Consider the following 111,596-nt stretch of genomic DNA (forward strand, 5'->3'; position numbering starts at 1 on the left):
GGACGCGCGGACGCAAGCGGCCGGCTGACAAATCCGGCAACGCCTTCGTCGGGTAGTGGCCCAACGGTCTACCGGGCCGCGACTATCCTTTTGCGCACAGTCGTTTAAAAGGAAGCCCGCATGTCCGTTCAATTCGCCACTCAGGACCGCTGGCTGGAACTCAATGAGGTGCTGCGTGAACTGGTCGCCCAAGGCTTTATTGGCCAGGACTCGGCGGAGCAGGCGCTGAATGCCCGCCGCCGCCACGCCGCGCACGGTCAGATGCACCCACTGGAGTTCATCGCCAGTCAGCAACTCGACGACCTTAGCCGTCCAGGTAAACACCTCGACCTGGAAAGCCTGACCCTGTGGCTGGCACAGCAGGCCGGTCAGCCGTACCTGCGCATCGATCCGTTGAAAATCAACGTCGCCGCGATCACGCCGTTGATGTCTTACGCCTTTGCGCAACGGCACAAGATTCTCGCCGTAGCGGTCGACCGTGACTCGGTGACTGTCGCCAGCGGCCAGCCTTATGTCACCGGCTGGGAGGCCGATCTCACCCACGTATTGAAACTGCCGATCAAACGAGTGGTGGCCAACCCGGCGGACATCCAGCGCTTCAGTGTCGAGTTTTTCCGCCTGGCGAAATCGGTCAGCGGCGCCAGCAATGCCGATGCCCAGAGCGGCAACCTCAGCAACTTCGAACAACTGCTCAACCTCGGCGCCAGCGATCAGGAACCGGACGCCAACGACGCGCACATCGTCAACATCGTCGACTGGCTGTTCCAGTACGCCTTCCAGCAGCGCGCCAGCGATATCCACATCGAACCCCGGCGCGAGCAAGGCACGGTGCGCTTTCGCATCGACGGCGTCCTGCACAACGTTTATCAATTTCCGCCGCAGGTGACCATGGCGATTGTCAGTCGCCTGAAAAGCCTCGGGCGGATGAACGTCGCCGAGAAGCGCAAACCCCAGGACGGCCGGGTCAAAACCAAGACCCCGGATGGCGGCGAAGTCGAGCTGCGGCTTTCGACCCTGCCTACAGCGTTCGGCGAAAAAATGGTCATGCGGATCTTCGACCCGGAAGTGCTGCTCAAGGATTTCGATCAATTGGGCTTTTCCGCCGACGACCTGCGCCGCTGGCAGGACATGACCCGTCAGCCCAACGGCATCATTCTGGTCACCGGGCCGACCGGCTCGGGCAAGACCACCACGCTGTACACCACGCTGAAAAAACTGGCGACGCCGGAAGTCAACCTCTGCACCATCGAAGACCCGATCGAAATGGTCGAACCGGCGTTCAATCAGATGCAGGTACAGCACAACATCGACCTGAGCTTCGCCGCCGGCGTGCGTGCGCTGATGCGGCAAGACCCGGACATCATCATGATCGGCGAGATCCGCGATCTGGAAACCGCTGAAATGGCCATTCAGGCAGCACTGACCGGGCACTTGGTGCTGTCGACGCTGCACACCAACGACGCCCCCAGCGCGATCAGCCGTTTGCTCGAACTCGGCGTGCCGCATTACCTGATCAAAGCCACCGTGCTCGGCGTTATGGCTCAGCGTTTGGTGCGCACCTTGTGCCCGCATTGCAAGGCGCCGCTGACGCTCGAAGAAGAAGACTGGCAAACCCTGACACGCCCGTGGCAGGCGCCGTTGCCGGGCAACGCGCAACGTGCCATTGGTTGCGTGGAATGCCGCGACACCGGCTATCGCGGGCGCGCCGGGGTCTACGAAATCATGCAACTGAGCGATAGCCTCAAGGCGTTCATCACCCCGGACGCCGACCTCACGGCAATCCGTCGGCAGGCATTCAAGGAAGGCATGCGCAGCTTGAGATTGTCCGGCGCGCAGAAAGTCGCGGCGGGACTGACGACGGTTGAGGAAGTGCTACGGGTGACGCCGCAGAGCGAGCAGAAATAAGCCGCCACGGAACCGGATCGGGGAAATGGCGATCCAACGCCTCAGTTAACCCCCAGGAGTCATCTCATCATGCGTCTCAAACTTGCTGTCGCCACTCTGGCCTTGCTGTCCCTTCCCGTTGGTTCGGCCATGGCGGACAGCTTTTGGCGTAACGTCATCTCGTCCGGTGCCACCACCGGTTCGACCTACCTGACCTTCAAGGATCACAAGCTGATCATCGCCGCGCAGGACGATGCCGGCAGTTTCGTTGCCAGTGACGGTGGCATTCGTGGGCCGTATCTGGAAGCCGCGATGCAGAAGGTTCGCGCTGACAATCCGGGCCTGCAGGCAACAGACATGGAACTGGCGAATGCGATTCTGGCAAAGAACGCGGTGGCTTCCGAGTAAACCTTTCACCGAAGCAAAAAATGCCGCTCGATCGAGCGGCATTTTTTTGCCTGTCTTCTGAGCCCAGCACAAAACTCTGTGGGAGCGAGCTTGCTCGCGAAGGCAATTTCACATCCGAAATATGCGGCGACTGACACGCCGTCTTCGCGAGCAAGCTCGCTCCCACAAGGACCGCATACAGTCTGGATGTCAGCGGTAATCATCGACCGGGACGCAGGCGCAGAACAGGTTGCGATCGCCGTAGACATTGTCGACCCGATTCACCGCCGGCCAATACTTGTGCGCCTTGGTGTGCGCATCCGGGGTGATGCCCTGTTCGATGCTGTACGGCCGTTCCCACACCCCGGTGACATCCGCCAGGGTATGCGGCGCCCGTTTCAGCGGGTTGTCCTCGGCCGGCCAGTTACCGTTCTGCACTTCAGTGATTTCCGCGCGAATGCTCAGCATTGCGCCGATAAACCGATCCAGCTCAGCCTTGGACTCACTTTCGGTCGGCTCGACCATCAAGGTGCCCGGCACCGGGAATGACATGGTCGGCGCATGAAAGCCGTAATCCATCAGGCGCTTGGCGACGTCTTCTTCGCTGATTCCGGTCTGCGCCTTCAACGGCCGCAGATCCAGAATGCATTCGTGTGCCACCCGCCCGTTGCGCCCGGTATACAGCACCGCAAACGCGCCGGATAAATGCTGCGCCAGGTAATTCGCCGCCAGAATCGCTACCTCGCTGGCATCCGCCAACTGTGGTCCCATCATGGCGATGTACATCCAGCTGATCGGCAAAATGCTCGCGCTGCCCCACGGTGCTGCGCTGACGGCGCAGTTCTGCGCCAGCGGCCCGTCGATCGGCACTACCGGGTGATTGGCGACGAACGGCGCCAGATGCGCGCGAATGCCGATGGGCCCCATGCCCGGGCCGCCACCGCCGTGGGGGATGCAGAAGGTCTTGTGCAAATTCATGTGCGACACGTCGGCGCCGATGTCGGCCGGCCGCGCCAGCCCGACCTGCGCATTGAGGTTGGCGCCGTCCATGTACACCTGACCGCCGTGTTTGTGGATAACCTCGCAGATCTCGCTGATGCCCTCCTCGTACACACCGTGAGTCGACGGATAGGTTGCCATCAGGCACGACAACTTATCCCCAGCTTCGGCGGCTTTCGCTTTCAAATCCTCAAGGTCGACGTTGCCCGCTTCATCGCACTCGACAATCACTACGCACATGCCGGCCATCTGCGCCGAAGCCGGGTTGGTGCCATGGGCCGAGGACGGAATCAGACAGATATCCCGCGCGCCCTGCTGACGGCTCTCGTGATACTTGCGGATCGCCAGCAGACCGGCGTATTCGCCCTGGGCGCCGGAGTTGGGCTGCATGCAGATCGCATCAAACCCGGTGATTGCGCACAGCCAGCGTTCCAGTTCTTCGATCATCAAGGTGTAACCGACCGCCTGCTCGCGGGGCACGAACGGATGCAGGTTGGCGAATTGCGGCCAGGTGATCGGGATCATTTCGCTGGTGGCGTTGAGTTTCATGGTGCACGAGCCCAACGGAATCATCGACTGGTTGAGCGCCAGATCCTTGTTCTCCAGTTGCTTGAGATAGCGCAGCATCTCGGTTTCGCTGTGGTGGGCGTTGAATACCGGGTGGCGCAGGTACGGTGTTTTGCGCTGGAGGTTATCCGGGATCCCCGATACGAGGATTTCGGCGTCAAGTTCCTCGACGTTCAACCCATGATCGGCACCGAGCAGCACATCGAACAATTTCGCCACGGTGATTTCATCGCACGTCTCATCGAGACTCAAACCCACCCGACCGCACCCCAGAATCCTCAGGTTGATCTGCGCAGCCTGGGCACTTTCAATGATCGCCGCTTGCGCACCGCCCACGTCCAGCGTCAGCGTGTCGAAGAACTGCGCATTGACCCGGCTGATTCCTTTGCGTTCAAGCCCCGCCGCCAGAATGCAGGTCAGGCGATGCACGCGCTGGGCAATACGCTTCAAGCCTTCCGGCCCGTGATACACCGCGTAGCAACTGGCGATATTGGCCAGCAGCACCTGCGCCGTGCAGATGTTCGAATTGGCCTTTTCGCGGCGGATATGCTGCTCGCGGGTTTGCAACGCCATGCGCAGCGCCACGTTGCCTCGGGCATCTTTTGACACACCGATGATCCGCCCCGGAATCGCCCGTTTGTATTCCTCGCGACTGGCAAAGAACGCCGCGTGCGGGCCGCCATACCCCATCGGTACGCCGAAGCGTTGCGACGAACCGAACACCACATCAGCGCCCAATTCACCCGGCGGCGTCAGCAATAACAAACTCAGCAAATCCGTGGCGACGCAGGCCAGCGCCTGTTGCGCATGCAAGTGATCGATCAATGGCCGCAGATCGTGAATCTCACCGTGGGTGTCGGGATACTGCAGCAACGCACCGAACACCTGATGCTGTTTCAGGTTATCCACAGCGTCGATGATGAGCTCGAAGCCGAAACCTTCAGCACGGGTCTGCACCACGGAAATGGTCTGTGGATGACAGTTCTCATCGACGAAAAACAGATTGCTCTTCGACTTGGCGACGCGCTTGGCCAATGCCATGGCTTCCGCCGCTGCCGTGGCCTCATCGAGCAAAGACGCATTGGCCAGTTCCAGACCGGTGAGGTCGATGGTCAGTTGCTGGAAATTCAGCAGCGCTTCGAGCCGGCCCTGCGCGATCTCCGGTTGATACGGCGTGTACGCGGTGTACCAGCCGGGATTTTCCAGCACGTTGCGCAAGATGACGGTCGGCGTGAGAGTGCCGTGATAGCCCATGCCGATCAGGCTGGTCCAGACCTGGTTCTGCTCGGCATAACCGCGCAGCTTGGCCAATGCCGCTTGTTCATTCAGCGCGGGGGGCAAATCGAGCGCGCGGTTGAAGCGAATGCCCGGCGGTACGGTCTGCTCGATCAACTCGACCCGGCTGCCGAGGCCGAGGCTGTCGAGCATCGCCTGTTGTTCGGCAGCGTCGGGACCGAGGTGACGGCGCAAGAAGGCATCGGGGTCGCGTAACTGGCTCAGGGACGGCAACTGGGACATGACGGGCTCTCTCTTGGCTGGCGCTCGGCGTCAATGCAACACGGTCAAACCAGCATAGCAGCCCAAGCCACGGCTAAATTTTCAAGATCAACACTGACCCTGTGGGAGCGAGCTTGCTCGCGAAAGCGGTGTGTCAGTCGCTGAAGATGTTGAATGTAAAACCGCCTTCGCGAGCAAGCTCGCTCCCACATTGGATTTTTCATCGCCCATGAAAAAGCCCCGACGGGTCGGGGCTTTGCGGTGTTGCTTAATGCTTACTCGCCGATGGCAGCCTTGTAAGCCCCGGCATCCAGCAGCTTGTCCAGCTCAGCCTTGTCGCTTGGCTTGATCTTGAAGATCCATGCACCGTAGGGGTCAGAGTTCAGCAGCTCGGGCGAGCCGCTCAGCTCTTCGTTGATCGCGATGACTTCTCCGCTGATCGGCGAATAGATGTCGGACGCAGCTTTCACCGACTCAACCACACCGGCCTGATCTTGCGCAGCGAAGACCTTGCCTACTTCGGTCAGCTCGACGAACACCACATCGCCCAGCGCTCCCTGCGCGTGATCGCTGATGCCCACGGTGACGGTTCCATCGGCTTCCAGACGTGCCCATTCGTGACTTTCGGCAAAACGCAGTTCGGCAGGGATATCGCTCATCTTCGGTGTCCTCAAGAAATTGTCAGCGGTCTGCCCGCCGGAAAAGGTTAGATCAAGGTTTTGCCATGGCGGACGAAGGTCGGTTTGACTACCCGTACGGGGTACCACTTGCCACGGATTTCCACTTCGGCGCGGTCGGCGGTTGCCATCGGAACACGCGCCAGGGCAATCGATTTGCTTAGCGTAGGAGAGAAACTACCACTGGTGATCTCTCCTTCGCCAACATCGGCGATACGAACCACTTGATGAGCGCGCAAAACACCGCGTTCTTCCAGCACCAGACCGACCAGTTTGTGCGCGACGCCGGCGGCTTTTTCCGCCTCCAGCGCGGCGCGGCCGATGAACTGGCGCGTGGCGGGTTCCCAGGCAATGCTCCAGGCCATATTCGACGCCAGTGGCGAAACATCCTGATGAATATCCTGACCGTAGAGGTTCATACCGGCTTCGACACGCAGGGTGTCGCGGGCACCGAGGCCGATCGGGGAAATGCCCGCACCGACCAGATCGTTGAAGAACCCCGGCGCCTGACTGGCCGGCAGGCAGATTTCCAGGCCATCTTCACCGGTATAGCCGGTACGGGCGATAAACCAGTCTCCGTCGGTATAGCCTTCGAAAGGTTTGAGGTGCTGGATCAGCGTGGCGCGCGACTGGGTCACCAGTTCGGCAATCTTATGCCGGGCCTGCGGACCTTGAATGGCGAGCATCGCCAGTTCGGCGCGTTCGTGCAGTTGCACGTCATAAGCACCGAGCTGCGCGGTCATCCAGGCCAGATCCTGATCGCGGGTGGAGGCGTTGAACACCAGACGATACGCATCGTCGAGTCGGTAGACGATCATGTCATCGACGATGCCGCCGCGCTCATTGAGCATGGTGCTGTACAACGCACGGCCAGGGCGGTGCAGACGATCGACGTCATTGGCCAGCAAATGCTGCAGCCAGGCCTTGGCCTGGGGGCCGGTGACATCGATCACGGTCATGTGGGATACATCGAACACCCCGCAATCGCGGCGCACTTCGTGGTGCTCCTCGACCTGCGAGCCGTAATGCAGTGGCATGTCCCAACCGCCAAAATCGACCATCTTCGCGCCGAGGGCGAGATGCAGGTCATACAGAGGCGTACGCTGTCCCATGGGTTTCTCCTTCCGGGCGTGGCGAAGGTGCGGACAGTCGCTGCACAGCGTGAAAGCCTTGTAATAGAAGGCTTTCAGCCAAGTTCAGCGAAAAGATCTGTCAGACGAACCGCACCGAATGCCGCGCATTGTAGCCGCATGATTCAGGACTGACGACTAAGTGTTTCGGTGCGCCGAGCGGCGGATCAGTCCGATAACCGGCAATAGGCCGACCAGAACCAGAGTCAACGCCGGCAACGATGCCCGTGCCCATTCGCCTTCGCTGGTCATTTCAAAGATGCGTACGGCCAGCGTGTCCCAGCCAAACGGGCGCATCAGCAGGGTCGCGGGCATTTCCTTGAGCACATCGACGAACACCAGCAACGCCGCGCTCAGTGTGCCGGGCAGCAACAGTGGCAGATACACTTTGAAAAACAGTCGCGGCCCACTGACACCCAGGCTTCGTGCCGCTTCGGGCAAAGATGGCCGTATACGCGCCAGACTGCTTTCCAATGGTCCGTAAGCAACTGCGACGAAGCGCACCAGATAAGCCATCAACAACGCTGCCAGACTGCCGAGCAACAAAGGTTTACCCGCGCCGCCGAGCCAGCCGGAGAGTGTGATGACCAGCTCGCGATCCAGATAACTGAACGCCAGCATGATCGACACCGCCAGCACCGAACCCGGCAAGGCGTAGCCCAGATTGGCCAGACCAACGCCGGAGTTGATCGCTTGCGTGGGCGCCAAGCGCCGGGCAAACGCCAGCAGCAAAGCAACGCTGACGGTAATCAGCGCCGCCATGCCGCCCAGATACAAGGTGTGCAGGATCAGCCCGGCGTAGCGCTCATCCAGATCGAAACGGCCGCGCTGCCAGAACCATACGATCAGTTGCAGCATCGGAATGACGAAGGAGCAGGCGAACACCAGGCCGCACCAGCTCATCGCCGCCAAGGCCTTCAGTCCGCGCAGGTGATACAGCGCTTTCACCCGCGGGCGTTCGTTGCTTGCCCGGTTGGCGCCGCGCGCACGGCGCTCGCCGTACAGGACCAGCATCACCACCAGTAGCAACAGGCTGGCCAGTTGCGCGGCACTCGGCAGGCTGAAGAAGCCATACCAGGTTTTGTAGATCGCGGTGGTGAAGGTGTCGAAGTTGAACACCGACACCGCGCCGAAATCCGCCAGGGTTTCCATCAGCGCCAGTGCCACGCCCGCACCGATGGCCGGACGCGCCATGGGCAACGCCACCCGCCAGAACGCTTGCCACGGCGACTGGCCGAGCACCCGCGCGGCTTCCATCAGGCCTTTGCCCTGGGCAAGGAACGCGGTGCGCGCCAACAGGTAAACGTAGGGATAAAAGACCAGCACCAGCACGATGATCACCCCGCCGGTGGAGCGCACACGGGGCAGGCGCAGGCCTGTGCCGAACCATTCGCGCAGCAAGGTTTGCACGGGGCCGGCGAAATCGAGCAGGCCGACGAAGACGAAGGCCAGCACATAGGCCGGAACGGCGAACGGCAGCATCAGCGCCCAGTCGAGCCAGCGCCGCCCTGGGAATTCGCAGAGGCTGGTGAGCCAGGCGAGGCTGACGCCGAGCAGGGTCACGCCGATACCGACACCAACGACCAGCGTCAGGGTGTTGCCGAGCAGGCGTGACATCTGGGTTTCCCACAGGTGCGACCAGATTTGTTGATCGATGGTTTGCCAGGAGAGCAGCAGAACGCTCAGGGGCAACAGCACCAGCGCGGCGATGGCGAAGACGATGGGGTACCAGCGGCGTTGGGCGGGGTGGGCCACTTTGGGGTCTCTGGGGGGATTGGGGTGTTTGGTTTGGGTGTTTCAGGTTGAGATTGTTGCCCTCACCCTAGCCCTCTCCCAGAGGGAGAGGGGACTGACCGAGGTGCTTATGCAAGCTACATCGACCTGAAACATCGAGTCGAACTCAGGATTTGAATCCAACTCAGATCGGCTCCCTTTCTACCCTCTCCCTTGGGGAGAGGGCTGGGGTGAGGGGCTGGATCTTGAAGCAGACAAATTTATCGGAAAAGCCTCAATTCCACCCCGCCCGATCCATCATCCGGATCGCCTCAGCCTGACGCTTGCCCGCCACTTCCACCGGTAAAGTATCCGCAATGAACTTGCCCCACGCCGCCACTTCTTCCGAAGGCGCCACTGCCGGGTTGGCCGGGAATTCCTGGTTCACGTCAGCAAAAATCTTCTGTGCCTCTGGTGTGGTCATCCACTCGACCAAAGCCTTGGCCGCTTCCGGGTGCGGCGCATGTGTGGTCAGGCCAATGCCCGACAGGTTCACGTGCACACCACGATCCGCCTGGTTCGGCCAGAACAGTTTCACCGGCAGCTCCGGCTTCTGCTTGTGCAGGCGACCGTAGTAGTAGGTGTTGACGATGCCCACGTCGCACTGCCCGGCATTGATCGCTTCCAGCACTGCAACGTCGTCGGAGAACACGTCGGTGGACAGGTTGTTGACCCAGCCCTTGAGGATTTCTTCGGTTTTGGCCGCGCCGTGGACTTCGATCATGGTCGCGGTCAGCGACTGGTTGTAGACCTTCTTCGCCGTGCGCAGGCACAGGCGCCCTTCCCAGTTCTTGTCGGCCAGCGCTTCGTAGGTGGTCAGTTCGCCCGGCTTCACCCGCTCGGTGGAGTAGGCGATGGTCCGCGCGCGCAGGCTCAGACCAGTCCAGGCGTGAGTGGACGAGCGATATTGCAGCGGAATGTTGGCGTCGATGGTTTTCGAGGTGAACGGCTGGAGGATGCCCATCTGCTCAGCCTGCCAGAGGTTGCCGGCGTCAACGGTGAGCAACAGGTCGGCGGTGGCGTTTTCACCTTCGGCCTTGATGCGCTGCATCAGCGGCGCTTCCTTGTCGGTGATGAACTTGATCTTCACCCCGGTCTTGGCGGTGTAGGCATCGAAGACCGGTTTGATCAGCTCATCGATGCGCGACGAGTAAACCACCACCTCATCAGCGGCCTGAGCCGATGTACTGCCGATCAGGGACAAGGCCAGTGCGGTCAGAAGACGCTTGGGTGCCAACATGGGAGTGGTCTCTCGGTCGGAAAATGTGGGCCAAATGATAAGGACTCACATTTACCACCTCAATCGAACTCTTTTTGAAGGAGTTACCAGATGTTGCACAGCCTGAAATTTGTGGTGGCTGTTCTGGCCCCTTCGCGAGCAGGCTCGCTCCCACATTGGAATGCATTTCAAATGTGGGAGCGAGCCTGCTCGCGAAGAGGCCATCAGCAGCAACGAAAATGTCAGGCTTTGGCGAGGGCCGGAAGATCACCGGTCAACCCGAGGGCTTCGCGCACAAACAATGCTTTCGCCTCCGGCATCTGCTCCACCAGCTTCAAACCGGCATTCCTCAACCAGCGCACTGGCAACGGATCCGCCTGAAACAACCGCTCAAACCCTTCCATCGCCGCCATCAGCGCGAGGTTGTGCGGCATGCGCCGACGCTCGTAACGGCTCAGCACCTTCACATCCGCCAGACGCTCACCGCGTTCGGCCGCTTGCAACAAAACCTCGGCGAGTACCGCCGCATCGAGGAAACCAAGGTTCACGCCTTGCCCCGCCAACGGGTGAATGGTGTGCGCCGCATCGCCGATCAGCGCCAGGCCTTCAGCCACATAGCGTTTGGCGTGGCGCTGACGCAGCGGCACGCACAACCGCGGATCAGCGCTGATCACCTCACCGAGGCGACCTTCAAAGGCGCGCTCCAGCTCACGACAGAAATCCACTTCATCCAGCGCCATCAAGCGCTCAGCCTCACTCGGTGTGGTCGACCAGACGATCGAACACCAATCCTGCTGGCCGTCACGCTCCAGCGGCAGAAACGCCAACGGCCCGTGATCGGTAAAGCGCTGCCACGCGGTCATCTGATGCGGTTTGCTGCTGCGCACGCTGGTAACGATGGCGTGGTGCATGTAATCCCACTCGCGAGTGGCCATCCCGGTAAGACGGCGAACCGCCGAGTTGGCGCCGTCAGCGGCAATTACCAACGGCGCGCGCAACTGACGACCGTCAGCCAACGTCAGCAGCCAGTCATCGCCAGAGCGACGCATCTGCTCCAGCCGCGCATTGGCCAGCATGCCCAGATCACAATCATGCAAACGGTCGAGCAAGGCATCCTGCACCACGCGGTTTTCGACGATATGGCCAAGCACCTCGGCGTGCACACTGCTCGCCGAAAAGTGAATCTGCCCGGTGCCGCTGCCGTCCCAGACGTGCATGTCGGTGTATGGGCTGCTGCGGCGTTTGGCGATGCCGTCCCACACGCCGAGGCGTCCGAGGATTCGCTGACTAGCGGCAGACAAGGCGCTCACCCGCGGTTCAAACGCAGCTTCGGCGTCAAAGGGTTTGACGCTCAGCGGGCTGCCGTCGAGCAGCAGAACTTCGAGTCCGCTGTCCTGCAACGCCAACGCCAAAGCGCTGCCGACCATTCCGGCTCCGACAATCAGCAGATCTGCGCGCATTTCCATGCTTTAAGCCTGTCTCGCTTGCGGCTTGAGCCGCACGTAAAGGGTTTTACCGACCCGCGCCACCAGATTGCCGGCGCCGTCATGAATGTCGACCTGCAACTGCGGCAGGTATTTCTCGCCATTGGCAGTTTGCCGGCGAATCTCGGCGAGCAAGGTCTCGTCGATATTGAAGCGGGCGAACACCGGGCCTTTGCCCGGCGCGATGAAATCGATGTCGGCGGCCTTGTCCCAGACGATGTAACGCGAACCGAGGTTTTCCATGAGCATCAGCATGAAGAACGGATCGACCATCGAATACAGGCTGCCGCCGAACTGGGTGCCGACGTAGTTGCGGTTGTACCAACCGAGGCCCATCGACACCTGAATGTCGCGAAAGTCATCGCTGATGTGCCGCACGCGTACGCCGGCGCCGAGGTATGGCGGGTAAAACGTCATGATCCAGCGCATCAATCGCGCCTTGCCGAATTTAGCGGTCAACCACTTAAGCATCCGGACGCGTTCCCAAACCCATGGCCTGACGCGCAAACCAGCGTTTGGCCGGTGGCAGCAGATCGAGACCGAGCAGGCCGATGTTACGCCCTAGCGAAACCAGCGGTTGCGTGCTGCCGAACAGGCGCGTGACCTGATCGGAGAAACCGACGGTGAGATCCTGATCAAGACGTTGGCGCTCGCGATACGCCTGCAACGTGGCGAAGTCGCCCAGTGGCTTGTCGCTCGCCAGCAACGCAGCAGCCAGGGCATCGGCATCGCGCAGTGACAGGTTGAAACCCTGCCCGGCAATCGGATGCAGGCTGTGCGCCGCGTTGCCGAGCACGGCCAGATGCGAGCGCACTTGCTCTTCGGCCTCGACCAGCGTCAGCGGATACAAATGTCGCGCGCCGACCTGTTTCAGCGTACCGAGGCGGTAACCGAACACCCCCTGCAATTCGCTGAGGAAGTCGCGTTCGCTCAAATCGGCCAGACGCTGCGCGTCCATACCCAAACGGGTCCAGACCAGAGCGCAACGGTTGTCCGGGAGCGGCAGCAGCGCCATCGGCCCTTCGTCGGTGAAGCGCTCGAAAGCCATGCCGTTGTGCGCTTCGCTCGGGGTGATGTTGGCGATCAGCGCGCTCTGGTTGTACGGACGCTTGCGCACGTTGATGCCCAGCTGTTCGCGCAGACCGGAACGACCGCCATCGGCGAGCACGGCGAGGTCGCATTCCAGCGTAGTTTCATCGTTGAGGGTCAGGCGATAGCCGTCGGGTAGCGGTTCCATGCGCGTGACTTCCGCCGGGCAGCGCCAGCTGATCACGTCTTTGTCGACGTGCTGCCACAGGCACTGACCGAGCCAGGCGTTTTCCACCACATAACCGAGCGCTGGCACGCCCTCTTCCATCGCCGACAGACGCGCGGTAGAGAAACGGCCACGGTCGGAGACGTGAATCTGCTTGATCGGTTCGGCACGGCGGGAGATTTCCTGCCACACGCCCAAGCGTTGATAAATCTGCCGCGAGCCAAAGGACAACGCCGACGAACGCGCGTCGTAGCTCGGCTGCCAGCTGTCGCCGGGGGCGAACGGCTCAATCAGCACGATCTTCCAGCCACGCGCCTTGGCCCCGGCCTGCAAGGCTAACGCCAGACTGGCGCCGACCAGACCGCCACCGATGATTGCCAGATTGACTCGACTCATGCCGCGTGTGTCCTTGCTTGCGCCATCAGCGCTTCGATTTCAGCGACGGTTTTCGGTACGCCGGTGGTGAGGATTTCACAGCCTGTCTTGGTCACGACCACGTCGTCCTCGATGCGCACGCCAATGCCGCGCCATTTCTTCGCGACGTTTTGATTGTCCGGGGCGATGTAGATGCCCGGCTCGACGGTCAGCGCCATGCCGACTTCCAGCACGCGCCATTCGCCGCCGACCTTGTACTCGCCGACGTCGTGAACATCCATGCCCAGCCAGTGGCCGGCGCGGTGCATGTAAAACGCCTTATAGGCCTCGCTGGCGATCAATTCATCGACCTCGCCTTGCAGCAAACCGAGTTTCACCAGCCCTGTGGTGATCACTCGCACTGTCGCTTCATGCGCCTGATTCCAGTGTTTGTTCGGGGCGATTTCGGCGAATGCGGCTTCCTGCGAGGCCAGCACCAACTCGTAGATCGCTTTCTGCTCGGGCGAAAACTTGCCGTTGACCGGCCAGGTGCGGGTGATGTCGCTGGCGTAGCAGTCGATCTCGCAACCGGCGTCGATCAACACCAGATCGCCGTCCTTGAGCAACGCGTCATTCTGCTGGTAATGCAGGATGCAGCTGTTGCGCCCGGCGGCGACGATCGACCCGTAGGCCGGCATCTTCGCCCCGCCCTTGCGGAATTCGTAGTCGAGTTCGGCTTCGAGGCTGTATTCGTAAAGCCCGGCCCGACTGGCTTGCATCGCGCGGATATGGGCTTGCGCCGAGATCCGTGCGGCTTCGCGCATCACCTTCACTTCTGCCGCCGATTTATACAGGCGCATGTCGTGCAGCAGATGATCCAGGGCAACGAATTCGTTCGGTGGCTGCGCGCCGAGGTGCGCCTTGGAGCGGATCACGTTGATCCAGTCCATCAGGTGGCGGTCGAATTCGGGGTTGCTGCCCATCGCCGAATACACCCGGTCGCGACCTTCGATGAGGCCCGGGAGAATGTCGTCGATGTCGGTAATCGGGAAAGCGTCGTCAGCGCCGAAGTCACGGATCGCGCCTTCCTGGCCTGCGCGCAAGCCGTCCCACAATTCGCGTTCGGCGTTGCGCTCACGGCAGAACAGCACGTATTCGCCATGCTCACGGCCGGGCATCAGGACGATGACGGCTTGCGGCTCGGGAAAGCCGCTGAGGTACTGGAAATCACTGTCCTGACGGTAGACGTGCTCGACGTCGCGGTTGCGAATGGCTACCGCGGCGGCGGGCAGGATCGCGATGCTGTTGGGTTCCATCTGCGCCATCAGGGCCTTGCGGCGACGGCTGTATTCCGCTTTCGGGATATGGGTCATGGGCAGATGGCTTTCCCTGGCACGCGATTAATGCAGCGACGGCTTGGCGGCTGGCGGTACGTCGGCTTTCTTGGTTTCCGAGAACAGCAGCAGCGGCGCGACGCGCAGGTACTCCATGACTTCCATGTAGTCGGTCTCGCCGTCTTCGGATTCTTCCAGCGCATCTTGCACTTGGGAAATGGCGGCCAGATCCTGCAGCACTTCAGTGGCTTCGATGCTGAGCATGCTGCTGTCGCGGCAGTTCAGGCCGAACCCGCTGAGGAAACCCTGGCACCATTCGCCCAATGCAGCGGCGCGGTCGGCCAGTGGCGCATCATCGGTCGGCAGCAGCAGAACGACGGTGACGTCGTCGCCGGTCAGCTCGCCTTTGACCATCTCTTGCAGGCCGATCAGGGCGTTGCGGACGTTGTCCTGAATATCGCCTTCGAGCAGTTCGGCGGCGTCGATCAGCCAGCCTTCGTTGTCGAAGCCGGCACCGGCGCAGCTGCGTCCGAGCAGCACGCCATGCAGTTCGGCAGGCGAGACGTTGTGGCCGCTGGAGGTCAGCAGGGTGGCAAAGGCTTGGTACGGGGAATTCGCAATGGTCATGGGCAGCTAGGCGCCAGACGGCGCTATGTCTAGAATGAAGGCCTTGTATCCTACATCGACAGACTCGCCAAGACTATTAAAGGCTGTCCGCCAGCTATCCCATCAGACAGACTCCAACTCAGTGGACACAATGGAAGACACCGACCTGCAAGCGCTGATGGCCAGACTCGAACTGCTGATTGGCCGAGTCGAGCAACTAAAGAGTCAAAACGCACTCTTACTAGCTCAGGAAAAGACCTGGCGCGAGGAACGCGCTCACCTCATTGAAAAAAACGAAATCGCCCGGCGTAAGGTCGAATCGATGATTTCGCGCCTCAAGGCCCTGGAGCAAGACTCATGAGTTCAAGCAATAGCGTCACCGTGCAGATCCTCGACAAAGAGTATTCGATCATCTGCCCGCAGGAAGAACGCAGCAATCTGGTCAGCGCCGCGCGCTACCTCGATGGCAAGATGCGTGAAATCCGCAGCAGCGGCAAAGTCATCGGTGCCGATCGCATTGCCGTGATGGCCGCGCTGAACATCACCCATGACCTCTTGCACAAAGAAGAACGCCCGGATATCCAGGCTAGCGGTTCGACCCGTGAACAGGTGCGTGACTTGCTCGATCGTGTCGATCTGGTGCTTGCCGACGATCAGAACACCACCAAGGGCTGATTCGACTGGCCGCTTGCGGTATACTCGCGGCACTCCCTGGGGTGCTTGCCAGTTGACGATGTCCCTGAGCCGATTCGCACTACCCTGGAAGTTGCACGTTGGGCTGGTGTGCATGTCCGCTAGACGGAAAGCCTTAAAGTTTACTGCATCTTCCACCTTGAACTTTCGGGTTCAAGGGCTAAGTTGACAGCGGTTCATCCGGGGAGCCTGATTCGAATCCGATGTCGGTGAAAACCGACATCGGATTTTTTATGCGTACGTTTTCGTCCAACCTGCCGAAGCCGAACCATGACCGAACCCGCGCTACTGCCCCGCCCGCAACTCCGCCGCCTGCTGCGCAAGGCGCGCCGCTCGCTGAGCAAAAGCGAGCAACGCCACGCCGCCAAAGGCCTGTACCGACAGTTGGCGCAAGACCCGCATTTTCGCCGGGCCAGACATCTCTCTCTGTATCTGCCCACCGACGGTGAAATCGATCCGCGTCTGTTGCTGCGTGAAGCGCAGCGTCGGGGCAAAGCTACGTATCTGCCGGTGCTCAGCGCCTGGCCGCGAACCAAGATGGTTTTCCAGCGTATTCGTCCCGGTGAAAAACTCAAACCCAATCGCTTCCGCATTCTCGAGCCGCGGGCCAATCTGGCTCAGCAACGCAAGGTCTGGGCGCTGGATCTGGTGTTGTTGCCGTTGGTAGGGTTTGACGATGTCGGCGGACGACTGGGGATGGGCGGCGGTTTCTATGACCGCAGCCTGGCGTATCTGGCGCGGCGCAAAAAATGGCGCAAGCCGACGCTACTGGGGCTGGCCCATGAGTGTCAGAAGGTCGAGCGGTTGGCGCAGGCGAGCTGGGATGTACCGTTACAAGGCACGGTCAGCGACAAGGCGTGGTATTTCGCAGGATAGGACGCCGCGCAGATCAGCGGCGTCGGGAGAGCAGCATCAGCGCTTGAAGGCTGTCGACTGTTGTACTTGCTGTGCAACTTCAATCGGCGCGTCGGCCTTGTTCGCCCACAGGCTTTGTGCGTAACCGGTGGTCACGACGCCCAGGCCAAACAAAATTACCAAAGTCCATAGTAAATCCGGTTTGCGTTTCATCGATTGCCCCCCTCAAGGCACATCATCACGATGACAGCAGCGGTTTCCGTTTGTAGGCCGTGCAGCAGCGTCAAGCTTTAAAGGCCGGCATTTTGCGACAACGTGAACCTGCGCGCAAACGCTGACGTCAACCGACTGTCGGTTTGTCATAAAATTGCCCGACAACCTGCCCAATGACCGTTTCAGGAGCAAAAAACCATGGCCTATTGGCTGATGAAGTCCGAGCCCGACGAACTCTCGATCAAAGGTCTGGAAAAACTCGGTAAAGCGCGCTGGGACGGGGTTCGCAACTATCAGGCACGCAACTTCCTGCGCTCGATGGCGGTGGGCGATGAGTTCTTCTTCTATCATTCCAGCTGCCCGGAGCCGGGAATTGCCGGGATTGGCAAGATAATCGAGGCAGCGTACCCGGATCCCACCGCATTGGAGCCGGAGAGTCATTACTTCGACCCGAAGGCGACGCCGCAGAAAAATGCCTGGAGTGCGATTGACGTTGAACACGTCGAGACGTTTGCGCGGGTGTTGAAGCTGGACTATCTGAAGCAGCAGACGGCGTTGGTGGAGATGCCGTTGGTGCAGAAGGGGTCGAGATTGTCGGTGATGCCGGTGACGGCTGAGCAATGGGCCGCGGTAATCGCCCTGAAACCCTGATTCATTGGCGCCTGCCAAAATGCAATCGCTGGCAAGCCAGCTCCCACAAGGTTCTGCGGCGATCACATTATTGTGTTTCACCGCAGGTACTGTGGGAGCTGGCTTGCCACCGATGAGGCCCGCCCGGACAGCAGAAGAGTTACTGAATGATCAGGTTGTTGAACAACAGATCTTCAACCACCGGCTTGCCGGTCTCATCATTCATCACTTGCTGGGTTTGCTTCAACGCTTCCTGACGCAGCTTCTCTTTACCTTCGATGCTGCCCATCGCCTCAGTAGTCTGCTGAGTGAACAGCGCCACCAGTTGATTACGGATCAACGGTTCGTTGGCCTTGACCAGTTTGGTCGCCTCTTCGCCGGTCACGCGCAATGCCACATCGGCCTTGTAGACCTTGAGCTTCGGTGTGCCATCCAGCCCGTAGTTGCCCACGAATGGCGGGCTCAGGGTGATGTAGTTGACCTTCGGCGCCTCGCCTTCTTTGGCTTCTTCGGCCAGCGCTGCCACAGGCAGAGACAGGGCCAGCAACAACATGATCCACGCTTTCACAATTCGCTCCTTATCCGGTTTGCGGCCTAGCATAACGACCCGCCGCGCAAGCACAAGCTTATGGCTGACTATCAGGGCCGGGCATGCTCGTTGACCCGTTGACTGACACACCTACACTTATCGGCCATCACTCCCAAAGGAATAGCCCTGATGAAAGCCGTGCTGTGCAAAGCCTTCGGCCCTGCCGAATCGCTGGTGCTGGAAGACGTCGCCAGTCCCGCCCTGAAGAAGAATGAAATCCTGCTGGACGTGCACGCTGCCGGGGTCAACTTCCCGGACACGCTGATCATCGAGGGCAAGTACCAGTTCAAGCCGCCCTTCCCGTTCTCGCCGGGCGGCGAAGCGGCTGGCGTGGTTCGCGAAGTCGGGGAAAAGGTCAGCCACCTCAAGGTCGGTGACCGGGTCATGGCCCTGACCGGCTGGGGCAGCTTCGCCGAACAGGTCGCCGTGCCCGGCTACAACGTCCTGCCGATCCCGCCGTCAATGGACTTCAACATCGCCGCAGCCTTCAGCATGACCTACGGCACCTCGATGCATGCCCTCAAGCAACGCGCCAACCTGCAACCGGGCGAAACCCTGCTGGTGCTTGGCGCATCCGGCGGTGTCGGCCTGGCTGCCGTGGAAATCGGCAAAGCCATGGGCGCTCGCGTGATTGCTGCCGCCAGCAGCGCCGAGAAACTTGCTGTGGCCAAGGCTGCCGGCGCCGATGAACTGATCAACTACAGCGAAAGCAGCCTGAAGGACGAAATCAAACGCCTCACCGACGGCCAAGGCGCTGACGTGATCTACGATCCGGTCGGTGGCGACCTGTTCGACCAGGCCATCCGCGCCATCGCCTGGAACGGCCGCCTGCTGGTGGTGGGTTTCGCCAGCGGTCGTATCCCGGAGCTGCCGGTCAACCTCGCCCTGCTCAAAGGCGCGGCGGTGCTCGGCGTGTTCTGGGGCTCCTTCGCCCAGCGTCAGCCACAAGACAACGCAGCGAACTTCCAGCAGTTGTTCGGCTGGTTTGCCGAGGGCAAGTTGAAACCGCTGGTGTCGCAGGTCTATCCACTGAGCAATGCGGCGCAGACGATCAATGATCTTGGCCAGCGCAAGGCTGTCGGGAAGGTTGTGGTGCAGGTTCGCTGAGACTCTTCAACGACCGGGCGACGCCGCAATGTCGCCCGGCATCAGATGTTCCTGAACCTTTTCGCTCTGTGACCCAACCAGCTTTCCCTTGTCATCGAAGCGCAGAACGATCAGCCAGTCGTAAACATCCACTGGCCATTTCGGCTGGCCGATCAGTGCCGGGCCATCGCCGCCGAAAGCGGCAATCAGTTTATTGATGTGGCCGTGATGCCAGGCGATCAGCACGGTTTTCGCCTGATTGTTCTTGCGCAGCAGGCTGACCAGTTTGTCGACGTCGTTATTGGCGCAGGGCTGTTCGATGGGCAATTGCAGGCGCTGGGACAGTGGAATCAGCGTCTGTCGCGGGCGGATACTATCCGGGCTGTCGGCGGTAGCGATCAGACGTTGGGGCGTGAGTGTCTGGTCGTCCAACTGCAAAGAGGTGAAATAGTCCGCGTAAGCCTCGGCGCGCTGTTCGCCCCGGGCATTGAGTTTTCGGCCGACCTCAGGCTTTTCCGCATGGCGGACGATCAATACGGTGACATTGCGCAGGCCTGGCGCTGCAGAACCTTGGGCGAAGCTCAGTGCCAACACTGAAACAGTCACCGCTGCGACCATCAACAGTCTGGGCAATAGCCTGCGAACTTTCGGGGTCATCGCTTATCTCGAGATATCAGTCGATCTGTAGATCGCGAGTCTATGCCACAACATCCCGGCCGCCACAAAAACGCCCTGTTCTTACAGCTGAGCGACAGGTTCGTAAAGGAACGCGCGACTTCCAACATTTTCCGCTATTTGCTCGATGCGAACCGGTGCTATTTTCGGTAACGAAACTGTAACATTCGCATCCGCAGTCAAAACAAGAAATCTGGAGCTCTTGAATGTTTGCTTTCTTTCGTCCTGCCGCACATCAGGCTCCATTGCCTGAAGAAAAAATAGACAGCACGTACCGACGCCTGCGCTGGCAGATCTTCGCCGGTATTTTCTTTGGCTACGCGGGTTACTACCTGCTGCGCAAAAACTTCTCCCTGGCCATGCCGTACCTGATCGACGAAGGCTACAGCCGCGGCGACCTGGGTCTGGCGATGTCGGCGATCGCCATTGCCTACGGTCTTTCCAAGTTCCTCATGGGCCTGGTGTCCGACCGCTCCAACCCGCGCTACTTCCTGCCGTTCGGTCTGCTGGTCTCGGCCGGGGTCATGTTCATTTTCGGTTTCGCACCTTGGGCAACGTCCAGCGTGACCATGATGTTCATCCTGCTGTTCATCAACGGTTGGGCCCAGGGCATGGGCTGGCCGCCAAGTGGCCGGACCATGGTGCACTGGTGGTCGCAAAAGGAACGCGGCGGCGTGGTGTCCGTGTGGAACGTGGCGCATAACGTCGGTGGCGGCCTGATTGGTCCGCTGTTCCTGCTCGGCATGGGCTTGTTCAACGACTGGCACGCGGCGTTCTACGTACCGGCAGCCGTAGCCTTGGGCGTGGCCGTGTTCGCGTTCATCACCATGCGCGACACCCCGCAATCGGTCGGCTTGCCGCCGATCGAGAAGTACAAGAACGATTACCCGGAAGGCTACGACGCCAGCCACGAAGACGAATTCAGCGCGAAAGAGATTTTCGTCAAATACGTGCTGCGCAACAAAATGCTCTGGTACATCGCCATGGCCAACGTCTTCGTCTACCTGCTGCGTTATGGCGTGCTGGACTGGGCGCCGACCTACCTGAAAGAGGCCAAGGGTTTCACCGTCGACAAAACTTCGTGGGCTTACTTCTTCTACGAATGGGCAGGTATTCCGGGCACGCTGCTGTGCGGCTGGATGTCGGACAAGATCTTCCGTGGCAACCGTGGCCTGACCGGCATGGTGTTCATGGCGCTGGTGACTGTCGCGACCCTGGTTTACTGGCTGAATCCGGCCGGCAATCCGACCGTCGACATGATCGCGCTTTTCTCCATCGGCTTCCTGATCTACGGCCCGGTGATGCTGATCGGCCTGCAAGCGCTGGAGCTGGCACCGAAGAAAGCCGCTGGCACCGCTGCGGGTTTCACTGGCCTGTTCGGTTATCTGGGCGGTTCGGTCGCGGCCAGTGCCGCGATGGGCTACACCGTTGACCATTTCGGCTGGGACGGTGGTTTCGTCCTGCTGGTGGGCGCTTGCCTGCTGTCGATGGCCTTCCTCGCCCCGACGCTGTGGCACAAGCAAGTCGCCAGTCAGAGCCGTGAAGCGGTCGCTTGATCGGCCTGTGATTGACAGCGCTTGAGCCGCGCCTCCAGATTTCGATCTGGCATGGCGTGGCTGCGCAGGGCGTGGGCGGTCTGCTCGACATAATCGCGAGTGGTGCCGTAACGCCCGCTGGCGCTTTCGAACACCTGACTCAGCACGTGATCCGGCAGGTTGCCGGCATAGCTGGGCAGGTGTCGCTCCAGAACGAATCCCAACGCCTGCACCTGAGTGCCGTCTTCTAGCCGGCAGTTGAGCCAGTGTGGCCGGTAGGATGGCACCGGCATCTCGCGTTTCCACAAGGCGTACAGAGCCGCATCGAGATTGTCTTCCGGCAAGCGATAGGCGAAGCCGCTGCACGAACCGCCGCGATCCAGACCAAATACCAGACCGGGCATTTCCGGGGTACCGCGGTGCTCGTGCGACCACAGGTACAAGCCACGATGGTAGCCGTGCACGCGTCCGCGAACTCGCTCCACTGCCGAACATTCCGGCCGCCAGATCAGCGAACCGTACGCGAACAGCCACACCGGCCCGCCCTTGTGGCGCGCCATGGTCGATTGCATGGAAGCGAGAAGTTGTTCGTGCGTCAGCTGCGGCCCAAGATCGAGCCGCGGAGGGTAATTCAAATTCAGAAAAGCGTTTTCAATGGCGCTCATGGCGAATAGCGTTCAGCTCCCCGCGGGTGAAGAATTACTTAATAGAACGCACCGCTGTAACAATAAGGCACATATGTTTTAAGGCAATTTGAGTGCCATGGCACAGTTCTTAATTGATTGCCTGATTGATATATAACCTAGCGGTATTTATGCAATTACATAAATACCGATCGGCTATATAGCGAGTTATAAAGAATCAGGAACGTGGGGCGTAGGCGAATACGTCTGCGCGCATTTGATGAGCATCCATGCCCGCTTCAACCAGCGCGTCCAGCGTGCCGTAGACCATGGCCGGCGAGCCGCTAGCGTAGACGTGCAAAGGTTTCAGGTCGGGGAAGTCTTCACAGACCGCCTCGTGGAGCATGCCGCAGCGCCCTTCCCAACCGCATTGATCACTGACGACTTTGTGCAGGAACAGGTTGGGCAATTTCAGCCATTCGTCCCAATGTTCGATTTCATAGAAATCTTCCGGACGGCGCACGCCCCAGTACAGATGCACCGGATGTTTGAAGCCGTTGGCGCGGCAATGTTCGATCAGCGCGTGAATCTGGCCCATGCCGGTGCCAGCGGCGACCAGCACCAGTTGACCATCCGGCAGCTCGGCCAGATGCGTGTCACCGAACGGTAGCTCGACGCGCACCATGGCGTTGCGTTGCAGTTGCTCGATCAGGCTCAGTGCACTGGCTTCGCGCGCCAGCACATGGATTTCCAGATCACGCCCGCCGTGCGGCGCCGAGGCCATGGAGAACGCTGATTTCTCACCGTTCTCGCGCTCGATCATCAAATACTGCCCGGCGTGATAGCGCGGTGGCTTGCCGGCCGGCGCACGCAGGCGCACACGCCAAGTGTCGCCGCCGACGTCCCGGCATTCGATGACCTGACACGACAGGCTGCGCACCGGCAGTTCTCCCAGCGCGAGCACGCCATCCCACAGCAGGATGCAGTCTTCCAGCGGCTCGGCTATGCAAGTGTAGAACTCGCCGTGGTCGTGCACCTTGCCGTCCTGCGCAACGCGGCCTTCCACCAGCAGCGCCGCACACACGTGACAATTGCCGTTGCGGCAGCTTTGCGGGCATTCGTAGCCCAGGCGCCGCGCACCATCGAGAATCCGCTCACCGGGCTGTATCTCGAGCACTGCTCCGGAGGGCTGCAGGGTTACACGCATCAATCTATTCCTAACTGATTCCAGATGGCATCGATCCGTTGGGTGACGGCGTCGTCCTTGACGATCACGCGGCCCCACTCGCGAGTGGTTTCGCCCGGCCACTTGTGGGTGGCATCAAGGCCCATTTTCGAACCCAGGCCGGAGATCGGCGAGGCGAAGTCGAGGTAGTCGATCGGCGTGTTGTCGATCATCACCGTGTCGCGCTTGGGGTCCATGCGCGTGGTGATGGCCCAGATCACGTCGTTCCAGTCGCGGGCGTTGATATCGTCGTCGGTGACGATAACGAACTTGGTGTACATGAACTGTCGCAAAAACGACCAGACACCGAGCATCACGCGCTTGGCATGCCCCGGATACGACTTCTTCATGGTCACGATGGCCATGCGGTACGAGCAGCCTTCCGGCGGCAGGTAGAAGTCGGTGATTTCCGGAAACTGCTTCTGCAGGATCGGCACGAACACTTCGTTCAGCGCCACGCCGAGGATTGCCGGCTCATCCGGCGGACGGCCGGTGTAGGTGCTGTGGTAGATCGGTTTGATCCGGTGGGTGATGCGCTCGACGGTGAACACCGGGAAGCTGTCGACTTCGTTGTAGTATCCGGTGTGGTCGCCGTACGGGCCTTCGTCGGCCATTTCGCCCGGATGGATCACGCCCTCGAGGATGATTTCGGCAGTGGCCGGCACTTGCAGGTCGTTGCCACGGCACTTGACCAGTTCGGTGCGATTACCGCGCAAGAGCCCGGCGAAAGCGTATTCGGAGAGACTGTCCGGCACCGGCGTCACCGCGCCAAGGATGGTCGCCGGATCCGCGCCAAGGGCCACGGACACCGGGAACGGCTGGCCCGGATGCTTTTCGCACCACTCGCGATAATCCAGGGCGCCGCCACGGTGGCTGAGCCAGCGCATGATCACCTTGTTGCGGCCGATCACTTGCTGACGGTAGATACCGAGGTTTTGACGATCCTTGTTCGGGCCTTTGGTGACGGTCAGGCCCCAGGTGATCAGCGGACCGACGTCGCCAGGCCAGCAGGTCTGCACCGGCAGCATCGCCAGATCGACGTCGTCGCCTTCGATGACCACTTCCTGGCACACCGCGTCTTTGACGACTTTCGGCGCCATCGAGATGATCTTGCGGAAGATCGGCAGCTTCGACCATGCGTCTTTCAAGCCCTTCGGCGGCTCCGGTTCCTTGAGGAAGGCCAGCAGCTTGCCGATTTCGCGCAGCTCGCTGACCGACTCGGCACCCATGCCCATGGCCACCCGCTCAGGGGTGCCGAACAGGTTACCGAGCACCGGGATGTCGTAGCCGGTCGGCTTTTCGAACAGCAGCGCCGGGCCCTTGGCCCGCAGCGTGCGGTCGCACACCTCGGTCATTTCCAGCACCGGCGAGACGGGAATCTTGATGCGTTTCAACTCTCCGCGCTGCTCAAGCTGCTGCACGAAATCCCGAAGATCCTTGAATTTCATTGACGATGGCACCCTCAAAATAGGCGTACATCCTACCTGCTCTGACGGGCAAACAGCAGCCCGTCAGTGCCCTTAATCCATCGATATCACGGTGACTGCCAGCCAAGTGCATAAGGTTTCTTGCCCTTGCGGGTAACTGTCGACCAAACAAGAGGACTGACGCATCACCAAAGTCATGCCGCCCGAAAGCAAAAAAAAACGCCCCCTTTCGGGAGCGTTCTTTTAAACAGCTGCGTATTACTTGCGCTTCATCGACAAGAAGAACTCGTCGTTGGTCTTGGTCGTTTTCAACTTATCAACCAGGAACTCGATGGCAGCCACTTCGTCCATCGGGTGCAGGAGCTTGCGCAGGATCCACATACGCTGCAGTTCGTCGTCGGCAGTCAGCAACTCCTCGCGGCGGGTGCCGGAGCGGTTGATGTTGATGGCCGGGAACACGCGCTTCTCGGCGATCTTGCGATCCAGAGGCAGTTCCATGTTGCCGGTACCCTTGAACTCTTCGTAGATCACTTCGTCCATCTTCGAGCCGGTTTCAACCAGCGCGGTGGCGATAATGGTCAGCGAGCCGCCTTCTTCGATGTTACGCGCAGCACCGAAGAAGCGTTTTGGCTTCTCGAGGGCGTGGGCATCGACACCACCGGTCAATACCTTGCCGGAGCTCGGGATCACGGTGTTGTAGGCACGGGCGAGACGGGTGATGGAGTCGAGCAGGATCACCACGTCTTTCTTGTGCTCGACCAGGCGCTTGGCCTTCTCGATCACCATTTCAGCAACCTGCACGTGACGGGTCGGCGGCTCGTCGAAAGTCGAGGCAACCACTTCGCCGCGCACGGTGCGCTGCATTTCGGTTACTTCTTCCGGACGCTCGTCGATCAGCAGCACGATCAGGTGAACTTCAGGATTGTTACGGGCGATGTTCGCCGCGATGTTTTGCAGCATGATCGTTTTACCGGCTTTCGGCGGTGCAACGATCAGACCACGCTGGCCTTTGCCGATCGGGGCGCACAGGTCGATCACGCGACCGGTCAAGTCCTCAGTGGAACCGTTACCGGCCTCCATCTTCATGCGCACGGTCGGGAACAGCGGGGTCAGGTTCTCGAAGAGAATCTTGTTTTTCGCGTTCTCGGGACGATCGAAGTTGATCGTGTCGACCTTGAGCAGAGCGAAATACCGCTCGCCTTCCTTCGGAGGGCGGATCTTGCCAACGATGGTGTCACCGGTGCGCAAGTTGAAGCGGCGGATCTGGCTTGGCGAGACGTAGATATCGTCCGGGCCGGCCAGGTAGGAAGCGTCAGCGGAGCGCAGGAAGCCGAAGCCGTCCTGGAGAATCTCCAGCACGCCATCACCGGAGATTTCCTCGCCGCTTTTCGCGTGCTTTTTCAGCAGGGAGAAAATCACGTCCTGCTTGCGCGAACGGGCCATATTTTCTATGCCCATCTGTTCGGCCAATTCGAGCAGTTCGGTAATCGGCTTTTGCTTGAGTTCAGTCAGATTCATATAGGAATGACGTAATCATTTATGGAGGGGGGGAAATTAAGCTTTTGGCTTAATGAGGCCGCGCCGCAGAGAAGGCGACAGGATCGCGAACTAATTCGAAAAGGAGTGCGTCGGCGACGGCTAGCAGGGGGCAATGGAGAAACCAGTGCGGGGCCGAATGTACCACCTGAGTTTCGGAGCGTCTAGCCCTGAATACGCAAAAAGCCCCGCTATTTGCGGGGCTTTTTTTCAGGCTCTTTACTGCGACGCTTAGATGTTGGCGTCGAGGAAAGCCGCCAGTTGCGACTTCGACAGGGCGCCGACTTTGGTCGCTTCTACGTTGCCGTTCTTGAACAGCATCAGCGTCGGGATACCACGCACGCCGTGCTTGGCCGGGGTTTCCTGGTTTTCGTCGATGTTCAGTTTGGCAACGGTTAGCTTGCCTTTGTAAGTCTCGGCAATCTCGTCCAGAACCGGAGCGATCATTTTGCAAGGACCGCACCATTCAGCCCAGTAATCGACCAGGACAGCGCCTTCGGCCTTGAGTACGTCGGCTTCGAAGCTAGCGTCGCTAACGTGTTTGATAAGATCGCTGCTCATGGAATTCTCCAGGTTGTAAGCAAAAAAACGTGGCCCATCATAGCCGCCCTTCCCCTGTTCAGGAAGCCGCAGTTGATTGAGTCTTGCTATGGCACTCGATGAGTTTGGGTATAGCTCAAGTCACGCCGTGGCGGGGGCAATGAAGGAAATTCCAGTGCGCAGGGCCGCATTGCGCACGTGCTCCTGCATGGCTCTTTGCGCAGCGCCGGACGCTCGGCGCGCGAGGGCCCGGAGGATCTTGCGGTGTTCCTGCCAGGTTTCCATGGCGCGTTCGGCGCGGATGAACGGTAGTTTCTGGCTCTCCAGAAACATCTCGGCGCTGGCCGTGAGGATGCTCAGCATCGCTTGATTGCCGCTGGCCAGGAGGATGCGCCGGTGGAATTCGAAGTCGAGTTTCGCCGCCGCTTCAAAGTCACCGGCCTTCAATTGCTCGCGCATGGCCGCGACATTGTCTTCCAGCGCATCCAGATCGAACGTGCTCAACGCCACCGCTGCCAGCCCGGCGGCAAAACCTTCCAGCGCATAGCGCAATTGAAAGATATCCAGCGGCGACGCCTGCGCGGCGAATGACCAGGCTGGCGCGCTATCGCCGCGCGACAATTCCACCGGCGACTGCACGAAGACGCCTTTGCCCGGCTGAATGCTGACCACGCCCAGCGCACTCAGCGACGACAACGCCTCGCGCAACGACGCCCGGCTCACCCCAAGCTGCAACGCCAGATCCCGCTGCGACGGCAAGGCGTCGCCCGCACCGAAACCCTGTTCGGTGATCAGTTTGCGGATCGCTTGCAGCGCCACTTCGGGTACCGCACGGGAAATCGAATTCATGGTTTTTCAGACGCGCCAGGCCAATGTGCGGCTAGTTGTAAAGCTATTCGTCGAGTCCGGCAAGTCGTGCCCCAGTGGGGTTCGGTGCTGCCGAGCGCTGCGCGATTGCGGTGCGAAAAACAACCTGACTGTTCAGACCAGTAAGACCGAACAAAGCCGCTGAAACCGGGGCCTGCCGCGACGAAACCCACGTATTGGCACGGCCCATGCTCTGTCCGAACGCAGAAATCACTTCCCGCCGATCCGGAGATTGTTCATGACCAAGCGTTACAGCGCCCTCCTCGCCGCCCTGTTTTCCAGCCTGCTGCTCAGCCAGATCCCCGCTCACGCCGATGGTCTCGACGATGTGATCAAACGCGGCACGCTGAAAGTCGCCGTGCCGCAGGACTTCCCGCCGTTCGGCTCGGTCGGCCCGGACATGAAACCTCGCGGTCTGGACATCGACACGGCGAAACTGCTGGCCGACCAGCTCAAGGTCAAACTCGAACTGACCCCGGTCAACAGCACCAACCGCATCCCGTTCCTGACCACCGGCAAAGTCGATCTGGTGATTTCCAGCCTCGGCAAAAACCCCGAGCGCGAGAAAGTCATCGACTTCTCCCGCGCCTACGCACCGTTCTACCTCGCCGTGTTCGGCCCGCCAGACGCTGCCATCGCCAGCCTCGACGACCTCAAGGGCAAGACCATCAGCGTCACCCGTGGCGCCATCGAAGACATCGAGCTGAGCAAAGTTGCCCCGGAAGGCGTGACCATCAAGCGCTTCGAAGACAACAACTCGACCATCGCCGCCTACCTCGCCGGCCAGGTCGACCTGATCGCCAGCGGCAACGTGGTCATGGTCGCGATCAGCGAAAAGAACCCGAAACGCGTGCCGGCGCTGAAAGTGAAACTCAAGGATTCGCCGGTCTATGTCGGCGTGAACAAGAACGAAGCGGCGCTGCTGGCCAAGGTCAACGACATCCTGACCACCGCCAAGGCTGACGGCGCGCTGGAAAAGAACTCGCAGACCTGGCTGAAAGAGCCGCTGCCGGCCGATCTCTGATCGACTGCGCGGGAGACCTTCATGGCTTATCAGTTCGATTTCATGCCGGTGGTGGAAAACACCGACCTGTTGCTGCGCGGGGCGCTGTTCACCCTTGAGCTGACGGCCATCGGCGCGTTGCTCGGGGTCGGCGTCGGGATTGTCGGGGCACTGGTGCGGGCGTGGAATATCCGCCCGTTCTCGGCGATCTTCGGCGTCTACGTCGAGTTGATCCGCAACACGCCGTTTCTGGTGCAGTTGTTTTTCATCTTCTTTGGCCTGCCGTCGCTTGGCGTGCAGATTTCCGAGTGGCAAGCGGCGGTGCTGGCGATGGTGATCAACCTCGGCGCCTATTCGACGGAGATTATTCGCGCCGGCATTCAGGCGATCCCGCGCGGACAGCTGGAAGCCGCAGCAGCGTTGGCGATGACGCGCTTCGAAGCGTTCCGCCATGTGGTGCTGCTGCCGGCGCTGGGCAAGGTCTGGCCGGCGCTGAGTAGCCAGATCATCATCGTCATGCTCGGTTCGGCGGTGTGTTCGCAGATCGCCACGGAAGAGCTGAGCTTCGCCGCCAACTTCATTCAGTCGCGCAACTTCCGCGCCTTTGAAACCTACGCGCTGACCACGCTGATCTACCTGTGCATGGCGCTGCTGATTCGCCAGTTGCTGAACTGGATCGGTCGGCGCTACATCAGCAGGAGCCGCGCATGAGCGATTTCACCTTCTGGGACATCCTGCGCAACCTGCTCGTCGGCCTGCAATGGACGCTCGCGTTGTCTCTGGTGGCGTTTATTGGCGGCGGGATTGTCGGGCTGCTGATCCTGATCATGCGCATTTCGAAAAACCCTCTGCCAAGCAGCATCGCCCGCACCTGGATCGAGCTGTTCCAAGGCACGCCGCTGCTGATGCAGCTGTTTCTGGTGTTCTTCGGCGTCGCTCTGGCCGGGATTGAAATTTCGCCGTGGATGGCCGCAGCGATTGCCCTGACCTTGTTCACCAGCGCCTATCTGGCAGAGATCTGGCGCGGCTGCGTCGAGTCGATCTCTAACGGCCAGTGGGAAGCCTCGGCGAGTCTGGCGCTCAATCCGCTGGAACAGGCGCGCTACGTGATCCTGCCGCAGGCGCTGCGCATTGCCGTGGCGCCGACCGTGGGCTTCTCGGTGCAAGTGGTCAAAGGCACCGCCGTGACCTCGATTATCGGCTTCACCGAGCTGACCAAGACCGGCGGCATGCTCGCCAACGCCACGTTTGAACCGTTCATGGTCTACGGCCTCGTCGCCCTCGGCTATTTCCTGCTCTGCTACCCCTTGTCCCTCAGTGCGCGCTATCTGGAAAGGAGACTGCATGCCCCTGCTTAGAATTTCCGCCCTGCATAAATACTACGGCGATCACCACGTACTCAAAGGCATCGACCTCAGCGTCGAGGAAGGCCAGGTCGTGGCTATCATCGGCCGTAGCGGCTCGGGCAAATCCACCCTGCTGCGCACGCTTAATGGCCTGGAGTCGATCAACGACGGCGTGATCGAAGTCGACGGCGAATACCTCGACGCCGCCCGCGCTGATCTGCGCAGCTTGCGGCAGAAGGTCGGCATGGTGTTCCAGCAGTTCAATCTGTTCCCGCACCTGACCGTGGGCGAAAACGTCATGCTTGCGCCGCAAGTGGTGCAGAAAGTGCCGAAAGCCAAAGCGACGGAACTGGCGCGGGAGATGCTGGAACGCGTGGGGCTTGGGGAAAAATTCGATGCCTTCCCGGATCGGCTCTCAGGCGGCCAGCAACAGCGTGTCGCGATTGCCCGGGCTCTGGCTATGTCGCCGAAAGTGTTGCTCTGCGATGAGATTACCTCGGCGCTCGACCCGGAACTGGTCAATGAAGTGCTCAGCGTGGTGCGGCAATTGGCCAAGGAAGGCATGACACTGATCATGGTCACCCACGAAATGCGCTTTGCCCGCGAGGTCGGCGACAAACTGGTGTTCATGCACCATGGCAAAGTGCATGAGGTGGGGGACCCGAAGGTGCTGTTTGCCAATCCGCAGACCGCGGAGTTGGCAAACTTTATTGGCACGGTGGAAGCGACAGCCTGAAGATCTTCTGAGGCAGTGATGCCCTCTTCGCGAGCATGCTCGCTCCCACATTGGAATGCGGTCACCTGTGGGAGCGAGCCTGCTCGCGAATGGTCGCGCCGCGATCTCCAGACTTTCTGCGCTGAATCAACGGTTTGAACCATGCGCGTTGGCGCCAGCCTTTGATCGTGGCACGATGTCGAGGTTATCGACCGAGACCCCCTGACCATGCCGCAATCCCAAGCCAAGAATCTGTCCCTGATCGCCGCAATCGACCTGGGCTCCAACAGCTTTCACATGGTCGTGGCCAAGGCCCGGAACGGCGAGATCCGCATTCTCGAGCGCCTCGGCGAGAAGGTTCAGCTGGCGGCCGGCATCGACGATGAGCGCAAACTCAACGAAGAATCGATGCAGCGCGGCCTCGATTGCCTCAAGCGTTTTGCCCAACTGATCAACGGTATGCCGCTGGGCGCCGTGCGCATCGTCGGCACCAACGCCCTGCGTGAAGCGCGCAACCGCCTCGAATTCATCCACCGCGCCGAAGAAATCCTCGGCCACCCGGTGGAAGTCATCTCCGGTCGGGAAGAAGCCCGACTGATTTATCTGGGCGTGTCGCACACCCTCGCCGACACCCCGGGCAAACGTCTGGTCGCCGACATCGGCGGCGGCAGTACCGAGTTCATCATCGGCCAGCGCTTCGAGCCGCTGCTGCGCGAAAGCCTGCAAATGGGCTGCGTCAGCTTCACCCAGCGCTATTTCAAGGACGGCAAGATCACCCCGGCCCGCTACGCCCAGGCATACACCGCGGCGCGGCTGGAGATCATGAGCATCGAACACGCCCTGCACCGCCTGACCTGGGATGAAGCCATCGGTTCCTCCGGCACCATCCGCGCCATCGGTCTGGCGCTGAAGGCCGGCGGCCACGGCACTGGCGAAGTGAACGCCGAAGGCCTGGCGTGGCTCAAGCGTCGACTGTTCAAGCTTGGCGACGTCGACAAGATCGATTTCGAAGGCATCAAGCCTGATCGCCGGACCATTTTCCCGGCGGGTCTGGCGATTCTCGAAGCGATTTTTGACGCCCTCGAACTGCAACGCATGGATCACTGCGATGGCGCGCTGCGTGAAGGCGTGCTCTATGACCTGCTCGGTCGTCATCATCACGAAGACGTACGCGAACGCACCCTGACCTCGCTGATGGAGCGCTATCACGTCGATCTGGAACAGGCCGCACGAGTTGAACGCAAAGCCTTGCACGCGTTCGATCAGGTCGCGGTGGACTGGGAGCTGGATGACGGCATCTGGCGCGAACTCCTCGGCTGGGCGGCGAAAGTGCACGAAGTCGGCCTCGACATCGCTCACTATCACTACCATAAGCACGGCGCCTACCTGATCGAGCACTCGGACCTTGCCGGCTTCTCCCGCGAAGACCAGCAAATGCTCGCGCTATTGGTGCGCGGCCACCGCCGCAATATTCCCAAGGACAAATTTGCCGATTTCGGTGACGACGGTGACAAGCTGATCCGCCTGTGCGTGCTGCTGCGCTTTGCGATCCTGTTCCACCACATTCGTGGGACGCAAACGATGCCGCAGGTGGTATTGCACGCGAAGGGCAACACCCTGGATGTGGAGTTCCCGGAGAACTGGCTGGATGAGAATCAGCTGACTCAAGCGGATTTCGGGCTTGAGGCGGATTGGCTGACGCGGGTGGGGATTTTGCTCACTGTTCACTGAGTTAAATCTCAGGCGCAAAAAAAGGCGATCCTTCTGGATCGCCTTTTTTTAACGGTGCGACTTGAGGACGGAGGTGAACCTTCCCCTCACCCCAGCCCTCTCCCGAGGGAGAGGGAGCCGATCTCCGCTGGCGTCGAGGCCTGAGTTCGACTCGATATCTCACGTCGGCGTATAGCGTAAGACACCTCGGTCAGTCCCCTCTCCCTCCGGGAGAGGGTTAGGGTGAGGGGCTTTTGACCTTCGAGGCCTCAGCTGCTCACTGGCAGGATGGGGCTACCCAATCGCTCCAGCAACGTCGCCTGCGCACTCCTCGGGTTCTGGTTGCCAGTCGGCGTGTTGCGGATGTAACGGCCATCCGACTGCAAGCTCCAGCTATGAGTGTTATCGGTCAGGTACAGCTCCAGCTCTTTCTTCACCCGGGTCAGCAGCTTCTTGCCTTCGACCGGGAAGCAAGTCTCGACGCGCTTGTCGAGGTTGCGCTCCATCCAGTCGGCGCTGGAAAGGAACATCTGCTCGTCGCCGCCATTGAGGAAGTAGAACACGCGAGTGTGCTCAAGGAAGCGGCCGATGATCGAGCGCACGTGAATGTTGTGCGAAACCCCGGCGATGCCCGGACGCAGGCAGCACATGCCGCGCACCACCAGATCGATGCGCACACCGGACTGGCTGGCCTTGTACAGCGCACGGATGATCTTCGGATCAGTCAGCGAGTTGAACTTGGCGATGATGTGCGCCGGTTTGCCTTCGACGGCGAACTGGGTTTCGCGGGCAATCATGTCGAGCATGCCCTTCTTCAGGGTGAACGGCGCATGCAGCAACTTCTTCATGCGCAGGGTTTTACCCATGCCGATCAACTGGCTGAACAGTTTGCCGACGTCTTCGCACAAGGCGTCGTCGGAAGTCAGCAGGCTGTAGTCGGTGTAAAGCTTGGCGTTGCCGGCGTGATAGTTACCGGTGCCGAGGTGCGCGTAGCGGACGATCTCGCCAGCTTCGCGACGCAGGATCAGCATCATCTTGGCGTGGGTCTTGAAGCCGACCACGCCGTAGATCACCACCGCACCGGCCGCTTGCAAACGGCTGGCCAGTTGCAGGTTGGATTCTTCGTCGAACCGCGCACGCAGCTCGATGACCGCCGTCACTTCCTTGCCGTTACGCGCGGCATCCACCAGCGCATCGACGATCTCGGAGTTGGCACCGGAGCGGTACAGGGTCTGGCGCACAGCGAGAACGTGTGGGTCTTTCGCCGCCTGACGCAGCAGGTCGACCACCGGGGTGAACGACTCGAACGGGTGCAGCAGCAGGATGTCCTGCTTGCTGACCACGCTGAAAATATTTTCGCTGTTCTGCAGCAGTTTGGGGATCTGCGGGGTGAACGGCGTGTATTGCAGCTCCGGATGGCTGTCCAGACCGGTGATGCTGAACAGACGTGTCAGGTTGACCGGGCCGTTGACCTGATACAGCTCGCTCTCGCTCAGGTTGAACTGCTTGAGCAGGTAGTCCGAGAGGTGTTTCGGGCAAGTGTCAGCGACCTCCAGACGCACCGCATCACCGTAACGACGCGAGAACAACTCGCCACGCAGGGCGCGGGCCAGGTCTTCGACGTCTTCGGAATCGAGCGCCAGGTCGGCGTTTCGGGTCAGACGGAACTGGTAGCAGCCTTTAACCTTCATACCCTGGAACAGGTCATCGGCGTGGGCGTGGATCATCGACGAGAGGAATACATAGTTGTCGCCGGGGCCGCCGACTTCTTCCGGCACCTTGATGATCCGTGGCAGCAAGCGCGGCGCCGGGATGATTGCCAGACCGGAGTCGCGACCGAAGGCGTCGATGCCTTCCAGCTCGACGATGAAGTTCAGGCTCTTGTTCACCAGCAATGGGAACGGGTGCGTCGGGTCGAGGCCGATCGGGGTGATGATCGGCGCGATCTCGTCGCGGAAGTAGCGGCGCACCCAGGTTTTCAACTTGACCGTCCAGTTGCGGCGACGGATGAAGCGCACCTGGTGCTTTTCCAGCTCCGGCAACAGAATATCGTTGAGGATCGCGTACTGACGGTCAACATGACCGTGTACCAGCTCGCTGATGCGAGCCAGCGCTTGATGCGGTTGCAGACCATCGGCACCGGCCTGCTCACGAGCGAAGGTGATCTGCTTCTTCAGGCCGGCGACACGGATCTCAAAGAATTCGTCGAGGTTGCTGGAGAAGATCAGCAGGAACTTCAAGCGTTCCAGCAACGGATAGGACTCGTCCAGCGCCTGCTCCAGCACGCGGATGTTGAATTGCAGTTGCGAGAGCTCGCGGTGGATGTACAGGCTGCTGTCATCCAGGCCCGGAATGGCAATCGCCGGCACCGCCGCCGCAGGTTCGGCCGCCGGCGCGGGTGGCGCAGGCTCCAGTTCCGGCGGGGTCTCGGTGATTTGCTCGACCACCGGTTGAGCTTCTTTTACTGCAACTTCCGTGAGTCCTTCGGTATTCATTGAATGTTCCTGGGAGGGCTATTTCTGCTCTCGTAACAATTGAGCGGCGCGGACAGCAAAGTAAGTCAGGATGCCATCAGCGCCGGCACGTTTAAAGGCGGTCAGTGATTCAAGAATCACCGCCTCGCTCAACCAGCCATTCTGGATCGCCGCCATGTGCATGGCGTATTCGCCGCTAACCTGATAGACGAAGGTCGGCACTTTGAAGGCATCTTTTACCCGGAAAAGAATGTCGAGGTAGGGCATGCCCGGTTTGACCATGACCATGTCCGCGCCTTCAGACAAGTCCGCACCGACTTCGTGCAGCGCTTCGTCGCTGTTGGCCGGGTCCATCTGATAGGAGGCCTTGTTGGCCTTGCCGAGGTTCGACGCAGAGCCAACCGCATCGCGGAACGGGCCGTAATAGGCGCTGGCGTACTTGGCCGAGTAGGCCATGATCCGCACGTTGACGTGGCCGGCGATTTCCAGTGCTTCGCGGATCGCCTGAATACGACCGTCCATCATGTCCGACGGCGCGACAACCTGAGCGCCCGCTTCGGCATGGGACAAGGCCTGGCGGACCAGCGCGTCGACGGTGATGTCGTTCTGCACGTAGCCTTCTTCGTCAAGAATGCCGTCCTGACCGTGGGTGGTGAACGGATCCAGCGCTACGTCGGTGATCACGCCGAGTTCCGGGAAACGCTCACGCAGCGCGCGGGTGGCGCGCTGGGCAATGCCTTCGGGGTTCCAGGCTTCGGCGGCGTCGAGGGATTTAAGTTCTGCTGGGGTTACCGGGAACAGCGCCAGCGCCGGAATACCCAATTCGACCCATTTCGCCGCTTCTTCGAGCAACAAATCGATCGTCAGCCGCTCTACCCCGGGCATCGAGGCCACGGCTTCGCGACGGTTTTCACCGTCGAGCACGAATACCGGCAGGATCAGGTCATCGACCGTCAGCACATTTTCCCGCACCAGCCGACGCGAAAAATCGTCGCGGCGATTGCGGCGCAGGCGTGTGGCAGGGAACAGGCGATTGGCAGGGGTAAAGCTCACGGCAGACTCCTGAGCCCGCGCAAACGGGCGAGCGTGACAGTTATAGACGGCCATTATGACGAACAGATGACAGTTGTGTGAGACCCGCGACATGTAGCCGCATTCCATTCTCAGTGTAGGAATTGTTCACGTCGAGACACATTTGGACACTTTCATGAATGTGTCCGAAGGGTTAGGCTGCGCGTTCATTTCGCCAGCACCCAGACAATGCTCCAACAATTTCTGCATGACTTTGGCTACTTTGCCTTGTTCCTCGGCACGTTTTTCGAAGGCGAAACCATCCTGGTGCTCGCGGGCTTCCTCGCGTTCCGTGGATACATGGACATCAACGTGGTGGTGGTCGTGGCGTTCTTCGGCAGCTATGCCGGCGATCAGCTGTGGTACTTCCTGGGACGCAAGCACGGGCGCAAGTTGCTGGCGCGCAAACCGCGCTGGCAGATGATGGGTGACCGCGCGCTGGAACACATCCGCAAGCATCCGGACATTTGGGTGCTGAGCTTCCGCTTCGTTTACGGTCTGCGCACGGTAATGCCGGTGGCGATCGGCCTGTCGGGTTATCCGCCGGGACGTTATCTGCTGCTCAATGGCATTGGCGCGGCGATCTGGGCCAGCGCCCTCGCCGCCGCTGCCTATCACTTCGGGGCGGTGCTGGAAGGCATGCTCGGCAGCATCAAGAAGTACGAGTTGTGGGTATTGGGCGCGTTGCTGGTGCTCGGCGTTGGTCTGTGGCTGCGCCGCCGCTTCAAGAATGCGCGATTGGCCAAGCAGGTTTACGCCGACGAGCAAGCCGCGAAAGCTGCACTGCTGAATCAAGCCGAAGACCCCAAGCCTGCCGAACCGAAGACGCCAGCCGAGTAACTCGTTGGCGACTTGCTACAACCCGCCGGCACTGAGCGGGCTGGCTGACTCTTTCAGTCAGATACGTCACTTTCCCCCTCGCTGCTCCGGCGCATTCAAGTTCGTCAGCGGCGTCCTCGCGCCAAAAATCTCCCGCTCGTTATGCAGCAGGCAACCCCAAATAATGAACACCCCGCCGTTGTTGCGATCCATGTAGAAAGCGCTCCATGCAAGTGCCGCCACCCCTTGAGCCTATGGCAACGCGCGACAATTTAGTGGACATTTAGCGCCTTGAATCTGGAGAGAACCCCATGAGCAAAAAAGTTGCAGTGATCCTGTCCGGCAGTGGCGTGTATGACGGCGCCGAAATCCACGAAAGCGTCATCACCCTGCTGCGCCTCGACCAACGCGGCGCCCAGGTGCAGTGCTTTGCCCCGAACATTGCGCAATTGCACGTAATCAATCACCTGACCGGCGAAGAAATGCCCGAGACGCGCAACGTGCTGGTGGAATCGGCGCGCATTGCCCGCGGCAACATCAAGGACATCCGCGAGGCCGACGTCGACGACTTCGACGCGCTGATCGTGCCAGGCGGTTTTGGTGCGGCGAAGAACCTCTCGAACTTTGCCGTCGAAGGCGCTGGCTGCACTGTGCAGCCAGAGGTGCTGGCCTTGGCCGAGGCGTTTGCCGAAGCGGGCAAACCCGTCGGTCTGATGTGCATCTCGCCGGCATTGGCCGCGAAGATCTATGGCCCGGGCGTGACCTGCACCATCGGCAACGACGCCGACACGGCCACAGCGATGAACAAGATGGGCGCGACCCACGAAGAATGTGCGGTGACGGAGATCATTGAAGACAAGGCGCGCAAACTGGTGACGACCCCGGCTTACATGCTGGCGCAGAACATCAGTGAGGCTGCGTCGGGGATCAACAAACTGGTCGACCGCGTGCTCGAGCTGACTCACGAAAACGACGCCTGATTCCCCCGTATGAGCGTTCCCACGCTCTGTGTGGGAACGATCGTCATAAGCCTCACGGTTTGCGGGTCAGGCGTGTGAGGATCCGGTCCAGCGCATTGGCAAACGCCTGTTTTTCGCGATCACCAAATGGCGCAGGTCCACCGCTCATCTGGCCCTGCTCTCGCAGATCGGTGAACAGGTTGCGCACTGCCAAGCGCTCACCCATGTTCTGCGAATCGAACTCCTTGCCGCGCGGGTCGAGCGCCGCGACGCCCTTCTTCACCAGCCGATCAGCCAAGGGAATATCGCTGCAGATCACCAGTTCCCCGGGCACCGCGTGTTCGACCAGATAATCGTCCGCCGCATCCGGCCCACTCGGCACCACAATGAGTTTGACGATGGCCAGCCCCGGCTTGATCTGCGGCTGCCCGGCCACCAGCACCACCTCGAACTGGCGCTTGAGCGCAAATTTCACCACCAGATCCTTTGCCGCCCGTGGGCAGGCATCGGCATCGATCCATACACGCATTTTTCTAACCTCCAAAAACAATTCGCGAGCAAGCTCACGCCCCACAGGATACACACCGTCTCTGTGGGAGCGAGCCTGCTCGCGAATGTGAGCACCAGCGAATGCTTTCTAGGCGACTACCCGCCGCTTCTCTGCCACCCAACTGCGCCCGTACAACACCACAATCGCCAGAATCGCCACCGCCTGCGCCGTCAACGAATACGCATCGGCATGAATCCCCAGCCAGTCGAATTCAAAGAACGCCACCGGCCGAGTGCCGAAGATCCCGGCTTCCTGCAACGCCTTCACGCCGTGCCCGGCGAACACCACCGACAACGCGCACAACAGTGCCGCGTTGATGCTGAAGAACAGCGTCAGCGGCAGTTTCGCCGAACCGCGCAGGATCACCCACGCCAGACCCACCAGCAGCACCAGTGCGGTCGCGCCGCCGGCGAGCACCGCGTCATGCCCGGCCGGGCCGGCCTGCAACCACAAGGTTTCATAGAACAGGATCACTTCGAACAACTCGCGATACACCGAGAAGAACGCCAGAATCGCGAAGCCGAAACGCCCGCCACCACCGACCAGACTGCTCTTGATGTAATCCTGCCAGGCCGCTGCGTGGCGACGGTCATGCATCCACACGCCAAGCCACAAGACCATGACACTGGCAAACAGCGCCGTCGCGCCTTCAAGCAGTTCACGCTGCGAACCGCTGACGTCGATCACATACGCCGCCACCGCCCAGGTGCCGAGACCGGCCAGCAGCGCCAGGCCCCAACCGACGTTGACGCTGCGCACCGCCGATTGCTGACCGGTGTTGCGCAGGAAGGCAAGAATCGCCGCCAGCACCAGAATCGCTTCCAGGCCTTCACGCAACAGAATCAGCAGGCCGGAAATGTAGCTCAGCGACCAGCTCAAACCGTCACTGCCGAGCAACCCGGCAGATTCCTTCAACTTGGCCTTGGCCGCGTCCAGCCGCTGCTCGGCCTGCTCGACCGGCAAGCCGTCCTGCAACGATTGCCGGTACGCCATCAGGGATTTTTCGGTGTCCTTGCGCACGTTGGCGTCGACGTTATCCAGTGAGCTCTCGACCAGCTCGAAGCCTTCCAGATACGCCGCGACTGACAGATCATAAGCCTGATCGTGTTCACCGGCACGGTACGCGGCAAGGCTCTTGTCCAGCGTTGCGGCGGTGTAGTCGAGCAACTGCGCCGGGCCACGCTTGACCTGCGGCGGCTGCGCGCGCTGCGCACGAAACGTCGCTGCGGCTTGCGGGCCATCGGCAGCCTGCACTTCGGCCGGGGTCTGGCGCGCCAGATCGGCGATGTTGTAGGTCTTCTCGAACTTGGCTGCCGCCGGATCAGCGCTGAAACCGGCGATGTAAGTCGCCAGATCCCAGCGCTGACGATCGTCAAGCTGATCGGCAAACGCCGGCATGTCGGTGCCTTCGACGCCTTGGCCGAGGGTGTTATAGATCGCATACAGACTCAGGTGATCCAACCGCGCCGCATCACGCAGATTGGCGGGCGGCGGAGTCATGCCGAGTCCCGCCGGGCCGTCACCGGCGCCGCTGTCGCCGTGGCACACCGAGCAGTTCTGCGCATAGAGCGGAGCACCCCGGGTGGGATCGGGGGTGATGATCGGCGCCTGGCTGACTTCATAGGCCACCGCCAGTTGCGCGCCCAGTTGCCGCGCCTGACGGGCCACTTCGGCGCCGTCCTGTTTCGCGCTGATCGCCGTGTGCAGGGCTTCAACGCCCTGCTCCAGCGCAGCCTTTTCCGGCTTGGTCGGCATACCGGCGATCAAGCCTTGCAGCGCCCGAGTGAACTCCAGTTGCTCGCGGTATTCGGCGTCATCGACCACCTTGCCCGCCGCTACCGTCGGCGGGTAGTCGGCGCTGATGTAGTCGAGCAGGTGCAGCGCTTGCGGTGCGCCTTCCACGGTATCGGCCAGCAGATTGACGCTGCTCAAGGCAAACAACGGGAACACCAGCCAGGCCAGAATTCGGGACGAGGCAGTCATGAAGAAATCTCAGGAGAAATACGGAGTTACATATTGTTCACTCCGCAGACTTTTCTCTCAAGCTTTGTCGGTGTTTCGCTTTGATCAGGCGGATATGCCCGGCAGACGAACACCGCAAAATCGCCGAGGATTGCCTCAGGGACAGGGTCTTTGATCGGCAATGAAATGGGCACCATGCTCGTCAACGACAAGCTGCTGCATTACGAAGGCACCTGAACGAAAACCTGGTCATTGTCGCGCCGATATCCTTTCCGGTGATGATTCCGGACGCCATCACCCCGACCTTCAGTCACCTGAGCATTGATGGCCGTAAACAGCCACTGACAGTCATCAACAGCGTGACCGACATGGCCATGCGAACACTGCGCGATGACATGCCGCAAATCCTCTCGCGCGCCATGTTCCGCGCCAATATGGCCGCGATCGGCCAGGCACAGGAAAACGACCGCAACCCGGCCAAGGCTTCGTTAGTGGTGACAAAACAGGATCCTCTCGAGGAGGCTGACACACGCACCTGGCGCGCCTTGCCCGACATGACACTGGTCACCCGTGTGCGCCTGAAAAAGGGCCTGCACAAGATCGACGTCCCCTTCTACCCCCCGGGCCATCCCCTGACCTTACGCGTTGATCAGGCTCATCAAATACTCAATCTGTGCGTGTTCCGGGATCAGACCTACTACGTGGGGTCGGCCTTTGTCGCTCCTGCGACGCCTTTACCAGAGAAGTAACCCGTTCGAAACAAGTAATGGCACCTAACTAACCAGTGCAATTAAAAAGCTATTACATAGCCATCACCGCCTGCTTATAATGCCGCGCCCGCGTTATTACGACCGGGCATTAAAGCTCCTCAGGTTATGAGGAATTGGCAGGAGGCCAACGCCACTGTCGATGGGTCACACCAGCCCGACCAGCACACGCGGCTCTATTACTCCAGGGAAGAAGTACCCCCATGGCATTCCGCGCCCCCACTCTGATCGCGCTCAGCGCCGTCACTCTGCTGTCCGGCTGTTCGGCGTTTCGCAACTACGATTCCGAACTGGCACAGACCAACCAGCAACTGGCCACCGGCAACGTCGACGCCGCGCTGACCCTGCTGGAAAAGAACAACACCGGTCCAGACAAAGACCTGCTCTATTACTTCGAGAAAGGTGAATTGCTGCGCGCCAAGGGCGACCTCTCTGGCAGCCAGAATGCCTGGACCAGCGCCGATGTAGTGGTGGGTCAGTGGGAAGATTCGGTCAAGCTCGATACCGGTAAGTACCTGGCTCAGTTCGGCAGCTTCATCGTCAATGACAAAGTGCGGCGCTACGAAGGCTACGACTACGAAAAGGTCATGCTGACCACGCAAATGGCCCTGAATCTGCTGGCGGTCAATGACTTTGACGGCGCACGTACTGCGATCAAGAAAACTCACGAACGTGAAGCAGTGATCGCCGACCTGCGCGACAAGGAATACCTCAAGAGCGAGGAAGAAGCCGAGAAAGAAGGCATCAAGACTCAGTACAAGGATCTGCAAGGTTATCCGGTCGCCAGTCTCGACGCGCCAGAAGTGGTTGGCCTGAAAAACAGCTACCAGAGTGCGTTCAGCCATTACCTGTCCGGCTTCGTTTATGAAGCGCTGGGCGAGAAAGGCCTGGCTGCACCGGGCTACCGCAAGGCCGCCGAGCTGCGTCCGAACACGCCGCTGCTGGAGCAGGCACTGGTCAACCTCGACAAGCCGAGCAAGTCCGACGACAGCGACATCCTGATCGTGGTGCAAAGCGGTCTGGCGCCGGCCCGCGATTCGATCCGCGTGCCGCTGCCATTGCCGATCTCCAACAACGTAGTGATCACGCCGCTATCGTTCCCGATCATCAAACCGGACACTTCCACTGCGCCGTTCGCACAGATCGGTGTCGATGGTCAGCAAGTCGATCTGACCGCGCTCAACAGCACCACCGCCATGTCCCGCCGCGCCCTGCGTGACGACATGCCGGGGATCATTCTGCGCACCACCGTGCGGGCGATCACCAAAGGCGTGGCCCAGAAGAAGATCAACGAAACCAACCCACTGGCCGGTCTGGCCGTCGGTATCTCTTCAGCTGTGCTCGAAGGTGCCGATACCCGTACGTGGCGTACCCTGCCGGACAATACCCAAGTGGTGCGTCTGCGTCTGAAAAAGGGCGAGCATCAGGTCAGTCTGCCGAGCGCCGTCGGCGGTTCGGTGGTCAAGGTCACTGTCGATCAGCGTTATCAGGTGATCACCCTGCGTGCCGTGGGCAACCAGGTCTTCGCCGGTGGCCTCGCCGCACACGTCATCCCGAGCGCCAGCGCGACCAACGTCGCCAGCCTCAAACAACCTTAAGAACGGAGTCTTTGCATGCGCTTCAAACTCATCGCCGTCGCCGCCCTCGCCTTGCTGGCGAGCGGCTGCGCCACCCCGCCACCGCCAGAGCCCGGCAGCGCCGCGAGCAAAGTCGTGGCCATGGGCCCGCAGAAACACATCGTCGTCGGCGCCATGCGCGTCGCCCGCGAAAACGGCTTCATGACGGTCAATGTGCAGTTGAGCAACACCCTCAACAGCAACAAGCTTTTCTACTACCGCTTCGCCTGGCTCGGCGCGGAAGGCTTCCCGATTGCCGAAGAAGAAGTGTGGAAAAGCCAAATGATGTACGGCGCCCAGACCAGCTTCATTCAGGGCATCGCCCCGACCCCGAAAGCCGTGGACTTCCGTCTGGAAATCAAGACGCCGTAAGCCTGTCACCCTATTCCCGTTTTAGAGAGCATTCCCATGTTTGCACGCTTTTCCTGCATCGCCGTTATCGCCCTGCTGGCCTCCGGTTGCGCCAACACTTCGCCGACCCTGGGCAGCAAGAACATCAGCTACGGCGACACCAAAGCGGTTGAAACCGTGACCAACGAATTCGGGTCGACCGACCTGCAAATGATCGCCGAATCGATGACCCGCTCGCTGGCCCAGTCCGGCATTCTGCAGGGTCGTCCGGTGGTTCAGGTCTACGACGTGAAGAACAAGACCAGCGAGTACATCGACACCCGCGAAATCACCACCAGCATCAAGACTCAGCTGATGAAGACCGGTGTTGCGCGTTTCGCCAGCGACAACAATGCCATGCAAAGCCAGGTTGACCAGCTCAAGCTGCAAAACCAGAGCGGTCTGTACAAGAAAAGCACCGTGGCCAAGACCGGCAACATGGTTGCCGCCAAGTACCGCATCGAAGGTTCGATCAGTTCGATCGTCAAGCGCAGCAGCGACTACAAGGACGTCTTCTACAAATTCAGCCTGCAACTGATCGACGTTGAAAGCGGTCTGGCCGAGTGGATGGACGAAAAAGAGATCCGCAAAACCACGGAGCGTTAATCAATGCGCACATGGATTGGCATGATGGCCCTGGCTTGCGCGTTCAGCGTGCAAGCGGCCCCGAAAGTCGCGGTAACGGATCTGGCGTATCAGGAACGTGTGGAGCAATACATCCACATCGTTTCCGCTCAGAGCAATCATCGCGAGGGTTACTACAGCTCCAGCGGCTCGTCGAGCTACAACGAGATCGAAGCGAGCACCAGCTACATCGAGCAAGGCGAGTTGCGCAAATTCACCGGCGACATCAAAGGTGAAATCCTGCGTACCGGCATGTTCCAGCTGGTGCAGGGCACGCCGTACACCGCGTCGTCCAAGGGTGACGTCTTTGATGTGATCAAGCGCATCAAGGCCGGCAACTTCAAAGGCGCCGACTATGTGCTGTTTGGTACGGTGTCGGACATCGACTTCACTCAGGACGTCAACGAGCTGGCGAACACCGACAGCTATTCGGCGGTACTGGGCCTGACGTTGGTGGCGGACTTCAGTCTGATCAACACCAAGACCTTCGAAATCACTTCGGCCTTCACGGCGATGGGTGAAGCGCAGGACACCAAACTGGTGAACCACCGCGACATCAAGATCTCGCGGAACCGCCCACGGGTGGTGCGTGACGTGTCCAAGGCCTTGGGTGAAGACGTAGCCGGGCAACTGAGCATGCAGCTCGGTGGTGGCGGTTACGAACAGCCGCGCGAAGCGCCGCAGCGCAACAACCTGCCGCGTGATACTGCGCCAGTAATCCTGCGCTGATGACTGGCCCCTGATCATTCCCATGCTCCGCGTGGGAATGCATCCCGGGACGCTCTGCGTCCCAGCCACAAAAAAGGCGACCTGCAAAGGTCGCCTTTTTTGTGCCCGCGATGTTTATGCCGCCGCTTTGCGCAACGTTGCCATAAACGCCGCCGCGCCGATGAACAGCCCGGCAAACGTGCGGTTCATGCGTTTCTGCTGCTGCGGTGTGCGCAACAGGCGCAGCACCTTCGACGCCAGACCGGTGTAGCCAGCCATGACGATCAGGTCGACGCAGATCATCGTCACACCGATCACCACATACTGAATCAGCAACGGTGCATGCGGATTGATGAACTGCGGCAGCACCGCGAGCATGAAGACCAGGGCCTTGGGGTTACTGATGTTCACCAGAAAGCCACGGAACACCAGCGCCAGCGGTTTGCCGATCGGCCGTACCGCGGCGTCATCGCTCATGTCCATGGGCAGCGCACGCCATTGCTTGATGGCCAGATACACGAGGTAAGCCACGCCGAACCACTTGATCGCGTGGAAGGCCGTCGCCGAAGCAGTCAGGATCGCGCCAACACCGGCGCCGACAATGGCGATCTGCACAGCCAAACCGATTTGCAGGCCTAGGGCGTTCCAGTAACCGCGCCAGAACCCGTATTGCAGACCGCTGGACATCGACGCAATGGCGCCAGCCCCCGGGGACAGACTGATCACCCAGCAGGCGGCAAAAAACGCCAGCCATGTTTGAAGCTCCATCGCACACCTCGACTCATGCTCGTGACAAATGCCTAAGCTAATGCGGGTTTGAATGGATGACTACCAATTTTTGCTGAATGTTGCAGGTGCTGCTGAGGGGCCCTTCGCGAGCAGGCTCGCTCCCACATTTGATCGCGGTCTATTGTGGGAGCGAGCCTGCTCGCGAAGGCGCCAGATCAGACGCCGCAGAAATCACTTTTCGAAACCACTCGACGGAAACACATCCGTCCCGCGCCAACGCCGCACCGATCGCTGGAAGAACAGACTATTGGGCACCTGCACCATCGCGCTGCCAGTCCCCAACTCTTCCGCCTCGATCAACGTGGTGTAAAGCAGATTGATCGCCACGACCCGGCCTTTGACGCCGGGCTTGTCAGTGGTGTCCACCAGCTCAACGATATCGCCCAGCCGAAACGGCCCTACCGTGAAGATCAGAATCGCGCAGAGCAAATTCGACAGCACGCTCCACATCGCGAAGAACGCGACCGCCGCCACCGCGACGAACCCCGACAGCGCCGTCCACAACACCGTGGCCGAAACACCAAGGCGCTCCAGCACAAAGATCAGCGCACTGCCCATGATCAACCAGCGCAACACACCGCGCAGCGGCATCAGCAATTGCGGCGGAAACGGATAGCGCTCACCCAACCGGGTCAGGCCTTTGGCAACGAAACGCTGGGTAAGGTAGCCGGCCAGCAGGATCAGCAGAATCTGCACCGCAAACCAGATCGGCTCGATCCACTCCGCCGGCAGCGGCAACTTGAACGCTTCCATCAGGACAGCGCCTCCAGCTCCGCCTGCATGCTTTCCAGCGTCTCGAGGGCTTCCATCCACGCCTCTTCCAGCTCGCCTTCGCGAACTTTCAGCTTGGCCTGCTCGGCCAGCAGATCACGCAATTCGTTCTTGCGCGCCGGCTCGTAGATGTCGCTGTCGCCGAGGCTGGCATCGACCTTGGCCAGTTTCTCGTGGAGCTTGCCGAGTTCGGCTTCGAGCTTGTCGGCTTCACGCTTGTGCGGGGCCAGTTGCTGACGCAACGCAGCCGCCGCCTGACGCTGAGCCTTCTTGTCGGTCTTGTCCGGGTTCACCGGGGTGTTGCTGACCGGCGCGTTGCGCTGACGGTATTCCACCAGCCAGCGCGCGTAGTCTTCGAGGTCGCCATCGAACTCTTCGACCTTGCCGTCAGCGACCAGGTAGAAGTTATCGGTGGTGCTCTTGAGCAAGTGCCGATCGTGAGATACCACCAACACCGCGCCGCTGAATTCCTGCAGCGCCATGGTCAGCGCCAGGCGCATTTCCAGGTCAAGGTGGTTGGTCGGTTCGTCGAGCAGCAACAGGTTCGGGCGTTCCCAGGCGATCAACGCCAGGGCCAGACGCGCCTTCTCGCCACCGGAAAAATTCAGCACCGGCTCATCAATGCGTGCACCACGGAAGTCGAAACCGCCGAGGAAATCGCGCAAGGTCTGCTCGCGTTCGGTCGGCGCCAGACGTTGCATGTGCAGCAACGGACTGGCCTTGGAATCCAGCGAGTCGAGTTGGTGCTGGGCGAAGTAGCCGACCACAGTGTTCTCGCCACGGGTCAGGCGCCCGGCGATCGGTGACAGCTCGCCAGCGAGGTTCTTGATCAGCGTCGATTTACCCGCGCCGTTCGGCCCGAGCAGGCCAATCCGCGCCCCCGGGGTCAGTTGCAGCTTGACCTTCTCGAGGATGGTTTTATCGCCGTAACCCAGGCTGGCATCGGACAGGTCGATCAGCGGACTGGAGATCTTGCTCGACTCGCGGAAGACGAAATCGAACGGCGAATCGACGTGGGCCGCCGACAGCTCTTCCATCCGCTCCAGCGCCTTGATCCGGCTCTGCGCCTGACGGGCCTTGGTCGCTTGCGCCTTGAAGCGCGCGATGTAGCTTTCCATGTGCGCACGTTGCGCCTGCTGCTTCTCGTAGGCCTGCTGCTGCTGGGCCAGACGCTCGGCACGGGCGCGCTCGAATGCGGTGTAGCCGCCACGATACAAAGTGATTTTGCGCTGATCGACATGCGCGACGTGATCGACGACTTCGTCGAGGAAATCGCGGTCGTGGGAAATCAGCAGCAAGGTGCCCGGGTAGCTTTTCAGCCACTCTTCGAGCCAGATGATTGCGTCGAGATCCAAGTGGTTGGTCGGTTCGTCGAGCAACAACAGGTCCGACGGACACATCAATGCCTGCGCCAGGTTCAGACGCATCCTCCAGCCACCGGAGAAATCTCCTACCTGGCGATCCATCTGCTCGTTGGTGAAGCCGAGACCGGCGAGCAATTTGCGCGCCCGCGCATCGGCGGTATAGCCGTCGGCGCTGTCGAGTTCGGAATGCAGACGGGCCTGAGCAGCACCGTCGTGCGCCGCTTCGGCGGCGGCGAGGTCACGTTGCACCTCGCGTAGACGCAAGTCACCATCGAGCACATAGTCGACAGCAAGACGCTCAAGCGTCTCGATTTCCTGGCGCATGTGGGCGATGCGCCAGTCAGCCGGCAGGAAGCAGTCACCCGAGTCCGGATGCAGTTCGCCCCGAATCAATGCGAACAGGCTCGATTTGCCGGCGCCGTTGGCACCGATGAGGCCGGCTTTGTGGCCGGCGTGCAGGGTCAGCTCGGCGTCTTCTAGCAGACGTTGCGGGCCACGCTGTAAAGTCAGGTTCTGAAGTCGGATCATAATGGCGGCGGAGTCTACCAGCTTCGCTCACAACTGGCGCGAGTAGCACGATGTCCTCTGACCTGTGGAGCTTTTCCCTTGCCACCTACGCCCGACCGGGCGTGGAAGATGCCTGCCTGCAACTGCAAACGGCGGGCGCGAATGTGTGCCTGCTGTTGTGCGGCTTATGGCTGGAACAACGCGGGGTGACCTGCGATGAACAACGCATCAATGCGCTTCAGGCGCTGACCACTCCGTGGGATACCGAGGTGGTGCAGCCGCTGCGAACACTGCGCATGCAATGGAAAACGCGGGCGGTGGATGACGCGGTGTTGAAAGGTATGCGCGAGCAGATCAAATCACTCGAGCTGGAAGCTGAGCGAACGTTGCTGTCACGGCTGGAAGGTGTTGCACAGGAATGGACGCGAAACGACACAGGTGCGATGACCTGGCTTGAAGGTTTGGCCGGCAAGGCGGCCAACCCGAACCGCGACGCGCTGCAAGTGCTGCGCGTCGCGGCTACCCGCGCTTAGGAAGCGCTGGTTGGGTTGTTGCTGGTGCTCGACACAGCGGCTGGCGATGGCGCAGTCGATGGCGTCGAGGTAGTTGCGGCTGGAGCAGGTGCCGATGGCGCAGTCGACGCTGCCGGTGCGGCAGGCTTAGCGGCAGGCGCGGTAGCCGGTTTAGCGGCAGCTGGTTTGGCAGCGGCTGGCTTTTTCACGGCTGGTTTTACAGCTGGCTTGGCGGCTGGTTTTGCAGCAACAGGCTTGGCAGCAGCAGTCGCTGGTTTGCCAGCAGCAGCCGGTTTAGCGGCGGGCTTGGCTGCCGGTTTGGCGGCGGTTTTCACGGCTGGTTTGGCAGCAGCTTTTGCTGGTGCTTTTGTAGCTGGTTTAGCGGCAGTCTTGGCAGCTGGTTTTGCAGCAGCAGTTTTAGCAGCAGGTTTTGCGGCAGCTTTGGCAGCGGCGGTTTTCGCTGGAGCAGCTTTTGCTGCAGCTGTTTTGGCGGCTGGTTTAGCAGCGGCGGCACGGGTAACCGGCTTGGCAGCGGCAGTACGCGCAGCAGGTTTTGCCGCCGTGGTTTTAGCCGCTGGTTTTGCAGCGCTCGCCGCAGCAGGTTTCTTCGCTGCAGGTTTTGCAGCTGGTTTTGCAGCTGGTTTTGCAGCGGCTTTCACCGGTGTTTTTGCAGCTGGCTTGGCAGCGGTTTTAGCAGCAGCTTTTGCAGCAGGCTTGGCGGCTGCGGTTTTTGCTGGAGCTTTTGCAGCAGCAGGTTTGGCAGCTGCTTTCTTCGCCGGCGCCGCTGCCGGTTTGGCTGCGCGGGTGGACAATACTTTACCCACGGCTTCTTGAACGCGACCAACACCTTGAGCCAGTTTCAGACTTTCCTGGGCATCGCGCTTGAGTTGCAGAATGTAGCTGCGAGTATCGGACTGACGATCCTTCAAGGCATCGAGCAGGTCTTCCAGTTCTTTCACTGCGCCCTTGGCTTTGGTTTGTGCCTTGGCTTTGCCGGCGGCAGCTGCGTCCTGCAATTTGGTGCGGGACTTGTGCAGTTTTTCCTGCGCCTTGCCGCGTTGCTTTTCCAGTTTGGCGAGCAGTTTTTCAGCATCAGCCAAGGCTTGGGAGCAAGCGTTTTCCAGATGCTCGAGCAAGCTGCCCGAGAGTTGTTGGAGTAAGTGCAACGGAGTGTTTACAGGCTTCTTGGTGGCCGACATGGTTTACCTCCTGGCTGACGTGAGTGCGGCTCATACTAGACCTCTGCAGTTACCGCCGCTAGGGCATCTTGACAGTATCGATTGCGTTGCGTTGCACCGAATCGAAAATGTTCTGCGCGAAGGCAAAAGCAGTTCACCGTTGCAGACGTTCGCGCTGGCATAATCCACCGCATCTCAGGACGGAGTGTGCCCATGTCGCGCTACTTTTTTTTATCCCTCTGCATGCTTGTTTCGGCCGCTCACGCTGACGAAAAAACCACCGCGAACGATGCTCACGATCTGGCCTACAGTCTCGGTGCCAGCCTCGGTGAACGCCTGCGTCAGGAAGTCCCGCAGCTGCAGATCCAAGCACTGGTCGATGGCTTGCAACAAGCCTATCAAGGCAAGCCGCTGGCGTTGAGCGAAGCACGTATCGAACAGATTCTGGCCGATCATGAAGCGCAGAATGCCGAGCACTCGGCACAGCCTTCGAGCGACGCCGCGATGGAAAACGAACAGCGCTTTCTCACCGCAGAAAAAGCCAAACCCGGCGTTAAGGAATTGGCCGATGGCATCCTGCTCACCGAGCTGACGTCAGGCACCGGTGCCAAGGCCGGACCGGACGGAAAAGTGCAGGTGCTGTATGTCGGTCGACTGCCGGACGGCACAGTGTTCGATCAGAACACGCAGCCACAATGGTTCAATCTCGACAGTGTGATTGCCGGCTGGCGCACCGCACTGCAGAACATGCCGGTCGGGGCGAAATGGCGTCTGGTGATTCCTTCGGATCAGGCCTATGGCGCCGACGGTGCCGGTGACCTGATCGCACCGTTCACGCCGCTGGTGTTTGAAGTGGAATTGCGTGGCGCGACGAGTTGATAGGGCAATAAAAAACGGTGCGCTTTCGGGCGCACCGTTTTTTTTGATCAGGTTCGGGATCAGGCCTGAACCGGATCTTCTTCCTTGTGGGCTGTGTGCAGCACTTCAATCAGGCAGTCTTCGAGTTCGAAGCGCTCGTGCAGCAGGCCACCGAGTTCCTTGAACTTCTCGGCTACGCACTTGCCTTCATCGCACAGATCGTTGAAGGCGAGCAGTTTTTCAGTGATGACGTCGATGCGCGGATAGATCGTCTCGGCGAGTTCGAGACCACGTTTGTCGTTGAACGCTTTGGCTTCGCCAGTCAGCTGTTCGTAGATTTCGAAGTGCCCGGCCGAGACGTAATCGACCAGCACGCCGCAGAATTCCTGCAAAGGCTTGCGGCTCTCGGCCAGCGACTCAGGCTGCGCACCGAGTTTGTCGTAGGCACCGATCAGATCTTCACGCTCCTGCAACCAGCGGTCGATCAGCAGATGAACTCCACCCCAACGTTCCTGAGCATTCTGACAACTTTCGAGCATGGCGATCTCTCTTCCCTTGTGGGTCATGCTGCTCTACACCCGCGCCCCTCTTTTGATTTTGCCTTGGGGGTCGGCCGGGCAGAGCGTCATCGAGCAACATAAATCCAATGACACGTGCGGGCCAGATTATGCCCGCACGCCTATGGCTTCAAGGTACGCAGGAGATAAAGTTCATACAAGTGTTTAATCCCGCACCAGCACCGGGTGCGACGCTTCGCCGCTGAGCGGTCGTTGCAGAGCACTCCAGACCAGCCGCAGCAATTGATACACCGCCAGAATCGAGACAGCGACAAAGAACAGCAGGCTCCACTCCGGGATGCTCAGATCGAACAGCGTCCAGGAAATTTCCGCACAATCGGCACCGCCACTAAACATTCTTTGCAAGGCACAGATCCAGGGCAGACCACTGAACAATGTCTCGGGGGCAGGCGCGCAATCAAGCAGTTGCAGCACCGGGTCACTCTGTATCAATACCTGCCGCCAGGCAGCCGTGGTGCCTCCCAGGCTCGCACCCAGGGTCAACAACCAGTAGAACCACAATCCGACGCGTTTGGGGCCGTGCACCGCCGCCACACCACTGGATACGCACAGCAGCGTGATAAACAGGCGTTGCACCAGACACAGGTTGCACGGCGTCAGACCGACAGCATATTCAAGATAATAAGAAGCTCCCAGAGCAAAGGCCCCCGCAGTGAAAGCCATGAAGAACAAGGAGCGTGAGCAGGCCAACGACATGGCTTTTCCGTAACAGTAGAGACAGGCAGTTACGGTAGAGGAAAGCGTGTCAGCCTTTCAAGGCGAGGCCCTGCCGACAGTTCACCAGAGGTGTAGGGAAAACCCGACAGGTTCGAGAGGAATTGGTGTAGTTCGCCGTAGGAATTTTCCGCAAGCGCTGACTGAAGCAGAAATTTCAGCCACAAAAGGTAAGCGAGGGAGCGAACTCCCTCGCCACTTCAGACGTGAGCCGGAACCGGTAACGGTGCGGCCAGCAGGCGCTCGTCCAGCAGACCCAGACCTTCCTGAAACAGCTGATTACTGCGTTCGGTATCGCCCAATTGTGCGAGCAAGCGCGCCAGCTCCGCACAGGCTTCCGGATTACGCTGCACACGCAGGCTGCTCTCCAGATAATCCCGTGCCTTGCCCCACAGACTGGTTTGCAGACACAGTCGGCCGAGGGTCAACAACAAGCTCGGATCGTTCGGATGATCCTTCAGCCAGCCTTCGGCGGTTTGCAACTGACGCGCCGGATCGCTACCGCGCACCAGTCCGTAGAGACGGGCCAGATGGCTGTCGTACTTGCGCTTGAGGGCAGTGCGCAGCACTTCTTCTGCTTCCACCTGAGCGCCCAACTGACGCAACTGTTCGGCGTACGCCAACACCAGCGGCGGTTCCTGACGCTGCGCCGAGGTCAGTTGCTGCCAGGCGCGCGTGAGCGACTGCAAGCCAACGGTTCCGTCCTCTTCACGCTGTGCGGCCAGCGAGAGGTTTTCACCCCAGGCGCGGCGTTCAAGCTCAGCCAGTTCAGCCGGCGGCAGGACTTTGTCCTTGCGCAACTCCGGCAGCAAACGAATCACTGCCGACCATTCGCCACGCTGCTGATACAAGCGCTGCAACTGACGCAGCGTCTGTGCATTGTGCGGATGGCGATCATGCATTGCTTGCAGGGTCACCAAGGCACCGTCGGTATCGCCACGGTCAGTCTGCAACTGCGCATGGCTCAGAGCGATAGCCAGCTCTGCTTGAGGCTGACGCTCCAGTGCGCGCTCCAGCAAACGATCACACTCTTCGTAATTGCCTTGCTCATTGGCCGCGCGGGCAGCGCCGAGGTAGTACAGCAATGGCTGACGCTCGGCTTCAGCCGCCCGATAGAGATGCCGTTGAGCGCTGGCCCAGCGACCTTCGGCCAGATCCAGTTGGCCGTGCTCGATCGCCACTTGGACACGGCGACTGCGGTTGCGGCGTGACCATGGATTGACCACACCGCTGGAGGTCATGACCAATTCAACCAGCGCCTTGATCCCCCAGATCAGCAGCCACACCACTGCGATCACCGCCAGTGTCGCCCACAGGCTCGACTCGTAGCGGAAGCTCTTGTAGGCCACCAGCACGTAACCGGAATGCTCGGCAATCGCCAGCCCCAGTGCCGCCGTCGCCGCGATCACCAGAAACACGATCACATACAGGCGTTTCATGGCGTGATCTCCTGCGCAGTGTTGGCCGCAGGCTTGGCGAAGGGCTTCACCGACTCTTCGGCGTTGACGTTGCGCCGCTCAAGATAGGCTTGCACCGCACTCAGCGTGCCAGCCAGATCCGGTGTCGTGACCGTGACCGGTTCCTTGCTCAGCTCGGCGACCTGTTCGAGCATCACTTTGCTTTGCGGATTGTCCGGGTTGAAATTGCCCTTGAGCACATCACGCGCCTCAGCCAGCGCCTGGGTATAGACCGGCGCCTGCCCGTTGAGCGCAGCCCACTGCGCCTGCTCCAGTGCCAGGCTCAGGGCCAGGCGTACCTGACTCAGGCTCTGCCCGGCCAGCAGCGGCCGCACATTCTTGTCGGCATTGAAATCGATACGGATGTAGCGCGAGACCTTATCCCACCACTGCGCCCAACGACTGGCGCCGTCGCCGTCCGCGGTCAGACCCAGCAGTGATTCGCCGCGATCCTTGTACTCCGGCGCCAGCTCGGTGAGGTCGATGACCTGATCACGCAATGCGCCGAGACGCAGGAACAGACCGGTACGATCCGGTTGCGCCGTGCTGCGCAGCGCCACCAGGGTTTTCGCCACTTGCTCGCGAGCGGCGAAGGAACCGGGATCGTTTTGCTCTCGGAGGATTTCGTCAGCGCCCTGCACCAGCGCCTGAGCGCTGCTGATGTCCTGCAACGCAGACAGGCGCAGGCTGGCCAGACGCAACAGGTGCTCGGCCTCGGCCAGACGCCAGTCCTTGCGGCTCGCCCCGAGGACGGTTTCCAGACGCTGATTGAGGCGCTGCTGATCACCCTGCAGTTGCGTGACCAGACGCTGGCGATCAGCGAGTTCGTCGGCACCCGGCAGTTGTGCGAGGCGCTCGGTCAGACGCTGCTCATTGAGCTTCAGACTCTGCGCCTGATCGTTCAATGCCTGCACTTCACCGGATTGCTGCTGAGTATTGGTCTGCAGGTGACGGACCTGCCAGACACCCCAGCCACCGATCGCGACGCCGGCAGCGCCGAGCAACAAGGCGACGATGGCCAGTCCATTGCCTCGGCGCGGCTCTGTGGCCGGCGGTGGAGTTTCAACCTGGGTTTCAATCACAGGCTGGACGTCATCTTTTGGCAAGGCTGTTTCGCTCACGTATCCATCCTTTGCATTAGAAAACGGGTACGGGATGCTCCCGTAGCGCCGTCAGCAAAGCCGCGGCACTCGCGCCGCGGCAATCCACAACTGTTTGAGCCCCGGCGGCACGTGCCAGCTCGGCGACTCTTGGGCTTGGAACAAACAACGGCAACGGCGCGATGGTCGGCCAGGTATCGCCGGCCATCTGACGCAGGTGCTCGAAACCCTGTCCACTGCTGACCACCAGCCCGTTCAAGCGTTCCGCTTCGATCCGCCGTGGCAGTTCCTTCGGGGCGTAGGCTGGCAAGTCGCGTCGATACAATTCCAGATACTCGACACTAGCACCAAGCTCGCGCAGGCGCTCGGCAAGCAACTCGCGGCCGCCCTCACCACGCAGGATCAACACCTGCGCGCCGGGGTGGCTGACTGCCTCACGCAGACGCGGCAATTGCAGCAAGGCTTCGCTGTCATCGCCATCCGCAGGGAAGCTCACGTCCAGACCATGATCGCTAAGAATCTGCGCGGTTGCTGCACCGACGCTGAACCAAGGCATCGTCAGCGAAGACGAATTACCGAGCAGATCCAGCGCAATGCGCGCCGCCGGTTTACTGACCACGATCACCGCGTTGCAACGCGGCAACCGCGCAATCGCCTGGCGAATTTTGGCAGAGACCGGCAGCGCGACAATGTCCAGAAGCGGCAAACAGCTACTGAAAACGCCCTGCTCGGCCAACGTCTGCGCCAGCGCCACACAGTCTTCCGCAGGGCGCGTCAGCAGCAGGCGCCAACCGGTCACTCGTGACCTGCCTCGCCGTACACCGCTTTGAGAATATCGTCGGCGCCCTGGCTGAGCAGGTCTTCGGCCACCTGCACGCCCAATGCCTCGGCATCGGCACGTGGCGCGCGCGCTTCGGCGCTGAGCAGCTTGCCACCGCTCGGTTCGCCGACCAGACCACGCAACCACAACTGCTCGCCTTCGAGCACGGCGTAGCAAGCGATCGGCACTTGGCAGCCGCCATTCAGATGTTTGTTGAGAGCACGTTCGGCGGTCACGCGCGATGAGGTATCGGCATGATGCAACGGTGCGAGCAAAGCGTGGATTTCAGTGTCGGCACTGCGGCATTCGATGCCAACCGCGCCCTGGCCACCGGCCGGCAGGCTGTCATCAACGCTGATCGCCGAGGTGATGCGATCTTCGAAACCGAGGCGGATCAGACCAGCCGCAGCGAGGATGATCGCGTCGTACTCGCCAGCATCGAGCTTGGCCAAGCGGGTGTTGACGTTGCCGCGCAGGAAGCGGATTTGCAGGTCCGGACGACGGGTCAGCAACTGTGCCTGACGACGCAGACTCGACGTGCCGACAATACTGCCGGCAGGCAATGCCTCAAGGCTGGCATAGGTATTGGAAACGAACGCATCACGCGGATCTTCACGCTCGCAGATGCAGAACAGGCCGAGGCCTTCAGGGAAGTCCATCGGCACGTCTTTCATCGAATGCACGGCGATGTCGGCTTCGTTTTCCAACAGCGCGGTTTCCAGCTCCTTGACGAACAGACCTTTGCCGCCAATCTTCGACAGTGGCGAATCGAGCAGCTTGTCGCCGCGACTGACCATGGGCACCAGCGTCACCAGCAGGCCCGGATGGGCCGCTTCCAGACGGGCTTTGACGTATTCGGCCTGCCAGAGGGCCAGCGCACTTTTACGGGTGGCGATGCGGATTTCGCGAGAGGACATGGATCAATCCGTACTGAATAGATACGGCGGATAATAACAGCTCAGCCAAATCCACTTTGACTTGAATCAGAGTCGGCGCGGCCTCCCTGGCCTGCAATGCCCGGTAAAAGGGGCTGGAGCCGTCCGGAATGACCGGGTTACAGGCCCTGCATCATCTTGCGCACACCGGCCACATGCCGGCGACTGACAATCAGCGCATCGCCATTGAGCCCTTTGAGGAACAGCTGGAAATGCCCCAGCGGTGTGCGCTGCAAACGCTCGATACGATCGCGGGCGACCAGCGCGTTGCGGTGGATACGCACGAAGCGTTCGCCGAACTCGTCTTCAAGCGCCTTGAGGGGTTCGTCCAGCAGCACTTCGCCCGCCTCGTGGCGCAAGGTCACGTACTTGTGGTCGGCAATGAAGTAAACCACCTGATCCAGCGGTATCAGTTCGATGCCTTTGCGGGTGCGCGCACTGATGTGGCTGCGCGGGCCGGTGCCGCTTTCAGCAGCGGGACGGGTCAGGGCCGAGAGTTGCGCCCGGTTGGGACGTTCCGCCCGTTTCAGGGCGTCATGCAGATGTTCAGTTCGCACGGGTTTCACCACATAGCCCACGGCGCTGGCCTGCAGGGCTTCCACGGCAAATTCATCGGGGCTGGTGCAAAACACTACGGCAGGCGGCGTTTCGCGTTCGCACAGACGGGCAGCGACCTGCAGGCCATCGAGGCCCGGCATGCGGATATCGAGCAGCACGATATCCGGTTTGTGGCTGTCGATCAGTGCCAACGCCTCCTCGCCATTCGTGGCGCTGGGCTCCAGAACTGTATAACCCTCGAGCTCGCTCACCATTCGGCTGAGGCGCTCGCGAGCCAGTGGTTCGTCATCAACGATCAGGACATTCATATTGCGCTGGATTCCTGCGTGAGTCTCGCACAAGGATAGCGTAGACAGGTGAAGTGACGTCCGTCACCGCGATCCACGCTAAGACTAGCCCGAGCGCCAAAAAGTGCCGTACGTCGGCCAGCAATATTTGCCAGTGTCCGGGTCGTACTGCTCAAAGCCCGCTGTTTCCTGCGTTTCTCACGGGGATTGCCGAAGGACAATTACACCCACCCCCCTCTTCTTATAGTCGGCGGCCAGACCTTTGCGCGATCTGCAGTCGCGCCAACCCTTATGTCCTACTGTAGACGCTCGTCGGGCCGATATTGCTCAATCGAAAAATATCCTTGCGCAAATCCCCCGGGTTCAGCGCCGACTATGGCGCACACAATGAGAAAAAAACGTATCGACCGGTGTCAGCGACAGTCTGGGCAACCCTGTTATTATCCGCGCCAGCGTTTCACGCCTTCTTTCTTCAAGCCGATACGAGCGAATTCATGAGCACTGACAAGACCAATCAGTCCTGGGGCGGCCGCTTCAGTGAACCCGTCGACGCCTTCGTCGCCCGCTTCACCGCCTCCGTCACTTTCGACCAGCGCCTGTATCGCCACGACATCATGGGCTCGATCGCCCACGCCACCATGCTGGCCAAGGTCGGCGTGCTGACCGATGCCGAGCGCGACAGCATCATCGATGGCCTGAAGACCATTCAGGGCGAAATCGAGGCCGGCCAGTTCGACTGGCGCATCGACCTCGAAGACGTGCACATGAATATCGAAGCACGCCTGACCGACCGCATCGGCGTCACCGGTAAAAAACTCCACACCGGGCGTAGCCGCAACGACCAGGTCGCCACCGACATCCGCCTGTGGCTGCGTGACGAGATCGACCTGATCCTCGCCGAAATCACCCGCCTGCAAAAAGGCCTGCTGGAGCAAGCCGAGCGTGAAGCCGCGAGCATCATGCCCGGCTTCACCCACTTGCAGACCGCGCAGCCAGTGACGTTCGGGCACCACATGCTGGCCTGGTTCGAAATGCTCAGCCGCGACTACGAGCGTCTGGTCGACTGCCGCAAGCGCACCAACCGCATGCCACTGGGCAGCGCCGCGCTGGCCGGCACGACCTACCCGATCGACCGTGAATACACCGCGCAACTGCTGGGTTTCGACGCCGTCGGCGGCAACTCGCTGGACAACGTTTCCGATCGCGACTTCGCCATCGAATTCTGCTCGGCCGCGAGCATCGCGATGATGCACTTGTCGCGCTTCTCCGAAGAGCTGGTGTTGTGGACCAGCGCGCAGTTCCAGTTCATCGATCTGCCGGACCGTTTCTGCACCGGCAGCTCGATCATGCCGCAAAAGAAAAACCCTGACGTGCCAGAGCTGGTGCGTGGCAAGACCGGCCGCGTATTCGGCGCACTGATGGGCCTGCTGACTTTGATGAAAGGCCAACCGCTGGCTTACAACAAGGACAACCAGGAAGACAAAGAGCCGCTGTTCGACGCCGCCGACACCCTGCGCGACTCGCTGCGGGCCTTTGCCGACATGATCCCGGCGATCAAACCGAAGCACGCGATCATGCGTGAAGCGGCGCTGCGTGGTTTCTCCACCGCGACCGATCTGGCGGATTATCTGGTACGCCGTGGCCTGCCGTTCCGTGACTGCCACGAAATCGTCGGCCACGCGGTGAAGTACGGCGTGGACACTGGCAAGGATCTGGCCGAGATGAGCCTGGAAGAACTGCGCCAGTTCAGCGACCAGATCGAGCAGGACGTGTTTGCCGTGCTGACTCTGGAAGGCTCGGTGAATGCCCGCGATCATATCGGCGGCACTGCGCCGGCACAGGTCAAGGCTGCTGTAGTTCGCGGTCAGGCGTTGATCGCCAGCCGCTAAAAGCCAAAAGCTTCGCGAGCAGGCTCGCTCCCACAGGTTTGCGTCGGACACATAATCGTGTTTCAGCGCATAACCCTGTGGGAGCGAGCTTGCTCGCGAATGTCGATCTTCAGAACAGCAAATAACTTACTTCTTGGCAGCGATCATCGCCAAAAACGCCGGCATCGCCGCTTCTTTGTCCGCCGCAATCTTCTGCACATGCGGATTCTGCTCAAGCCGCTCCAGCAGCGCCTTCGCCTGCGGCATCTGCTCCAGCAAATCAATTCCGAACAGTTTCTGCCCGACCGCACAGGCCAGCGGCACGCTGTAGAGGAAGTACAAGTCGGCAATGCTCAGACTGTCGCCCGCCACATACGGGGCGAACTTGCCGTGCCGACCCAGCGCTGCAAAACCCAGCTGCAATTCAGTCTTGGTCTTTTCCTTGATCGCCTCCGGCAAGGTCATGCCGAAAAATGCTTCGCCATAACAGGCACGCCCCGGCAGCTCGATGTACAGCTCGATTTCCTTGGCAATCGCCAACACCTGCGCACGCTCGAACGGATCGCCTGGCAGCAGCGGCGTGCCTTTCTGGGTTTGTTCGAGGTATTCGAGGATGATCGCTGTTTCGTTGATGAAACCGGCGTCCACACCGAGCACCGGGACTTTGCCGCGCGGGCTGATGGCCAGAGATTCCGGGGTCTGCGCCGGATAGAACGTGACCTCTTCGAACGGCAGGCCTTTTTCCAGCAGCGCCAGCTTGACCATGTTGTAGTAGTTGCTGACAGAGAATCCGTAGAGTTTGAGCATCACATAGCCTCCAGGCCGTGCGGGGTGGGCAGGGCCTGTTTATAGATCGTGCAGGCGAATCGCGCCAGCAGCATCACCCCGCTGAATACGGGTAAACTGGCGCCTTTCCATGAGGAGCCTGCCATGAGCGAGCCGACAGACATCGACAACGACGAAGAAGAGTTCACCGAGGCTACCTTGATCGAAGCCATCGAGAACCAGATCGAAAGCGACAACCCGCCAGCGGCCAAAGCGACCTTCAACAAGCTGACACTGGTGGGTGTCGAGCGTGAAGAGATCCTCAATCTGATGGCGCACGTGCTGGCCTACGAAATTGACGCGATGCTCGATGAAGACCGCGCATTTGATACTGAATGGTACGAAGCGGCGCTGCGCGCACTGCCAGAGCTGCCACCGGAAAAGCAGTAACAACACATTTCCCCCTGTGGGAGCGAGCCTGCTCGCGAAGGCGTTTTATCAGTCAACTTATTGGGTGAATGACACACCGCTTTCGCGAGCAAGCTCGCTCCCACACAATTTGTCACCCATCTATCCGCCTTGCGCCTGAGCCCCGACTACACTGGAATCCGCCTCAAGACAAAATCCCTGATCTGAGCACTGGACATGCCGCAAAAGCGGGTTCACCTTAGGGACGCTGTCGTCCAATTCCTAGAAAGTCTGGAGTCCTTATGTCGCTTACCCCTGAGTTGGTTGCCGAACTGGAAGTCCTCGCACTCTTTCCCCTGGACAGTTCCCAGGAAGGTTTGAAAATTCATCAGACCGCTGCCCCGAAACATATTTCTGCCGCCAAACGCCTCTTTGAAAAAGACCTGACCGATCAGCCCGACGGCGGTTATCTGACCAGCCTCGGTCGCGACGCCGCACAAAATGTGCAAACAGTGCTGACCATTCTGAGAGAGCAAGAAACCGCCTGATCCCCCCTGACTTTGCCCACGGGAACTCCTGCCACGGGATTTCCGCGGGCCTGCCCGGTCGCCCCCGATAGAAATCTGACGTCAAAAAACAAATTCAGCTTAAACGTCCCGCTGCGCTAAGGCTAAACTGCCTGACATTCCGAGACCCTCTACGTCCGAGCCTGCGAGCCGGTTTGAGCTGACATGACGCGCACCCACGAAATCCGCCCCGACCTGGACGAAGGTATCGACCGCAAGGTCCTCAACCAGCTGCGCGCGCGTTTTCTCAAACTCAATGAAGGCCGCCTCGGCCGCGCCCTCGAAGGTTTGTCGACGCGCCAACAAAGTGTGTTGACGCTGTTACCGCTGTTCTTCCACGTCAACCATCCGCTGCTGCCGGGCTATGTCTCGGGGAGTACGCCGGCCGGCCTGTCGAATTACGAGCCGGACGCCAACACTCTCGCCGAAGCCCAGCGCCTGACCCGTTCGTTCTCCTACAAGCCGCGCCACGGCAGCAATCCACCGCGCCCGATCCACGGTCTGTTTCTGATGGGCAGCCTTGGCACACTGGCGCAGGCCGATCAGAGCGACATGGACGTGTGGGTCTGCCACGCGCCGGACCTGAGCGAAAGCGAGCTCGCCGAATTGAGCAAGAAATGTCAGTTACTCGAAACCTGGGCAGCGAGCCAGGGCGCCGAGGCCCATTTCTTTCTGATCGACCCGGTGCGCTTCGTCAAAGGCGAACGCGACACCCAGCTCAGCTCGGAAAACTGCGGCACCACTCAGCACTATCTGCTGCTGGACGAGTTCTACCGCACCGCGATCTGGCTGGCCGGGCGCACACCCATCTGGTGGCTGGTGCCGGTCTACGAAGAAACCGCCTACGACCTTTACACCCACACCCTGCTGTCGAAGCGTTTTATTCGCGCCGACGAAACCCTGGATCTCGGTCATCTGGCGACAATTCCGCCGGGGGAGTTCATCGGCGCCGGGTTATGGCAGCTGTTCAAAGGCATCGAATCGCCGTACAAATCTGTGCTGAAACTGCTGCTGACCGAGGTTTACGCCAGCGAACACCCACAGGTGCAGTGTCTGAGCCTGCGCTTCAAAAAAGCCGTATTCGCCAACCAGCTGGATCTGGACGAACTGGATCCGTACATGGTCGTTTACCGGCGCATCGAGGAGTACCTCACCGCGCGCAACGAGCCGGAACGGCTTGAACTGGTGCGCCGCGCGCTGTATCTGAAGGTCAACCGCAAGCTCACCGGCAACAGCCGCACCCAGAGCTGGCAACGTTCGTTGCTGGAGCGGCTGGCCAGCGAATGGCATTGGGACCAGCGGCAACTGACGCTGCTCGATAGCCGCAGCCAGTGGAAAGTCCGTCAGGTCAGCGCCGAGCGCCGGGCGCTGGTCAATGAGCTGAACTACAGCTATCGCTTCCTCACCCAGTTCGCCCGAACCGAGCAGACCGTCAGCCTGATCAACAAGCGCGACCTCAATGTGCTCGGCCGCCGGCTCTACGCAGCCTTTGAACGCAAGGCCGACAAGGTCGAGTTCATCAATCCCGGCATCGCCCCGGATCTGGCCGAAGACACCCTGACCCTGGTGCAGTCGCGCAACAAAAAGGAACCGGGGCAGACCCAGTGGGGCCTGTACAACGGCAGCCTCACCGCACTGGAATGGGAACACTTCGCGCCGATCAAGCGCAGCCGCGAATTGCTTGAACTGCTGACCTGGTGCCACCGCAACGGCGTGATCGACAGCAGCACGCGCCTGGCTTTGCATCCCGGCACCAGCGACCTGAGCGAGTTCGAACTGTTCAACCTGCTCGGCAGCCTGCAACAGTGCATCGCCCTGCCCTTGCCTACAGTCGCCGAGGAGCCGCTGCTACGTGCCGCGGTGCCAAGCGAAGTACTGATTCTGGTCAACGTCGGTATTGATCCGCTCAAACATCACCGCGACCTGAACATCCTGATGACCACCGAGCGCACCGACTCGCTGAGTTACGCCGGGGTGCGCGAAAACCTCGTGCTGACGCTGGATCAGGTCACGCTCAATAGCTGGAACGAAGTGCTGGTCAACCGCTTCGACGGCCCGCACGCCCTGCTCGATTGCCTGCGCGATTACCTCAACAATCTGCCGCGCGGGCCGCTGCAGCCGTCGCTGAAGGTGCGTTGTTTTTGCCACAACCGCGCGCAATTCATTGCCCGTCGCGTCGAAGAAATCGTCGACACCGCGCAGAACCTGTTGCTCAGCGAGTTGAATCACCGCTACCTGATTCAGGTGCAGCAGCACTATCACGTGCTGGAGTTGGTGCCGGGCCAGGTCAACCATGTCGCCCTCGCCACCCTGCCGGCCCTGCTCGATTACCTCGGGGAAGAGCAGCCGCGCTATAGCCCGCTACACCTGGACCCAATGGCGCTGGAGGAACATGACCTCGCGCTGATCCTGCCGATGGGCCAGCCGGAGTGCATTCAGGTGTTCTACCGGATCACCGAGCAGCGGGCTGAGCTGTACGTGCTGGATGAGTTCAACGCACTGTGGCAGCAGCATTTGCCTTATCACGACGAGCAGAGTTTGCTGGTGCCGTTGCAGCGCTTCCTGCAATCGATCCTGTTCCGCCGCGAAGCCGTGCTACCGATGGACGCCGGTCCCGATGGCCGCCTCGACACTTTGTATTACCAGTTATTGCCTTCGGGTCCGGCGCGCGCGCGCCGGGTCGAAGCGCGGCCGGCACCGCAGACGCCGGTGAACAAGCCGTTCTATGACGTGCAGGCAATTGTCGGTAAAGCCGCACCGGGCGAAGTGCAGGTCACCCTGTATTGCAATCAAAGGGAATTCAGCGAACTGGAACATGGCGACCAGCTGTTCAGCGTGGTCGCCCGGGAGATCGTCGAGCAGCGCCGCGAGAGCGAACGCTATCGCTGCTACATCACCGACCTCGACCTTTCGGGCCTGCTCGGTGACGGGCAGAGTTCAAGCAACCTGTATCTGCGCTACAAGGCTGACCTGGAACGCGCCCTGAACGAGGCACTCGAACAGGTCTGAGGGCGGGTTACTCGCGGAAATCACCGCCATTGGCCGGCTGCGATTCGACTTCGAGCAAGGTCAGTTTGAGGGTCTTGCCACCCGGTGCTGGCCAGTCAATGTGCTGACCGACTTTCAGGCCCAGCAGCGCACTGCCGACCGGAGCAAGGATCGAGATCTTGCCTTCATCGGCGTTGGCATCCTTCGGATAGACCAGCGTCAGGTGATAATCCTTGCCACTGCCTTCTTCGCGGCAATGCACACGGGAATTCATCGTCACGACATCGGCGGGCACTTCATCGTGACCGACCACAGTGTCGGCGCGGTCCAGCTCGGTTTGGAGCGCAATCACGCCCGGCGCAGCCTGGTCTTTATCGTTCAGGCTGTCGATCAAGCGTTCCAGACGTTGCACGTCCAGACGGGTAAGGGTGATGGAAGGTGCGGTCATGATCCGGGCAGACTCCTTTCTTCTGCACACAAAAAAAGCAAAACCCCGCCAAAAAAGACGGGGTTTTCACCAGGCCTCGATGGGTTGAGGCGTGTTCGGACACTATCACAGCTCAAAAAATATACAAGTCACGCCCCGGCGCACTGTTTGCGCTGCGACGCCTGCGCGCAAATTACCCGTCGCCGCTCATCGTCCGCCGAACGCCATTCGCGAATGTCTTCGACATGGCGGAAGCAGCCGAGGCAGACCTTTTGTTCGTCCAGTCGGCACACGCCGCTGCACGGCGAAGACACGGCCGGGCTGATGTTGCTGTAAAGCGGCTTGGGTGGACGAACAGGAGCGGTGTCAGTCACGGAATCACAGACCTTCGAAGTCGAATTCGGCGCCGGCCTGCTGCTGGACGATGCGCTCGAGCATTTCGCCCAATTGCTCTTCGCTCTTGTCGCACATCCAGCGCTCGCTTTCTTCGTCGTAGTCGAAGTGGAAACCACCGGACACCGCCGCCAGCCACAGCTGACGCAGCGGCTCCTGGCGGCTGAAGATCAGCTGCGAGCCGTTTTCGAACTTGACGGTGAGCACACCCGCCGAGTTCTCCATGTCGATATCCAGATCACTTTCGTCAAAGATGTCTTCCAGTTTTTCCTGGGTTTCATCGACCAGATCGTGAAAACGGGCTTCGGACAAACTCATTGCGGCAACCTCAAAAAATGTTCTGATCAGGCACAAGCGCCGAAAGATACGGACGCTGCCGGCCGATTGCAAAGATTAACGACCTGTGGGAGCGAGCCTGCTCGCGAATGGCCGGCACATTCGACATTATTGCTGGCTGACCCGCCGCAATCGCGAGCAGGCTCGCTCCCACAGGGATATTGGTGCATTTAGAGAGCCCCGCCGGACGGGAACCCCATCGCATAGGCAAGCCGCCGGGTGGCCGGTATACTCCGGCGCAATTAACGCATTTTCAAGGATTTCGCCATGAAGCGCCTGATCTCTTCCCTTGCTGCGCTCGTCGCGGTTGCCTGTCTCGTTTCGGCCTGTGGTCAAAAAGGCCCGCTGTACCTGCCGGATGACGATCAGGACCCGGCCGAGCAAGCCCAGTCTTCGCAGAAGCAGCCGTCCAAAGCACACAAGCACGACGTTTACCAATAAGGGATCGCCATGGACGCTTTTAACTACCGTGGCGGGGAGCTGTTCGCGGAAGGTGTGGCGCTGTCCGCCATCGCCGACCGCTTCGGCACGCCCACCTACGTTTACTCGCGCGCACACATCGAAGCTCAGTATCTGGCCTTTGCCGATGCGCTGGCCGGCATGCCGCACCTGGTCTGCTTTGCGGTCAAAGCCAACTCCAACCTCGGCGTACTGAATGTCCTGGCCCGTCTCGGCGCCGGTTTCGACATCGTTTCCCGTGGCGAGCTGGAGCGCGTTCTCGCCGCTGGCGGCAGCCCTGACAAGATCGTCTTCTCCGGCGTCGGCAAGACCCGTGACGACATGCGTCGCGCGCTGGAAGTCGGCGTGCACTGCTTCAACGTCGAATCCACTGACGAGCTCGAGCGTCTGCAAGTGGTTGCCGCCGAACTGGGCGTTCGCGCACCGGTATCGCTGCGGGTGAACCCGGACGTCGATGCCGGCACCCACCCGTACATTTCCACCGGTCTCAAAGAGAACAAGTTCGGCATCGCCATTGCCGACGCCGAAGACGTGTACGTGCGTGCCGCGCATCTGCCGAACCTCGAAGTGGTCGGCGTCGACTGCCACATCGGTTCGCAACTGACCACGCTGCCGCCGTTCCTCGATGCTCTCGACCGTCTGCTGGATCTGGTTGATCGTCTTGGCGATTGCGGCATTCACCTGCGCCACATCGATCTCGGTGGTGGTTTGGGTGTGCGTTATCGCGATGAAGAGCCGCCATTGGCTGCCGACTACATCAAAGCCGTACGCGAGCGTCTCAACGGTCGTGATCTGGCGCTGGTGTTCGAGCCGGGCCGCTACATCGTCGCCAACGCCGGCGTGCTGCTGACCCAGGTCGAGTACCTCAAGCACACCGAACACAAGGATTTCGCCATCGTCGACGCGGCGATGAACGACCTGATCCGCCCGGCGCTGTATCAGGCGTGGATGGACGTCACGGCGGTCAAACCGCGTGACAGCGCTGCGCGCAAATACGACATCGTCGGCCCGATCTGCGAAACCGGCGACTTCCTCGCCAAGGATCGCGAGCTGGCCCTGGCCGAAGGCGATCTGCTGGCTGTGCATTCGGCCGGTGCCTACGGTTTTGTCATGAGTTCCAACTACAACACTCGCGGCCGTGCCGCTGAAGTGCTGGTAGACGGAGACCAGGTTTTCGAAGTGCGTCGCCGCGAAACCGTGGCCGAGCTGTTTGCCGGCGAAAGCCTGCTGCCGGAGTAACCCATGCTGCTGCGTTTTACTAAAATGCACGGCTTGGGCAATGACTTCATGGTTCTCGACCTGGTCAGCCAGCACGCGCATATTCAGCCAAAGCACGCCAAGCAATGGGGCGACCGCCACACTGGTATTGGTTTCGACCAGTTGCTGATCGTCGAGGCGCCGAGCAATCCGGACGTGGATTTCCGTTACCGGATTTTCAACTCCGACGGTTCGGAAGTCGAACAGTGCGGCAACGGTGCACGCTGCTTCGCACGCTTCGTGCTCGACAAGCGTCTGACCGCGAAACGGCAGATCCGCGTTGAGACCAAGGGCGGCATCATCGAACTGGACGTGCGTAACGACGGCCAGATCGGTGTGAACATGGGCGCCCCGCGCCTGGTGCCGGCGGACATTCCGTTCGAAGCGCCAGCGCAAGCCATCAGTTATCAGCTGGAAGTCGACGGCACCACAGTCGAACTGGCCGCCGTGTCGATGGGCAACCCGCACGCGGTATTGCGCGTGCAGGACATCAACAGTGCACCGGTGCATGAACTGGGGCCGAAAATCGAACACCACCCGCGCTTCCCCGCGCGAGTGAATGTCGGTTTTCTCCAGGTCATCGACCGCAACCGTGCGCAGTTGCGCGTGTGGGAACGCGGTGCCGGGGAAACCCAGGCCTGCGGCACCGGCGCGTGTGCAGCGGCTGTCGCTGCGATCAGCCAGGGGTGGATGGATTCGCCGCTATTGATCGACCTGCCTGGCGGGCGTCTGTCCATTGAATGGGCAGGACCTGGCCAACCGGTGCTGATGACCGGTCCGGCAGTTCGTGTATACGAAGGACAAGTACGTCTTTGAGTGAGCAGAAACCATGACCGATAAGCCTCAGGTACCCGCCCGACAGTCCGACGAATCAGCGTCCGAGAGCCTGGAGGCGGCAGCGGTTGCCGCATACCTCGAGGCGCATCCGGACTTCTTCGTCGAGCACGAAGAACTGCTGCCCGCTCTGCGCATTCCGCATCAGCGCGGCGACACCGTGTCGCTGGTCGAGCGGCAGATGACCATTCTGCGCGACCGCAACATCGAGATGCGTCACCGCCTCTCGCAGTTGATGGACGTTGCCCGCGATAATGATCGCCTGTTCGACAAGACCCGCCGTTTGATCCTCTCCCTGATGGACGCCTCCAGCCTGGAAGACGTCGTCATCAGCGTCGAGGACAGTCTGCGTCAGGATTTCCAGGTGCCTTTTGTCAGCCTGATCCTGCTCGGCGACAACCCGGCGCCGGTCGGGCGCTGGGTTACCCACGCTGACGCCCAAGTCGCCATCGGCGGCCTGCTCACCGAAGGCAAAAGCGTCAGCGGCACCCTGCGCGAACACGAACTGGACTTCCTCTTCGGCGAAGAACAGCGCAAGCAGATCGGTTCCACTGCCGTGGTCGCGGTCAGCCATCAAGGTATCCATGGGATTCTGGCGATCGCCAGCCGTGACCCGCAGCACTACAAGAGTTCGGTGGGTACGCTGTTCCTCAGCTACATCGCCGAAGTCATGGGCCGCGTGCTGCCACGGGTTAACAGTTCTTTGCGCTCGGTACGCTGAGCATGGAACGACAACTGGACGCTTACTGCGAACACCTGCGCAGTGAGCGACAGGTGTCGCCGCACACCCTGTCGGCCTACCGCCGCGACCTCGATAAAGTCCTCGGCTGGTGCGTCAAACAGAACATCGGCAGCTGGGCCGCCCTGGATATTCAACGTCTGCGCAGCCTGATCGCCCGTTTGCACGCGCAAGGGCAGTCCTCACGCAGTCTCGCTCGTTTGCTGTCGGCGGTGCGCGGGCTCTATCACTATCTGAATCGCGAAGGCCTTTGTGACCATGATCCGGCGACCGGTCTGGCACCACCTAAAGGCGAGCGCCGCCTGCCGAAAACCCTCGACACTGACCGTGCGCTGCAACTGCTCGAAGGTGCGGTCGAGGATGATTTTCTTGCGCGGCGCGATCAGGCGATTCTGGAGCTTTTCTACTCTTCAGGCCTGCGCCTTTCTGAACTGACCGGGCTCAACCTCGATCAGCTCGACCTCGCCGACGGCATGGTTCAAGTCCTCGGCAAGGGCAGTAAAACCCGCCTGCTGCCGGTGGGCAAAAAGGCCCGCGAAGCGCTCGAACAATGGCTGCCGTTGCGGGCCATGACTAACCCGACGGACGATGCCGTGTTCGTCAGCCAGCAAGGCCGGCGCCTCGGCCCACGAGCGATTCAGGTGCGGGTCAAACTGGCCGGCGAGCGCGAACTGGGGCAGAACCTGCACCCGCACATGCTGCGGCACTCCTTCGCCAGCCACCTGCTCGAATCCTCGCAGGATCTGCGCGCGGTGCAGGAATTGCTCGGCCACTCCGACATCAAGACCACGCAGATCTACACCCACCTGGACTTCCAGCACCTGGCGGCGGTCTACGACAGCGCCCATCCACGGGCCAAACGTATGAAAGGCGACGATTCATGAGCATCCAGTTGATCACCTTCGACCTCGACGACACCCTGTGGGACACCGCCCCGGTGATTGTCAGCGCCGAAGCGATATTGCGCGAATGGTTGAGCGAACATGCGCCGAATCTGGGCGCCGTGCCGGTGGAGGATTTGTGGGCGATTCGCGAGCGGGTGTTGGCCAGTGAGCCGGGGCTCAAGCATCGGATCAGTGCGCTACGTCGGCGGGTTCTGTTTCATGCGCTAGAGGAAGCCGGGTACGCCCATGGCGAAGCCTCGGAGCTGGCGGACAAGAGTTTTGAAGTATTTCTGCATGCGCGGCATCAGATCGAAGTGTTCCCTGAAGTCGAACCGGTGCTGGAGATTCTTGCCAATCATTACTCGCTTGGCGTGGTCACCAATGGCAATGCCGATGTGCGTCGGTTAGGGCTGGCGGACTACTTCAAGTTTGCGTTGTGCGCGGAAGATATCGGCATCGCCAAACCGGATGCGCGATTGTTTCAAGAGGCCTTGCAGCGCGGTGGCGCCACCGCCGAAACCGCCGTGCATATCGGCGATCATCCGGGTGATGACATTGCCGGCGCACAGCAGGCGGGGTTGCGGGCTATCTGGTTTAACCCGGCGGGCAAGCCGTGGGAAGCGGATCGTCTACCGGATGCCGAAATCCGCAGCCTGACCGACCTGCCAGCGGTACTCGCCCGCTGGAATGCCACCTCGAACTGATCTACTACTCCCTGTGGGAGCGAGCTTGCTCGCGAAAGCGTCAGCTCAGTCACTGCAATGCTGTACGACCTACCGCATTCGCTAGCAAACTCGCTCCCACAAGGGAACTGCATTCACTTCAGCTCCTTTATTCCAGACATGAAAAAGCCCGCAGCGACGGCGGGCTTTTTCAGCAAGCAAGCGGCACGCCTCAGATAGGGCGGCTACCGTACTTGTTGTCCGGCTTCTTCGGAGGATCAGCGACCACATTGGCCTCCACTTCCTGCACTTTTCCGCCGCGCGACAGGAACTCTTCCATGGCCTTGGCCAGGGCGTCGCGTTCCTTGTTCTTGGCTTCAATGCTCGGCAATTCATCTACCGACACCGCAGCCTTGGCTTTGCCTTTGGCAGCCGGAGCCGGCGTATCGTCGCCACCATCGTCATCAGCAACGTCTCCCGCTGCTGCTTCCAGGCCTTCCTCGGCCTCGTCTTCGTCGCCTACTTCGAGGTCGTCGTTTTCCAGATCATCGTCGCTCATGTTCTACCTCATGACTTGCGAAAAGCAGATTAGTTATAGACCAGCTTTGGCAACTGTCGAAAGTCGCCGTTAAAAAATCAGTAACCATTGGTGACCAACGGCTTATGCCCCTTCACCGTGCAAGGTGGCGAGGACTTTTCGGGCACCGCCATGATCACGGTGCTCGCCCAGATAAACGCCTTGCCAGGTCCCCAGTGCCAGCCGACCTGCCGAAACCGGCAGAGTGATCTGGCAACCAAGCACGCTGGCCTTGAAGTGCGCCGGGAGGTCGTCCAGGCCTTCGTCGTTATGCTCATAGCCGTCTGTTCCTTGTGGGATCAGACGATTGAAAAATCGTTCGAAGTCGCGACGTACCGCCGGATCGGCGTTCTCGTTAATGGTCAACGACGCCGAGGTATGCTGCAGCCACAAATGCAACAGACCGACCCGGCACTCCCTGAGTTCAGGCAGGCCAGCGAGTAACTCGTCCGTTACCAGATGAAAGCCCCGGGGCCGTGCCCGCAGGGTTATCAGAGTCTGTTGCCACATACAGTTCTCCGCACGTTCGGGGCGCATTCTAGCGCGCTCTGGGAAAAAACAAAGGCCCTAATATTCCTGCAATCATGTAAGCCATTGGCCGCAGAAAAACGCTCGTCGTAAACACGACCAAAGCAGTACGAAAAATCCTTTCAGCTGCTCTTTGAATGACAAATTCCGGACAAAAAAATGCCCGGCGAACCGGGCAATTTTTTGATGCGCGTACTTACAGGTTGTAGCCGCGTTCGTTGTGTTGTGCCAGATCGAGGCCGACCGACTCTTCTTCCTCGGTCACACGCAGCCCCATGACGGCGTCGAGGACCTTGAGGATGATGAAGGTGACGATCGCGGTGTAGATCACCGTGAAGCCGACGCCTTTGCACTGAATCCATACTTGTGCGGCGATGTCGGTCACAGTGCCGAAGCCACCCAGCGACGGCGCAGCGAAGACACCGGTCAGAATCGCGCCGAGGATACCGCCGATACCGTGTACGCCGAACGCGTCCAGGGAGTCGTCATAACCGAGTTTGCGTTTCAGGGTGGTGGCGCAGAAGAAGCACACCACGCCCGCCGCCAGACCGATGACCAGTGCGCCCATCGGGCCCACGGTGCCAGCAGCCGGAGTGATTGCGACCAGACCTGCAACCACACCCGAAGCAATGCCCAGTGCGCTTGGCTTGCCGTGGGTGACCCACTCGGCAAACATCCAGCCCAGCGCAGCCGCAGCGGTAGCGATCTGAGTGACCAGCATCGCCATGCCGGCGGTGCCGTTGGCCGCCGCAGCGGAACCGGCGTTGAAGCCGAACCAGCCAACCCACAGCATCGCTGCGCCCATCAGGGTGTAACCGAGATTGTGCGGAGCCATCGGGGTGGTCGGGAAGCCTTTACGCTTGCCCAACACCAGGCAGCAGATCAGACCGGCCACACCGGCGTTGATGTGCACCACGGTGCCGCCGGCGAAGTCGAGTACGCCCCAGTCCCACATCAGGCCGCCGTTGCCGGACCAGACCATGTGCGCGATCGGTGCATAAACCAGAGTGAACCAGATGCCCATGAAGATCAGCATCGCGGAGAACTTCATGCGCTCGGCGAACGCACCGACGATCAGCGCCGGGGTGATGATCGCGAAGGTCATCTGGAAGGTGATGAACACCGCCTCAGGGAACAGCGCTGCAGGGCCGGTCAGGCTCGAAGGCGTGACACCGGCGAGGAACGCCTTGCCCATGCCGCCGAAGAACGAGTTGAAATTGACGACGCCCTGCTCCATGCCGGTGGTGTCGAACGCAATGCTGTAGCCATAAATGACCCACAGGATGCTGATCAGACCGGTAATGGCGAAGCACTGCATCATCACGGAAAGAATGTTTTTCGAGCGAACCATGCCGCCGTAGAACAGCGCCAGGCCGGGGATGGTCATGAACAGCACGAGGGCTGTCGAGGTGAGCATCCAGGCAGTGTCGCCGGAATTGAGGACCGGGGCCGCCACTTCGTCTGCCGCCATAGCAAGGCCGGGCATTACGATAGACAACAGGGCTCCTAGCCCTGCGAATTTACGCAGAGTCATATTGTTTTCTCCTGGGGCGTTGGGGTTTGTGGCGGCGCTTAGATCGCGTCGGTATCGGTTTCGCCGGTACGGATGCGAATCGCCTGTTCCAGATTGACCACGAAGATCTTGCCGTCACCGATCTTGCCGGTGTTGGCCGCTTTGGTGATCGCCTCGATCACCCGATCCAGATCCTTGTCGTCGATGGCCACGTCGATTTTCACCTTGGGCAGAAAATCGACCACATATTCCGCGCCGCGATACAGCTCGGTGTGACCCTTCTGCCGGCCGAAGCCTTTGACTTCAGTAACAGTAATGCCCTGCACGCCGATTTCGGACAGCGACTCGCGCACGTCGTCCAACTTGAACGGCTTGATGATGGCAGTGACTAGCTTCATGAAAACTCTCTCCCGAATTGGTGGACTTGCCCCAGGAAAACAAACCCGACTCAAGTCTAAGCGCAGTGCCTGGCTTTGTAACGCATCGTCGGCCGTACCTGCCCGACTGACGCCAGCTAACCGCTGCCGACGAAACTCCCCGCTCCGTCTGCCGCACTGCATTCGTCACAGCGACTGCATCAGTGCATGGGTCGAAGGTGACTAAGCAGAAACCTTGCCATCTCGCCAAAATCCCCTGATTTCAATCCCTTGGCCGCTGCCGCATGCCATCTCGTGCAAAACCCCATCCGGATACGCACAACAACGGTGCGTCGCCGTCCGTCCGCCTGCGCGAAAAGCGTGCATCCCTGACCACGAGATTGACTATAGACACTGCGTGATACACTGCCGGCCATTGTTTCCAGGACATCCACCATGCTCGCGCCCAAAGACTTCCTCGACGCCCTGAGCGGCACCGCCTCCCGCCTCTTCAGCGGCGACACCCCGCTGCCGAAAGCCGAAATCGAAAGCCAGTTCAAGATGCTGCTGCAGAGTGCCTTCAGCAAACTCGACCTGGTCAGCCGTGAAGAATTTGATAGTCAGATGGTCGTTCTGGCCCGCACTCGCGCTCGCCTCGAAAGCCTCGAAGCGAAAGTTGCCGAGATGGAAGCCAAGCTGACGCCGCCCGCTGAGTAACACGCTGCTAATCCCTGTGGGGAGCTAACCTGCTAGCGATTGAAGGTCGGCACGACCTTCCCGTTCTTGGCAAACTTCGAAGTATGTATGTCGAAAGGTCAATTAAACCGCTCCTGCCGAGACAGGAGCGGTTTCCGTCAGATCAATCCTTACAACGAATTATTCCAACGGTCTCGCAGAATCTCGTACAGGCGAAAAGCCCATAACGCGATCCTGACGAGGCGCCACATATGTTTAAGAAACTTAGACATACTTTGGCCCTCCTTGCGTGGGGCCAAACCTCCGATGCACTTTCCGGCGTACGAACACCTTCGGGACTACACACGAGTGTGTCCGCCAAGGCGGCCGGGTGTGGGCTCCCCAAGATCAGCACCGGCACGGGTCTCAAACCGTGTCGAGGAACATGAATTTTTTTCGCTCCCGTCCACACTTTGCGAACACTCGATGAGTGGGCATCGTCACGGCGAATGGTATTCGCTGTCCGGCCGTGGCATTTAAACAAGTTGTATCAAGTCGTTATCATGTACCGGCAAACCGATGTTGGTCCTCGAATCTTTTAATCGATTGATTGGCTGAAATTTCAATGATGCTTGCGCCACCGGTCAAATATGCATAATCTCGGGCAACACGAGTGTGTCCGCTAAGGATGCGCAGGCCTTGGCCTCACCGAAGCCTGCATATAAAAAACCGCTTTCTCAAGGCGGTTTTTTTTCGTCTCGATTTTTATGGGGCATGACCCTTAATCCACGTTTACCTCATGGAAGCCACTGCGAAGCATCCATGTGAAAGCACCGAACTAGTTGCGGAGTGCCTACGCCGACCATGAGCTAGCCAGCTCAAATGTCCGCCTCAGGCAACATCCAGTGAAAGTTCGCCCTTAAAACTGTCCGACCAACGCCCTCTCCCCAGACTACGCTTCAAAAACCCGCAGGAAGCGGCTCCCGATTCAGCTCAAGGAACGACCATGTCCCTCTCCATCGTCCACAGCCGCGCCCAGATTGGCGTGGAAGCCCCCGCTGTCTCTGTCGAAGTCCATCTGGCCAACGGCCTGCCGTCGCTGACCATGGTCGGGCTGCCCGAGGCGGCGGTGAAGGAGAGCAAGGACCGGGTGCGCAGCGCGATCATCAATTCCGGGCTGCAGTTTCCGGCGCGGCGGATCACCTTGAATCTGGCGCCGGCGGATTTGCCCAAGGATGGCGGGCGGTTTGATCTGGCGATTGCCTTGGGGATTCTGTCGGCGAGTGTGCAGGTGCCGTGTCTGACGCTGGATGAGGTGGAATGTCTGGGGGAGCTGGCGTTGTCCGGCGCAGTACGAGCGGTGCGCGGGGTGTTGCCGGCAGCGTTGGCGGCGCGCAAAGCGGGTCGTGCGCTGGTGGTGCCGCGGGCGAATGCCGAGGAGGCGTGTCTGGCTTCGGGGTTGAAGGTGTTTGCGGTGGATCATTTGCTGGAGGCGGTGGCGCATTTCAATGGGCATACGCCGGTTGAACCCTATGTCTCCGACGGGCTGATGCATGCCAGCAAGCCTTATCCCGACTTGAATGAAGTGCAGGGGCAAGTGGCGGCGAAACGAGCGTTGCTGATTGCCGCTGCGGGGGCGCATAACCTGTTGTTCAGCGGGCCGCCGGGGACCGGAAAAACGCTGTTGGCTAGTAGACTGCCTGGGCTGTTGCCGCCGCTGGCCGAGAGTGAAGCACTGGAGGTGGCGGCGATTCAGTCCGTCGCCAGTGGCGCACCGCTGACCCATTGGCCGCAGCGTCCCTTCCGTCAACCGCACCACTCCGCCTCCGGGCCTGCACTGGTGGGTGGCAGTTCGAAACCGCAACCCGGCGAAATCACCTTGGCCCATCACGGTGTGTTGTTTCTCGACGAACTGCCGGAGTTCGATCGCAAAGTTCTGGAGGTTTTACGGGAGCCTTTGGAGTCGGGATTCATCGTGATCGCCCGGGCCAAGGATCGCGTGCGTTTTCCCGCGCGGTTTCAGTTGGTGGCGGCGATGAACCCCTGCCCCTGTGGATATCTGGGCGAGCCGAGTGGCAAGTGCTCGTGCACACCGGACATGGTGCAGCGCTATCGCAACAAGCTGTCTGGACCGTTACTGGACCGGATTGATCTGCACCTGACGGTGGCGCGGGAGGCGACGGCCTTGAATCCGGCAATTAAACCCGGCGAGGACAGCGCCAGCGCCGCAGCACTGGTAGCCGAGGCTCGCGAACGACAGCAAAAGCGTCAAGGCTGCGCCAACGCATTTCTCGATCTGCCGGGCTTGAAGCGACACTGCAAGTTATCCACAGTCGACGAAGCCTGGCTGGAGTCGGCCTGTGAGCGTTTGACACTATCGCTGCGTTCAGCGCATCGCCTGCTCAAAGTCGCCCGAACCCTGGCAGACCTTGAGCAAGTCGATGCAATCAAACGCGAACACTTGGCCGAGGCGCTGCAATATCGGCCGGCGACACCTTAATGCTCGGTCAGATCCACCAGTGGCGTCTGCCGCACTTCAGTTTCGCGCCCAGCCTGAATCTCGGTCACACGCTTCAAGGCGTTATCCACAGCGCCCTTGTCTGCAAGCAGGCTGTAGCTGATCTGGAACTGTTTGTGTTCCTTGGGTGCAATGGTCGGCACCAGATTCAGCGGACGCTGATAGCGACGGTTGTAGGAAAAACTGGTGCCCGGTTCCAGCCCCGTGACATAACCCTGACCTTGGGTATCGGTGTTTTTCCACAGGGAAAACACCGGCAACTGCCGGGTATTGAAGCCAACGGAAACACCGAGGCTGCCGGCTTTATTGTGCAAAACCGTCAGGGTTTCGTCTTTGGCGTCGGCATAGGGCACGACGTTGTAGACGGTTTCGTCGTAGTCCTTGGTCGGCGCGCGATAAGTCTGCCAGTCAGCCAGATCGGCCTTGGCCTTGTCGTTGAACGGCGACACCTGTTTTACCGGCGCAGCAAAATGGGCGCCCTGCTCGAGGAACGGCGTACTGAAGTTACTGTGGTACAGCGCCTGGTATTCCTTTGGATAGTCGCCGTTGTTGGTCAGCGTATCGTTGAGTGCAAAGCGCACGCTGCCAGGTTCGGTGACCAGCTCAGTGACGACCGAGAAGTCGACTTTCTTGAAGGCCTGCTCTTTCAGCTCGCCGCGCAGACTGATGGCATAGGGCGGTTTTTCGTCAATGTGCAGAGTGACGGTGCTGGCCGGGATGTTGGCAGCGCGCCCGTGCAGGGTCAGCAGTTCACCATTGTCGATACCGGGATGGCCAACCCATTCGTAACCGCAGCGGGCGACCAGCTCGTTGAAGCCCTCCAGCCAACCCAGCCCACCACGCCCGTTGAGCTCGATAAAGGCCGGGTTGACCACGTCCTTGACCGGCGAATCCCAGCCCATGCGCACGTTGCCGACAGAGGCCTGCAAGACATTCATGCCTCGGGTCGGCACCACCGAGAGTTTCATTGTGCCGTTATCGATATCAACGATGCTGACGCCTTCCTGCCGGCCACCGTGCAAGGTACGCAGGCTTACGGAGAAGGGTTTATCGGTTTTCACACCGAGCTGTTCATTGGTGATGGTCCAGTTTTGCGCGGGTTTGTTGGTGTCGAGAAGGACGTAATCCCAGGCCATGGCGTGGGAAGCAGCAGAGAATGCGCCGAGGGCGACGGCGAGTTTGAGCGGGGTCATGGCAGTAGCCTTTATTGGAGTTGTGCCATTTTTATAGCGCTGCGGAAACGTTTCAGCAAGTAGAGATGAGAGACATATAGGGTGATCTGCCATGGATCGGCGGTGTTGCCTTCGCGAGCAAGCTCGCTCCCACAAGATTTTAGGTTGCTCACACGATTTGTGAGCGACCCCGGAAACTGTGGGAGCGAGCTTGCTCGCGAAAGCTATTTCAGGCACACATCAACGAAAGCGATCAACCTCGGAGCGCAGATCCGCCGCCAGCTTCTCCAGCTCTTTCGCCGTCACCGCCAGGTTCGATACAACCTCACGCTGCTCACTGTTGGCCAGCGCAATGCTCTGCAAATTACTACTCAACAACGTCGCAGTGCTGCTCTGTTCCTGAGTCGCCGTGGTAATCGCCGCAAACTGCTGCCCCGCCGAACGGCTCTGCTCGTCAATACGCGCCAGCGCCGACGCGACATTGGCGTTGCGCGACAAGCCTTCCTGCATCAGCACATTGCCCTGCTCCATGGTGCTGATGGCGTTGCCGGTTTCCTGCTGGATGCTGTGGATCATGCTGGAAATTTCATCAGTCGCCTGACGGGTACGCGAAGCCAGGCTGCGCACTTCATCGGCTACCACGGCAAAGCCGCGACCTTGTTCGCCGGCGCGAGCCGCTTCGATCGCTGCGTTCAGCGCCAGCAAGTTGGTTTGCTCGGCAATCGAAGTAATCACGCCAACGATGCCGCCGATTTCCTGAGAACGCTGACCGAGGGTGTTGATCACGGTGGCGGTGCTGTTCAGGGCGCCAGCGATTTGCTCCAGCGAGGACGACGCTTCTTCCATCGAGCTGCGGCCAATCTGGGTTTGCTGGGCGTTTTCCTGCGCCAGACGCTGAGTTGCGCCCATGTTGTCGGCAATGTTCAGCGAGGTCGCGCTGAACTCTTCCACCGCGCCGGCCATGCTGGTGATTTCGCCGGACTGCTGCTCCATGCCTTCGTACGCGCCACCGGACAGGCCAGACAAGGCTTGAGCACGGCTGTTGACCTCTTCCGAAGAGCGGCGGATGTGCTCGACCATGGTCGACAGCGCCTGACTCATCTGGTTGAACGCGCGGGACAGCTGACCGATTTCGTCGTTGCTCGACACGTTCAGGCGCACGCTGAGATCGCCGGCACCCAAGGCTTCCGCCTGACGGACCAGATCGCTCAGTGGCGCCAGTTTGCTACGCAGCAACCAGACTACGGAACCGACCGCCAGCAGCATCGCCAACAGGCTGCCAATGGCCAGTTGCGTACCGACGCTCCAGGTTACCGCACGGATCTCGGCTTTCGGCATGCTCGCCACTACCGACCACGGGCCACCGTCGAACGGCACGGCAACGCTGTAGAAATCTTCGGACTTATCGCCCCAGAACTGACCTTTGCCCGGCGTTTTCGCCAGACCGCTGATCACCGGAATCGCTTGATCCAGCGCCTGCACGCCAGCCGGCGGTACCAGCCATTTGTTCTGCTCATCCAGCAGTGCCAGGGAGCCTGTCTGGCCAATACGGAAACGCTTGAGGTTATCGAACTGGGCGTTCTGTGCGTCGGTGTAATCGAAGCCGACGAACAACACTGCAATCACTTTGCCGCTGCCATCGCGCACCGGGGTGTATTGGGTCATGTAGGAACGCTCGAACAACAAGGCGCGACCAACGTAGCTCTGCCCTGCCATCAGCTTCGCGTAGGCCGGGTGCGCGTGATCGAGCAAGGTGCCGATGGCGCGCGTGCCGTCCTGTTTGGTCAGCGAGGTGCTGACCCGGACGAAGTCTTCGCCGCTGCGCACGAACAGCGTGGCGACACCGGCGGTCATCTGCTTGAACTCGTCGACTTCCTTGAAGTTGTTGTTCAGCACTTCGCTGCCCAGGTGCAAACCCGGGGTCTGGGTGCCTGCCACCGTTACCGGCTCACTCGGGTGAATGCTCAAACCCGCGCTGAAGCGCTTCTCGAACAACCCGCTCAAGCGCTGGGTGCTTTCACGCAGCGTGCCGTGGAAGGTACTCAGTTGGTCGGCCAACAGCCGCGCCTCACTGGCCAGATGCTCTTCACGGGTGGCGAGGTTGGCCGAATCCAGCGAACGCAGGGCGAACACTGTACTGCCACTGATGACAATCGCCAGTATCACGGCGAGCGCGAGGCCCAGCTGCGAGGCGATCCGAGCGCGAGGTTGAGACATGGACAGCTCCTGGCCGAGCCACGGGATCCTCCTTGATCTCGACTCGGATAATTTTCTAATAGTGGGGGTGAATCGTGGAGACCGGCACGACGGTTCCACTTGCTCATAGTCGGCGGTGAAACCGAATACTTGAGCGCGCAACGTGGGTATGGCGCAAGGCCGCCATTGTGGCGGCTCGAACGTTTCAGCTCAAGCGCGCAACCGCCGGCAGCTCCATGGCGCGGACTTCGCCTTGCAGGAAGTCGCTGAGACGACGCAAACGTTCACCTCCCGGACGGGTTTTTGGCCACACCAGGTAATAATTCAATCCGCTGGCGACCGCCGTTGGCCACGGCAGGCTCAGTCTTCCTTGTGCCACGTCTTCGGCAACCATCAACAAATCGCCCATCGACACGCCGTAGCCGCGCGCCGCCGCGATCATGCCCAGTTCGAGGGTATCGAACACCTGTCCGCCCTTCAGCGACACCTGATCTGACAGCCCCATGTGTTCCAGCCAACTTCGCCAGTCACGCCGATCCGGGGTCGGATGGAGCAATTCGGTGGACGCCAGCCGGGCCAGATCCCACGGTTGATCGTTGAGCAGGTTCGGCGCACCCACGGGAATAAGCTCTTCAGGAAAGAGCAGACTGGCCTCCCAGTCCGGCGGAAAATGCCCGTCACTCAACAGCACTGCGCAATCGAACGGTTCATCGTTGAAGTCCACCGAATCGACATCCATCCAGGCGCTGGTCAGTTGCACTTCGTTGCCCGGCTGCAAGTGACGGAAACGACTAAGCCGCGCCAGTAGCCAGCGCATAGTCAAGGTCGACGGCGCCTTCATGCGCAGAATGTCGTCTTCGGCACGCAAGGTATTGCAGGCTCGTTCCAGAGCAGTGAAGCCTTCGCGGATACCGGGCAACAGCAGGCGGGCCGCTTCGGTGAGTTGCAGATTGCGCCCGCTGCGATGGAACAGCCGGCAAGCGAAATGATCTTCCAGGGTTCGAATATGCCGACTGACCGCACTCTGGGTGATCGACAACTCTTCCGCCGCACGGGTGAACGAGCTATGCCGCGCTGCCGCTTCAAATGCGCGCAGGGCATACAAGGGAGGAAGACGACGAGACATACAGAAAGCTCCTATAGCGGGATGCAGCCAGTCTGACAAAATCTGCTCAAGATGAGTTTTAATCATGCCACCCATCCTTTTTATCCCTTTGTGCAACGCCTGCCAAGCGCCGAGAATCGACGGTCTCCTGTTCCCTCTGAAATCGAGTGGTGATGACCATGCAGCATCCTGTGCGTACCGAACTCTGGGCCATCCTGCGGCTGGCAGGGCCGTTGATCGCTTCACAGTTGGCGCACATGTTGATGGTGCTGACTGACACTTTAATGATGGCGCGCCTGAGTCCGGAAGCGCTGGCCGGTGGCGGTCTCGGCGCGGCGAGCTATTCGTTCGTATCGATTTTCTGCATCGGTGTGATTGCGGCGGTGGGCACCTTGGTGGCGATTCGCAAGGGCGCCGGCGACATCATCGGCGCCGCACGGCTGACTCAGGCCGGTCTGTGGCTGGCGTGGCTGATGGCGCTGGGCGCCGGGTTGCTGCTGTGGAACCTGAAACCGGTGTTGCTGCTGTTCGGCCAGACCGAAACCAACGTCAACGCCGCCGGGCAATTCCTGATTGCCCTGCCCTTCGCCCTGCCCGGCTACCTGAGCTTCATGGCCCTGCGCGGTTTCACCAGTGCGATTGGCCGGGCGACACCAGTGATGGTGATCAGCCTCGCCGGCACGGTGGCCAACTTCCTGCTCAATTACGCGCTGATCACCGGCATGTTCGGTCTGCCGAAAATGGGCCTGACGGGGATCGGCCTGGTCACGGCAATTGTTGCCAACTGCATGGCATTGGCGCTGGCTTGGCATATCCGTCGGCATCCAGCGTATGACGCTTATCCGCTGCGCGCGGGCCTGTCGCGGCCGAATCGGCAGTACCTGAAAGAGTTGTGGCGCCTCGGCCTGCCAATCGGCGGCACCTACGCAGTGGAAGTCGGTTTGTTCGCCTTCGCGGCACTGTGCATGGGCACCATGGGCAGCACGCAACTGGGCGCACACCAGATTGCCCTGCAAATCGTCTCGGTCGCATTCATGGTGCCGGCGGGCATGTCGTACGCGATCACCATGCGCGTCGGCCAGCATTACGGTGCCGGGCAATTGAGCGATGCGCGGATGTCCGGGCGGGTCGGCATCGTCTTTGGCGCCGTGGTGATGCTGGGTTTTGCACTGGTTTTCTGGTTGCTGCCAAATCAGTTGGTCGGGTTATTCCTTGATCACAATGATCCGGTGTTTGCCGAAGTGATTCGTTTGGCGGTGAGCCTGCTGGCCGTGGCGGCATGGTTCGAGCTCTTCGACGGCACGCAGACGATTGCCATGGGCTGTATTCGCGGGCTCAAGGATGCGAAAACCACGTTTCTGGTCGGGCTTGGTTGCTATTGGCTGATTGGTGCGCCGGCAGCGTGGTGGATGGCGTTCCACTTGAACTGGGGGCCGACAGGCGTCTGGTGGGGTTTGGCGCTAGGCCTGGCGTGTGCGGCGGTGAGTTTGACGCTGGCGTTTGAATGGAAAATGAAGCGGATGATTCGGTTGGAGCCTGTTACATCACGCTTTGAGGTCGTTGGTGCGGATTAAGAACAAAACGGCAGCTACTACAGGGATCGGTGTAGGAGCTGCCGCAGGCTGCGATCTTTTAAACGGCCTCCACAGAAACCTGTTGGCTTGAGCCAAACGTCAGGTATTCAACCAGTTCCGCCAACGGCAACGGCCGGCTGATCAGGTAACCCTGCACCTGATCGCAGCCAAACCCGCGCAGCAGTTCCAGTTGCTCCGGGGTTTCCACGCCTTCGGCTACCACTTCCAGATGCAGGTTGTGCGCAAGATTGATCATCGCGTGCACCAGTTTACGGTTCTCTTCGCGCTGCTCCATGCCACCGACGAAACTCTTGTCGATCTTCAGCAGCGTGATCGGCAAGCTGTTGAGGTGCACGAACGACGAGAACCCGGTACCGAAATCATCCAGCGAGAAGCGCACGCCGAGGCGGCCGAGGGCATCCATGGTTTGCTTGACCAGATCACTACGACGCATTACCGCCGTTTCAGTCAGTTCGAATTCCAGCCACTGCGCTTCTACACCGCGCTCGGCGATCAGGCGGCTGAGCGTCGGCAACAATTGGCTGTCCTGAAACTGGCGGAACGACAGGTTGATCGCCATGTGCAGCGCCGGCAGTCCGCGTTCACGCAACGCCTGCATGTCGCGCAGGGCGCGGGAAATCACCCAGTAACCCAGCGGCACAATCAAGCCGCTCTGCTCGGCCAACGGCACGAACTCGCTCGGCGGCAGCAAACCACGTTCGCCGTGACGCCAGCGCACCAACGCTTCGAGGCCGACAATCTGCCCATCCTCAAGATTCAGGCGTGGCTGGTAATGCAGTTCCAGCTCATCGCGACGCAACGCCCGGCGCAGCTCGCTTTCGAGGTCGGCCATGCTCCGCGCGTTGCGGTTGATCCGTTCGTTGAAGATATGAAAAGTGCAGCCCTGGGTGCTCTTGGCCTGCTGCATGGCGATGTGTGCATGCCACATCAGCGGGTCAGCGCCGCCCTGCGCGCGGGCGTGGGCAATGCCGAGGCTGGAACCGATCAACAGGCTCTCTCCATCGACCCAATACGGTTCGGACAAGGCTTCGGTGATGCGTTCGGCCATCCACTCGGCGCGCTGCGGCGCACGGCGCGTGTCGATCAGCAGAGCGAATTCGTCGCTGCCCAGCCGCGCCAGTTGATCACCGGCCTCCAGCTGACTTTTCAGCCGCGCAACGACTTGCAAGATCAAGCGATCGCCCGCCTGATGACCAAGCGCATCGTTGGCATGCCGGAAGTTATCGAGATCAAGATGCCCAAGGGCCAGCCCGCGACCATCACTTTCAGCGAGGCGCGCGGCGAGCAAGGTCTGGAAACCCTGGCGATTGGCGATGCCGGTCAGCGGATCCTGTTCGGCAAGGCGTTGCAGGGTGTTTTCGAGAACGCCGCGTTCGCGCACATGGCGCAGGCAACGGCGCAGCATGCCGGCGTCGAGGGCGTCGAACACCAGCCAGTCACTGACGCCAACCGGCGCGGTGTCCGGTTCATGTTCCAGCAGCAATACCGTCGGCAGGCTGCAACGGCCCGGTGCCGGTTGCAATGCCGGAAGGGTCAACAACACCGCATTGCGGTTGTCTTCGAACAAACTGCTGACCGACTTCCAGCTCGGCGCGCTGATCAGCACCGCCGCGCTCCCCAACGGAGCCAGACACTCGCGCAATAACGCTGTCCACGCTGGCTCTTCGGCCAGTAGCAGCAAACGCAAGGGTTCGACAGGCGTAGACAAGCTAGCTCCCTAGACTCTGCAAAGATGTGGGCGGGGCATTATGCCGTTGCGATGTTCAATGACCAAATGACAACGGTTATCAAAACGTTATTTTGTGTCACGAATGAGAACATTAGCCGCAAAATCACCGCGCATCCTCCGCGAAAGTAACAAAACCGGCAAATTTGAATCGCGTGGTACGTCACAAGTCGGAGAGAGCAGCACAATTCTCTGAGCCTGTTAAAATGCCGGCCCATTTCGTCAACGACTCCCGAATTTTCGTATGTCCCGACTCAATCCCCGGCAGCAAGAAGCCGTGAACTACGTCGGCGGCCCTCTATTGGTGCTCGCCGGTGCTGGCTCCGGCAAGACCAGCGTGATCACGCGCAAGATCGCGCACCTGATCCAGAACTGCGGCATCCGCGCCCAGTACATCGTCGCCATGACCTTTACCAACAAGGCCGCGCGCGAGATGAAAGAGCGGGTCGGCACCTTGCTGCGGGCCGGCGAAGGTCGCGGTCTGACCGTCTGCACGTTCCACAACCTCGGTCTGAACATCATCCGCAAGGAACACGCGCGGCTGGGCTACAAGCCAGGTTTCTCGATCTTTGACGAGACCGATGTAAAAGCACTGATGACCGACATCATGCAGAAGGAATACGCGGGCGAAGACGGCGTCGACGAGATCAAGAACATGATCGGCGCCTGGAAAAACGACCTGATCCTGCCGCCGCAGGCGCTGGAGAACGCGCGCAATCCCAAGGAACAGACCGCCGCCATCGTCTACACCCACTATCAGCGCACGCTGAAAGCGTTCAACGCCGTGGACTTCGACGACCTGATCCTGCTACCGGTAAAACTCTTCGAAGAACACGCCGACATTCTCGAAAAGTGGCAGAACAAGGTGCGTTACCTGCTGGTCGACGAATACCAGGACACCAACGCCAGCCAATATTTGCTGGTGAAAATGCTTATCGGCAAGCGCAACCAGTTCACCGTGGTGGGCGACGACGACCAGTCGATCTACGCCTGGCGCGGCGCGCGGCCGGAAAACCTGATGCTGCTCAAGGACGACTATCCGTCCTTGAAAGTGGTGATGCTCGAGCAGAACTACCGCTCGACGAGTCGTATCCTGCGTTGCGCCAACGTGCTGATCTCGAACAACCCGCACGAATTCGAAAAGCAGCTGTGGAGCGAGATGGGCCACGGCGACGAGATCCGCGTGATCCGCTGCCGCAACGAAGACGCCGAAGCCGAGCGCGTGGCCATGGAAATCCTCAGCCTGCACTTGCGCACCGACCGTCCGTACAGCGATTTCGCGATCCTTTATCGCGGTAACTATCAGGCCAAGCTGATCGAGCTGAAATTGCAGCATCATCAGGTGCCGTATCGCCTGAGCGGTGGCAACAGCTTCTTCGGCCGTCAGGAAGTGAAAGACCTGATGGCCTACTTCCGCCTGATCGTCAACCCGGATGACGACAACGCCTTCCTGCGGGTGATCAACGTGCCGCGCCGGGAAATCGGCTCGACCACGCTGGAAAAACTCGGCAACTACGCCACTGAACGCAAAATCTCGATGTACGCTGCCACCGATGAAATCGGTCTGGGCGAGCATCTGGACAGCCGCTTCACCGATCGCCTGTCGCGCTTCAAGCGCTTCATGGACAAGGTCCGCGAGCAGTGCGCCGGCGAAGACCCGATCTCGGCACTGCGCAGCATGGTCATGGACATCGACTACGAGAACTGGCTGCGCACCAACAGCTCCAGCGACAAGGCGGCCGATTACCGGATGAGCAACGTCTGGTTCCTGATCGAGGCGTTGAAAAACACCCTCGAGAAGGACGAAGAAGGCGAAATGACCGTCGAGGACGCCATCGGCAAACTGGTCCTGCGCGACATGCTCGAACGTCAGCAGGAAGAGGAAGACGGCGCCGAAGGCGTGCAGATGATGACCCTGCATGCGTCCAAGGGTCTGGAATTCCCTTACGTGTTCATCATGGGCATGGAAGAGGAAATCCTCCCGCACCGTTCCAGCATCGAAGCCGACACCATCGAAGAAGAACGCCGCCTGGCCTACGTGGGCATCACCCGCGCGCGCCAGACCCTGGCGTTCACCTTCGCCGCCAAGCGCAAGCAGTACGGCGAGATCATCGACTGCGCGCCGAGCCGCTTCCTCGATGAGCTGCCGCCGGACGATCTGGCCTGGGAAGGCAATGACGACACACCGACCGAAGTCAAAGTCGTGCGCGGCAATAGCGCATTGGCTGATATACGCGCGATGTTAAAGCGCTAGAATTGACCACTTTTTTTACTAGACCTTCGGCGCACAAAGCGCCAAAAGAGGACAGCTTCATGGAAGCATTGCACCAGAAAATCCGCGAACAAGGCATTGTGCTTTCCGACCAGGTCCTGAAGGTCGACGCCTTCCTGAACCACCAGATCGACCCGGCCCTGATGAAGCTGATCGGCGACGAATTCGCCTCGCTCTTCAAGGACTCGGGCATCACCAAGATCGTCACCATCGAAGCCTCGGGCATCGCCCCGGCGATCATGACGGGTCTGAATCTCGGCGTGCCGGTGATCTTCGCCCGCAAGCAACAGTCCCTGACTCTGACTGAAAACCTGCTGTCGGCGACCGTTTACTCGTTCACCAAAAAGACCGAAAGCACCGTGGCCATCTCCCCGCGCCACCTGACCAGCAGCGACCGCGTGCTGATCATCGACGACTTCCTGGCCAACGGTAAGGCGTCGCAAGCGCTGATCTCGATCATCAAACAGGCCGGCGCGACCGTTGCCGGTCTGGGCATCGTCATCGAGAAGTCGTTCCAGGGCGGCCGCGCCGAGCTGGACTCTCAGGGCTACCGCGTTGAATCGCTGGCCCGGGTGAAATCGCTGACGGGTGGCGTCGTTACCTTCATCGAGTAAACCAGCCACACCGCAATACCCTGTGGGAGCGAGCCTGCTCGCGAATGCTTTGGGTCAGTCGACATCTTGGTCGACTGATACACCGCTTTCGCGAGCAGGCTCGCTCCCACAGTGGGTTTTGCGGTGTGCAGTTACTGCGCGGTGGCTTTGAGGCCGGTGAGGAGCAAGCGCTGGAAGAGGTCTTCTCTCAGGCCTTCCGGGTTGGTGAGTTGCATGCGCTCAAGGTGCTCGGGGTACAGCGATGCCTCGGGGGCGTCGAGGGCGGCTTTGCCGAGTTCGAGGATTTCGGTGAGCTTGAACTTGCTCTTCAGCCAGTTCAGCGCCCGCAGCAGATCCCGTTCGATCGCGGTGAAATCACAGCCCAGCGGATACTCCGGAAACAGGTTCGGATGGCGCGCGGCGATGGCCTGCAAACGCTGCGGGGTGTTGTCGGCAAAGCGTGGATCGAGACGGAAATCCTTGGGCAGTTTGCCGACCTTTTGCGCTTGCTCGATCAAACCCTGCTGGAAACGCGAGTCGCTGATGTTCAGCAGCGACTCGATCACCACTGCGTCGGATTTACCGCGCAGATCGGCAATGCCGTACTCGGTCACGACAATGTCGCGCAGATGCCGGGGGATCGTGCAGTGGCCGTATTCCCAGACGATGTTGGAACTGACATCGCCACCGGATTCACGCCAGCTGCGCAGGATCAGAATCGAACGGGCATCGTGCAGCGCATGCCCCTGCGCAACGAAGTTGTACTGCCCACCGACACCGCTGAGCACTCGGCCGTCTTCCAGTTGATCCGCCACGCCAGCGCCAAGCAGGGTCATGGTGAACACGGTGTTGATGAATCGCGCGTCGAGGCGCTGTAAACGCTTGAGTTCTTCCTGCCCGTAGAGCTCGTTGATGTAGCTGATGCGGGTCATGTTGAATTCGAGGCGTTTGCTCTGTGGTAACTCCCGCAGGCGCTCGTAGAAACTGCGCGGGCCGAGGAAAAAACCGCCGTGCACCGAGATGCCGTCAGTTTGCGCGGCTTCGTCGAGAGTGCCGGCGTTGGCCTGCTCCTGCGTCGGCACATCAGGGTAGACCTTGCGCCGAATGATCCCGGCATCCGCCAATACCAGCAGGCCGTTGACGAACATCTCGCTGCAACCGTAGAGGCCTTTGGCAAACGGCCCGGTGCCGCCTTCGCGCTCGATCAGTTGCGCCCATTGGCTGAGGTTGATGTCATGCAGCAAGGCCAGGTAACCGGCGTTATCCGCCTGACGTGCGAGCAGCGCGGCTGTCAGTGCATCACCCATCGAGCCGATGCCGATCTGTAACGTGCCGCCGTCACGCACCAGCGTACTCGCGTGCACACCAATGAAATGATCCTGAAACCCTACCGGCATGTTCGGCGTGGAAAACAGCGTGCTGCTGTCCTTCTCGTCGATCAGCAGGTCGAAGGTGTCGATGTCGACTTCGGCATCGCCCGGCATGTACGGCAGATCCGTGTGCACCTGGCCGACCAGCAGAATGGTCTCGCCCGCATCGCGGCGCTTGGCGATCATCGGCAACAGGTCAAGGGTGATGTCCGGGTTGCAGCTCAGGCTCAGGCGATCGGGATGGTCGCTGCTGCTGGCAAGCAATTGCGCCACCAGGTTCAGCCCGGCGGCGTTGATGTCGCGGGCGGCGTGACTGTAGTTGCTGCTGACGTAATCCTGCTGGGCCGGCGCGCTGTTGAGCAGGCTGCCGGGCTGCATGAAAAACTGTTCGATACGGATGTTGGCGGGCAGGCTATCGCGGTGCAGGTCGGCGAGGAAATCGAACTCCGGGTAATCACCGAAGACGCGCTCGACAAAGGGCTCGATAAAGCGCTTCTGCAAGCCATCGCCCAGTGCAGGGCGACCTAGACACAGCGCGGTGTAAATCGTCAGTTGCCGCTCGGGCAGCGCTTTGATTCGCCGGTACAGCGCGTTGACGAAGTGATTGGGCTTGCCCAACCCCAGCGGCATGCCCATGTGGATGTGCGCAGGCAAACGCGCCAGCACGTCGTCCACTGCCTGTTCGATCGAACACAACTGCACCATCTGAAGCCTCCTGCCCGTTCCGTGAATAGGGGTAGACCGAGATTGCCTTGAGTTTGCTGCAATGAACAGCTTCAGAGTGAACGTGCGCTGTTCGTGAAATCCTTTTCCTACTCGAAATTGTTGCCCTCACCCTAGCCCTCTCCCGGAGGGAGAGGGGACTGAATGGGGGATATTGGAGAGGTACGCCGACTTGAACGTGATGTACCGAATCCATAGTCGCTACGGTCTGTCAGGTCGATGTAGAGCGTAAGACACCTCGGTCGGCTCCCTCTCCCTCTGGGAGAGGGCTGGGGTGAGGGCTCTTGAATCGCAGGCACAAAAAAACCGTCCGAAGACGGTTTTTTTCGTCAGAAGCGCGCCTTACTTCAGGCCGGACATCTTCTGGATCGCGCCCTTCAACTCGTCGTCCGAGCAATCGGCGCAGGTGCCTTTCGGTGGCATCGCGTTAAGGCCGGTGATGGCCTTGGCCAGCAGACCATCAAGACCGCCCTGATGGTCAGCACGGTCTTTCCACGCGGCGGCATCACCAATTTTCGGCGCCCCCAACAAGCCCGTGCCATGGCAAGCGTTGCAATGTTTGGCAATCACTTCGTCCGGAGTCTTCGCACCGCCACCGCCGCCGGCAGTTGCCGCCACTTCCATCCCCTTGCATTCCTGCCCTTGAACACACACCTGGCCGACAGGCTCGAGGCGTTTGGCAATGTCGTCATTCGTCGCAGCTTGAGCGCTGACAGCCCAGAGGGCCAATACGGTTGCTGGTGCAGCCAGCATTTTCATAATTAGATTCACGCGTTCACCCTCAATGGTGGCTATTCACGCCTGCGGCCACGGTTCGCAGGCGGGCGGAAGTATAGCGGGTAGCCCGTCACACTGAAACAACCCCATAGTCGAAGGGGTTATACCGCACGGTAGAAAAACTGTCCGGATGCCTTTGCCATCATGGCTTGGCACCTCTTTGTTAAAAATTCGCCGGCGTGGCTGCGCTGATTAGTCGCGCAGGCAAGTCGAACGGATTACGGAAACGATGCGGCTTGGTACTTTCAAAGTAGTAGCTGTCGCCGGCTTCGAGAATAAAAGTTTCCAGACCCACCACCAGTTCCAGACGACCTTCCACCAGAATCCCGGTTTCTTCGCCTTCATGGGTGAGCATTTCTTCGCCAGTGTCGGCACCCGGTGGGTAGATTTCGTTGAGGAAGGCGATGGCGCGGCTGGGGTGCGCGCGGCCGACCAGTTTCATGGTCACGGCGCCGTCGGAAATGTCGATCAGCTCGTTGGCCTTGTAGACGATCTGGGTCGGGACTTCCTGCAGGATTTCTTCGGAAAAGAACTCAACCATGGACATGGGAATGCCGCCCAGTACCTTTCTCAGCGAACTGATCGAAGGACTGACGCTGTTCTTTTCGATCATCGAAATGGTGCTGTTGGTGACGCCCGCGCGTTTGGCGAGTTCACGCTGGGAAAGCCCTTTGAGCTTGCGGATCGATTGCAGTCGTTCACCGACGTCCAAGGCGGGAGCCTCCTGATGTTGTAAGAATATTGAGCGTTATCATGGCGACAGCGTTCAGTATTTACAACACTTGGCCCCCGCAGCGGCCTTAACCCTCGGAATAGAGCCTTGGCACTCGACGAAGGTTGCAGAAAATCTGGTACGGAATGGTGTCAGCCCACTGCGCCACTTCGCTGGCGAGAATGTTTTTGCCCCACAATTCGACGGTAGAACCGAGGTCGGCTTCCGGCACATCCGTCAGATCAATGCAAAGCATGTCCATCGACACGCGCCCGAGGATGCGGCTGCGCTTGCCAGCCACCAAAACCGGCGTGCCGGTCGGCGCCTGACGCGGGTAGCCATCGGCGTAACCCATGGCGACCACGCCGATGCGCATCGGTTTGTCAGTGATGAATTTGGCACCGTAGCCGATCGGCTCGCCAGCGGGCAGTTCACGAACGCAGATGACTTTCGACTCCAGGGTCATCACCGGTTGCAGGCGATCAGCCACGGCGTTGGCTTCTTCGAACGGGGTTGCGCCGTAGAGCATGATGCCCGGGCGCACCCAGTCGCTGTGAATCTGTGGCCAACCGAGCACGGCCGGCGAGTTGCGCAGGCTGACTTCAGCGGCCAGGCCCTGACGCGCCGCTTCGAACACCGCTACCTGATCGGCGCTGCTCTGTTCGTGCAACTCATCGGCGCGGGCGAAGTGACTCATCAAGACGATTTTCGCCACTTTGCCACTGGCCAGCAGACGCTGATAAGCCGCCAGATAATCCTTAGGATGCAGGCCAACGCGGTGCATGCCCGAATCGAGCTTCAGCCACACGGTGATCGGCTTGCTCAGGGCTGCTTGTTCGATCGCTTCGAGCTGCCACAGCGAATGCACTACGGTCCAGAAATCATGCTCGACGATCAGCGCCAGCTCATCGGCTTCGAAGATGCCTTCGAGCAACAATACCGGGGCCTTGATGCCGGCCGCGCGCAACTCCAAGGCTTCCTCGATGCAGGCGACGGCAAAACCATCGGCCTTGGCTTCCAGCGCCTGCGCGCAACGCACTGCGCCATGGCCGTAGGCATCCGCCTTGATCACCGCTAACGCCTTGGCGCCGGTGACTTCTCGGGCAATTCGGTAGTTGTGGCGCAGGGCTTCTAGGTCGATCAGGGCACGGGCAGGACGCATGGCGGCAGACTTCTAGGCGGTCATGGGAAGAAAAACCGGCGCCGACTGACGACGTGAACCGCCAACAGCGCCGGGAGAGGGATCTTTACAATGGCTTACGGCAGCGCGGCGACGATAGAGATTTCTACCAGAATGCTCGGTTTGGCCATCTTCGCTTCGACGGTGGCGCGGGCCGGAGCGGCACCCTTTGGCAGCCACTGATCCCACACCGAGTTCATCCCGGCGAAGTGCTCATCGATGCCGTTCAGGTAAATCGTCGCCGACAGCAGGTGTTGTTTGTCGGTGCCGGCCAGATCAAGCAAACGCTCGATATTGGCCAGTACGTCGCGGGTCTGCTGTTCAATCCCGGCGTCGAAGTCGTCGCCGACCTGTCCGGCCAGATACACGGTGCCGTTGTGGCTGACGATCTGACTCATGCGCTCATTGGTGAGCTGGCGCTGGATTGACATGTTTTGCGGACTCCTGAATTTTGTTGCCGTAACGGGAAATATCGAGGCCTTCGGCGCTGATCTGTGGCTTTTTCTTCGCCATCAGGTCGGCCAGCAAACGACCGGAACCGCACGCCATGGTCCAACCGAGGGTGCCGTGACCGGTGTTGAGGAACAGGTTCTTGAACGGTGTAGCGCCAACGATCGGCGTGCCGTCCGGGGTGGTCGGACGCAGGCCAGTCCAGAAACTTGCCTCGGCCAGATTGCCGCCCTGAGGATAAAGGTCGTTGACGATCATCTCCAGGGTTTCGCGTCGACGCGGGTTCAGCGACAGGTCAAAACCAGCGATCTCGGCCATGCCGCCAACGCGGATGCGGTTATCGAAACGGGTGATTGCGACCTTGTAGGTCTCGTCGAGAATAGTCGAAGTCGGGGCCATCGCCGGGTTGGTGATCGGCACGGTCAGCGAGTAACCCTTGAGCGGATACACCGGAGCCTTGATGCCCAACGGCTTAAGCAATTGCGGCGAGTAGCTGCCGAGGGCCAGCACGTAGCGGTCGGCGGTTTCCAGCTTGCCGTCGATCCACACGCCGTTGATACGATCACCGGCGTAGTCGAGTTTCTGAATGTCCTGACCGAAGCGGAATTCCACGCCGAGTTTCACCGCCATTTCGGCGAGGCGCGTGGTGAACATCTGGCAGTCACCAGTCTGGTCGTTCGGCAGGCGCAGGGCACCGGCGAGGATGTCCGTCACACCCGCCAGCGCCGGTTCAACGCGGGCAATGCCGGCGCGGTCGAGGACTTCAAACGGCACGCCGGATTCTTTCAGCACGGCGATGTCTTTGGCGGCGCCATCGAGCTGCGCCTGAGTGCGGAACAGTTGAGTCGTACCGAGGCTGCGGCCTTCGTAGGCGATGCCGGTTTCGGCGCGCAACTCATCGAGGCAGTCGCGGCTGTACTCGGACAGACGCACCATGCGCTCCTTGTTCACCGCGTAACGGTTGGCGGTGCAGTTGCGCAGCATCTGCGCCATCCACAGGTACTGGTCGATGTCGGCAGTGGCCTTGATCGCGAGAGGGGCATGGCGTTGCAGCAACCACTTGATCGCTTTCAGCGGCACGCCCGGCGCGGCCCACGGCGAGGCATAGCCCGGCGAGACCTGGCCGGCGTTGGCGAAACTGGTCTCCATGGCCGCAGCCGGCTGCCGGTCGACCACCACCACTTCAAACCCGGCACGGGCCAGATAGTAAGCACTGGCGGTACCGATGACGCCGCTACCCAAGACCATTACACGCATTTTGTATCCCTCATCGCGGCAGGGCCGCGCACGTCTGTTGTTAGAGCAATGATGAGCGCAGTGTAAAAAAGAAATGCCAGTGCTTTTCACTATATAAGCGCCTATATTTGGCGACAATTCTCGGCACAAACCCTTTTCACGGAGGCGCATCCCCTATGCGTACCAACACTCAGACCAAACGTGAGCTGGACAAGATCGACCGCAACATCTTGCGGATCCTGCAGGCGGACGGGCGGATTTCCTTTACCGAACTGGGCGAAAAGGTCGGGCTCTCGACCACGCCGTGCACCGAGCGCGTGCGGCGTCTGGAGCGCGAGGGGATCATCATGGGCTACAACGCCCGGCTGAATCCGCAGCACTTGAAGGGTAGCTTGCTGGTGTTCGTCGAGATCAGCCTCGACTACAAATCCGGTGACACTTTTGAAGAGTTCCGACGCGCGGTGCTGAAACTGCCGCATGTGCTGGAGTGCCATCTGGTGTCAGGGGATTTCGACTATCTGGTAAAGGCACGGATTTCCGAGATGGCCTCGTACCGCAAGTTGCTGGGCGACATTCTGCTGAAGCTGCCGCATGTGCGGGAGTCGAAGAGTTATATCGTGATGGAAGAAGTGAAAGAGAGCCTGAGCCTTCCCATTCCAGACTGAGATGTGTGGTGCCTGAAAGCCCCATCGCTGGCAAGCCAGCTCCCACAGTGATTGCGGGTGTTCACAAAATTTCCGCTCGACGCCGAACCTGTGGGAGCTGGCTTGCCACCGATGGCGTCGACTCGGTTCCAAGTGAACGCTTCACACCAACACCTGCCGATTCGCCGCCATGTACTCGAATATCTGCTTCTCCACGCGCGGATGAATCAGCTCCACCGGCCGCCGCTCATTCGGGCAAGGCAAGGTTTTGGTGGTGCCGAACAGCCGGCAAATCAGCGGCCGCTCTTCATACACCGTGCAACCATTCGGCCCCAGATGCACGCAGTTCAACTCTTCCATCGCCGCATCCTGCTCGGCGCGGGTCTTGCGCGGCAGGCGCGCCATTTCTTCCGGCGAGGTGGTCACCGGCCCACAGCAATCGTGGCAGCCGGGCACACACTCGAACGAGGGGATCTGCTGGCGCAAAGTGCGGACTTTCTGGCTGTTGCAGCTCATTGAAGCGGTGACCAAGGTGAAATAGGCGGCAATTGTGCCGCAAAAGCCGTGATCCAGACACCGCAGGCCGACCAGTGTTGCCCACGTTCGGGCGTGCGGCTTATGCTCCGTCAAATTTTCTCGACACCTTAGCCGTTGGATGACGCCCATGACTGCCCGCGCCTTCACCTTCGCGAGCCAACCCCACGTTGCCTCTTACTACGCCGCCAGCAGCCTGCCGCAGCCGGATCATCCGCTGCTGCAAGGTGAGGTAGTGGCGGACGTCTGCGTGGTGGGCGGCGGTTTTTCCGGGTTGAACACGGCGCTGGAACTGGCTGAACGCGGCCTCAGCGTAGTGTTGCTGGAAGCACACAGGATCGGCTGGGGTGCCAGTGGTCGTAATGGCGGACAGTTGATTCGCGGGGTCGGTCATGGTCTTGATCAGTTCGCCAACGTCATCGGCACCGATGGCGTGCGCGAGATGAAACTGATGGGCCTGGAAGCGGTGGAAATCGTCCGCCAGCGCGTTGAGCGTTTTCAGATTGCCTGCGACCTGACCTGGGGCTACTGCGACCTCGCCAACAAGCCGTCCGACCTCGAAGGCTTTGCCGAAGACGCCGAAGAACTGCGCAGCCTCGGTTATCGCTACGAAACCCGTTTGCTGCAAGCCCACGAAATGCACACGGTGGTCGGTTCGAAACGCTATGTCGGTGGTTTGATCGACATGGGTTCGGGGCATCTGCATCCGCTGAACTTGGCCTTGGGTGAAGCGGCAGCGGCGCAGCAGTCGGGCGTACAGCTGTTCGAACATTCGGCAGTGACCCGTATCGATTACGGCCCTGAAGTGAAAATCCATACCGCTCAGGGTTCGGTGCGTGCCAAAACATTGGTGCTCGGCTGCAATGCCTATCTGAATGATCTGAACCCGCAACTCAGCGGCAAAGTCCTGCCGGCCGGCAGCTATATCATCGCCACCGAGCCGTTGAGCGAAGCGCAAGCACACAACCTGCTGCCGCAGAACATGGCGGTTTGTGATCAGCGGGTGGCGCTGGATTACTACCGGCTCTCGGCGGATCGTCGTTTGCTGTTTGGCGGTGCCTGCCATTATTCGGGGCGCGATCCGAAGGATATCGGCGCCTACATGCAGCCGAAGATGCTCGAAGTGTTCCCGCAACTCGCTGGCGTGAAGATCGATTATCAGTGGGGCGGCATGATCGGCATCGGTGCCAACCGTTTGCCGCAGATCGGTCGGCTCGCCGACCAGCCAAATGTGTATTACGCCCAAGCCTATTCAGGCCACGGGGTGAACGCCACGCACCTGGCGGGCAAGTTGCTGGCCGAGGCGATCAGCGGGCAGCATAGCGGTGGGTTTGACCTGTTTGCCAAGGTGCCGCACATCACCTTCCCGGGCGGCAAGCATTTGCGCTCGCCGCTGTTGGCGTTGGGGATGTTGTGGCACCGGATGAAAGAGTTGGTCTGACAGCTTTTCAGCGCCCCTAAGAACGCCTTCGCGAGCAAGCTCGCTCCCACATTAATCTTCAGTGGATACAAGTTTCCCATCCACCATAGATCCCCTGTGGGAGCGAGCTTGCTCGCGAAAGGGCGCGCAAGAACAATACAGGTCTCAGATCCGCCAGAACGGCTTCAACCCCTCTTCCTGCGCCTGCTCACGGGTCAATCCGATGTCCTTGAGCTGATCCGCCGTCAGCGCCAGCAACGCCCTGCGCGTGTGCAGACGATGCCACAACAGATCCCAGCGACTCAGGCCGGACGGTGCGTTACGCATAATCTCATTGCGTGCACGATCCTTCTGCCCTGCCGCCAGTTCCTGACTGTGTAACGTCAGCCGCACATCGCTCAAGCCGTTCATTTTCAATGCTCCTGTTTACTTGGGTAGCCAGAGATTCCATGATGCGCGGGTGAGCAAAACCATTACAGATTCAAAGCCACTGTATTAACTCCATACAGATTTGCCACTTTACCCACTGAATTGTCGATTTTTGCCGCATCTGTACTGGTTTATCGAATCACCTGCACCGAGGCAGAGCCATGACCCTTTACGTAAACCTCGCCGAATTGCTCGGCACGCGCATCGAAAACGGCTTCTATCGTCCGGGCGACCGGTTGCCATCGGTGCGCGCCTTGAGCGTCGAACACGGGGTCAGCCTGAGCACGGTGCAACAGGCTTATCGCATGCTCGAAGACAGCGGTCTGGCCACGCCGAAACCCAAATCCGGCTACTTCGTACCGGTCGGGCGCGAGCTGCCGGAGTTGCCCGCCGTCGGCCGCCCGGCGCAACGGCCGGTGGAGATTTCGCAGTGGGATCAAGTGTTGGAATTGATTCGCGCGGTGCCGCGCAAGGATGTCGTGCAATTGGGTCGCGGCATGCCCGACATCAGCTCGCCAACGATGAAACCGCTGCTGCGCGGTCTCGCCCGCATCAGCCGCCGCCAGGATATGCCCGGTCTGTATTACGACAACATTCACGGCACTCTCGAACTGCGCGAACAGATCGCTCGACTGATGCTCGACTCCGGCTGCCAGTTGAGCGCCAGCGACCTGGTGATCACCACCGGTTGTCACGAAGCGCTGTCCACCAGCATCCACGCGATCTGCGAGCCGGGCGATATCGTTGCGGTGGACTCGCCGAGCTTCCACGGCGCCATGCAAACGCTCAAAGGCCTGGGCATGAAGGCCCTGGAAATCCCCACCGACCCGCTCACGGGTATCAGCCTCGAAGCGCTGGAACTGGCGCTGGAGCAATGGCCGATCAAGGTCATTCAGCTCACCCCGAATTGCAACAACCCGCTCGGCTACATCATGCCGGAGTCGCGCAAACGTGCCTTGCTCAACCTCGCGCAGCGCTTCGACGTGGCGATCATCGAAGACGATGTGTATGGCGAACTGGCCTACACCTACCCGCGTCCGCGCACGATCAAATCCTTCGACGAAGACGGCCGCGTGCTGCTCTGCAGTTCGTTTTCCAAGACCTTGGCGCCGGGGCTGCGCATTGGTTGGGTCGCACCGGGCCGATACCTCGAGCGCGTGCTGCACATGAAATACATCAGCACCGGATCGACCGCGCCGCAGCCGCAGATCGCCATCGCCGAATTCCTCAAAGCCGGCCATTTCGAACCGCACTTGCGGCGCATGCGCACGCAATACCAACGCAGTCGCGACCTGATGATCGACTGGGTTACCCGCTATTTCCCGGCAGGCACCCGCGCCAGCCGGCCGCAAGGCAGTTTCATGTTGTGGGTCGAATTGCCGGAAGGTTTCGACACCTTGAAACTCAATCGTGAACTGCACGATCAAGGCGTACAGATTGCCGTCGGCAGCATCTTTTCCGCCTCGGGCAAGTACCGCAATTGCCTGCGGATGAACTACGCTGCCAAACCGACCGCGCAGATCGAAGAAGCGGTGCGCAAAGTCGGCGAGACGGCCGTCAGATTGCTGGCCGAAGCCGACTGACCTTTTTCCAGAGAACCGCGTCCATATGCCGACCCTAGCCGCCATTCGGAATGACCCTACGTGAGCTTCAGACAGCCCCTGTTCGCTTTGCTGTTACTCGCCTCGTTCCTGAGTGGCTGTGCCAGCCTTGATGTTCCGCGTGAGCCCAGTCAGGCGCTGCCAGCATCCGATTCCAGCTTCGGCCGCTCGATTCAGGCGCAAGCGGCGCCCTATCAAGGCCGCTCGGGTTTCCGTCTGCTGTCCAACAGCAGTGAGGCATTCACTGCACGCGCCGAACTGATCCGCAACGCCCAGACCAGCCTCGATCTGCAGTACTACATCGTCCATGACGGTATCAGCACGCGGATGCTCGTAGAGGAATTGCTCAAGGCGGCCGATCGTGGCGTGCGCGTGCGCATCCTGCTCGACGACACCACCAGCGATGGCCTCGACCAGATCATCGCGACACTGGCGGCGCATCCGCAGATTCAGATTCGCCTGTTCAACCCTCTGCATCTGGGCCGCAGTACCGGCGTCACGCGCGCAGCCGGACGCCTGTTCAACCTGTCGCTGCAGCACCGGCGCATGCACAACAAGTTGTGGCTGGCGGACAACAGTGCGGCCATCGTCGGCGGACGTAATCTGGGCGATGAATATTTCGATGCCGAGCCAAACCTGAATTTCACCGACATCGACATGCTCAGTGTCGGGCCGGTGGCCGAGCAGCTCGGACACAGTTTCGACCAGTACTGGAACAGCGCGCTGAGCAAACCGATCGACGAGTTCCTTACCAGCCAACCGACCGCCAAGGACCTGGAGAACACCCGCACACGCCTGGAAGAGTCGCTGGAAGACACGCGCAAACAGAATCATGCGCTGTATCAACAGTTGATGACGTTCAAGACCGAACCGCGCATGGACATCTGGCGCAAAGAGCTGATCTGGGCGTGGAATCAGGCGTTGTGGGATGCGCCGAGCAAGGTTTTGGCCAAAGGCGAACCGGATCCGCAATTGCTGCTGACCACGCAGTTGGGACCGGAGCTGCGCGGTGTCAGCAAGGAACTGATCATGATCTCGGCGTACTTTGTACCGGGTCAGCCGGGGTTGGTGTACCTGACCGGCCGCGCCGACGCTGGGGTTGCCGTGAGCTTACTGACCAACTCGCTGGAAGCCACCGACGTGCCAGCGGTGCATGGGGGCTATGCGCCGTACCGCAAGGCGCTATTGGAGCACGGCGTGAAACTGTATGAATTGCGGCGTCAGCCTGGTGATAACTACGGCAGCGGCCCGCATGTGTTTTACAGCAAGTCGTTTCGCGGGTCCGATTCGAGCCTGCACAGCAAAGCGATGATCTTCGACCGGCAGAAATCGTTTATCGGCTCATTCAACTTCGACCCGCGTTCGGTGCTGTGGAATACCGAAGTCGGGGTCTTGGTCGACAGCCCGGAGCTTGCCGAACATGTTCGCGAACTGGCCCTGCAAGGCATGGCGCCAGCGCTGAGTTATCAGGCGAAATTACAGGATGGCCAGATTGTCTGGGTCACCGAAGACAATGGCCAGATGCATACCCTGACCAAAGAGCCGGGGAGTTGGTGGCGACGATTCAACGCGTGGTTCAGCACCACTGTCGGGCTTGAGCGGATGCTTTAAAAACCAAAAGATCGCAGCCTTCGGCAGCTTCTACAGAAAGAATGCATTTCAACTGTAGGAGCTGCCGCAGGCTGCGATCTTTTGATCTCAGGCCGTCTCGGTTACGGGCCCAAACGCCCCCTGACGCAAAAGCAGCAGCACCAGCCCAAACGCCCCAATCGCCATCAACAACGGCAACGCATGCCCGTTGATCCACTGACTGCCCGCCCCGGCCGCCAGCGGCCCGACCAGACAACCCACGCCCCATAGCTGCGCAATGTGCGCGTTCGCCCGCACCAGCGCATCGTCGCGATAACGCTCGCCAATCAGGATCAGTGACAGGGTGAACAGTCCGCCGGCACTCGCCCCGAACAACACCCAAAGCGGCCAGATCAGCAGCGTATCGAGCAGCAGCGGAATCGCCAGGCTCGACAGCATCAACACCACCGCACAACCGGCGAACAACGTACGCCGCGACAGGTAGTCCGCCAACGCGCCGATCGGCAATTGCAGCAGCGCATCACCGACCACCACTGTGCTGACCATCGCCAAGGCGATTTCAGCGGTGAAACCCTGCTGCAGGCAATACACCGGCAGCAACGTCAGGATCATTGCCTCGAACGCAGCGAACAACGACACCGCCCAGGCAATCGCCGGCAGCTCGCGCGCGAATCCCCACAGGTCACGGAACGTTACGCTGCTCGCTTCGCTGCTTGGTGCTCCGCTGCGGCCCAGCAGCAACAATGGCGAAACCAGCAGCAGGCCGACGCCCACCCAGAAACCGTAATCATGCTCGGTGCCCAGCGCGCCCAACAGTAACGGGCCGCAGAGTTGGCTCAACGCATAGCTGCTGCCATACAGCGCCACCAGGCGCCCGCGCCAGTTTTCGACCACCAGTTGATTGATCCAGCTCTCACCGAGGATGAACACGATGGTCAGGATCACCCCGATCATCAGACGCAGCACCAGCCAGATCGGATAACTTGGCAACAGCGCCAGCAGGCCGATCGATAGTGCCCCGGCCCACAGGCACAGGCGCATCAGGTTCGCCGTGCCGAAGCGCGCCGCCAAATGGCTGGAAATTTTCGCGCCCAACAACACGCCAATCGCCGGCATCGCGGCCATTACACCGATGGCGAAGGAACCATAACCCCAGCCTTCCAGGCGCAAAGAAACCAGCGGCATGCTGACCCCCAGGGCCAGACCGACGCTCAAGACAGACGCCAACACGGCGAAATACGTCGCCCAACGCATGTTCCACGCTCCTGTGGATTATTTTTATATGCACCACAAAACCAATGTGGGAGCGAGCTTGCTCGCGAATACGGTTTCACATTCAGCAGGTCTGCTGACTGATACTCCGCTTTCGCGAGCAAGCTCGCTCCCACAGGGAATCTCTGTCTGGTTCGGGAGCCTGATTGAATCAGGCTCCCTTCAGCGGTTTACAGCTTGATCCACGTCGCTTTCAGCTCGGTGTACTTGTCGAACGCGTGCAGCGACTTGTCGCGACCGTTGCCCGACTGCTTGAAGCCGCCGAACGGCGCGGTCATGTCGCCGCCGTCGTACTGGTTGACCCACACGCTGCCGGCACGCAGCGCCTTGGCGGTCAGGTGCGCCTTGGAGATGTCTTGCGTCCAGACTGCTGCTGCCAAACCATACGGCGTGTCGTTGGCGATCCGGATAGCTTCCTCGGCAGTATCGAAAGCGATGACCGACAACACTGGGCCGAAGATCTCCTCCTGCGCGATCTTCATCGCGTTGCTCACACCGTCGAAGATAGTCGGCTCAACGTAAGTGCCACCGGTTTCCTGCAGGATGCGCTTACCGCCAGCGACCAGTTTGGCGCCGTCGGTATGGCCGGACTCGATGTACGACAGCACGGTATTCATCTGCTGCGTATCCACCAGTGCACCGACGCTGGTCGCCGGATCCAGCGGATTGCCCGGCTTCCAGGCTTTCAACGCCTCGATCACCATCGGCAGGAATTTATCCTTGATCGAACGCTCGACCAGCAGACGCGATCCGGCGGTGCAGACTTCGCCCTGATTGAAGGCGATAGCGCTGGCGGCGGATTCGGCGGCGGCTTGCAGGTCCGGCGCATCGGCAAAGACGATGTTCGGGCTCTTGCCACCGGCTTCCAGCCAGACGCGTTTCATGTTCGATTCGCCGGAGTAGATCATCAGTTGCTTGGCGATCTTGGTCGAACCGGTGAACACCAGCGTGTCGACATCGTTGTGCAGGGCCAGCGCCTTGCCAACGGTGTGGCCGTAGCCCGGCAGTACGTTGAGCACGCCTTTCGGAATACCGGCTTCAACGGCCAGCGCGGCAATGCGGATGGCGGTCAGCGGGGATTTTTCCGACGGTTTGAGAATCACCGAGTTTCCGGTCGACAGCGCCGGGCCGAGTTTCCAGCAGGCCATCATCAACGGGAAGTTCCACGGCACGATGGCACCGACCACGCCCACCGGCTCGCGGGTCACCAGACCCAGTTGATCGTGCGGAGTCGCCGCCACTTCGTCGTAAATCTTGTCGATCGCTTCACCGCTCCAGCTCAGCGCTTGCGCTGCGCCCGGGACGTCGATGTACAGCGAATCGCTGATCGGTTTGCCCATGTCGAGGGTTTCGAGCAGGGCCAGCTCTTCAGCGTGCTGTTTCAGCAGGCCGGCAAAACGGATCATGGTGGCTTTGCGCTTGGTCGGCGCCAGGCGCGACCAGACGCCGGAATTGAAAGTAGCGCGGGCGTTTTCCACAGCGCGCTGAGCGTCGGCGGCGTCACAGCTGGCAATCTTGCCGAGCAGACGGCCATCGACCGGGCTGATGCACTCGAAGGTTTCGCCGGAGACGGCGTCGGTGTATTCGCCATTGAGGTAGGCGCGGCCTTCGATTTTCAGGTCGCGGGCGCGTTGTTCCCAGTCGGCACGAGTCAGGGTGGTCATTTCGAGTGTCCTCCGCTTGTTGAATACGAGCGCCGCGCGATCTTCGCCAGCGTCCTCAAGAATTCTGCCCGGCCAGCCGGTTTTTTCGGCCAGAGGCACCCGCCACCCTAAACCAGGCACCGGGTTTGTTTCAATATATTTGACATAAGGTGGCCATACGGCCTTGCGGTGTTGATTTTAATCAACATAGACTTTGGCCCTTTCCAGCCCATCGCGCCGTATTCACAGGGGATAACAACAATGAACATCCAGAACGTCGTCGACATCAGCCTTACCAGCAGCGAAGCCGAACGCTATCGCCCGGACCCGGCCAAAGTGCTCAAGGGTGATCCTGAACAGGCCGTGTTTCATCAATACGATAGCCCTTGTGGGCAGATGGGCGTTGGCGTGTGGGAAGGCGCGGTTGGGCAGTGGACGGTGAATTACACCGAGCACGAATACTGCGAGATTTTGCAGGGCGTTTCGGTACTGCGTGACAGCGACGGCAATGCCAAGACCTTGCGTGTTGGCGACCGGTTTGTGATTCCGGCGGGGTTTCGTGGCACCTGGGAAGTGCTGGAGGCTTGCCGCAAGGTCTATGTGATCTTCGAACAGAAGGCCTGAGTTTTTCGCTGATTTTACCGGCCTCTTCGCGAGCAAGCTCGCTCCCACATTCCTACCGCATTCCATTGTGGGAGCGAGCTTGCTCGCGAAGGCGTCAGGACAGGCGACACAAAAATCGAGGCAACAAAAAAGGCCCGTATCGTGAGATACGGGCCTTTTTCGTAAGTCGGGAAAAATCAATTACTTGATTTTGCCTTCCTTGTAGATCACGTGCTTGCGAACAACCGGATCATATTTCTTGATCTCGATTTTGTCCGGGGTAGTACGCTTGTTCTTGTCGGTAGTGTAGAAGTGACCAGTACCGGCGCTCGAGATCAAACGAATCAATTCACGCATGATTAGCTCCCTTAAATCTTGCCATCGCGGCGAAGTTCGGCGAGCACGACAGTGATGCCACGCTTGTCGATGATACGCATGCCTTTGGCAGATACGCGCAGACGCACAAAACGTTTCTCTTCTTCAACCCAGAAGCGGTGATGCTGCAGGTTCGGCAGGAAACGACGACGGGTTTTGTTGTTTGCGTGGGAAATGTTATTCCCAGTCACCGGACCCTTACCGGTAACTTGACATACTCTCGACATGCCTCAGCCCTCTAAAACCACATGCCCAACCCGGCATGGGTTGGCCGCTTAATCTCTCAGTCATTTGGCGCCAGGCGCCGCGTTTCTTTAGAGGTCTTACCGGCTACACCTACAGTGAAGGAACCGGGCCCCTAGAAAAGAGCGCTGCTTTATACCAGAAAGACCGGGGTGCAACAACATTCCGTGTGCAATCAATCCACATAAAGGCGCTTTTTCAGCCTGCGAACGCCTTGGATAAAGGCTGACATCGATTTTTACCACTCGTCGCAGAAAATCGACCTTGAGGGCGATCCGGACTTTTTACCGCGCGCCGCCGTCTGAAAAACGGCTATCACTGTGCCCCGAAAATGCAAAAAGGGGATAGTCATTTGTAATCCAGACCTCTAGGGTAGGCCTTTTCCAGACTGCACTTGCAGATGGGCCTTCGATCTGTAAAAGGAAACCGACCATGCGCCTCGCTGCCCTACCCATGTTGCTCGCCCCGCTCCTGCTGAGCCCTCTGGTTCAGGCCGCCGCGCTGAGCGTCTGTACCGAGGCCAGCCCGGAAGGGTTCGACGTGGTGCAATATAACTCGCTGACCACCACCAACGCCTCGGCTGACGTGCTTATGAACCGTCTGGTGGATTTCGACACCGCCAGCGGCAAAGTCGTCCCCAGCCTGGCCGACAGCTGGGAGGTCAGTACCGATGGCCTGACCTATGTGTTCAAGTTGCACCCGCAGGTGAAGTTTCATACGACCGAATACTTCAAGCCGAGCCGCGAGCTGACCGCCGAAGACGTCAAATTCAGCTTCGACCGCATGCTCGACCCGGCCAACCCGTGGCACAAAGTCGCCCAGAGCGGCTTCCCGCACGCGCAGTCGATGCAGTTGCCAGCACTGATCAAGAAGATCGACGCGCTCGATCCGCTGACCGTACGCTTCACCCTTGACCACCCGGACTCGACATTCCTGGCGACCCTGAGCATGGGCTTCGCTTCGATCTACTCCGCCGAATACGCCGACAAACTGATGAAGGCCGGCGCCACGGACAAGCTCAACAGCCAGCCGATCGGCACCGGCCCGTTCGTGTTCAACCGCTTTCAGAAAGACGCAGCGATCCGCTACAAGGCCAACCCGGATTACTTCGGTGGCAAGCCTGCAGTCGATCCGTTGATCTTCGCCATCACCCCGGACGCCAACGTGCGCCTGCAAAAGCTGCGACGTAACGAATGCCAGATCGCCCTGTCGCCAAAACCGCTGGACGTACAGGCCGCGCTGAAAGAGCCGACGCTGAAAGTCGAAAAAACTGACGCGTTCATGACCGCTTTCGTCGGCATCAACAGCCAGCATCCGCCGCTGGACAAGCCGGAAGTGCGTCAGGCAATCAACCTCGCGTTCGATAAGGCCAGCTACATCAAGGCTGTGTTTGAAGACACCGCCGAAGCGGCCAACGGCCCTTATCCGCCGAACACCTGGAGCTACGCGAAGAGCTTGCCGGGCTATCCGCACGACGTAACGAAAGCCAAGGCGCTGATGGCCAAGGCCGGTTTGAAGGATGGGTTCCAGACCACCATCTGGACACGTCCGTCGGGGAGCCTGCTCAACCCGAATCCGAGCCTCGGCGCACAGATGTTGCAGTCGGATCTGGCGGAAATCGGCATTCAGGCAGAGATACGCGTAATCGAGTGGGGCGAGCTGATTCGTCGCGCCAAGGCGGGCGAGCATGACCTGCTGTTCATGGGCTGGGCCGGTGATAACGGCGACCCGGACAACTTCCTCACACCGCAGTTTTCCTGCGCGGCGGTGAAATCCGGCACCAACTTCGCGCGGTACTGCAATGCCGATCTCGACAAGCTAATCAGCGCCGGCAAGACCACCAGCGAACAAGGTGTGCGCACCAAGCTGTACGAGCAGGCACAGGCGCAGATTCAGCAGCAGGCGTTGTGGCTGCCGTTGGCACACCCGACGGCCTATGCGCTCACACGCAAAGACGTGCAGGGTTACTCCGTCAGCCCGTTTGGCCGTCAGGACTACTCCAAAACCAGCGTCAAGCCGTAAGCGACAAGCCTCAAGCTAGAGCCCTCCGCGCATGGCTCTAGCTTGCCGCTTGCAGCTCAACGCTTGCCGCTGCTTTTTACATCCAGCCACACTCCGCCATCGACAGCGGCTCACCATCGCCGACAATGAAGTGATCCAAAACCCGCACATCAATCAGCTCCAGCGCCTTTTGCAAACGCTTGGTCAGCAATCGATCTGCCTGACTGGGGTCAGTGTTCCCCGATGGATGGTTGTGGCACAGGATCAACGCCGCCGCGTTATTGGCCAGACATCGCTTAACTACTTCGCGGGGATGCACGCTGGTGTTATCGATGGAGCCGCGAAACAGTATCTCGAAATTCAGTACTTGATGTTTGGAGTCGAGAAACAGGCAACCAAACACCTCATGCGGTTCGTGACGCAGCATTGATTTCAGATAATCGCGAACGACCTGAGGGTTTTCCAGAGCTGGTTTCTGCCGGGATTTCTCAGCCAGATGCCGCCTGTTCATTTCCTGAGCAGCTTGCAGTTGCGCAAACTTCGCCGGCCCGAGTCCCAATTGTTTGCTGAATGCGTGCTGATCGGCCTCAAGCAGCAAACGCAGGCTGCCGAATTGAGTCAACAGGTTGCGCGCCAGGTCCACAGCGCTTATTCCGGGCAATCCGGTGCGCAGAAAAATGGCCAATAACTCAGCGTCCGAAAGGCTCGCTGCCCCGTGCTCCAATAACCTTTCCCGCGGCCGTTCCGCCGCAGGCCAATCGCGAATACTCATACACATTCCCTGTCTGTGGGCGCCGCTGTTCCGTAGCGGTCGCTGTGATATCGTAGCCCATCTTTTTTGTGGTCGATTCAACCCTGGGGAGGGGGCATCGCACCGCAGTCATCAACGAAATGAAAGGCAGACCTATGCAGCGGCTGTATCGGAAACGCATCGTTCTGGGCGTCGGCGGCGGCATCGCGGCCTATAAAAGCGCCGATCTGGTTCGTCGCCTGATCGATCAAGGCGCCGAGGTGCGCGTGGTCATGACCCACGGCGGCGCCGAGTTCATTACCCCGCTGACCATGCAGGCACTGTCCGGCCACCCGGTGCACCTCGACTTGCTCGACCCAGCTGCTGAAGCCGCGATGGGCCACATCGAGCTGGCCAAATGGGCCGATCTGGTGCTGATCGCCCCGGCCACCGCTGACCTGATCGCGCGCTTGGCGCAAGGCATTGCCAACGATTTGCTGACCACACTGGTGCTGGCCACCGACGCCGTCGTGGCTGTCGCTCCGGCCATGAATCAGGCGATGTGGCGCGACCCGGCGACTCAGGCCAACCTGCAACTCCTGGAAAGCCGTGGCCTGAAGACCTTCGGCCCGGCCTCGGGCAGCCAGGCCTGCGGCGATGTCGGCATGGGCCGCATGATGGAAGCCACCGATCTGGCGCAATGCGCAGCGGACTGCTTCCAGCGTCAGGCATTGACTGGCAAGCATGTAGTCATTACCGCCGGCCCGACCCAGGAAAACATCGACCCGGTGCGCTACATCACCAACCACAGCTCCGGGAAAATGGGTTTTGCCCTCGCCGAAGCCGCAGTTGAAGCCGGCGCCCGTGTGACGCTGATCAGCGGCCCAGTGCACCTGCCGACGCCAGATCGCGTCACGCGTATTGACGTGGTCAGCGCCCGCGACATGCTCGCGGCGTGTGAATCGGCGATCCCGTGCGACGTGTTCATTTCCTCGGCAGCGGTTGCGGACTACCGCCCGGAAGTCATCGCCCCGCAAAAACTCAAGAAAGATCCTACGAGCGGCGACGGCTTCGTCCTGCAAATGGTGCGCAACCCAGACATTCTGGCCACCATCGCGACCCGTCCCGACCGTCCGTTCAGTGTCGGCTTTGCCGCCGAGACCGAACACTTGCTCGACTACGCTGCACGCAAGCTGAAGGACAAGAATCTCGATTTGATCGTCGCCAACGACGTCGCCAACCCGAGCATCGGTTTCAACAGCGAAGAAAACGCCTGCAGCGTGATTGACCGTGAGCTGCACGCCACGGTTTTCGCCCAGACCAGCAAGAGCAAAATCGCTCGCCAACTGGTCACTTTTATCGCCGAACGTCTGAACCAGGTTTAATTTACATGCACGCTTTGCAAGCCAAGATCCTCGACCCACGCATCGGCACCGAATTCCCGCTGCCGCAATACGCCACCCCGGGCTCCGCCGGCCTCGACCTGCGCGCCATGCTGGATCAGGACATTGTGATCAAACCGGGTGAAACCGTACTGATTCCGACCGGTCTGTCGGTTTACATCGGCGACCCGAACCTCGCCGCGCTGATCCTGCCGCGCTCGGGCATGGGCCATAAGCACGGCATCGTGCTGGGCAATCTCGTCGGCCTGATCGACTCCGATTATCAGGGCCCGCTGATGGTGTCGTGCTGGAACCGCGGCCAGAGCGATTTCACCATGACCGTCGGCGAACGTCTGGCGCAACTGGTGCTGGTACCGGTGGTGCAGGCACATTTCGAAATGGTTGAAGAGTTCGTCGAAACCGAACGCGGCACCGGCGGGTTTGGCCACACCGGCACCAAATAACCCATGTAGGAGCTGCCGCAGGCTGCGATCTTTTGATCTTGATTCTTCAAAAACAAAGTCAAAAGATCGCAGCCTTCGGCAGCTCCTACAGGGGAAATTTGCACAATTCGGGTGGCAGGTTTTAACACCGTAAATCAAGGTTTTGCCGGCCGAAAGCCACGCCAGCCGAGGCGTCATGGCCCTTTCACACCACGAACTCTCTGTGGAAAACGCCGTCATACCCTTCAGTTTGAGCCTGCCGTCGAACGATTCGTCGGTCTGTCCCGCCACTTTCGAGATGGAGCATTTCCGTAGATGAGCACCCCAGCCAAGATTGCCCCGAAGCTGCCCGACAGCATTTTCCGCGCCTATGACATTCGCGGCACCGTGCCGGAATTTCTCAATGCCGAAACCGCTTACTGGATCGGCCGCGCCATCGGTTCGCAGAGCCTGGCGCAAGGCGAGCCGAACGTGTCCGTCGGTCGTGACGGTCGCCTGTCCGGCCCGGAACTGGTCGCAGAATTGATTCGCGGTATCGCCGAGAGCGGCTGCCACGTCAGCGACGTTGGCCTGGTGCCAACGCCGGCGCTGTACTACGCCGCCAACGTGCTGGCCGGCAAATCCGGTGTGATGCTCACCGGCAGTCACAACCCGTCGAACTACAACGGTTTCAAGATCGTCATCGCCGGCGACACCCTCGCCAACGAACAGATCCAGGCCCTGCATGAACGCCTCAAGAGCAACAATTTGAGCAGCGGCACGGGCAGCGTCACTCAGGTCGAGATCCTCGACCGCTACAACACCGAAATTGTCCAGGACATCAAACTGGCCCGGCGCATGAAAGTCGTGGTCGACTGCGGCAACGGCGCGGCCGGCGTGATTGCACCGCAATTGATCGAAGCGCTGAACTGCGAAGTCATCCCGCTGTTTTGCGACGTCGACGGCAACTTCCCGAACCATCATCCGGATCCGGGCAAGCCTGAAAACCTCGTCGACCTGATCGCCAAGGTCAAGGAAACCAACGCCGACATCGGCCTGGCGTTCGACGGCGACGGCGACCGTGTCGGCGTGGTGACCAACACCGGCAGCATCGTCTACCCGGATCGCCTGCTGATGTTGTTCGCCCGTGACGTGGTTGCGCGCAACCCGGACGCCGAGATCATTTTCGACGTCAAATGCACCCGTCGCCTGGTGCCGCTGATCAAGGAATACGGTGGTCGTCCGCTAATGTGGAAGACCGGTCATTCGTTGATCAAAAAGAAAATGAAACAATCCGGCGCGCTGTTGGCCGGTGAAATGAGCGGGCACATCTTCTTCAAGGAGCGCTGGTTCGGTTTCGATGACGGTATCTACAGCGCTGCACGGCTGCTGGAGATCCTCAGCAAGGAAAAATCCACCGCGCAAGAGCTGTTTGCGACCTTCCCTAACGATATTTCTACGCCGGAAATCAATATCCATGTGACCGAAGAGAGCAAATTCAGCATCATTGATGCATTGCACGACGCACAGTGGGGCGCAGGCGCTGACCTGACCACCATCGACGGCGTGCGAGTCGATTACGCCAAAGGCTGGGGCCTGGTGCGCGCATCCAACACCACACCGGTGCTGGTGCTGCGTTTCGAGGCCGATGACGAGGCTGAATTGCAACGCATCAAGGATGTGTTCCACGCCCAACTGAAACGCGTTGCACCTGATCTCCAACTACCGTTCTGATTCACCCGGAGCCCTGAATGACCCTCGAACGCGAAGCCGCCGCCCATACCGCCCAGGTCCTGTCCGAAGCGTTGCCTTACATCCGACGTTATGTCGGCAAGACCCTGGTGATCAAATACGGCGGCAACGCGATGGAAAGCGAGGAGCTGAAAACCGGCTTCGCCCGCGACATCGTCTTGATGAAAGCCGTAGGCATCAACCCGGTGGTCGTGCACGGTGGTGGCCCGCAAATCGGTGATCTGCTCAAGCGCCTGTCGATCGAAAGCCATTTCGTCGACGGCATGCGAGTCACCGACGCCGCGACCATGGACGTGGTGGAAATGGTCCTCGGCGGCCAGGTCAACAAGAGCATCGTCAACCTGATCAACCGTCACGGCGGCAGCGCCATCGGCCTGACCGGCAAAGACGCCGGGCTGATTCGTGCGAAGAAGCTCACTGTTACCCGCCAGACGCCGGAGATGACTCAGCCGGAAATCATCGACATCGGTCAGGTAGGTGAAGTGGTCGGGATCAACACCGAACTGCTGAATCTGCTGGTCAAAGGCAACTTCATCCCGGTCATCGCGCCGATCGGCGTGGGTGAGAACGGCGAGTCGTACAACATCAACGCCGACCTCGTCGCTGGTAAAGTGGCCGAAGCGTTGAAAGCCGAGAAGCTGATGCTGCTGACCAACATCGCCGGCCTGATGGACAAGTCGGGCACCGTGCTGACCGGCCTGAGCACCCAGCAGGTCGATGATCTGATTGCCGATGGCACCATCTACGGCGGCATGCTGCCGAAGATCCGCTGCGCGCTGGAAGCGGTTCAGGGCGGCGTGGGCAGCTCGTTGATCATCGACGGCCGTGTACCGAATGCGATCCTGCTGGAAATCTTCACCGACACCGGTGTGGGCACGCTGATCAGCAATCGCAAGCGTCCTTAAGCCGTAGCGCACGCAAAAAGACCCCGCTCAGCCTGGCTGAGCGGGGTCTTTTTTTGCCTGCAATCCCTGTGGGAGCGAGCCTGCTCGCGAAAGCGGTGTTTGCATCACATCAATGCTGGATTGTGAAGGCCTCTTCGCGAGCAGGCTCGCTCCCACAGTGCTCTGCGGTTAAACGCCGAACTGCGCGCGATAGGCTTCCACGGCTGGCAAGTGTTGCTTGAGCTGCGGATCGTCAGCGAGGAATTCCAACACCTGATTCAGCGAAACAATGCTGATCACCGGGATACCGAAGTCGCGTTCGACTTCCTGGATCGCCGACAACTCACCGTTGCCACGCTCCTGACGGTTCAGCGCAATCAGCACGCCAGCAGCCTTGGCACCGTCCTGGGAAGCGATGATCTGCATCACCTCACGAATCGCGGTGCCAGCAGTGATCACGTCGTCGATGATCAGTACTTCGCCGGTCAGCGGTGCGCCAACCAGGCTGCCACCTTCGCCGTGAGCCTTGGCTTCCTTGCGGTTGAAGCACCATGGCAGGTCGCGGTCGTGATGTTCGGCCAGCGCAACAGCAGTGGTCGCCGCCAACGGGATGCCTTTGTAGGCCGGGCCGAACAATACGTCGAAAGGAATGCCGCTTTCGGCAATGGCTGCAGCGTAGAAACGCCCCAGCTGCGCCAGGGCCGAACCCGAGTTGAACAGGCCGGCATTGAAGAAGTAAGGACTGGTGCGCCCGGACTTCAGGGTGAACTCACCGAAGCGCAAAACGCCGCGATCGATGGCAAAACGAATAAAATCGCGCTGATACGCTTGCATGAAAAAAACCCCAAATACCACGGATTTAGCTAATTAGCTTGACGCCGTGTATCATACACGCACGCGATTTTTGGGGCCATTTATGCGGATCATCAGTGTGAACGTCAATGGTATTCAGGCTGCAGTCGAGCGTGGTTTGCTCAGTTGGCTGCAAGCACAGAATGCCGACGTCATCTGCCTGCAGGACACCCGTGCCTCCGCCTTTGAACTGGATGACCCAGCCTTCCAACTGGATGGCTACTTCCTTTATGCCTGCGATGCTGAAGTCCCTGCCCAAGGCGGCGTGGCTTTGTATTCGCGGTTGCAACCGAAGGCTGTCATCAGCGGTCTCGGTTTCGAGACGGCCGACCGCTACGGGCGCTACCTGCAAGCAGATTTCGACAAAGTCAGTATTGCCACCTTGCTGCTTCCTTCGGGGATGAACGGCGATGAGGACTTGAACCAGAAGTTCAAGCTCATGGACGACTTCGGCAAGTACCTGGACAAACAGCGACGCAAACGTCGCGAGTACATTTATTGTGGCTCGCTGTACGTGGCGCAGCAGAAGCTCGACATCAAAAACTGGCGCGACAGCC

At 60.1% G+C, this 111,596-nt stretch carries 109 protein-coding genes, 1 other RNA gene and 2 pseudogenes (2 of these 112 running past the window's edge); 50 read left to right on the top strand and 62 right to left on the bottom strand.

Annotation, left to right across the window (positions count from 1 at the left end):
* The 3 genes from ACZ0A4_RS22715 to ACZ0A4_RS22725 form a co-directional block, all read left to right on the top strand.
* Positions 1–28 carry the 3' end of a hypothetical protein gene (locus ACZ0A4_RS22715; protein WP_463576441.1) on the top strand. It extends 311 nt beyond the left edge of the window, so the window shows 28 of its 339 coding nt (coding positions 312–339); its start codon lies beyond the left edge, outside the window; it ends in the stop codon at positions 26–28.
* Positions 29–120: 92 nt separating this feature from the next.
* The gene (gene tfpB / locus ACZ0A4_RS22720; RefSeq protein ID WP_463576442.1) at positions 121–1,905 is read left to right on the top strand and encodes a type IV pilus assembly ATPase TfpB; all 1,785 of its coding nucleotides are present in this window, start codon (positions 121–123) and stop codon (positions 1,903–1,905) included.
* 66 nt (positions 1,906–1,971) lie between these two features.
* The gene (locus tag ACZ0A4_RS22725; RefSeq protein ID WP_171057234.1) at positions 1,972–2,292 is read left to right on the top strand and encodes a DUF2388 domain-containing protein; all 321 of its coding nucleotides are present in this window, start codon (positions 1,972–1,974) and stop codon (positions 2,290–2,292) included.
* A 189-nt stretch (positions 2,293–2,481) separates the two neighbouring features.
* Here the strand turns inward: ACZ0A4_RS22725 and gcvP are convergent, their stop codons facing one another.
* The 10 genes from gcvP to ACZ0A4_RS22775 form a co-directional block, all read right to left on the bottom strand.
* Positions 2,482–5,355, bottom strand: coding sequence for an aminomethyl-transferring glycine dehydrogenase (gene gcvP / locus ACZ0A4_RS22730; protein ID WP_463576443.1), 2,874 nt, complete (start codon positions 5,353–5,355; stop codon positions 2,482–2,484).
* 254 nt (positions 5,356–5,609) lie between these two features.
* A complete protein-coding gene (gcvH, locus tag ACZ0A4_RS22735) occupies positions 5,610–5,993 on the bottom strand; it encodes a glycine cleavage system protein GcvH (RefSeq protein ID WP_463576444.1) in 384 nt (127 codons plus the stop codon).
* 47 nt (positions 5,994–6,040) lie between these two features.
* On the bottom strand, positions 6,041–7,123 hold the full coding sequence (gene gcvT, locus ACZ0A4_RS22740; RefSeq protein WP_463576445.1) for a glycine cleavage system aminomethyltransferase GcvT: 1,083 nt from the start codon (positions 7,121–7,123) through the stop codon (positions 6,041–6,043).
* A gap of 156 nt (positions 7,124–7,279) precedes the next feature.
* Positions 7,280–8,896, bottom strand: a complete 1,617-nt coding sequence (locus ACZ0A4_RS22745; RefSeq protein WP_463576446.1) for an ABC transporter permease — start codon at positions 8,894–8,896, stop codon at positions 7,280–7,282.
* A gap of 253 nt (positions 8,897–9,149) precedes the next feature.
* Positions 9,150–10,154, bottom strand: coding sequence for an extracellular solute-binding protein (locus ACZ0A4_RS22750; RefSeq protein WP_463576447.1), 1,005 nt, complete (start codon positions 10,152–10,154; stop codon positions 9,150–9,152).
* 221 nt (positions 10,155–10,375) lie between these two features.
* Positions 10,376–11,593, bottom strand: coding sequence for a 2-octaprenyl-3-methyl-6-methoxy-1,4-benzoquinol hydroxylase (locus tag ACZ0A4_RS22755; RefSeq protein WP_463577616.1), 1,218 nt, complete (start codon positions 11,591–11,593; stop codon positions 10,376–10,378).
* Between the two features lie 9 nt (positions 11,594–11,602).
* Positions 11,603–12,088: a DUF4442 domain-containing protein gene (locus ACZ0A4_RS22760; RefSeq protein WP_463576448.1), complete on the bottom strand. Its 486-nt coding sequence runs from the start codon at positions 12,086–12,088 to the stop codon at positions 11,603–11,605.
* Positions 12,081–13,268 (bottom strand): 2-octaprenyl-6-methoxyphenyl hydroxylase, encoded by a 1,188-nt coding sequence (ubiH, locus tag ACZ0A4_RS22765; protein WP_158832154.1) that lies wholly within the window; start codon positions 13,266–13,268, stop codon positions 12,081–12,083. The genes ACZ0A4_RS22760 and ubiH overlap by 8 nt, the downstream gene beginning before the upstream one ends.
* Complete coding sequence (gene pepP, locus ACZ0A4_RS22770) at positions 13,265–14,599, bottom strand: Xaa-Pro aminopeptidase (RefSeq protein ID WP_105704625.1); 1,335 nt, start codon at positions 14,597–14,599, stop codon at positions 13,265–13,267. The genes ubiH and pepP overlap by 4 nt, the downstream gene beginning before the upstream one ends.
* 27 nt (positions 14,600–14,626) lie before the next feature.
* Positions 14,627–15,187: a YecA/YgfB family protein gene (locus ACZ0A4_RS22775; protein ID WP_463576449.1), complete on the bottom strand. Its 561-nt coding sequence runs from the start codon at positions 15,185–15,187 to the stop codon at positions 14,627–14,629.
* 130 nt (positions 15,188–15,317) lie between these two features.
* Between ACZ0A4_RS22775 and ACZ0A4_RS22780 the strand changes: the two genes are divergently transcribed.
* The 4 genes from ACZ0A4_RS22780 to ACZ0A4_RS22795 all read left to right on the top strand — a co-directional run bounded on the left by ACZ0A4_RS22780 (position 15,318) and on the right by ACZ0A4_RS22795 (position 16,735).
* Positions 15,318–15,527 carry a TIGR02449 family protein gene (locus tag ACZ0A4_RS22780; RefSeq protein ID WP_007911197.1) on the top strand — a complete coding sequence of 70 codons (210 nt, stop codon included), beginning with the start codon at positions 15,318–15,320 and terminating at the stop codon, positions 15,525–15,527.
* Complete coding sequence (locus tag ACZ0A4_RS22785) at positions 15,524–15,841, top strand: cell division protein ZapA (protein ID WP_034151990.1); 318 nt, start codon at positions 15,524–15,526, stop codon at positions 15,839–15,841. The genes ACZ0A4_RS22780 and ACZ0A4_RS22785 overlap by 4 nt, the downstream gene beginning before the upstream one ends.
* A gap of 30 nt (positions 15,842–15,871) precedes the next feature.
* A non-coding RNA gene (gene ssrS / locus ACZ0A4_RS22790) (6S RNA) lies at positions 15,872–16,050 on the top strand.
* A 79-nt stretch (positions 16,051–16,129) separates the two neighbouring features.
* Complete coding sequence (locus ACZ0A4_RS22795) at positions 16,130–16,735, top strand: 5-formyltetrahydrofolate cyclo-ligase (protein ID WP_463576450.1); 606 nt, start codon at positions 16,130–16,132, stop codon at positions 16,733–16,735.
* Positions 16,736–16,771: 36 nt separating this feature from the next.
* On the opposite strand, the gene ACZ0A4_RS22800 is transcribed toward ACZ0A4_RS22795, so the two are convergent.
* The gene (locus ACZ0A4_RS22800; RefSeq protein ID WP_007911192.1) at positions 16,772–16,927 is read right to left on the bottom strand and encodes a hypothetical protein; all 156 of its coding nucleotides are present in this window, start codon (positions 16,925–16,927) and stop codon (positions 16,772–16,774) included.
* Positions 16,928–17,125: 198 nt separating this feature from the next.
* Here ACZ0A4_RS22800 and ACZ0A4_RS22805 point away from each other — a divergent pair, with 198 nt between their 5' ends.
* A complete protein-coding gene (locus ACZ0A4_RS22805; protein WP_463576451.1) occupies positions 17,126–17,578 on the top strand; it encodes an EVE domain-containing protein in 453 nt (150 codons plus the stop codon).
* A 139-nt stretch (positions 17,579–17,717) separates the two neighbouring features.
* On the opposite strand, the gene ACZ0A4_RS22810 is transcribed toward ACZ0A4_RS22805, so the two are convergent.
* A complete protein-coding gene (locus ACZ0A4_RS22810; RefSeq protein WP_027610485.1) occupies positions 17,718–18,125 on the bottom strand; it encodes a flagellar basal body-associated protein FliL in 408 nt (135 codons plus the stop codon).
* A 150-nt stretch (positions 18,126–18,275) separates the two neighbouring features.
* Here ACZ0A4_RS22810 and ACZ0A4_RS22815 point away from each other — a divergent pair, with 150 nt between their 5' ends.
* Positions 18,276–19,253, top strand: a complete 978-nt coding sequence (locus tag ACZ0A4_RS22815) for an NADPH:quinone oxidoreductase family protein (protein WP_463576452.1) — start codon at positions 18,276–18,278, stop codon at positions 19,251–19,253.
* A 6-nt stretch (positions 19,254–19,259) separates the two neighbouring features.
* On the opposite strand, the gene ACZ0A4_RS22820 is transcribed toward ACZ0A4_RS22815, so the two are convergent.
* Positions 19,260–19,889, bottom strand: coding sequence for a flagellar basal body-associated protein FliL (locus ACZ0A4_RS22820; RefSeq protein ID WP_463576453.1), 630 nt, complete (start codon positions 19,887–19,889; stop codon positions 19,260–19,262).
* A gap of 224 nt (positions 19,890–20,113) precedes the next feature.
* Here ACZ0A4_RS22820 and glpT point away from each other — a divergent pair, with 224 nt between their 5' ends.
* Complete coding sequence (gene glpT, locus ACZ0A4_RS22825) at positions 20,114–21,463, top strand: glycerol-3-phosphate transporter (protein ID WP_007911178.1); 1,350 nt, start codon at positions 20,114–20,116, stop codon at positions 21,461–21,463.
* On the opposite strand, the gene ACZ0A4_RS22830 is transcribed toward glpT, so the two are convergent.
* From ACZ0A4_RS22830 to ACZ0A4_RS22855, 6 genes are all read right to left on the bottom strand, one after another.
* Complete coding sequence (locus ACZ0A4_RS22830) at positions 21,439–22,107, bottom strand: gamma-glutamylcyclotransferase (protein WP_141125879.1); 669 nt, start codon at positions 22,105–22,107, stop codon at positions 21,439–21,441. The genes glpT and ACZ0A4_RS22830 overlap by 25 nt on opposite strands.
* 196 nt (positions 22,108–22,303) lie before the next feature.
* Entirely contained in the window at positions 22,304–23,272 is a 969-nt protein-coding gene (locus ACZ0A4_RS22835; RefSeq protein ID WP_463576454.1) for a CDP-6-deoxy-delta-3,4-glucoseen reductase, read from the bottom strand.
* Positions 23,272–24,738, bottom strand: a complete 1,467-nt coding sequence (ubiD, locus tag ACZ0A4_RS22840; protein WP_463576455.1) for a 4-hydroxy-3-polyprenylbenzoate decarboxylase — start codon at positions 24,736–24,738, stop codon at positions 23,272–23,274. Before ubiD ends, ACZ0A4_RS22835 begins: the two co-directional genes overlap by 1 nt.
* Before the next feature lie 237 nt (positions 24,739–24,975).
* Positions 24,976–26,235, bottom strand: coding sequence for a transcription termination factor Rho (gene rho, locus ACZ0A4_RS22845; protein WP_003229334.1), 1,260 nt, complete (start codon positions 26,233–26,235; stop codon positions 24,976–24,978).
* A gap of 249 nt (positions 26,236–26,484) precedes the next feature.
* Positions 26,485–26,814, bottom strand: a complete 330-nt coding sequence (gene trxA, locus ACZ0A4_RS22850; protein WP_003206727.1) for a thioredoxin TrxA — start codon at positions 26,812–26,814, stop codon at positions 26,485–26,487.
* 120 nt (positions 26,815–26,934) lie between these two features.
* Positions 26,935–27,642, bottom strand: a complete 708-nt coding sequence (locus ACZ0A4_RS22855) for a FadR/GntR family transcriptional regulator (RefSeq protein ID WP_463576456.1) — start codon at positions 27,640–27,642, stop codon at positions 26,935–26,937.
* A 256-nt stretch (positions 27,643–27,898) separates the two neighbouring features.
* Between ACZ0A4_RS22855 and ACZ0A4_RS22860 the strand changes: the two genes are divergently transcribed.
* The 5 genes from ACZ0A4_RS22860 to ppx all read left to right on the top strand — a co-directional run bounded on the left by ACZ0A4_RS22860 (position 27,899) and on the right by ppx (position 32,455).
* On the top strand, positions 27,899–28,684 hold the full coding sequence (locus ACZ0A4_RS22860; RefSeq protein WP_463576457.1) for a transporter substrate-binding domain-containing protein: 786 nt from the start codon (positions 27,899–27,901) through the stop codon (positions 28,682–28,684).
* Positions 28,685–28,705: 21 nt separating this feature from the next.
* Positions 28,706–29,374 carry an amino acid ABC transporter permease gene (locus tag ACZ0A4_RS22865; RefSeq protein ID WP_007911165.1) on the top strand — a complete coding sequence of 223 codons (669 nt, stop codon included), beginning with the start codon at positions 28,706–28,708 and terminating at the stop codon, positions 29,372–29,374.
* Positions 29,371–30,021 (top strand): amino acid ABC transporter permease, encoded by a 651-nt coding sequence (locus ACZ0A4_RS22870; protein WP_463576458.1) that lies wholly within the window; start codon positions 29,371–29,373, stop codon positions 30,019–30,021. Before ACZ0A4_RS22865 ends, ACZ0A4_RS22870 begins: the two co-directional genes overlap by 4 nt.
* On the top strand, positions 30,008–30,745 hold the full coding sequence (locus ACZ0A4_RS22875) for an amino acid ABC transporter ATP-binding protein (RefSeq protein ID WP_122594583.1): 738 nt from the start codon (positions 30,008–30,010) through the stop codon (positions 30,743–30,745). Before ACZ0A4_RS22870 ends, ACZ0A4_RS22875 begins: the two co-directional genes overlap by 14 nt.
* 207 nt (positions 30,746–30,952) lie before the next feature.
* Positions 30,953–32,455, top strand: a complete 1,503-nt coding sequence (gene ppx, locus ACZ0A4_RS22880) for an exopolyphosphatase (protein WP_463576459.1) — start codon at positions 30,953–30,955, stop codon at positions 32,453–32,455.
* Between the two features lie 248 nt (positions 32,456–32,703).
* Here ppx and ppk1 read toward each other — a convergent pair whose 3' ends face one another.
* The gene (gene ppk1, locus ACZ0A4_RS22885; RefSeq protein ID WP_016985903.1) at positions 32,704–34,929 is read right to left on the bottom strand and encodes a polyphosphate kinase 1; all 2,226 of its coding nucleotides are present in this window, start codon (positions 34,927–34,929) and stop codon (positions 32,704–32,706) included.
* Between the two features lie 18 nt (positions 34,930–34,947).
* Complete coding sequence (gene hemB / locus ACZ0A4_RS22890; RefSeq protein ID WP_102901414.1) at positions 34,948–35,961, bottom strand: porphobilinogen synthase; 1,014 nt, start codon at positions 35,959–35,961, stop codon at positions 34,948–34,950.
* A 207-nt stretch (positions 35,962–36,168) separates the two neighbouring features.
* Between hemB and ACZ0A4_RS22895 the strand changes: the two genes are divergently transcribed.
* Positions 36,169–36,819: a DedA family protein gene (locus ACZ0A4_RS22895; protein ID WP_463576460.1), complete on the top strand. Its 651-nt coding sequence runs from the start codon at positions 36,169–36,171 to the stop codon at positions 36,817–36,819.
* A 66-nt stretch (positions 36,820–36,885) separates the two neighbouring features.
* On the opposite strand, the gene ACZ0A4_RS22900 is transcribed toward ACZ0A4_RS22895, so the two are convergent.
* Positions 36,886–37,011, bottom strand: coding sequence for a hypothetical protein (locus ACZ0A4_RS22900; RefSeq protein ID WP_463576461.1), 126 nt, complete (start codon positions 37,009–37,011; stop codon positions 36,886–36,888).
* Between the two features lie 98 nt (positions 37,012–37,109).
* Here ACZ0A4_RS22900 and elbB point away from each other — a divergent pair, with 98 nt between their 5' ends.
* Complete coding sequence (gene elbB / locus ACZ0A4_RS22905) at positions 37,110–37,778, top strand: isoprenoid biosynthesis glyoxalase ElbB (protein WP_463576462.1); 669 nt, start codon at positions 37,110–37,112, stop codon at positions 37,776–37,778.
* A 52-nt stretch (positions 37,779–37,830) separates the two neighbouring features.
* On the opposite strand, the gene ACZ0A4_RS22910 is transcribed toward elbB, so the two are convergent.
* A complete protein-coding gene (locus ACZ0A4_RS22910; RefSeq protein WP_463576463.1) occupies positions 37,831–38,286 on the bottom strand; it encodes a YaiI/YqxD family protein in 456 nt (151 codons plus the stop codon).
* Between the two features lie 108 nt (positions 38,287–38,394).
* Entirely contained in the window at positions 38,395–40,290 is a 1,896-nt protein-coding gene (locus ACZ0A4_RS22915) for an FTR1 family protein (RefSeq protein ID WP_463576464.1), read from the bottom strand.
* A 257-nt stretch (positions 40,291–40,547) separates the two neighbouring features.
* On the opposite strand from ACZ0A4_RS22915, the gene ACZ0A4_RS22920 reads away from it, so the two are divergent.
* The 5 genes from ACZ0A4_RS22920 (at position 40,548) to ACZ0A4_RS22940 (ending at position 44,395) form a co-directional block, all read left to right on the top strand.
* A complete protein-coding gene (locus ACZ0A4_RS22920; RefSeq protein ID WP_463576465.1) occupies positions 40,548–41,018 on the top strand; it encodes a hypothetical protein in 471 nt (156 codons plus the stop codon).
* Between the two features lie 221 nt (positions 41,019–41,239).
* Positions 41,240–42,634: a COG3014 family protein gene (locus tag ACZ0A4_RS22925; RefSeq protein WP_141125890.1), complete on the top strand. Its 1,395-nt coding sequence runs from the start codon at positions 41,240–41,242 to the stop codon at positions 42,632–42,634.
* A 15-nt stretch (positions 42,635–42,649) separates the two neighbouring features.
* A complete protein-coding gene (locus tag ACZ0A4_RS22930) occupies positions 42,650–43,024 on the top strand; it encodes a YcfL family putative periplasmic lipoprotein (RefSeq protein WP_141125891.1) in 375 nt (124 codons plus the stop codon).
* 36 nt (positions 43,025–43,060) lie between these two features.
* Entirely contained in the window at positions 43,061–43,648 is a 588-nt protein-coding gene (gene lpoB / locus ACZ0A4_RS22935) for a penicillin-binding protein activator LpoB (protein WP_016772610.1), read from the top strand.
* Positions 43,649–43,651: 3 nt separating this feature from the next.
* Complete coding sequence (locus tag ACZ0A4_RS22940) at positions 43,652–44,395, top strand: penicillin-binding protein activator LpoB (RefSeq protein ID WP_463576466.1); 744 nt, start codon at positions 43,652–43,654, stop codon at positions 44,393–44,395.
* Positions 44,396–44,509: 114 nt separating this feature from the next.
* Here the strand turns inward: ACZ0A4_RS22940 and rhtB are convergent, their stop codons facing one another.
* The 3 genes from rhtB to ACZ0A4_RS22955 form a co-directional block, all read right to left on the bottom strand.
* Positions 44,510–45,142: a homoserine/homoserine lactone efflux protein gene (gene rhtB / locus ACZ0A4_RS22945; RefSeq protein WP_077574998.1), complete on the bottom strand. Its 633-nt coding sequence runs from the start codon at positions 45,140–45,142 to the stop codon at positions 44,510–44,512.
* A gap of 192 nt (positions 45,143–45,334) precedes the next feature.
* Positions 45,335–45,916, bottom strand: coding sequence for a mechanosensitive ion channel family protein (locus ACZ0A4_RS22950; protein WP_064116380.1), 582 nt, complete (start codon positions 45,914–45,916; stop codon positions 45,335–45,337).
* Positions 45,916–47,826: an ATP-binding cassette domain-containing protein gene (locus tag ACZ0A4_RS22955; RefSeq protein WP_463576467.1), complete on the bottom strand. Its 1,911-nt coding sequence runs from the start codon at positions 47,824–47,826 to the stop codon at positions 45,916–45,918. The genes ACZ0A4_RS22950 and ACZ0A4_RS22955 overlap by 1 nt, the downstream gene beginning before the upstream one ends.
* Before the next feature lie 50 nt (positions 47,827–47,876).
* On the opposite strand from ACZ0A4_RS22955, the gene ACZ0A4_RS22960 reads away from it, so the two are divergent.
* On the top strand, positions 47,877–48,338 hold the full coding sequence (locus tag ACZ0A4_RS22960; RefSeq protein ID WP_463576468.1) for a TIGR02444 family protein: 462 nt from the start codon (positions 47,877–47,879) through the stop codon (positions 48,336–48,338).
* Here the strand turns inward: ACZ0A4_RS22960 and ACZ0A4_RS22965 are convergent.
* The gene (locus tag ACZ0A4_RS22965; protein WP_463576469.1) at positions 48,335–49,516 is read right to left on the bottom strand and encodes an AlgP family protein; all 1,182 of its coding nucleotides are present in this window, start codon (positions 49,514–49,516) and stop codon (positions 48,335–48,337) included. The two genes, ACZ0A4_RS22960 and ACZ0A4_RS22965, sit on opposite strands and share 4 nt — an antisense overlap.
* Before the next feature lie 192 nt (positions 49,517–49,708).
* Here ACZ0A4_RS22965 and ACZ0A4_RS22970 point away from each other — a divergent pair, with 192 nt between their 5' ends.
* Positions 49,709–50,374, top strand: coding sequence for an FKBP-type peptidyl-prolyl cis-trans isomerase (locus ACZ0A4_RS22970; protein WP_463576470.1), 666 nt, complete (start codon positions 49,709–49,711; stop codon positions 50,372–50,374).
* 59 nt (positions 50,375–50,433) lie between these two features.
* Here the strand turns inward: ACZ0A4_RS22970 and rsd are convergent, their stop codons facing one another.
* From rsd to ACZ0A4_RS23010, 8 genes and pseudogenes are all read right to left on the bottom strand, one after another.
* Complete coding sequence (gene rsd, locus ACZ0A4_RS22975; protein WP_141125895.1) at positions 50,434–50,892, bottom strand: sigma D regulator; 459 nt, start codon at positions 50,890–50,892, stop codon at positions 50,434–50,436.
* 183 nt (positions 50,893–51,075) lie between these two features.
* The gene (locus ACZ0A4_RS22980; protein WP_463576471.1) at positions 51,076–51,627 is read right to left on the bottom strand and encodes a disulfide bond formation protein B; all 552 of its coding nucleotides are present in this window, start codon (positions 51,625–51,627) and stop codon (positions 51,076–51,078) included.
* A 218-nt stretch (positions 51,628–51,845) separates the two neighbouring features.
* Positions 51,846–53,084 (bottom strand): heme biosynthesis HemY N-terminal domain-containing protein, encoded by a 1,239-nt coding sequence (locus ACZ0A4_RS22985; protein ID WP_463576472.1) that lies wholly within the window; start codon positions 53,082–53,084, stop codon positions 51,846–51,848.
* Positions 53,081–54,223 (bottom strand): uroporphyrinogen-III C-methyltransferase, encoded by a 1,143-nt coding sequence (locus tag ACZ0A4_RS22990; RefSeq protein WP_463576473.1) that lies wholly within the window; start codon positions 54,221–54,223, stop codon positions 53,081–53,083. Before ACZ0A4_RS22990 ends, ACZ0A4_RS22985 begins: the two co-directional genes overlap by 4 nt.
* Positions 54,224–54,239: 16 nt before the next feature.
* Positions 54,240–55,001 carry a uroporphyrinogen-III synthase gene (locus tag ACZ0A4_RS22995; protein ID WP_463576474.1) on the bottom strand — a complete coding sequence of 254 codons (762 nt, stop codon included), beginning with the start codon at positions 54,999–55,001 and terminating at the stop codon, positions 54,240–54,242.
* On the bottom strand, positions 54,998–55,939 hold the full coding sequence (gene hemC, locus ACZ0A4_RS23000) for a hydroxymethylbilane synthase (RefSeq protein ID WP_463576475.1): 942 nt from the start codon (positions 55,937–55,939) through the stop codon (positions 54,998–55,000). Before hemC ends, ACZ0A4_RS22995 begins: the two co-directional genes overlap by 4 nt.
* Before the next feature lie 137 nt (positions 55,940–56,076).
* Positions 56,077–56,823, bottom strand: a complete 747-nt coding sequence (locus ACZ0A4_RS23005) for a LytR/AlgR family response regulator transcription factor (RefSeq protein WP_007911111.1) — start codon at positions 56,821–56,823, stop codon at positions 56,077–56,079.
* Positions 56,820–56,960, bottom strand: a pseudogene (locus ACZ0A4_RS23010) (sensor histidine kinase); the annotation flags it as partial. The gene ACZ0A4_RS23005 and the pseudogene ACZ0A4_RS23010, both read right to left, overlap by 4 nt.
* A gap of 336 nt (positions 56,961–57,296) precedes the next feature.
* Between ACZ0A4_RS23010 and argH the strand changes: the two are divergent.
* The gene (argH, locus tag ACZ0A4_RS23015) at positions 57,297–58,691 is read left to right on the top strand and encodes an argininosuccinate lyase (RefSeq protein WP_007911110.1); all 1,395 of its coding nucleotides are present in this window, start codon (positions 57,297–57,299) and stop codon (positions 58,689–58,691) included.
* Between the two features lie 126 nt (positions 58,692–58,817).
* Here the strand turns inward: argH and ACZ0A4_RS23020 are convergent, their stop codons facing one another.
* Positions 58,818–59,477, bottom strand: coding sequence for a glutathione S-transferase family protein (locus ACZ0A4_RS23020; RefSeq protein ID WP_463576476.1), 660 nt, complete (start codon positions 59,475–59,477; stop codon positions 58,818–58,820).
* A gap of 123 nt (positions 59,478–59,600) precedes the next feature.
* Between ACZ0A4_RS23020 and ACZ0A4_RS23025 the strand changes: the two genes are divergently transcribed.
* From ACZ0A4_RS23025 to ACZ0A4_RS23035, 3 genes are all read left to right on the top strand, one after another.
* Entirely contained in the window at positions 59,601–59,885 is a 285-nt protein-coding gene (locus tag ACZ0A4_RS23025; protein WP_038359149.1) for a hypothetical protein, read from the top strand.
* A gap of 260 nt (positions 59,886–60,145) precedes the next feature.
* Positions 60,146–60,391, top strand: a complete 246-nt coding sequence (locus tag ACZ0A4_RS23030; protein WP_008084565.1) for a TIGR02647 family protein — start codon at positions 60,146–60,148, stop codon at positions 60,389–60,391.
* Between the two features lie 183 nt (positions 60,392–60,574).
* A complete protein-coding gene (locus ACZ0A4_RS23035) occupies positions 60,575–63,418 on the top strand; it encodes a class I adenylate cyclase (protein ID WP_463576477.1) in 2,844 nt (947 codons plus the stop codon).
* A gap of 7 nt (positions 63,419–63,425) precedes the next feature.
* Here the strand turns inward: ACZ0A4_RS23035 and rnk are convergent, their stop codons facing one another.
* The 3 genes from rnk to cyaY all read right to left on the bottom strand — a co-directional run bounded on the left by rnk (position 63,426) and on the right by cyaY (position 64,535).
* A complete protein-coding gene (gene rnk / locus ACZ0A4_RS23040) occupies positions 63,426–63,845 on the bottom strand; it encodes a nucleoside diphosphate kinase regulator (protein WP_223026484.1) in 420 nt (139 codons plus the stop codon).
* A 128-nt stretch (positions 63,846–63,973) separates the two neighbouring features.
* On the bottom strand, positions 63,974–64,198 hold the full coding sequence (locus tag ACZ0A4_RS23045; RefSeq protein ID WP_463576478.1) for a DUF1289 domain-containing protein: 225 nt from the start codon (positions 64,196–64,198) through the stop codon (positions 63,974–63,976).
* Between the two features lie 4 nt (positions 64,199–64,202).
* Complete coding sequence (cyaY, locus tag ACZ0A4_RS23050; RefSeq protein WP_160059870.1) at positions 64,203–64,535, bottom strand: iron donor protein CyaY; 333 nt, start codon at positions 64,533–64,535, stop codon at positions 64,203–64,205.
* Between the two features lie 285 nt (positions 64,536–64,820).
* Here cyaY and lptM point away from each other — a divergent pair, with 285 nt between their 5' ends.
* The 6 genes from lptM to ACZ0A4_RS23080 are packed head-to-tail and all read left to right on the top strand — an operon-like array spanning position 64,821 to position 69,430.
* Entirely contained in the window at positions 64,821–64,994 is a 174-nt protein-coding gene (lptM, locus tag ACZ0A4_RS23055) for an LPS translocon maturation chaperone LptM (RefSeq protein ID WP_007911098.1), read from the top strand.
* Between the two features lie 9 nt (positions 64,995–65,003).
* Positions 65,004–66,251 (top strand): diaminopimelate decarboxylase, encoded by a 1,248-nt coding sequence (gene lysA / locus ACZ0A4_RS23060; protein WP_463576479.1) that lies wholly within the window; start codon positions 65,004–65,006, stop codon positions 66,249–66,251.
* A gap of 3 nt (positions 66,252–66,254) precedes the next feature.
* Positions 66,255–67,085 carry a diaminopimelate epimerase gene (dapF, locus tag ACZ0A4_RS23065; RefSeq protein WP_008084573.1) on the top strand — a complete coding sequence of 277 codons (831 nt, stop codon included), beginning with the start codon at positions 66,255–66,257 and terminating at the stop codon, positions 67,083–67,085.
* A 13-nt stretch (positions 67,086–67,098) separates the two neighbouring features.
* Positions 67,099–67,824: a DUF484 family protein gene (locus ACZ0A4_RS23070; protein ID WP_064389523.1), complete on the top strand. Its 726-nt coding sequence runs from the start codon at positions 67,099–67,101 to the stop codon at positions 67,822–67,824.
* 2 nt (positions 67,825–67,826) lie between these two features.
* Positions 67,827–68,726 carry a tyrosine recombinase XerC gene (gene xerC / locus ACZ0A4_RS23075; protein ID WP_123532691.1) on the top strand — a complete coding sequence of 300 codons (900 nt, stop codon included), beginning with the start codon at positions 67,827–67,829 and terminating at the stop codon, positions 68,724–68,726.
* A complete protein-coding gene (locus ACZ0A4_RS23080) occupies positions 68,723–69,430 on the top strand; it encodes an HAD family hydrolase (protein WP_463576480.1) in 708 nt (235 codons plus the stop codon). The genes xerC and ACZ0A4_RS23080 overlap by 4 nt, the downstream gene beginning before the upstream one ends.
* A 190-nt stretch (positions 69,431–69,620) precedes the next feature.
* On the opposite strand, the gene sutA is transcribed toward ACZ0A4_RS23080, so the two are convergent.
* The 4 genes from sutA to glnK all read right to left on the bottom strand — a co-directional run bounded on the left by sutA (position 69,621) and on the right by glnK (position 72,404).
* Entirely contained in the window at positions 69,621–69,947 is a 327-nt protein-coding gene (gene sutA / locus ACZ0A4_RS23085) for a transcriptional regulator SutA (RefSeq protein WP_463576481.1), read from the bottom strand.
* 102 nt (positions 69,948–70,049) lie between these two features.
* Positions 70,050–70,475, bottom strand: a complete 426-nt coding sequence (locus tag ACZ0A4_RS23090) for a secondary thiamine-phosphate synthase enzyme YjbQ (protein ID WP_463576482.1) — start codon at positions 70,473–70,475, stop codon at positions 70,050–70,052.
* A gap of 214 nt (positions 70,476–70,689) precedes the next feature.
* Complete coding sequence (locus ACZ0A4_RS23095) at positions 70,690–72,027, bottom strand: ammonium transporter (protein ID WP_158830123.1); 1,338 nt, start codon at positions 72,025–72,027, stop codon at positions 70,690–70,692.
* A 38-nt stretch (positions 72,028–72,065) separates the two neighbouring features.
* A complete protein-coding gene (glnK, locus tag ACZ0A4_RS23100; protein WP_002555808.1) occupies positions 72,066–72,404 on the bottom strand; it encodes a P-II family nitrogen regulator in 339 nt (112 codons plus the stop codon).
* 414 nt (positions 72,405–72,818) lie between these two features.
* On the opposite strand from glnK, the gene ACZ0A4_RS23105 reads away from it, so the two are divergent.
* Both ACZ0A4_RS23105 and ACZ0A4_RS23110 read left to right on the top strand, forming a co-directional pair.
* Positions 72,819–73,079, top strand: a complete 261-nt coding sequence (locus ACZ0A4_RS23105; protein ID WP_007920416.1) for an accessory factor UbiK family protein — start codon at positions 72,819–72,821, stop codon at positions 73,077–73,079.
* 964 nt (positions 73,080–74,043) lie between these two features.
* A complete protein-coding gene (locus ACZ0A4_RS23110) occupies positions 74,044–75,537 on the top strand; it encodes a YifB family Mg chelatase-like AAA ATPase (protein WP_463576483.1) in 1,494 nt (497 codons plus the stop codon).
* Here the strand turns inward: ACZ0A4_RS23110 and ACZ0A4_RS23115 are convergent.
* The 3 genes from ACZ0A4_RS23115 to ACZ0A4_RS23125 all read right to left on the bottom strand — a co-directional run bounded on the left by ACZ0A4_RS23115 (position 75,534) and on the right by ACZ0A4_RS23125 (position 80,049).
* A complete protein-coding gene (locus ACZ0A4_RS23115) occupies positions 75,534–76,748 on the bottom strand; it encodes an aldose 1-epimerase family protein (protein WP_463576484.1) in 1,215 nt (404 codons plus the stop codon). The two genes, ACZ0A4_RS23110 and ACZ0A4_RS23115, sit on opposite strands and share 4 nt — an antisense overlap.
* 219 nt (positions 76,749–76,967) lie before the next feature.
* Positions 76,968–78,944: a methyl-accepting chemotaxis protein gene (locus ACZ0A4_RS23120; protein WP_463398363.1), complete on the bottom strand. Its 1,977-nt coding sequence runs from the start codon at positions 78,942–78,944 to the stop codon at positions 76,968–76,970.
* A gap of 184 nt (positions 78,945–79,128) precedes the next feature.
* Positions 79,129–80,049, bottom strand: a complete 921-nt coding sequence (locus tag ACZ0A4_RS23125) for a LysR substrate-binding domain-containing protein (protein WP_034152038.1) — start codon at positions 80,047–80,049, stop codon at positions 79,129–79,131.
* Positions 80,050–80,207: 158 nt separating this feature from the next.
* On the opposite strand from ACZ0A4_RS23125, the gene ACZ0A4_RS23130 reads away from it, so the two are divergent.
* Positions 80,208–81,602, top strand: coding sequence for a NorM family multidrug efflux MATE transporter (locus ACZ0A4_RS23130; protein ID WP_463576485.1), 1,395 nt, complete (start codon positions 80,208–80,210; stop codon positions 81,600–81,602).
* Between the two features lie 58 nt (positions 81,603–81,660).
* On the opposite strand, the gene ACZ0A4_RS23135 is transcribed toward ACZ0A4_RS23130, so the two are convergent.
* Positions 81,661–83,331 carry a putative bifunctional diguanylate cyclase/phosphodiesterase gene (locus ACZ0A4_RS23135; protein ID WP_463576486.1) on the bottom strand — a complete coding sequence of 557 codons (1,671 nt, stop codon included), beginning with the start codon at positions 83,329–83,331 and terminating at the stop codon, positions 81,661–81,663.
* A gap of 262 nt (positions 83,332–83,593) precedes the next feature.
* On the opposite strand from ACZ0A4_RS23135, the gene rep reads away from it, so the two are divergent.
* Both rep and ACZ0A4_RS23145 read left to right on the top strand, forming a co-directional pair.
* A complete protein-coding gene (gene rep, locus ACZ0A4_RS23140; RefSeq protein WP_064116415.1) occupies positions 83,594–85,603 on the top strand; it encodes a DNA helicase Rep in 2,010 nt (669 codons plus the stop codon).
* Between the two features lie 59 nt (positions 85,604–85,662).
* Positions 85,663–86,235, top strand: coding sequence for a xanthine phosphoribosyltransferase (locus ACZ0A4_RS23145; RefSeq protein ID WP_102901445.1), 573 nt, complete (start codon positions 85,663–85,665; stop codon positions 86,233–86,235).
* 131 nt (positions 86,236–86,366) lie between these two features.
* On the opposite strand, the gene ACZ0A4_RS23150 is transcribed toward ACZ0A4_RS23145, so the two are convergent.
* The 6 genes from ACZ0A4_RS23150 to dadA form a co-directional block, all read right to left on the bottom strand.
* Positions 86,367–88,289, bottom strand: a complete 1,923-nt coding sequence (locus ACZ0A4_RS23150; RefSeq protein WP_463576487.1) for an acetyl-CoA hydrolase/transferase C-terminal domain-containing protein — start codon at positions 88,287–88,289, stop codon at positions 86,367–86,369.
* 360 nt (positions 88,290–88,649) lie between these two features.
* Entirely contained in the window at positions 88,650–89,066 is a 417-nt protein-coding gene (locus ACZ0A4_RS23155; RefSeq protein WP_053125000.1) for a c-type cytochrome, read from the bottom strand.
* Positions 89,067–89,247: 181 nt separating this feature from the next.
* Positions 89,248–89,796 (bottom strand): cupin domain-containing protein, encoded by a 549-nt coding sequence (locus tag ACZ0A4_RS23160; protein ID WP_008086779.1) that lies wholly within the window; start codon positions 89,794–89,796, stop codon positions 89,248–89,250.
* 88 nt (positions 89,797–89,884) lie between these two features.
* Positions 89,885–90,958, bottom strand: coding sequence for an alanine racemase (gene alr, locus ACZ0A4_RS23165; RefSeq protein WP_463576488.1), 1,074 nt, complete (start codon positions 90,956–90,958; stop codon positions 89,885–89,887).
* A 95-nt stretch (positions 90,959–91,053) separates the two neighbouring features.
* Positions 91,054–91,407 carry a RidA family protein gene (locus ACZ0A4_RS23170; protein WP_008086784.1) on the bottom strand — a complete coding sequence of 118 codons (354 nt, stop codon included), beginning with the start codon at positions 91,405–91,407 and terminating at the stop codon, positions 91,054–91,056.
* Positions 91,379–92,683, bottom strand: a complete 1,305-nt coding sequence (gene dadA, locus ACZ0A4_RS23175) for a D-amino acid dehydrogenase (RefSeq protein ID WP_064389549.1) — start codon at positions 92,681–92,683, stop codon at positions 91,379–91,381. The genes ACZ0A4_RS23170 and dadA overlap by 29 nt, the downstream gene beginning before the upstream one ends.
* Positions 92,684–92,838: 155 nt before the next feature.
* On the opposite strand from dadA, the gene ACZ0A4_RS23180 reads away from it, so the two are divergent.
* Positions 92,839–93,327 carry an Lrp/AsnC ligand binding domain-containing protein gene (locus ACZ0A4_RS23180; RefSeq protein ID WP_003177284.1) on the top strand — a complete coding sequence of 163 codons (489 nt, stop codon included), beginning with the start codon at positions 92,839–92,841 and terminating at the stop codon, positions 93,325–93,327.
* A gap of 141 nt (positions 93,328–93,468) precedes the next feature.
* Here ACZ0A4_RS23180 and ACZ0A4_RS23185 read toward each other — a convergent pair whose 3' ends face one another.
* Positions 93,469–93,822: a YkgJ family cysteine cluster protein gene (locus ACZ0A4_RS23185; RefSeq protein WP_463577618.1), complete on the bottom strand. Its 354-nt coding sequence runs from the start codon at positions 93,820–93,822 to the stop codon at positions 93,469–93,471.
* 148 nt (positions 93,823–93,970) lie between these two features.
* On the opposite strand from ACZ0A4_RS23185, the gene ACZ0A4_RS23190 reads away from it, so the two are divergent.
* The gene (locus ACZ0A4_RS23190; RefSeq protein WP_463576489.1) at positions 93,971–95,281 is read left to right on the top strand and encodes an NAD(P)/FAD-dependent oxidoreductase; all 1,311 of its coding nucleotides are present in this window, start codon (positions 93,971–93,973) and stop codon (positions 95,279–95,281) included.
* A gap of 144 nt (positions 95,282–95,425) precedes the next feature.
* On the opposite strand, the gene ACZ0A4_RS23195 is transcribed toward ACZ0A4_RS23190, so the two are convergent.
* Positions 95,426–95,671, bottom strand: a complete 246-nt coding sequence (locus ACZ0A4_RS23195) for a DUF1127 domain-containing protein (protein ID WP_158955560.1) — start codon at positions 95,669–95,671, stop codon at positions 95,426–95,428.
* Positions 95,672–95,850: 179 nt separating this feature from the next.
* Here ACZ0A4_RS23195 and ACZ0A4_RS23200 point away from each other — a divergent pair, with 179 nt between their 5' ends.
* Together ACZ0A4_RS23200 and ACZ0A4_RS23205 are read left to right on the top strand one after the other, a co-directional pair.
* Positions 95,851–97,272, top strand: coding sequence for an aminotransferase-like domain-containing protein (locus tag ACZ0A4_RS23200; RefSeq protein ID WP_463576490.1), 1,422 nt, complete (start codon positions 95,851–95,853; stop codon positions 97,270–97,272).
* 60 nt (positions 97,273–97,332) lie between these two features.
* Positions 97,333–98,901, top strand: a complete 1,569-nt coding sequence (locus ACZ0A4_RS23205; RefSeq protein WP_463576491.1) for a phospholipase D family protein — start codon at positions 97,333–97,335, stop codon at positions 98,899–98,901.
* Positions 98,902–98,988: 87 nt separating this feature from the next.
* Here ACZ0A4_RS23205 and ACZ0A4_RS23210 read toward each other — a convergent pair whose 3' ends face one another.
* Both ACZ0A4_RS23210 and ACZ0A4_RS23215 read right to left on the bottom strand, forming a co-directional pair.
* Positions 98,989–100,134, bottom strand: a complete 1,146-nt coding sequence (locus ACZ0A4_RS23210) for an MFS transporter (protein ID WP_463576492.1) — start codon at positions 100,132–100,134, stop codon at positions 98,989–98,991.
* 188 nt (positions 100,135–100,322) lie between these two features.
* A complete protein-coding gene (locus ACZ0A4_RS23215; RefSeq protein WP_463576493.1) occupies positions 100,323–101,816 on the bottom strand; it encodes an aldehyde dehydrogenase in 1,494 nt (497 codons plus the stop codon).
* 240 nt (positions 101,817–102,056) lie between these two features.
* On the opposite strand from ACZ0A4_RS23215, the gene ACZ0A4_RS23220 reads away from it, so the two are divergent.
* Positions 102,057–102,419 carry a cupin domain-containing protein gene (locus ACZ0A4_RS23220; RefSeq protein ID WP_008086800.1) on the top strand — a complete coding sequence of 121 codons (363 nt, stop codon included), beginning with the start codon at positions 102,057–102,059 and terminating at the stop codon, positions 102,417–102,419.
* 180 nt (positions 102,420–102,599) lie between these two features.
* On the opposite strand, the gene rpmG is transcribed toward ACZ0A4_RS23220, so the two are convergent.
* Both rpmG and rpmB read right to left on the bottom strand, forming a co-directional pair.
* Entirely contained in the window at positions 102,600–102,755 is a 156-nt protein-coding gene (gene rpmG, locus ACZ0A4_RS23225) for a 50S ribosomal protein L33 (protein WP_003177274.1), read from the bottom strand.
* An 11-nt stretch (positions 102,756–102,766) separates the two neighbouring features.
* The gene (rpmB, locus tag ACZ0A4_RS23230) at positions 102,767–103,000 is read right to left on the bottom strand and encodes a 50S ribosomal protein L28 (protein WP_007920377.1); all 234 of its coding nucleotides are present in this window, start codon (positions 102,998–103,000) and stop codon (positions 102,767–102,769) included.
* Positions 103,001–103,448: 448 nt separating this feature from the next.
* On the opposite strand from rpmB, the gene ACZ0A4_RS23235 reads away from it, so the two are divergent.
* The gene (locus ACZ0A4_RS23235) at positions 103,449–105,038 is read left to right on the top strand and encodes an ABC transporter substrate-binding protein (protein WP_463576494.1); all 1,590 of its coding nucleotides are present in this window, start codon (positions 103,449–103,451) and stop codon (positions 105,036–105,038) included.
* A 76-nt stretch (positions 105,039–105,114) separates the two neighbouring features.
* On the opposite strand, the gene radC is transcribed toward ACZ0A4_RS23235, so the two are convergent.
* Positions 105,115–105,789, bottom strand: coding sequence for a RadC family protein (gene radC / locus ACZ0A4_RS23240; protein WP_077575044.1), 675 nt, complete (start codon positions 105,787–105,789; stop codon positions 105,115–105,117).
* 134 nt (positions 105,790–105,923) lie between these two features.
* Between radC and coaBC the strand changes: the two genes are divergently transcribed.
* The 4 genes and pseudogenes from coaBC (at position 105,924) to argB (ending at position 110,208) form a co-directional block, all read left to right on the top strand.
* Positions 105,924–107,132 (top strand): bifunctional phosphopantothenoylcysteine decarboxylase/phosphopantothenate--cysteine ligase CoaBC, encoded by a 1,209-nt coding sequence (gene coaBC / locus ACZ0A4_RS23245; RefSeq protein WP_463577620.1) that lies wholly within the window; start codon positions 105,924–105,926, stop codon positions 107,130–107,132.
* A gap of 5 nt (positions 107,133–107,137) precedes the next feature.
* Complete coding sequence (gene dut / locus ACZ0A4_RS23250; RefSeq protein WP_122594515.1) at positions 107,138–107,593, top strand: dUTP diphosphatase; 456 nt, start codon at positions 107,138–107,140, stop codon at positions 107,591–107,593.
* 315 nt (positions 107,594–107,908) lie between these two features.
* Positions 107,909–109,285, top strand: a pseudogene (locus ACZ0A4_RS23255) (phosphomannomutase/phosphoglucomutase); the annotation flags it as partial.
* Between the two features lie 17 nt (positions 109,286–109,302).
* On the top strand, positions 109,303–110,208 hold the full coding sequence (gene argB / locus ACZ0A4_RS23260) for an acetylglutamate kinase (protein ID WP_003229488.1): 906 nt from the start codon (positions 109,303–109,305) through the stop codon (positions 110,206–110,208).
* A gap of 168 nt (positions 110,209–110,376) precedes the next feature.
* Here the strand turns inward: argB and pyrE are convergent, their stop codons facing one another.
* Entirely contained in the window at positions 110,377–111,021 is a 645-nt protein-coding gene (pyrE, locus tag ACZ0A4_RS23265) for an orotate phosphoribosyltransferase (RefSeq protein WP_042608114.1), read from the bottom strand.
* A gap of 82 nt (positions 111,022–111,103) precedes the next feature.
* Between pyrE and ACZ0A4_RS23270 the strand changes: the two genes are divergently transcribed.
* Positions 111,104–111,596, top strand: the 5' portion of a protein-coding gene (locus ACZ0A4_RS23270) for an exodeoxyribonuclease III (protein WP_007920349.1). The gene runs 287 nt beyond the window's last position; only the first 493 of its 780 coding nucleotides appear in the window; the start codon lies at positions 111,104–111,106; the stop codon falls past the right edge of the window.

The sequence above is a fragment of the Pseudomonas sp. AC172 genome (assembly GCF_979258595.1).

What these genes read in the sequence shown, in the direction of transcription:
- tfpB (WP_463576442.1), top strand. Translation starts at nt 121, where the DNA reads ATGTCCGTTCAATTCGCCACTCAGGACCGCTGGCTGGAACTCAATGAG.
- gcvP (WP_463576443.1), bottom strand. Translation starts at nt 5,355, where the DNA reads ATGTCCCAGTTGCCGTCCCTGAGCCAGTTACGCGACCCCGATGCCTTC.
- gcvH (WP_463576444.1), bottom strand. Translation starts at nt 5,993, where the DNA reads ATGAGCGATATCCCTGCCGAACTGCGTTTTGCCGAAAGTCACGAATGG.
- gcvT (WP_463576445.1), bottom strand. Translation starts at nt 7,123, where the DNA reads ATGGGACAGCGTACGCCTCTGTATGACCTGCATCTCGCCCTCGGCGCG.
- ACZ0A4_RS22750 (WP_463576447.1), bottom strand. Translation starts at nt 10,154, where the DNA reads ATGTTGGCACCCAAGCGTCTTCTGACCGCACTGGCCTTGTCCCTGATC.
- ACZ0A4_RS22755 (WP_463577616.1), bottom strand. Translation starts at nt 11,593, where the DNA reads ATGCGCGCAGATCTGCTGATTGTCGGAGCCGGAATGGTCGGCAGCGCT.
- ACZ0A4_RS22760 (WP_463576448.1), bottom strand. Translation starts at nt 12,088, where the DNA reads ATGCTTAAGTGGTTGACCGCTAAATTCGGCAAGGCGCGATTGATGCGC.
- ubiH (WP_158832154.1), bottom strand. Translation starts at nt 13,268, where the DNA reads ATGAGTCGAGTCAATCTGGCAATCATCGGTGGCGGTCTGGTCGGCGCC.
- pepP (WP_105704625.1), bottom strand. Translation starts at nt 14,599, where the DNA reads ATGACCCATATCCCGAAAGCGGAATACAGCCGTCGCCGCAAGGCCCTG.
- ACZ0A4_RS22775 (WP_463576449.1), bottom strand. Translation starts at nt 15,187, where the DNA reads ATGACCATTGCGAATTCCCCGTACCAAGCCTTTGCCACCCTGCTGACC.
- ACZ0A4_RS22780 (WP_007911197.1), top strand. Translation starts at nt 15,318, where the DNA reads ATGGAAGACACCGACCTGCAAGCGCTGATGGCCAGACTCGAACTGCTG.
- ACZ0A4_RS22785 (WP_034151990.1), top strand. Translation starts at nt 15,524, where the DNA reads ATGAGTTCAAGCAATAGCGTCACCGTGCAGATCCTCGACAAAGAGTAT.
- ACZ0A4_RS22795 (WP_463576450.1), top strand. Translation starts at nt 16,130, where the DNA reads ATGACCGAACCCGCGCTACTGCCCCGCCCGCAACTCCGCCGCCTGCTG.
- ACZ0A4_RS22800 (WP_007911192.1), bottom strand. Translation starts at nt 16,927, where the DNA reads ATGAAACGCAAACCGGATTTACTATGGACTTTGGTAATTTTGTTTGGC.
- ACZ0A4_RS22805 (WP_463576451.1), top strand. Translation starts at nt 17,126, where the DNA reads ATGGCCTATTGGCTGATGAAGTCCGAGCCCGACGAACTCTCGATCAAA.
- ACZ0A4_RS22815 (WP_463576452.1), top strand. Translation starts at nt 18,276, where the DNA reads ATGAAAGCCGTGCTGTGCAAAGCCTTCGGCCCTGCCGAATCGCTGGTG.
- ACZ0A4_RS22820 (WP_463576453.1), bottom strand. Translation starts at nt 19,889, where the DNA reads ATGACCCCGAAAGTTCGCAGGCTATTGCCCAGACTGTTGATGGTCGCA.
- glpT (WP_007911178.1), top strand. Translation starts at nt 20,114, where the DNA reads ATGTTTGCTTTCTTTCGTCCTGCCGCACATCAGGCTCCATTGCCTGAA.
- ACZ0A4_RS22830 (WP_141125879.1), bottom strand. Translation starts at nt 22,107, where the DNA reads ATGAGCGCCATTGAAAACGCTTTTCTGAATTTGAATTACCCTCCGCGG.
- ACZ0A4_RS22835 (WP_463576454.1), bottom strand. Translation starts at nt 23,272, where the DNA reads ATGCGTGTAACCCTGCAGCCCTCCGGAGCAGTGCTCGAGATACAGCCC.
- ubiD (WP_463576455.1), bottom strand. Translation starts at nt 24,738, where the DNA reads ATGAAATTCAAGGATCTTCGGGATTTCGTGCAGCAGCTTGAGCAGCGC.
- rho (WP_003229334.1), bottom strand. Translation starts at nt 26,235, where the DNA reads ATGAATCTGACTGAACTCAAGCAAAAGCCGATTACCGAACTGCTCGAA.
- trxA (WP_003206727.1), bottom strand. Translation starts at nt 26,814, where the DNA reads ATGAGCAGCGATCTTATCAAACACGTTAGCGACGCTAGCTTCGAAGCC.
- ACZ0A4_RS22855 (WP_463576456.1), bottom strand. Translation starts at nt 27,642, where the DNA reads ATGAATTCGATTTCCCGTGCGGTACCCGAAGTGGCGCTGCAAGCGATC.
- ACZ0A4_RS22860 (WP_463576457.1), top strand. Translation starts at nt 27,899, where the DNA reads ATGACCAAGCGTTACAGCGCCCTCCTCGCCGCCCTGTTTTCCAGCCTG.
- ACZ0A4_RS22865 (WP_007911165.1), top strand. Translation starts at nt 28,706, where the DNA reads ATGGCTTATCAGTTCGATTTCATGCCGGTGGTGGAAAACACCGACCTG.
- ACZ0A4_RS22870 (WP_463576458.1), top strand. Translation starts at nt 29,371, where the DNA reads ATGAGCGATTTCACCTTCTGGGACATCCTGCGCAACCTGCTCGTCGGC.
- ACZ0A4_RS22875 (WP_122594583.1), top strand. Translation starts at nt 30,008, where the DNA reads ATGCCCCTGCTTAGAATTTCCGCCCTGCATAAATACTACGGCGATCAC.
- ppx (WP_463576459.1), top strand. Translation starts at nt 30,953, where the DNA reads ATGCCGCAATCCCAAGCCAAGAATCTGTCCCTGATCGCCGCAATCGAC.
- ppk1 (WP_016985903.1), bottom strand. Translation starts at nt 34,929, where the DNA reads ATGAATACCGAAGGACTCACGGAAGTTGCAGTAAAAGAAGCTCAACCG.
- ACZ0A4_RS22895 (WP_463576460.1), top strand. Translation starts at nt 36,169, where the DNA reads ATGCTCCAACAATTTCTGCATGACTTTGGCTACTTTGCCTTGTTCCTC.
- ACZ0A4_RS22900 (WP_463576461.1), bottom strand. Translation starts at nt 37,011, where the DNA reads ATGGATCGCAACAACGGCGGGGTGTTCATTATTTGGGGTTGCCTGCTG.
- elbB (WP_463576462.1), top strand. Translation starts at nt 37,110, where the DNA reads ATGAGCAAAAAAGTTGCAGTGATCCTGTCCGGCAGTGGCGTGTATGAC.
- ACZ0A4_RS22910 (WP_463576463.1), bottom strand. Translation starts at nt 38,286, where the DNA reads ATGCGTGTATGGATCGATGCCGATGCCTGCCCACGGGCGGCAAAGGAT.
- ACZ0A4_RS22915 (WP_463576464.1), bottom strand. Translation starts at nt 40,290, where the DNA reads ATGACTGCCTCGTCCCGAATTCTGGCCTGGCTGGTGTTCCCGTTGTTT.
- ACZ0A4_RS22920 (WP_463576465.1), top strand. Translation starts at nt 40,548, where the DNA reads ATGATTCCGGACGCCATCACCCCGACCTTCAGTCACCTGAGCATTGAT.
- ACZ0A4_RS22925 (WP_141125890.1), top strand. Translation starts at nt 41,240, where the DNA reads ATGGCATTCCGCGCCCCCACTCTGATCGCGCTCAGCGCCGTCACTCTG.
- ACZ0A4_RS22930 (WP_141125891.1), top strand. Translation starts at nt 42,650, where the DNA reads ATGCGCTTCAAACTCATCGCCGTCGCCGCCCTCGCCTTGCTGGCGAGC.
- lpoB (WP_016772610.1), top strand. Translation starts at nt 43,061, where the DNA reads ATGTTTGCACGCTTTTCCTGCATCGCCGTTATCGCCCTGCTGGCCTCC.
- ACZ0A4_RS22940 (WP_463576466.1), top strand. Translation starts at nt 43,652, where the DNA reads ATGCGCACATGGATTGGCATGATGGCCCTGGCTTGCGCGTTCAGCGTG.
- rhtB (WP_077574998.1), bottom strand. Translation starts at nt 45,142, where the DNA reads ATGGAGCTTCAAACATGGCTGGCGTTTTTTGCCGCCTGCTGGGTGATC.
- ACZ0A4_RS22950 (WP_064116380.1), bottom strand. Translation starts at nt 45,916, where the DNA reads ATGGAAGCGTTCAAGTTGCCGCTGCCGGCGGAGTGGATCGAGCCGATC.
- ACZ0A4_RS22955 (WP_463576467.1), bottom strand. Translation starts at nt 47,826, where the DNA reads ATGATCCGACTTCAGAACCTGACTTTACAGCGTGGCCCGCAACGTCTG.
- ACZ0A4_RS22960 (WP_463576468.1), top strand. Translation starts at nt 47,877, where the DNA reads ATGTCCTCTGACCTGTGGAGCTTTTCCCTTGCCACCTACGCCCGACCG.
- ACZ0A4_RS22965 (WP_463576469.1), bottom strand. Translation starts at nt 49,516, where the DNA reads ATGTCGGCCACCAAGAAGCCTGTAAACACTCCGTTGCACTTACTCCAA.
- ACZ0A4_RS22970 (WP_463576470.1), top strand. Translation starts at nt 49,709, where the DNA reads ATGTCGCGCTACTTTTTTTTATCCCTCTGCATGCTTGTTTCGGCCGCT.
- rsd (WP_141125895.1), bottom strand. Translation starts at nt 50,892, where the DNA reads ATGCTCGAAAGTTGTCAGAATGCTCAGGAACGTTGGGGTGGAGTTCAT.
- ACZ0A4_RS22980 (WP_463576471.1), bottom strand. Translation starts at nt 51,627, where the DNA reads ATGTCGTTGGCCTGCTCACGCTCCTTGTTCTTCATGGCTTTCACTGCG.
- ACZ0A4_RS22985 (WP_463576472.1), bottom strand. Translation starts at nt 53,084, where the DNA reads ATGAAACGCCTGTATGTGATCGTGTTTCTGGTGATCGCGGCGACGGCG.
- hemC (WP_463576475.1), bottom strand. Translation starts at nt 55,939, where the DNA reads ATGTCCTCTCGCGAAATCCGCATCGCCACCCGTAAAAGTGCGCTGGCC.
- ACZ0A4_RS23005 (WP_007911111.1), bottom strand. Translation starts at nt 56,823, where the DNA reads ATGAATGTCCTGATCGTTGATGACGAACCACTGGCTCGCGAGCGCCTC.
- argH (WP_007911110.1), top strand. Translation starts at nt 57,297, where the DNA reads ATGAGCACTGACAAGACCAATCAGTCCTGGGGCGGCCGCTTCAGTGAA.
- ACZ0A4_RS23020 (WP_463576476.1), bottom strand. Translation starts at nt 59,477, where the DNA reads ATGCTCAAACTCTACGGATTCTCTGTCAGCAACTACTACAACATGGTC.
- ACZ0A4_RS23025 (WP_038359149.1), top strand. Translation starts at nt 59,601, where the DNA reads ATGAGCGAGCCGACAGACATCGACAACGACGAAGAAGAGTTCACCGAG.
- ACZ0A4_RS23030 (WP_008084565.1), top strand. Translation starts at nt 60,146, where the DNA reads ATGTCGCTTACCCCTGAGTTGGTTGCCGAACTGGAAGTCCTCGCACTC.
- ACZ0A4_RS23035 (WP_463576477.1), top strand. Translation starts at nt 60,575, where the DNA reads ATGACGCGCACCCACGAAATCCGCCCCGACCTGGACGAAGGTATCGAC.
- rnk (WP_223026484.1), bottom strand. Translation starts at nt 63,845, where the DNA reads ATGACCGCACCTTCCATCACCCTTACCCGTCTGGACGTGCAACGTCTG.
- cyaY (WP_160059870.1), bottom strand. Translation starts at nt 64,535, where the DNA reads ATGAGTTTGTCCGAAGCCCGTTTTCACGATCTGGTCGATGAAACCCAG.
- lptM (WP_007911098.1), top strand. Translation starts at nt 64,821, where the DNA reads ATGAAGCGCCTGATCTCTTCCCTTGCTGCGCTCGTCGCGGTTGCCTGT.
- lysA (WP_463576479.1), top strand. Translation starts at nt 65,004, where the DNA reads ATGGACGCTTTTAACTACCGTGGCGGGGAGCTGTTCGCGGAAGGTGTG.
- dapF (WP_008084573.1), top strand. Translation starts at nt 66,255, where the DNA reads ATGCTGCTGCGTTTTACTAAAATGCACGGCTTGGGCAATGACTTCATG.
- ACZ0A4_RS23070 (WP_064389523.1), top strand. Translation starts at nt 67,099, where the DNA reads ATGACCGATAAGCCTCAGGTACCCGCCCGACAGTCCGACGAATCAGCG.
- xerC (WP_123532691.1), top strand. Translation starts at nt 67,827, where the DNA reads ATGGAACGACAACTGGACGCTTACTGCGAACACCTGCGCAGTGAGCGA.
- ACZ0A4_RS23080 (WP_463576480.1), top strand. Translation starts at nt 68,723, where the DNA reads ATGAGCATCCAGTTGATCACCTTCGACCTCGACGACACCCTGTGGGAC.
- sutA (WP_463576481.1), bottom strand. Translation starts at nt 69,947, where the DNA reads ATGAGCGACGATGATCTGGAAAACGACGACCTCGAAGTAGGCGACGAA.
- ACZ0A4_RS23090 (WP_463576482.1), bottom strand. Translation starts at nt 70,475, where the DNA reads ATGTGGCAACAGACTCTGATAACCCTGCGGGCACGGCCCCGGGGCTTT.
- ACZ0A4_RS23095 (WP_158830123.1), bottom strand. Translation starts at nt 72,027, where the DNA reads ATGACTCTGCGTAAATTCGCAGGGCTAGGAGCCCTGTTGTCTATCGTA.
- glnK (WP_002555808.1), bottom strand. Translation starts at nt 72,404, where the DNA reads ATGAAGCTAGTCACTGCCATCATCAAGCCGTTCAAGTTGGACGACGTG.
- ACZ0A4_RS23105 (WP_007920416.1), top strand. Translation starts at nt 72,819, where the DNA reads ATGCTCGCGCCCAAAGACTTCCTCGACGCCCTGAGCGGCACCGCCTCC.
- ACZ0A4_RS23110 (WP_463576483.1), top strand. Translation starts at nt 74,044, where the DNA reads ATGTCCCTCTCCATCGTCCACAGCCGCGCCCAGATTGGCGTGGAAGCC.
- ACZ0A4_RS23115 (WP_463576484.1), bottom strand. Translation starts at nt 76,748, where the DNA reads ATGACCCCGCTCAAACTCGCCGTCGCCCTCGGCGCATTCTCTGCTGCT.
- ACZ0A4_RS23120 (WP_463398363.1), bottom strand. Translation starts at nt 78,944, where the DNA reads ATGTCTCAACCTCGCGCTCGGATCGCCTCGCAGCTGGGCCTCGCGCTC.
- ACZ0A4_RS23125 (WP_034152038.1), bottom strand. Translation starts at nt 80,049, where the DNA reads ATGTCTCGTCGTCTTCCTCCCTTGTATGCCCTGCGCGCATTTGAAGCG.
- ACZ0A4_RS23130 (WP_463576485.1), top strand. Translation starts at nt 80,208, where the DNA reads ATGCAGCATCCTGTGCGTACCGAACTCTGGGCCATCCTGCGGCTGGCA.
- rep (WP_064116415.1), top strand. Translation starts at nt 83,594, where the DNA reads ATGTCCCGACTCAATCCCCGGCAGCAAGAAGCCGTGAACTACGTCGGC.
- ACZ0A4_RS23145 (WP_102901445.1), top strand. Translation starts at nt 85,663, where the DNA reads ATGGAAGCATTGCACCAGAAAATCCGCGAACAAGGCATTGTGCTTTCC.
- ACZ0A4_RS23150 (WP_463576487.1), bottom strand. Translation starts at nt 88,289, where the DNA reads ATGGTGCAGTTGTGTTCGATCGAACAGGCAGTGGACGACGTGCTGGCG.
- ACZ0A4_RS23155 (WP_053125000.1), bottom strand. Translation starts at nt 89,066, where the DNA reads ATGAAAATGCTGGCTGCACCAGCAACCGTATTGGCCCTCTGGGCTGTC.
- alr (WP_463576488.1), bottom strand. Translation starts at nt 90,958, where the DNA reads ATGCGTCCTGCCCGTGCCCTGATCGACCTAGAAGCCCTGCGCCACAAC.
- ACZ0A4_RS23170 (WP_008086784.1), bottom strand. Translation starts at nt 91,407, where the DNA reads ATGTCAATCCAGCGCCAGCTCACCAATGAGCGCATGAGTCAGATCGTC.
- dadA (WP_064389549.1), bottom strand. Translation starts at nt 92,683, where the DNA reads ATGCGTGTAATGGTCTTGGGTAGCGGCGTCATCGGTACCGCCAGTGCT.
- ACZ0A4_RS23180 (WP_003177284.1), top strand. Translation starts at nt 92,839, where the DNA reads ATGCGTACCAACACTCAGACCAAACGTGAGCTGGACAAGATCGACCGC.
- ACZ0A4_RS23185 (WP_463577618.1), bottom strand. Translation starts at nt 93,822, where the DNA reads ATGAGCTGCAACAGCCAGAAAGTCCGCACTTTGCGCCAGCAGATCCCC.
- ACZ0A4_RS23190 (WP_463576489.1), top strand. Translation starts at nt 93,971, where the DNA reads ATGACTGCCCGCGCCTTCACCTTCGCGAGCCAACCCCACGTTGCCTCT.
- ACZ0A4_RS23195 (WP_158955560.1), bottom strand. Translation starts at nt 95,671, where the DNA reads ATGAACGGCTTGAGCGATGTGCGGCTGACGTTACACAGTCAGGAACTG.
- ACZ0A4_RS23200 (WP_463576490.1), top strand. Translation starts at nt 95,851, where the DNA reads ATGACCCTTTACGTAAACCTCGCCGAATTGCTCGGCACGCGCATCGAA.
- ACZ0A4_RS23210 (WP_463576492.1), bottom strand. Translation starts at nt 100,134, where the DNA reads ATGCGTTGGGCGACGTATTTCGCCGTGTTGGCGTCTGTCTTGAGCGTC.
- ACZ0A4_RS23215 (WP_463576493.1), bottom strand. Translation starts at nt 101,816, where the DNA reads ATGACCACCCTGACTCGTGCCGACTGGGAACAACGCGCCCGCGACCTG.
- ACZ0A4_RS23220 (WP_008086800.1), top strand. Translation starts at nt 102,057, where the DNA reads ATGAACATCCAGAACGTCGTCGACATCAGCCTTACCAGCAGCGAAGCC.
- rpmG (WP_003177274.1), bottom strand. Translation starts at nt 102,755, where the DNA reads ATGCGTGAATTGATTCGTTTGATCTCGAGCGCCGGTACTGGTCACTTC.
- rpmB (WP_007920377.1), bottom strand. Translation starts at nt 103,000, where the DNA reads ATGTCGAGAGTATGTCAAGTTACCGGTAAGGGTCCGGTGACTGGGAAT.
- ACZ0A4_RS23235 (WP_463576494.1), top strand. Translation starts at nt 103,449, where the DNA reads ATGCGCCTCGCTGCCCTACCCATGTTGCTCGCCCCGCTCCTGCTGAGC.
- radC (WP_077575044.1), bottom strand. Translation starts at nt 105,789, where the DNA reads ATGAGTATTCGCGATTGGCCTGCGGCGGAACGGCCGCGGGAAAGGTTA.
- coaBC (WP_463577620.1), top strand. Translation starts at nt 105,924, where the DNA reads ATGCAGCGGCTGTATCGGAAACGCATCGTTCTGGGCGTCGGCGGCGGC.
- dut (WP_122594515.1), top strand. Translation starts at nt 107,138, where the DNA reads ATGCACGCTTTGCAAGCCAAGATCCTCGACCCACGCATCGGCACCGAA.
- argB (WP_003229488.1), top strand. Translation starts at nt 109,303, where the DNA reads ATGACCCTCGAACGCGAAGCCGCCGCCCATACCGCCCAGGTCCTGTCC.
- pyrE (WP_042608114.1), bottom strand. Translation starts at nt 111,021, where the DNA reads ATGCAAGCGTATCAGCGCGATTTTATTCGTTTTGCCATCGATCGCGGC.